We start from the raw sequence: 115,343 nt of genomic DNA, 5'->3' as shown, positions 1-115,343 counted from the left end.
TGGTCGAGACGGTGGCCCGGCTACTGTCGGCGGATCCGGGTGTCCGAACACGAACTATGGTGGCGCACTTGCTGACTGCCGCCGAGCGCGGTGTGGTCACCCGAGAGCTGTTGGCGGACACCTTCGGTCGCGATGTCGATCTCGAAGCCGCGATGCGTCAGTTGTCTGCAACTGGATTGTCTGCGCCGCAACCACATCGAGTTCATGCCGGGAGCCGGTGGTCCGATCCGGCATCCGAGAGCATGTCGGGATTTCACCTTTTGGAAGGCGAACGTCCATGCGGTGATCGAATTGCGTTATAGCTCGTTCGAGGTCATGCCGAGTGTCGGCGAAGTGAACTCTTTATGTTTGCGCTGTGTAAGGGTTTCGGCATGCCGGGTCTCTCGATCACATCCTGTGCCAGGATGAGGGCAGTGTGTCGGCTCGAACCGGTACCGCAATCCTGCCATGGGTCGGCGGTGTCGGATGGATGAGGAGATAGCTGCGACGTGACCAGACCAGACGACGAGGCTCACGGCAACCAGGTCCCCGACGAACCGGCTCCGGATCGCCAGCAGCCGAATCTCGCCGACGAGCAGAGTGCCGACCACGAATTCCTGCGCGAGTTCCGAGAGGCTTTCGAGGAAGCCAATGAAGAACCCGATATCGGCTTTACGCTCAGCGAATCCACCGCCGCCCGGACCGCTGCTGGTCGGGAACCCGATCAAACTTCTGGTGCAGCACCCGCCGACCCGGTCGAGCAGGCCAAGCAACTCGGCCACCGCATCGCCCGCGAGCTCGCTACCGCCGGTCCGCAGGGCTGGCGGCAGCTCGATGCCGTCTTCGCCTTGACCTCGGTCGCGGAGTTGGCGCAGATCGTCTTCAGCGACGGTGACCGTTCGGTGCGCATCCAGCCGCCGGCGCCGGTGCTGGATCTGGTCCGCGAACACCGCGGGGTGTCGGCCGGTTCGGCCGCTGGCCCGTGGTGGCGACTGCTGTTGCAGTTGTCCAGCGAGGGCCACCTGGAAATCGACTACGACTACGGTGACGAACCATTCCCCGACGATCAACTGTTCCCTGCCGAGGTCTACCTGGCCGATCTCGAGGCATACCCCCGCGACCGGCTGCCGGTGTGGCTGGCCGCCTACGTCGGTCACGGCAACCGCCAGTCCCGCACTCCGGCGCTGGCGGCAGCGCAGGCGCGCGCGGACCGGGAGTCCGGTGTGCGGCCGGTCGTCTCGGAGCGTGATTTCCCGGCACTGCCGACGATGTGGGCTCGTTGGGCGGTGATGGCGGCGGCGTTCGTTGCCGTCGGATCGGAATGGGGTCCGCGGATCCTGCCCGCGCTCGGCTGGTTCGAGGGCGCGAAACGCGGTGGCTCCACCCTCTACATGTTGCCCGGCGGCCGGGCGGTGCTGTCCGGCGGCGTGTGGAACGCACCCGCCTTGGACGCCGCCTACAACGATGACGCGCCGATGCCCGATTTGTACGCGGGCGCCCCGGCCTGGGTAGCCAACCCGGTACTCAATCCTCGTGCTGCCAGCGGTCTGCTGTCGTTCTGCTATTGGTGGGAGGGTGGACGCTGGCATCGCGGCGAGTCGCCCTCGGCCGATCAACTCAGTGCGGCGATCGCCGGGATCTGGACGGCGGAGACGGTGACCGATGTGATCGCGGCCATGCTAGCCGAGCGGCCCACCGACGGGCAGCGGGCAGCGGTGACGACGCTGGTGTCGGCGGCCGAGGCCGGCGTGGTCACCCGGGACACGCTCGTCAGCGTATTCGGCGACGACGGCGATTTCGATATCGACAGTGCTCTCTACCAGCTCGTCATGGCCGGGGCCGCAACCACACTGCCGGATCCGATGCCGGAACCCGAAGCCGTCGATCGGGTCCGCGACTACGTTCTCGAGCGCGGACTGGATACCACCGGATACCCCCTCGACCAGTTGCGCGCCGACCGCATCAGCTGCGGTTGGATGGTGTATGTGCCGACCGCACCAGGGGAGATCTCGATCGGACGGGCGATTTTCTACATCGCCGATGACGGTGTCCTGGAACAGTCTTCGTCCTCCATCGCTCCGTCGCGCTATATCGAAGAGTTCGAGAAGCGTTTCCAGGAGCGCAACGGCATGGTCGACGCGTAGCGGAAAGCTCTTCCTAACAGATTCTTTAGCTTCTCATCGCCCGACACCGTTCCGGTACCACCTCCGTAGTGCCAGAATGATCGAAAAGCCCTGGCACACTACAGAGTTCGACTGCATTTCACTTTCTCGTCGGTGTAGCTCGCATGCGAGTGCATCGGCGGGTGTGTCGAGAGAGGTGTGAGATGACAACCGAGAAATACTCCGAGAAGCTCAAGGCCTCGGGTATCGACAGCGAGAAGGTGCGCGATCGGCTGAACAACACTGCCGACCGGATCCAGGCGCAACTGGACTCGTTGCTGGCCATCGTCGGCAGTGATCACTTCGGCAGCCAGTTCGTCGACGGCTCGAATGGGTTGAAAGAGCGGCTCGAGGGTTCGGTCAAGGGCACCCGCAGTCAGGCCGAATCCTGGAACAACCTGGCGGACGGCCAATTCAAGTCGGCTGACGTAGCCAAGAAGAACGAAGACATGGCAGCTGAGGCTATTCGGCAGGCCCAAGTCGGGCGGCGACGGTGATCGGCGGACCGCCTTTCGGGGTGCGGTCATAGCGGCGGAGCGGGTGAGATGGTCGGACGTGCTGAGGGCGAGATCAGCGGGCTGCTCGATGATTTCCGCAAGCGCATACAGGATATCGCCGCAGCGCAGCGGCAGCGGGTCAAGCTGACCGCCACCGCGACGACCCGCGACAAACTGGTTTCGGTGACGGTGAACGCCAATGGAGTGGTCATCGAAACCCGATTCGCCGATCGCATCGACGAACTCAGCTATGCCGATATCGCCAAGGCGGTCACCAAGATGGCGCAGCAGGCGGCCGACGAAGTGTTCCGCAAGAGTAAGGAACTCGCCGCGCCGCTGCTCGAGGAGCGCGCGCGGTTGCCGAAACTTTCCGATGTCATCGAAGGGATGCCCGATGTCGAGCACGAAATTCCGTTGGAGCCGCCGGTTTCGGTCGCGCCGCCGGGATCGCCCGAACGTGACGAGGACGAGGCGATGACATTCGACAACGTGGAGAGCCTCGACCACGCCAGCGCCGATCCGGGAAAGGGCGTCACCGGTCAAGCCTGGTGACGCGACCGTTCGATGGGGTACTGGACTATTCCGCCTGAGCTTGCCTGGCTCGAATGGGTAGCGGGTTCCGAGATCACACACGTCGACCCCGACGATCTCGTGGTGATCTCCGCCGCGTTGCGCGAAATCGGCGACGAGATACTCCGCGAAGCAATCGGCGAAGCGGATTCCGCTGCCAGCTCGGTGGTCAACGCCTACCCGCAGGGCGACGGCGGGGCGAAAATGACCGCGGCCCTGCGGTCGATGATTCACAACGACACCCCGGCGGGTAAAGAACCCGACCACGGTTCGATCGAGCTGATGGGCAACTCGTACAAGGAATTGGGCGACGCGGTCGATTCCTTTGCGGGGGAAGTACATTCGAACCACCTCAACGCCATCTTCTCGCTCGGCTGGCTGGCGGCCGAACTGGCCTGGGCACTACTCGGTAGCGGGCCCGCCGCGCCCTTTCTCGAGGCCGGGGCGATCGCCGCGACGCGGCTCGCCTTCCGGACCTTGGGTGAGCGGCTGGCGTCTCGGATCGCCGGCATGCTCGCTCGGCGGGGTCTTTCCGATGCCGCACGCCGGGCCATTGCCAAGGTCGTCTACGAAATCGTTCAGGAAGCGGCGGTAGAGGTCTTCCAGGGCACGGTCCAGGAAGTTGCCGTGCAGGGCATTGTCATCTCCGAGGGCCTCCAGGACGGGTGGCGGATCGGCCAGATCGGGGAGAACGCCTGGGTTTCGGCGTTGGCCGGTGGTGTGGGCGGCGCCGCCGGGCAGGGGTTCAACAATCTGTTGCCGCGCGGCCTGCAGGGTGGCGGGTGGCGCGGGGCCGTCGGTGGTGGCCTGGTCGGTATCGGCGCCGGCCTGGCGGGCGCGACGGCCGCGGCCCTGGCCACCTGGCAGTGGGATCCACGGGCCTTCACCGGTGGCGGGCTTTCCGGTGCGGGGCCGAGCGCCGCGCACGGATATCGGAACCGGGCGCAATACGGCGGCGGGCCGATGAATTTCAACAACCAGACGCCGTCACGCGTCGGTACGCAGCCTGCGGCCGGACCCAATGTGCCGGGACCAACCACCGACGGGACCGCGCCGACCACCGCGCCGGCGGACAGCAACAGCACTGGGACCAACGGCGCGGGTACGAATGGTGCCGGGACCAATGGTGCTGGCAACAACGGTGGCGCAACCAATGGTGCTGGCAACAATGGTGGCGCAACCAATGGTGCTGGCAACAATGGTGGCGCAACCAATGGTGCTGGTACGAACGGCAGTTCCGCGACCGGAGCCAATGGAAACGGAAGTTCCGGCACTCCGACAAGTGCCGCTGGCGCATCGGGTGCGACCACAACCACTGGAGCAGATACCGATACGGCGCCCGCCGCTTCCAGCAACGGCGCCGCCAACTCCGGCGCCAACGCCGCTCCCGCCCCCGGCACGCCCGGCGGACCGGTGGCGAACAACTCCGATTCCCACGCAGCCGATTCGGGTGCGAGCAACAACGGTTCGAGTAGTAATGGTGCGCCGACAAGTGCTGGGCCGGGTCAGAGCAGTCCGGCTCATGGCGCAGATGCGTCGGCAGCGAGCACGGACGGATCGCCGACCGCGACTCCGGTCGGCGACAACGGGTCCGGTGCGAACCTCAGTGGTACCGACAGCAATACGACGACTTCGGCATCGAATACGTCGAACGGCGGCGACCCGGCGCAATCCACGTCGTCGTCGACGACCTCGACATCCAGTCCGGTGAGCCAAGTGGGTACCGGTTCGGCTTCCCTCACAGCACCGGCAGGTATGTCTGCTCCGCAGGCCGGGGCCGCGCCGTCCGCCGCATCGTCGGCGGCAAACGCAGCGCCCACGTCTCCCGGATCATCGAGTTCGGCGACGCCGAGCGCATCGAGTTCTACCGCGACGCCGAGTTCCATGGCGAACCCCAATGCTGCCGCGACTACGAACTCCGCGGCGAATTCCAGCACCCCGACGAATCCGAACGCGGCGCGGGCGGCGACACCGACTTCCGACGGGACCGCCAGGCATACCGCAGGACCCGATGCGTCGCGTTCCGCATCGGACACCGCGACACCCGAATCGAGCACCGCGACACCACAGGTCGGCCGCGCCGGTGCGCTGGACCCGGTCGCTGCGGGGCAGCCGAACGCCGCACCGCAGGGCGCTGTGCAAGCTGGTACCGCGGATACCGCAGTGCCGCAAGCGAGTTCAGTCGACTCGGATGCTGACGCGGACAGCGCACGCGTACCGGCCGAACCCGATGCGCAGCTAAGACCCGAAGACGGCCTACTGCCCCCGCCCCCGCCCCCGCCCCCGCCTCCGCCCGCCGATTCGGGCCGCCCGCCCGCGAACAGTCGAACGAATAGCGACTCGGACTCCGATAGCACGACCGGTCCGGATACCGATACCGACGAGAATGCCGCGCCCAAATCCGCTCGGGTGTTGCCTGAGGACAACAGCACGGCGACTCTGGAGGAGCGAGCCCGTGCCGAAACTCTGCTGCCCGGTATCGATCCCGACGCACCGGACCTGAGCGCGGCGAATTTGTTGCACGGCATCGCCGACAGCGACACCGCGGTCCACGATGCGAAGCAGTTGGCGAGCAAGAACGCCGAGTGGTGGGCGAGGTTGGGTGACGCTGACGCCGACAGGGCGCTGCTGATCCGCGTTTATCCCAAGGTGATCGGTAATGCTCCCGGTATCGACGCCGCCTCGGCTGATGCCGCGAACCGGCGGCAGATGGTCCTCGAGCTCACCGATCTGGTCTCCCGTGGCGACCTGGACGCCGCTCGGATACAACAACTGAGAAACTTGGTGAAGGCATCCGTCGCGCTGGAGGAGGCGCGGGCGGTGGGCGACAAAGTGCCCAGGTCGACCAGGCAGAAGGTGGCGGAAGACCTCGCCGACGTGCTGTCGCACGGTGATTTGAACGCCGCTGAGAAACAGCGGCTACAGAATCTGATGCGCACAGTTCTGGCATTGCAGAAGGCGCAGGCCGCGGCGGCGGCGATCGACCCCGATATGCCGGTGCGGGTGATCGCCTACGATTCCACCGCCTTCGATGGCAGCGGCAGTGCGGCAATCGCGTTCGGCAACCCGGATACCGCGACCCAGGTGGCCTGGCATGTGCCGGGTAAGAACGGCACGCTGGCCAATGTCAACGACGCACTCACGGTGACGCTGAACCAGCACCGTGCCACGTTGCCACGGCTGCGCGCCGGCGAATCGGCCGCATCGATCGCCTGGCTCGGCTATGACGCCCCGACCACCCGCCGTGGCGCATTCTTCACCGGCCATGCCCGCGCCGGAGCTGAACTGCTGCTGCGCGACCTCGCGGCCTTCAACGCGGCGCGGGAAGCGACGGGCGAGCGGCCGTCGAACAAGATCATCGCCCACGGTTACGGCGTCGACGTAGCCGAAAACGCAGGTGACATGGGCCGTCTGTCCGGCCTCGCCGACGATATCGTGCTGACCGGGGAGGGTGAGCCCTTTGTGAAGAAGGGCCATTACGGCGACGACGTGCGCGTACACGTCCGCGACGACGACACCGGCCTGTACCGCCAATGGAACGCCCCCGAACAATCCGGACCAAAGCCGCCCGAGGGCGTCCCGATCGACACCATGTACCGGATCGCGGACATCGCAGCCGACCGCGCCGGCGCCACCCCCCACCGCGCCCCGGATAGCACTCCTGCGGATCCGGATGCAGCCCTTGCGGATCCGGATGCTGCGCCTGCGGACCCGGATACCGCCCTCGCGGATCGGGATGCAGCCCCTGCGGACCCGAATACCACTCCTGCGGACCCGAATGCAGCCCCCGCGGACCCCGATGCTTCCCCTTTCGACCCGGATTCGCAACGTCCTCCGCTGCGCGAGAACGGCTGTTCCGAGCAGGCGTTGTGGGTGGCCAAGCAGCGGACCGGCAATCCGGAGATGACGTTGCCCGAAGAGGGCACTGTCGGCACGGACGGTATGGACTGGCGTGCGCTGGAACGGCATGCGGGTGCTCAGTTGACGCCGATCGTCGGCAATCGCACGCGGTCGGCGCATCAGATGATCGCGGATGCGCTGGAGTTCATGGGCGGCAGGTCGACGGTGATCGTCGTCGATCAGCAGCACGGGGTGTTCGAGGAGAACGAGGTCGGGGCGCATGCCTACGTCATGTACTTCGACGCCGCGACCAATAAGGTCATGGTCGACGATCCGCGGCGCAATCCCAACGGCCCGTTCGAATTCGACCCGGACAACACGCCGGACGTCAAGCGCACCTGGGGCATTGTCTACGACGCGAATGGCACCGCGACGCGTCCACTCGCGGCCGGCAGCGGCGTGCAGAGCGACGATCTCGATTCCCATATGCCGTCCCGCGTCGGTGAGAGCGATCCGGTCGATCCGATGCGCGAATTGCAGCGCTACCTCGATGATCCGCGAAATTCCACGCAGTCCGGGCAGGATCCGTTGTCGCCGGGGGAGCGCGACTACGTCAACGCCCTGTCCGACCCACTCGGACTGGGTGATTCGTTGCCCGGTACCGCAGATCCGCTGCATACTCTGGCCGATCTCGCGCACACCGCCTGGGTGCGCGGCTTCCTGGACACTTCGCCGGACGGCCGTGCGGCGCAGTACCCGCGCTTCCCGAACGACCTCGGGCCGCTGAACCTAGACGAACGTTTCCCCGGCGAACGCTACTGGCGCTATCCCTCGGATCCCGCCGACGCCGATTTCGTGCGCCAGCGCGACGACGTCGAGAATGATCCGTCGGTCGATACGAACACCCCACCGCCGCCGCTGCCGCGTTCCGCGCCGGAGGCGATCGCCGGTCCGCCGCGGACCGTTACCTCCAGCGCTCCGGATAGTCGTGCGCCGCAAGCGTTGTCGCCGCAGGCGGAGCAGGCGCGGTTGCTGCGGCAGCTCGGCCTGTCCGCCGATCAGGTGAGCAGCCGGACCGCGCTGGCCGAAACCGTTGCCGAGCAGCGGTACCGGACGCTGTTGCGCGCGGGCGCGATCGAAGCGCTCGCGCAGACGATCCAGCGTCAGGCGAGCGCGACCGATCCGGAGCAACGCGCCGAGATCGCCGCGGTCGGTGACCACTGGGCCGGTCTGCTCCGGCTCCCGGCGGGTGATCTGGCCGAATCCCAGGTCGAGACGACGATCGCCCGATTGCGGGCCGAAACCCTGGCCCGCGCGACGGCGATCACCGATCTGGCCGACGCGGCACAGGCGGTCATGGCCGTTACGACCGGACCGACCGGTCAATCGGCGGAAGGTGAGTCCCGCCGCTACACGATCACTGTTGGCGGCCAACGGATTCCGGTGCTGCTCGTCGCCGATGGCAACGGCGGCTGGCGGGTCGAACCGGCCCGTCCGCTGGCCCCGCCGAGCCTGCCGGACCGGCAGACGTCGGACCCGGCGCAACCGGATTCCCGGATGCGCAAGCTGCTGCGGCAGTTGCGGTACATGTTCGGCCATCATGGCGACGGACGGCCGATCCGGTACGCGCTGGGTTCCGGAAACAACACCGACTTCTACAACTCCGATGTCGCCTCGATCCAGATGGCCACCGGCCATTCGGGTGACCATGTCACCGGTTTGGACTGGGACCCGGCATTCTTCCTGCTCCAAGCGAAGAAATTGTGGTCCGGCCGCGAGGCTTTCATCGCGATGATCCGCGGCGACTACGCGGCGAGCCCACGCATCGGCTCGCCGGAGTCGCCCGAACTGCCGCCGCCCGCCGAGCGTGACGGCATCCCGAACGCACTCGTGCCGTCGGTCGACGATACGACCGTGCATCCGCCCGAGGATGCCGACCTCGCCGCGCAGGCATGGGTGCTCGGCGACGCGATAGATCAGCGCAACGCCGCCGGTGTGGCGTTGTACCAGATGGCCGACCAGCTGAATCTGCCGTTGCCGGATCTGAGTCCGGACGCGGTCGCGCGGGCGGTGGACGAGGCGGCGTACCGCCCGCTGCGGCAGGCGGCCGCGGCCACGGCATTCGCGGACGCCGTCCAGAACTTCACCGTCGAGAACGGCAACCTTCGCTTCATCTCCACCGATATGCGCAACGCCAACCCGCTGGAGCGTTTCGCCAATGAGATGAACATCGCGCAGGGCGGACGGCCGATCTCCTCGGAACCGAGTGGCGTCCAGAACAATCCGACCCGGATGCGGTTCAACTACGACCTGGAGAGCCGGAGTCCGAGCGCTGAGGCACTGCGGATCGCCTACAACGCGCTGCGACGTCAGCAGATCCTGATGCAGCTCGGATCCTGGACGACCGCGATCGACGTCGATCCGATCCAGCCGCAACCGCGGGAAGTCGCACAGCGACTGGCCGAATTGCAGGACGCCGCGCGGGAAATGGCCAGCAAGGCAGCCGAATTCGCGGAACTGGCGGCGAAGTACCAAGAGGCGGACAATCGTTTCGCCGACCTCGCCGATGAGATGGCGGCGGCGGCCGGACACAAGTGGATCACCGATGCGGGCGGTGCGCTCCTGGCGCCCGGCATCGGATTGCTGGACGGCGACCGGCTGGTCGTGATCGACGACGGCGGCGGCCACGATCGCCTGTTGGCCGACGCACTCGCCGATCCGCGCAATGCCGATATCGCGGAGCTGCTCACCCGCGGCGAACTGGAACTCGAGTACCGATTCGCCTGGGCTGACCCCCGCAACGGAAACCTGCACGTCGCGGCCATCGATGCACCCGAGGTTCGGCACTTCTCCGATGACGTCGACGGCCGCAGGCTGTCCGTCACGGTGGTCAGGGACGGTGACGGCCCCTGGCGAGTGATCCCCACCGAGACCACCGCCGCACCGCAGCCGGACAACCGGATCGACGTACCGGATGCGGACGCGTTGTCGACCGCCGATCTGGTGGCGCTGGTCGAGGATGCCGCCGTCCGGCTGGATGTGCCGATCGCCGACCTGGCGCCGGATCAACTCCGGTCCACCCTCGACCGGTTGATCGCCGCCAACAACCTGCGCGCGGTGCGGATCGAGGCACTCGCCGATATCGCCCGCACCCATTTCGATATCGATCGCTTCACCAAGTTCGAACAGGCACTGGCCGATGCCACAGTGTCCAGGGACGAATTGCGCGGCAGGCCCCAAGAGGCCATCGACGAGTTGAAGCAGCAGCACCCCGGGCGGGCAGCGAAACTCGACAAGCTGGCGGGCCTGCTGCGACAGGACCCGGATCTGCTCGATTTCGATCCGCATGTCTACGACGAACAGGGGCGGATGCGCCCACGCGGCCTGCCGATGCACCATGCGGATGCCCGCGCCCGAGTAGACAGCGTCGTCGGCGACGCCGTCGCCTTCCTCGACGCAGCGCGGGCACATACCCCGTCGGGGTCCGAACCACCCGCGCCGAACCGTGACTGGGTGCGCCTGCTCGGCGTCGACCTGGAGAACGCGTCCCCGCGCGAGTCGGAAGCCATCTACAAGGCCCTCAAGGCGGGCACGCTCGCCGATCTGGCGCTGCGTACTCCCGAGCAGATCGCCGAGATTCAGGAGGATCTGCGCGGCGAGGTGCGGCAGGCGGTGGCCGATATCGCGGCTCTGGAAGCGCTCGCCGATCGCTACTTCCACATACCCAGTGGCGGTCAGCTGCTCAACCACTGTCTGCCGGAGTCCTTCGCCGACCTGAACGGACACCAGGGACCGGTCGTCACACGCATCCCCGTGGATCCCGACCGCATCGCGGGCGTTCCGTGGGCCGAGGCGCGACCGCACTTCGGTGCCGCGAAACCCGGACTGTTCCGGACGGATTCGGACGGAACCGGTCACGCGCACCTCGTGACCGGTCTGCGCACGCAGGGACCGAACAGCACGGCCTGGGTGCTCGATCAACGCACGACCACCGACCAATTCGGGGTCGGTGCGCACTCCTACACGGTGCACTACCTCGGCGGCGACATCTTCGTCGTCAGCGGTCAGCGCGTCACCTTCGACGGCATCGACGAACAGGGCCGGGAATGGCTCGTGACCGATGCGGGCGATCGCGTGGCGCTGGCCGAATTGACCGGCGGCACCAGGCAAGAGACCGCGAATTCGTGGGCCGTCGTGTACCAGGACGGCGTGCATATCCAGGATTTCGGCGATGTATCCGCCCCGCCCGCGGACGATCTGCGCATCGGTCAGGATCCGCCCGGTGTGCAGCGGTCGAACGACCCACTGCACCAAGTGCATCGGTTCTTCGCCGAGACGCCCGAATTGCGGGCTGAGTCCAAACCGGATCCGCTGACACCGGCCGAGCGCACGCAGGTCGCGGCATTGTCGGAGGCGCTTGGCCTCGGGGAAACCCTTGCCGGACTGCCTGATCCGCATTCGGCACTGCTGGATATGGCGCAGATGGCGTTGGCCCGGCGGTTCCTCGACGCGTCACCGGACGGGTTGGCGGATCAGCACATGCTGTTCCCGCCGCATTTCGAACCGTTGACGATCAACGAGCGATTCCTGGGGGAGCGGTACTGGCGTTATCCGTCGGATCCGAGCGATGCTGACTTCATCGCGCAACGTGACGCGCTGGAGAACGAGTTGCGCTGGCGCGGTGGCTCGCCGGACGCGCAAGTGCCGACACCGATCCCGGCGGCGCATCCGCAGGCGATCGCCGCACGCATACCGGTACCGGATACCAGTGCGGCTACCCCGCGCCCCACCTCGATCACCGAGGTCCAGCGGACGCTGCTGCGGCAGTTGGGGCTGACCGCTGATCAAGTCAGCACTCCGGCCGCGCTCGCGGAAACGGTTGCGTTGCAGCGGTATCGGATCTTGTTGCGGGCGGGCGCGGTCGAGGCGCTCGATACGGCCATCGGGCGGCTCGCGGCGGCGGTCGATCCGGAGCAGCGCACCGAGATCGCGGCGGTCGGCGATACCTGGGCGACGCTGCTGGAGGTGCCCCCGGCTGATCTGCAGACCGGGCGGACGGCCGAAACGATCGCGCGATTGCGGGCCGAGACCGTGACGGCCGCCAGGGCGGTTGCCGATCTGGCCGATGTCACCCAGCTGATGCAGCGGCCCGCACCCGGCCCCGGCGCGGCGCGGCGGGCCGATCTGGTGCTCGACGGTGAGCGGGTGCCGGTGCGATTGGTGCCGGATCAGCGCGGCGGCTGGCGGGTCGAGCCCGCCGAGCGGCTGGTGGCGCCGGAGGTGGCGTCGAACGCGGTCGCGACCACGCCGGATAAGCAGCCCTCGCTGTACCAGCGGATCAAGAACCGGATGTTCCAGCGGGATGTGCCGAACCCGGTGCATCCGCCGTCGCAGTGGGTGACGGAGGGCCAAGAGACCACGCTGCACGGTATCGGCCATCTCGTCGGCAGCGATTTCCTGTTGCATTTCGAAGGCAATCCCGCGGTGACAGCACGGGAAGTAGTGAATCTGTGGCGCAACCGGCAGAAGTTCTGGAACTACCTGCGCGGCAAATTCACCGCCACGCCGGTCGAGGCGCCGACGGATCGCCAGGGCAGGCCGTACCAGCCCTGGAAGCAGGACGCGGACCCGGCGGCGTTGCGCGAGTTCGAGGCCGAATTGGACCGCCTCGGCCTGAAGGACCGGTTCATGCCACAGTTGGGGACGACGCCATCGCCGCAGGCGCCACCGGTCACGCCTGCTACGCCCGGGATCGACAACGAACTCGCCCCGCCGGTACCGCCGGCGCAATCGCATGAACCCGATCCGCAGGTCCGCGAAGAGCTGGACAACTGGGGCCGGGAGGTCGAGCACGCCGCGCAGGAGCGCGAGACGCAGGCCCAGGCGCTGCTCGCACTGGTCGGCCCACTGGGGATCGAATTGCCGGATCTGAGCCCGGATTCGGTGCGCGCGGCCATCGACCAGGCCAGGTACCTGCTGCTGCGCCAAGCGATGTCGGTCGAACGGTTGGCGGATGCGCTGCGCCGCTTCGATGTCGAGAACGATCGCATTCCGTTCATCACCGAAACCGATCTGTCGCATCTGCTTCCGGCCGCCGTCGTCAACCGGCCGAGTCCGATGGAGCGGTTCGAGCGCGAGGTCGCCGCCGCGCTCCGCCAGGGCAGGCCCGGCGGCACCCTGCACTGGGGCGGGGTCAACAACAATATGCAGGGCGGCCGGATGTGGTGGGATCTGTCCCGCCGCAACACCCCAGAGGGTCGCCAGTTCTTCGAGGACGCGCTGCGGCGGCACCAATTGCTGACCGAAGTCGATCACCTGACCCATCTGCTCGGTGTCGATCGCGAGGCGTTGATCGCGGATCGATCCGGCTTGGCGGATCTGCGCGGCCGAGTCGACGACCTGAACCGGGCTGTCACCGAGATCGAGCAGCAGGCAAACCGGTACCTCGATGCGGACACCGAATTCGGTGACCACATCGAGGTAATGGCCGATATCGCGGGCGGCGAGTGGATCCGGGCGCAGGACGGCGTGTTGCTCGACCCGGACAACGCCCCTGGTATCGGCCTCGTCGGTGACCCGATGCGGCTGGTTGTCGTCGACAACAACCTCGAACACGACACCGTGCTGGCGAACGCGCTCGCCGATCCACGCAACGCGGATCTGGTCCGACTGCTCAACGCGGGCGGGCTGCAGGTCGAATACCGGGTCGCGTGGCCGCAAGCGGTGGCGGTTCTCGACGCTGCGGGCCAAGAAATCGGCCGTACCTGGGAAGTCGCCACCGCGACGGTGGAATCCCCCCAGGTGCGGCACTTCTCGGGCGACTACGACGGGCGCGGCCTGATGGTCACCGCGGTGCGCTACGGCGATGGAGCCTGGCAAATCGTCCCCGGGCCGTCGACCACTACGCCTGCCGTTACATCGCGACCGGAAATAGACCTCGGCACCATGACGCGCGACGAGGTCGAAGCCGCGATCACCGAACTCGTAGGTCGACTGCCGGTCGGTCGTGCGGATCTCACACCGGGACAACTGGATTCGACAATCGAACGACTGCACTTCGAGAATCGGGCGCGGGCGGCGCATATCGAAGCGCTGGCCGACTACGCGCGGATCATGCTCGACCTGGACGAGTACCACAAGTTGCAGACCACGCTGGACAAACTCGGTGTGGACCGCAACGCTCTGCGCGCCGATCCGGCGCAGACGCTGGACCAGCTGAAGGCCGATAAACCCAAGCAGGCCAAGGCGATCGACGCACTCGCGCGCCGACTTCGTGACAACCCGCAACTGCTTGATTGGGATCCACGGGTCGCCGACGAGATCGCGGGAATCCCACACACTGACGCCCCGGCGCAGGTGGCGGCACTCGTCAATGACACCGGTCAGCTCCTCGCCGAACTGCGCGACCACGGGCTCAACCCGCCCGCCGTCCCGAATATGCCTGCGCCGAACCATGATTGGGTCCAGGTGCACGGCGTCGACCTCGACAGTTTGACGGCCAAGCAGTATCTGGCGGCGTTCGGCAAGTTCAAGACGGACAAGCTCGAAGCCTTGATGGTGCGCACGCCCGAGCAGCTGCTCGCGATCCATGAGCAACTCCGGGCCGAAGTACGGCGGACCGCTGCCGAGATCGAGGCATTGGCCGCGTTGGCCGAGCATTACACCACCGCGATCGATCCGGGCGGTCTGTCGGCGATCAACACCTGTGTCGCCGATTCGCTGAGCCGCGTTCTGGCCGATCAGGGCGACGTGGCCGATGTCCCGGTGCCTCGGCCCGGACAGCTGTCCGGTGTGGCGTGGAACGAGGTCCAAGCGCTACTGCACGGAGCCAGGCCGGAAGGTTTCGACAACAGTCGGGCACGTGGCCACGCCGATCTGATCGAAGCCCTGATGAACAAGGGGCGCGCGGGTGCGATCGCGTGGGTGCTGGATCAGCGCGCGACCGTCGACCAGCACGGCGTCGGCGCGCACTCGTACACGGTGAAGTATCTGGGCGGCAATCGGTTCGAGGTCGATGGGCGGCCGGTGACGTTCGACGGGAGGGACGCCTCGGGACTGGAGTGGTTCAGCACGCCCGATGGCGCCCGGATGGCACTGGCGGAACTGACCGGTGGTTCCCGAACCGAGACGGTGAACACGCATGCGGTGGTCTGGCGCAATGGTCAGGTCATCGAAAACGTCGGCGACCGCACCGCCGTGCTGCCCGATGACAATGTCCGGATCGGTCGAACTCCGGATGAGAACGCCCCGGTCCCCGCGCACCGGCAGCCCCCGGCCAACGCCCCGCCCGCGGTGGCCCGGTTGCGGGCGCAGATGGCGGACGCGCTGGCCGTGGAAGCGGCCGCGCGCGCTGAGATCACGCAGCTGGACGCCCAAGCACAAGAGGCCCGCCGGGACGGATTGCACGAGCAGGCATTGCGTCTCGAGGAGCAGGCCGAACAGCGCGCCGTCGAGGCGGGTGCCGCGCGGGATGCGGCGGAGGCGGCGCGTTCCGACGCTGTCGCGGCCCGTGCGACGGCGATCACCGACGCTGAACAGTACGCCCGGTCCCGGATCGCCGACCTGCGCGCGCAGCTGGCCGAACAGCTCGGCGATAACGAGATCGCGCAGTTCCGTAGCGACCTCGAACTCATCGACAACCTCGATGGCGCCTTCGCGCTGCGTGATCGGGTCGAGGTCGCCCAGCAAGCCTTCCAAACCCTGGAAGCGCAGATCGAGCGCGGCCGGGCGGCCATCCAGGCGCTGCGCGAGGGTATACGGGACCTGGAGGCGGAACCCGTTGACACGGTGGAGTCTTCGCGGGCCAAGCAGGCCGACCTCCGAACGGCCCGCGCGAAGCTGCGCGAGGCCCTGCGCACCATCAGTGAGCTGGAGGCGACACACGCCGCGCTGAGCCGGAAGCTGCCGCCCGGTGATCTGATCGAGCTGCGTGCCGCGTTGACCACGGAGATCGTTGCGGCGAGTCGTGCGCGCGATGCGGTGGCCGATGTTTTCCGAGTCGGTGATGTCGATCAGTTGAGCCCGCGCTATTCGGGGCCGGTGGAGCCGGGTGTGCAGCGGGTGCGCAACCTGCGTGATATCGATGGTCAGCTGAAAATGGCTGAGGCTGAACTGGATCGACTCGCTGAGCGGCGTGCCGCGCTGGCTGCTCTTGACGATCTCGGGTTGTTGCCGGTCTCCGATCGTGTTGGTGTTCGTCCGGCGGCGCAGCCATCGGTGAGTTTTCCTGATGCGCGGTTGGTGGTTGTTGGTACCGATACCGATGTCAATGGGTATCGGCAGGCTCTGCATGCGGTGCTGCCGCCGAATACGGATCTGAATTTGGTGTTGGGGCTTGCGAAGTCGGACAAGGTTCCGTTGCGGGTCGAGTTCCATCGGGTGGAGGTGGATGGGCAGGGTCGTTTCCACCGGTTGCATCTGTTGCCGTCCACGGATGCGGAGCTCACGCGGCGTAGTGGTTCTTGGGAGCCGGGCAAGCATGCGCGTAAGTGGGAGAAGACCCGTTGGACCGACCCGCAGCCACCGTTCCTGCTGAAGTTCTCCGCGGTGCCGAGCTTCGACAAGATGCTGGCGGGGTTGCACGATTTCGAGAACGGTGAAGTTCCGGCGTTCCTCTTTCCGCAGAACATGCCGTTCGCGCCGACGATCTACAGCGTTCCCGAGGGGGTCAATGCTTGGACTTCCGCGGTGGGGCTCGATGTGTTTCAGGCGCGCATCATGGTGATCGGGATTTTGGAGCGGTTGCCGAATCATCCGTGGATGAAGAGCCTGCTGCACAATCGTCCGTGGATCGGTCGCGCGATCCTCAATGCCACGCGATGGTTGCCTGCCAACACTTCACACGGCAAGTCGGTGCAGTTACCGTTGTCCGCTGATTTCGCCTCTCGGCATCCGAGGTTGGCATGGGCTCTCGGTGATCTCGCCGCGTGGGTTCCCGCTGTCCGGGACGGCAGGTGGATCCATTTGGTGCCGATGGTGCGTGGCACCCGCACGCATGCGTGGTTCGCCGATTCCCAACCTGATCCGCAGCCGCTGCATCGCGCTGATCTGAACAGGCCGCCGATGCACGCGGAGATGCTGCGTTTGGACGGCACCGTGCTCCGGCCCTACACCGGGGAGAGCGTCGAGATCCCGGAAGCGCTCGTTGAGCGCTGGCGGGCCAATGACGAAGCCCGCGAGGCTGTTCGGCAGCAGACCGCAGCCGATTACGCCCGGTTCGAGCACAACCGGCTGCACGAGGGCGACAGCTTCATCGACCGGATCGTGGACCGGGCCGAAGCCGATCCGGACCGCTACTCCGGCGGAGATCCGAAGCATTGGGTGCGCAACAAGCAGGGCGTATGGGTGCACGACCCCAGCGGTGCGACCCTGGCGAAGCACTCCGACGGGTCGACCTGGTTGCGCGATCACGACGGCGCCGTACGTTCGAGCGAGGAGATCGCTCGGACGCTACGCCGGGTACGCGACTACCTGCTGCGCAATACCGAACTCAACCAGGTCGCCGACGTGGCCGCGCTGTGGAACCGTTTGATCGACGGTAAACCCGTGCGCGAGGACATCATCGGTGTCGAAGCCGCCCTCGCCGAGATCCGTTATCTGGCAATGAATCCCGGACATACCGGGCAGCAGGCCCATGAGGCGGCGAAGAAGGCGGGCTACGACTGGGACGCCAACCGCCCGCATCTGCCCGGCAAGCGCACCCTGTGGCAGCGGTTGACCGGCCGCCGCGCCGACCCGCTCGGATTCACCGCTGAACTGGACCCGCAAATCAACAATCCGGCGCACACCCGCCGCTTCGGTACGACGCTCTACTACGGCAGGCAGGGCTTCGATCAGGTGCGCGCCCAGATCCGCGCGATCATGGGCGGCTGGCCGGAATCCAAGATCGCCGAGGCGCAAGCGCAGGTCACCGACCTTGCCACCCGCGCAACCCAGTCCTACCGGGGCGATCACGACTTGGCCCGTGGCGGCGTGCACGTAGCGGCGCGAGTCACCGGTAACCCCCGTTTCCAGACCCTGCAAGTGTCCGTTGAAGCAGGCGGCGACGGTTCCTTCACGCCCACCCATTACACCCTCGATGAGCACGACAACAACTGCGTCGTAGTGGCCGCCCAATTCATCAACGCCCGCCAAGGCGACGTCACCTGGGCCGATATGCTCGAACCCGGCCTGGCGGGCGTGCGCTTCGGTGACCTCGTCCCCGAACTGCGCGGCGCCCCGATCCAAGGCTTCGGCACCGACGAGACCGCCAGCGCCCATGCCCGCCTCGTCCGCGGCCTGATCCAAGCCGGACCGGGCACCACCGCCTTCGTCATCGAACAACGCGGCGCCCCCGACCGCCACGGCGCCATCGGCCACGCCGTAGAACTGACCTACCTCGCCCGAAACCCCGACGGCACCCACACCTTCTCCCTCAACAACGAGACCGTCACGCTCGCCGAGTTCGACGGAAATGGCCGCGAGTGGTTCGTAGCCCCCGCCGCCCGCCCCGCCACCCCCGCAGTGGCCGCAATCGAAGGCCGCCCCACCACCACCCTGGTGTCCCTTGCCGACCTCACCGGCGGCACCCGAGCCGACACCGTTGCCCTGTGGGCGGCGGTATGGCACGACGGCCGAGCCATCGTCATCGAAGGCGGCGACGTCGACGCATCGATGCCGGACGCGGACGCCCACATCGGCCAGAACACCCGGAATGACCCTGAGCAGCCATCTTTCCCATCGCCTGCGGCAGTAGGGCAACCGGCTCCGTTGACGCAGCTCGCGGTGAGTGAGATCCGCAACCGGATCGCGCCGTCGCAGACCACGTTCACCGCGGGCGCGACCGATGCGCTGGTGCTGTCGGTCGGACGCTCCGACAGCCAACTGCGGCCCGGTGAGGTGCTTGACGCTGACGATCGGGTGGGACGTGACCGGGTGAGTAGCGTGCCCGATGCCCGTGATCGGGTCGAGCGGTGGCTGGCCGAACTCGGCTGGGGTGATGTCGATCAACGTGATTCGGTGAAGTTGGCCGCATCGGAGCTGGTTGCCAACGCGCTCGAGCACAGCACCGAAGAGGTCGCGGTGCTGGTTCGGGTCATCAGCGAGCCGGGCTCGCGGGTGGTGTTGCTGGCGGTGCTGGATAACAATCCGGCGCAGCCGACCCTTCCGGTCGCGCGGGCGGAAGCCGCGGCCGAACCGGCTGGGGAAAGGTTGCAGGGCGCCGACCTCGACGCGTTCCTGGGTACCTTCGACGAGGAAGCCGACGTCCCAGTTCCCGATCCGGCAGCGGTCGAACCTGATTCGGAAGTGCTGACCGGCGATGCTCTCGATTCATTCCTCGATGGCTTCGACGAGGACGCCGACGTCTCAGTCCCCGATCCGGCAGCGGTCGAACCTGATTCGGAAGTGCTGACCGGCGATGCTCTCGATTCATTCCTCGATGGCTTCGACGAGGAAGCCGACGTCTCAGTCCCCGATCCGGCAGCGGTCGAGCCTGATTCGGAAGTGCTGACCGGCGATGCTCTCGATTCATCCCTCGATGGCCTCGACAAGGATGCCGCAATCGTGCTTCCCGATCCGGACGCGAACGCGGCGAAACCGGCGACGAAGGGCACTCGGGGGCGCGGGCTCAAAATAGTCGCCGAGCTGAGCGATGGCTTGGGCATCGTGGGGATGGATGGCGCCGCGGGCAAGGCGGTGTGGGCGGTCTTCGTCGACAACGGCAGCGCCACCGAGGACGTCGCGCCCGCCGCGGTCTCGGAATCCGGTGCGGCCGAAGCCGATCCGCATCCGGTCAACACCCGCGTCGAGGATTCGCTCGGTGGCGACGTCACCGCGCTGACGCCCGACCAGGACGCCTACATCGGCCAGGCCACACCGGAGATGCCCGCATCCGGACTCCCCAGAGGGATGCGGCGGCTACTTGCCGACATCGACGACGCTGCCAGAACTCCGGAGTTGGCCGAACGTGCCAAGAGCTTCGTCCTCGACCGTTACCACGATTACCGGCAGCAGAGGTCGCAGACCCAGTATCGAGACTTCCTGAATACCAAGGCAGCCGACCTGATGGCGCAAGGTATTCCGGCATCCGATGCCGAATCGACGGCACGGCAGTTGACCGATGAGTTCATCGCGGGTGAGCGCGCACAACGGGGAAGCAACCATGCCGCGGCGGAGCGTACGGCCAACTGGGTGGACAAGGTCCGGGTGCGCGCACAACGAGCGGGCGGTAATTTCGTCGACCGGTTGGTCCGGATCAGCCTTGCGGAGCAGGGAATCCCCTCCGATATCGACCCGGCACTGCCTGCCGAACGACGGGTCGTCATCGACCGGGTGGATGCCCTGCTCGAGCGGTTGGGCGAAACCCAGAACCGGTTGGATGAACTGCTGTCGGTCAAGCCGGAGTTGCGCGATAGCGGGGCAGGCCATTGGCAGACGGTCCTCGATTCGATGCGTTCCGAACTGGCCGAGTTGGCCGGAGACCACTTCGAGGGCAGGACCGCGATCGGAAAACCGATTACCGCTGCGGTCAAAGTCGGCTTCCTGAAGGGCTATGACGTTGGCGTGCGCGGCCTCCTCGGGGAAATCGCAATGGCCGCGCGATTGGACAATGTGCAGGCCGTCGGACTGCTCGTCGACGCTGATCTACCAGGGCAGAGCAGGTTCGACGGCGAGGTCGATATCGTCACCGACGGCGGCGCGACCTGGCATGAGGTGAAAACCCGTGAGCGCGCAGTGCAGCATGATCGGGGCATCCGGCCGGATACCGAAGCTCAGGTTCGCAAGCAGCTGCACATTGCGTATCTGAACCGCGCGTATTGGGTGGATGGGCGGCCGCCGAAGATCGTCTGGCATTTTCCGGACGGCGTAGCGCCGACGGAGAAGGCCCAGATGGAAGCCATTCGGATCGAGGACGAGTTCGGCCTGGTCATCCACGACCACCGTGTCGAGGTCGTCGACCACGCCGATACCGCGATATCTAGTTCCTCGAAATCCGCCGCACGCCAGCAGATTCCGCCGCTGCCGGAATTCGGATTGCCGGAAGGCATGCACCACATCCTGGCTCGGATCGATACCGCCGCCGGTGATCGTGAATTCGCGGGCCGAGTCGAGGCCGCCGTGCTCGAGCGGTACCGAGAATTCCGGCAGGAGCATGCGGAGCGGGCCCATCGGGAATTCGTGAAGTACAAGACAGCTGATCTGCTGGCCAAAGGTACACCGGAAGATCGGATAGCAGCGGCAGCCCGGCAGTTCGCCGACGAGAACCTCGTCAGCAATCGCACGGCGGTACGAATCGGTCATGACGCCGCGGCACGGACCAAGCAGTGGGTCGAGAAGGAGCTCACCCAGTTCTTCGCCGAGCCCGCGGCTTCGCACTCGGATCCGGCGGGCACGATCGATATCGGTGAGCTGCCGAAGGGGCTGCGCAAAGTATTGGCGCAGATCGCGAACGCCAGTGATCCCGCCGTCGCGGAGCAAGCCGAAGCTATTGTCCTGCAGCGTTATCGGGAATACTTGGAAACGCCGACGGCGAGTGTGCGCCGGGACGCTCTTGCCGCGAAAGTGGAAGAATTCTCCCGGCTCGGCATGCCGACCGTCGACGCCGAGCGCTTGGCGCGGTCAGAGGTCGACGCCTTCCTGCGTACCAAGGCCGCGCGTAAAGCGATAGATGGTGTCGCCGCGAACAACACCGTCCAATGGGTGGCCAAGGCGCAGCGCAGCGCCGACCGTGCGGGTGTGGATCTGGTCGACCATCTCGCCCGGTTGTACCGAGACGCGAGCATGGCGGATTCGCCAACCCCGCCGCAGGACGCACCGGGATACCGGCCGAAGTCGGCCGAATCCGCGAACCCGGGTACCTCCCGAACCGGGATCGCAGGCGTTACCGACGGCTCGCACCAACGGTCGGAGTCCGAGGCTCCGACGAACCGCGGACGCCCCACCGGTTCGGCAACCGCGAACCCGAATCCGTCGGGCCGCTTCGATCCGGGCATGCTCACCGCGCACAGCCGCGATGCCGCGGGTGCGGGGGACGCGTTTCGGCGACCAGGTACGCAGGGTAAACCGTTGCAACCCAACGCCGATCACGAGATCGATCCGCAGGGCCACGGCACGGATGCGGCCGCACGTGCGGAACTGGCAGCGGTGCTGAATGTGGATCCGGACCTGCTGCGGAACCCGGGACTGCTGCGGCAAGCGGTCAGCGTGGTGCAGGAGCAGTTGCGCAGGCTGGACGACGCCGGATGGCAGCGGGCGGTGACGGGTGGACGGTTGCCGGGCATCGGCGAGTGGATCGGACGCCGGATGTCCTGGGACACCGCGACACAGCATTTGCAGAGCGATTTCCTGGAAGCCGACGACCAGGATGTCGACGTAACCGCGGAGTTGCGCCGTCGCCAGGCAGAGTTGGCGGATCAGCACCGGAAGCTCGAACGCGATCTGGCTCGGCTGCTCTCGGTACCGGAGCTGGGTCCGCCGCCGGACTGGGCGCCCGCCGACCCGATGTCCGAACTGCGCCGCGCCGCCGCCGAGACGGGTTCGCCCGAGCTGGCGCGCCTGGCCGACTTGTCCCGCAGTGCACTTGCCGCGACCGAGCCGAAACAGGCTGTGCCACCGCCGGATCAGCTGGCGGCGGCCCGTCGGATGCGCGACGAGCTCGCCGAGCTGGTGCCGGACCTGACGTCGGTGGATCTGGAGCCGGACGCAGCGCGACTGCTCGAACTACGGACCGAACGCGACCAGGCCGCAGCCGAATTGTCCGCTCGCTTGGACGACCTCGCTGTTCAGCTCGAGCTGCCACGCGCGGAACTCGAAACGGCGCTGCAGGAAGGCGACCTGTACGGCGTTCCCGGCGTCGACGCGGACACGCTCGAGTTGTCCGACAAGTGGGTGACGCTGGATGGAGTCGTCGGTGCCGCCGACAGGTATAACGCTCTGGTCGCCGCGGCTCCCACCGACACCGGTGTGCACAGCACCACGATCGATTCGACCATCGCCGAGCCACCGGGCCGACCCGATCCGGGCCATGGTCGGCTGAACGACGATGTGCAGCTGACTGATCCGGTGTCGACGGAACCATCCGAGGGTGGGCAGCGGCTGAGTCCCGACCAGATTCGGTTACCTGGGCTTTCTGAAACTGTCCTTGCGTGGAAGAGCCCGAACTACGAGTTCGAGGGCGCCCTGGATGCCATCGCCCGCACCGCGATCGAGGCGGCTGGCGGACGCGCGCTGACCGATCGGGTCGGCCTGGTGGAAGACGTTGCGCCGCGCGTACTCGTCGCGGACTGGGAGGGTGCTGATCATGATGCGGCATTGACCGCCGCGCTGGATCAGTTCCCGGAGCTGGCAGCCGCACTCACCCGGCCCGGCGCCCGGATCCAGTACCTGTCCGGCCGCGTCGATCCCTACGACAACATCCTGCTGTCGGACATCGACTCGCCGGAACTGACCTCCGCCGCCATCGAATCCGGTCCTTGGCAAGGGATCGAGCTGACCTATTGGCAAGACACCGAGGGCTACTGGTGCCCGGTACCGCAAAACGTCCCGCTCGATCGAATTCCGCCCGCACGCACCGGAAGCGACCTGAGTTCGAGTCATCCACTGCGCGCGGACTATCGAGGCGAAAACGATGAGAGCCTCCCGATCTTCCGCCGGGTCAACTACATGTCCGAGGCGGAACGCGAGGCGGCTCGGGTATTCGTGGGGCCGGACGGCCGCCTCTACCGCGCCGTCGACGGCACCCCGTTCCATGCCGCCCGTACGAACGGGAACCGCGCGCAAGCGGGCTGGGCGATGTTCGTCATGGACAGCAGCGCCAACCTCTACGCAGATACCAGCGAAATCCCTGGTATCTTGCACCACTCTTCGTTCCTTGCCGGTGCGCCGGTCAGTGCGGCCGGATCGCTGAAGGTCCAGCACGGCCGAATGGTCGCCATGGATGACCGGAACGGACACCACTGGGCGAACGCCGAATCCAACGACCACGGTTTGCGACAGCTTCGTGCCCAGGGCTTGGTACCGGCGGACGGATTCCAGCAATACGACCACAACATCCGGGTCCGCGAATCGACACTGCCCGAACCCGAAGCTGGTCAGGAGACCGACGCGGCCGACGCGCGGATCAGCGATGACCTCGACTCGCCAGAGCCGACTGCCGAACAACAGCCGGATCGAACCACCGAAGACTGCGTGCTGCAGAACATGCGGACCGCCGCCGCGGCCGGTCTCGATGTCACCGTGCCCCGAGCGGCGAATTTGGCGGGCCGGTCGCCGATCGAGGTGGAGGAGCAGTACGCGGGCGGACGCATGCGGCAGGCCGGTTCCCGTGCCGAGATCGCCGCCCGGTTCGCGAATCCCGATGATCCGGCGACGGCGATGCTCGTTTTCGAGGAGTACTCCGTCGGCGCACTGGATGTCGCGCACATGACGCTGATGATGGTCCGTGACGACGTCGTCATGGTGAGCGATCCGAATGTGGACAACGGCGCGTGGCGTCCGTACCGCTCGGGCAGTGAGACCCCCGGGGTCCGCAAGATTTCCGGTATCGCCTTCGGCGCGAACGGAAAACCGTTGCTGCCGAGTGCGTCTCATCCCTCGGATCTGAGTGCGCACCCCGAGACCGCGATCACCCACATCGACGACAACGAGCCACCGGGGCCGTTCGAGGAGGAACGCACTCAACGCGTGCGACTGCGGCCCATCGAGCCCGACCCACTGCTTGGGGAGCCGGTCTTCGGCCGGTTGGACGACGAAACCCATCCGGTGTGGGAGTTGCTCGCTCGCACTGCAGTGGGACAAGAGGCCATCGAGGTACTGCGCAGGACGGGCGCCTTGGTGCGCATCGGCGATATGGCCGACTTCTTCGATGCCCGCACGCTGCGGATCGCGGTGAGTACCGAGGGGCGTGGCCTGCTGGCGGTGGCCGATGCGGTGGTGGCGCACGCGGCGCGGGTCGAGGCCGTTTCGGAGGGTCTCGTGGAGGCGCTGCCGGTCCGGGTCCGCGACACCGACCGCGGCGCGTATGTCGATTCGTGGATGCGCGTGGAAGCCACCGCACTGGGTCGGCGCGCCGAATTCGACCGTCAGGTGCAGCAGGCCGGGTTCGCTCGCACCGATCTAACCGGTGCTGATGAAATCGATGCCGTCCACCGGCAGGCGCTGATCAGCCGGTATCTCGACGCCTACGACGCCGCGGTCGCGGTGAACAAGGGGCCGGTTGGCGAACAGTCGCACCGCATCGCCCGCGCGGCGGCTGTCGAGGCACTGGCCACCAGTGAATTGTTCGATCCGCCTGTTGATCCGAACACCGCTGGCGAAACCGGACTGCGGGCGGCGTACAGCCAGGAGTGGGTCAACCGGCAGAGTTTGGCTCCCTCGGTAGTCCTTTCGGCGGAGCAGGCACAGGAGCGGATGCGGCTGATGCACGACACCGCAGTCGCCCAGCAACGGGTCCGCGCCCTCGAATCCACCTGGGACCAGGTCTATCAGCAGCTCCGGAAGCTGAACTACCGGCTGCCCGACCCAGCCATGATCGGTCGGAAGGCGGCGCTGAGGGCAGTCTTCAATGCCACTGCCTCCGTGCTCGGCTCGGGTGTGCGCACGCAGCACCAGGTCGGGGCGCTGGTCGAGGTGACCGAACGGCTGCGGCAGGCCGAGTTGGACCAGGGGCGTGCCAACGACGCGGTCGCCGTACATGCCGGTCATCCGCCGACGCAGGCCCGGCCCACCGCCATCGAGCCGGTGGCGACCCACGGTTTCGACCTGCCGTCGGTGGCAGACGTTGCGGCCGAGGACTTCCGACGGTCCTCCTACGAGCTGGCGAACACCGAGGCAGGTCGGTGGGCAGCGCAGACGTTGGAGCGGCTCGGCGTGCGAGTGCGGTTCGGCTTCGACGAACGGCAGGTCGGCTACCATCCGGGCACCAATATCGTGGTGCTCCTCTTCAACGCACCCCGTAGCTACGGAATCGATCCCTACGCGGGGCAATTGGTCAGTGCGGCCTATCTGGCCGAACAGGCCGCGACCCGATCCTGCGACCCCCTGGTGCTGCCGCACGCCGACTATGTGGACGCGGTGCTGTCCCAACAGGCCGAGTCCGTCGCTCGCCGCTTGCATCACATTCAGGAGCTGGACCGCTCGTTCGGGCTGACCAGCGACCCGCTGCAGCGCGCCTACCACCAGGCTTACGAGCAGGCGCAGCACGCACTGAAGAATCTGTACCGGATCGAATCCGAATACGAGATCTTCCGCAACGAAGCCTCGGTGCCGAAGTCGGTCATCCATGCCGTGTCCTACCGGGCGGCGCTGCGGGCGGTGCGGGCGGAGCTCGAACAGCAGAGTAGGGCCGCGGTGGCGTCGGATTGGGATCGCGCCCACGGCATCCCTGAAGTGACGGTCGCCCCCGTGGTCGTTGACCCCGTTGCTGAGAGTGCCCCGGCCCGCCCCCAGGCCACCGAGTCAGTACTGGAATCCCGTGCCGATGACTACGCGCTCGAGATCGAGCAGTTGCGCATGCTCCGACAAGCCGGTCGGTTCGTGCCGGTGAGCCCGGCCGAACGCGTCTATCTCGAGGCCGGTGGCGAGACCTCCCGTGCCGCAGGTCGCGACGCGCTCCTCGACTACCTGCGCGAGGTCGGGCTGGAGCAGGCTGAGACCGCGCTCGATGTCGCCCTGCACGCCGGGGACAATCTGAACTCGAAGCTGCCATGGAGCACCGACATCGGAGCCGAGCAGGACACACCGGATCCGGCAACACAATCCGTCGACAGTGCGGTGGCCCGGCCCGCCCTCGACACGATGCTCAACCGGACCGAGGGCGATCGGCGCTCGAGCGCGGCAACGACCGGCGATCCCCGGCTCGCGTCCGCCCCGGTAACGGCGGACGCCGAAATCCCGTCTCAGCGGCTCGACGGCTCAACGGATTCCACCGGAACAGTAGAAGACACAGTGCCCCCGCCGGATTCGTCCAGCGAAGACTGCGTTCTGCGGACCATGCGTATCGCCGACGAAAATGGCCTGGACGTCGACATCCCAGCCGCACCAAAGCTTTCGGGGCGCACCCCCACCGAGGTGGAGGAGGAATACGCCGGCGGCCGCATGCGCCGGGCCGAATCGCGCGACGAGATCGCCCAGCGCCTGATGGATCCCGCCGACCCGGCGACGGCGATGCTGGTGGTCGAGGAATACTCGATCGGCGCGATGGACGTGGCACACCTGTCGATGATGCGGCTGCGCGACGGCGTCGTGATGGTCAGCGATCCCAACATCGAGGACGGCGCGTGGCATCCGCACCTGCCGGGCAGCGAAACGGCGGGGATCCGGAAGATCTCCTCGATCGCCTACGACACCAACGGTCAACCGCTCCTCCCGAGCCGCGAACATGCCGCTGACCCTGCCGCGCATCCGGGCCAGCTCATCACCCACGTAGAGGGCAACCCCGACTCCGGCGAAGGCCCCGAACACGTCGACGCGTCCGAACCCGCGCCGCCGAACCAGCCGGATCCGCCTGCCGAAACAGTGCAGGGCGTCGGCGAATTCCATGGCTCCGCTCGCGATGCCGCCGAGCAGACGCTGACTCGCGAGCTGGCGTTGAACCTGACCGAGGGTGTGCTGCGATTGGTCATGCCCGCGCAGACCAGCTGGCATCGCGACGGCCACTTCCTGCTGCCCGACGGACGCTCGGTACACCTCGGCGTCGCCGAGCTGCCAGGCAATGCGTTCGGCGGCTTCGCGTTGCGCGCGGACGGCAACTTCGATCTCACCCTGGCACCGGGGCTGCGCAACCGGGACATCCCACGGGCGATCGCGCATCTGTTGACCCGGCTCCGTCAGGTAACCGATCCGAATTTCCGGCATCCGGGTGGTCGGTTCGCGGAACTGAAAGCTCTTGCCGGGCAGCTGGATCAGGCGGTCTTCGATCCGGGCCGCGCCAAGCTGGTTCCCGATGTCCGGCAAGACCTGTTCGCATTGCTCGACGATCTGGGCATGATCAGCGATCCGATCGGCGACGCCGCCGAGCAACTGGCCGCGTTCGATCCGGAACTGTCGCGCCGGATCGGCCTGGATGACGCGTTCGCCAATAGGCCCACATTCGACAAGGCGCTGACCGATTCGGCCTTCGACGCCGCCGCATTGGCCCACCTCGACGCCCTGGCCCAGGCGCTGACCGGACCTTATGCCGGCGACGTGTTGATGGCCGAGGCGCTCTCCCTCAATGCCCGGATGCGAGAAGAGCACTGCCGCCGCATGTTCGAGCCCATGTTCGCCGACAAGAACGCGGGAGCGGTGCGCAAGCAGTTGGTGGGCGACCAGGAACAACACCTGCTCACCAATGACGACCTGATGGCTGAACTGAGCCCACTGCGGGCGGCCTTCAACGACCCGTTGCCGCACGGACCTTCCCGGTTCGCGGCCTTGGACGCGGCCATCACGCAGGTCGCGAACTCGCCCGGCATTCCGCGACAACTGCGCGAAGCCATCGACTTCGAGCAGATGCGGATGGCGGCTCGAGTCTTCTGCGAGATGCCCGATCGCTCGGGCGGGGTGCTGGACCGGACCACCGGACAGGTCACCTTCGACTTCCTGCCCGCCCACGACCGTGGCACGACGATGTCGCTGCTGGAGTTCTTCCACGCCGTCGACCGCGCCAACCGCGGTGCCGCCGAGTACGGGTTGAATGTCGAATACGTCGTCGTCATCTACGACGAGTCCGGTGGGCGTTCGACAGTGGACATCCTGTCCCGGCCACGGCCGCATTACCGGATGCCTGCGGCGAACAACCACCCCGTGCTGTTCGTGCCGCGCCCCTCGGTGCCCGCGGCGGCGGCAGGCGGTCACACCGTCGATGTCGGGGTCGGCCGCGGCGGATTCGCCGTGGAAATGACTCCGGAACAGGATCGTTCGGGCGGCGGCCTGGTGCTGCAAACCGAACTGTCGAGTGACTACACCGATGCCGGGCAGCGCCGTCGCCCGCTCGGCATCCTGGACCCCGGCCCGCTCACCCAGCCGGGTTCGCTCATGGTGTGGGCGGATCTGTTGACCGCCGGTGACGTACTCGACGTCGGCGGTAACGGCGGCGTTGCCCGCTTCTACATCAACAATGTCAGCGCCCACTTCGGCGACGCCGAATACGACGCGATGGCCAGGACCCTGCCGCGCACCCTGGCGCCCGGCGGCCGCCTGGAAATCCAGTGGGATATGAAGTCCGAACTCGTCGAGGGCGGCGAACCCGGCGATCGAGGCCACATTCAGGGCGACAAGCTGGTCTTGGCGATCAATCGTGTGTTGCCGCCCTCGTTGGCCGCGGCCTTCAGCGTGCTCGAGCACACCGTGTTCCCGCATCCCGGCAGTGCCGAATACGTCTTCACCATCGATGCGGGTGCGAGCAACGTACTCAATCCGCAGGCGATGGCTAGGTATTCGCCGCCCGCCCCCACCGACCGTATGGTGATCGTGTACGAACCACCCGGCATGCGGCCGAGCGGTGCGCGGACCGACCCCGAGGACGGTGCACGGTAATGGCGGAGATCGAAGAGGTCCGGCAATGGCTGGACCGCGCGGCCGAATTCCTGCGCGGCCAACTGCACTGGTTCGGCGGTCAGATCGCCCCTGGCGCGGTACCGCACGTCGCCATCCCCGCGCACCCTTCCCGCGTCGACAACACCGATCCCGGCCGCTACCGCTTCGAGGCCGTGGCGAACCTGACCTGGCGCGACGATCCGACCGCGGTCCACCGCGCGGCCCACGTCCTGAGAACCACAGGGTGGACCGTCGACATGCACCGTGATCCGGACTTCCCCACGGTAGTGACCGTCGTCGGCATCAAGGACGGCTACCGCATGCAGGCCCGCACCGAAGAGGGCTACGGCGGCATCGTCCTACTCGGCGAAACCCCCGATGTCGTTCTCTACGAAGACGATCCACTGCCCACCCCACCCCCCGCCGTCACCCCCGAAACCCTGAGTCCCGGCGCACTCCTGTGCTACGAATGCGACGGCCTCGGCCACTGCCCGGTCTGCAAAGGCCGCGGCTGGACCAAGGGCGGCAGCACCGGCCGCATCCGCTGCCGCGAATGCCTCGGTTCCAAGGTCTGCCCGGTCTGCGGCGGTGCGGGGGAGGTAGCCGTCACCGACCTCACTGAGGAGGCCCGCGCCCACTACCCGGACCTGGGTTGAACCCTGATACCCCTCGTCCTCACCCGAATCGAGTCGACAGTCGGTAATGGTCCTCGGCGACAAGAACTTCGAGGGCGGCGCGCCGGGAAGGGCAGGAGCGCGGACATGCTCGGTGCACCTGCATCAGCCGGTGCGCGTGCTCCACGTCGTATCGATGGATCGTCGCCGTACAAATCGGATTGTCGGCCATGGTCATCCACCTCCGCAACCAAGCGCTACTACCACCATGATTCCCGGTTCACCTGGCGTCGGCGGGGTGCGGACCGTTTCCTTACCGTTCCTTAGGGCGATCTATGCCCGTCACCATGGTTCGGTATCACATGGCAATACACAATGGCAGTAATCGGATCCATGTCAGTATGGGTCGGTAGGACCGAGTGCTTCCGCACATGACACCGAGACAGCAGGAGTCATCGATGCCCCCGAATGATGTTCCGCGACAGTCCTGGTCGGGTCTGAAGAACCAGGCGGCAAACGGGACTCTCAAGCTGGACGACACCGCCATCGCCGACCTGAGGAATGCTTGCGACGCGGTGATCGGGCGCTTGCTCGCGATCAAACGAGAGATCAGCGAACTAGCGAATATCAAGGCGTTCGCGCCGACCACCCTGCCATCCAGCAATACCTTGGCGCAGAAATACGTAACCAGCGCCAATAACTTCGGCGACATCGTGCAGCGGCATTTGGACATCCAGAACGACATGATGGACACCTTCATCGCGGCAGGCAAGGCGTACATCAACGCGGAAGTCGACAGTTCCCAACGGCTCGACCGGCTCGCCGCTCTCTCGAAAGTGCCCCCGGTGACCAAGAAGGCGGGCGACTTGGGCGTCGATCTCGGGAAGGTCGACACGAAAGTCGACCGGATGGGCTTCCACGGTTTCGACCAACTCGACAAGAGCAAGATCAAGAACCCGAACGGAAATCCGAACGGTTCGTTCGTGCCCGAGCACAACACGCAGGGCGACATGTTCAAGGGTGCGGCCGCCGAGGGCGAGAACCCGGATAAGTTCGACTACCAGTTCCTCTACCGCATCGGGCAAGAGATCGATCACCAGACTCCGGGAAAGCGAGCTGGGCAGTGGGACAAGCTCGCCGGTGTGTTGGACGACGTTTTCACCACCTTCAACAACAAGATCGGCGCCGTCGCGAACGGGGAGAAGTGGGGTGGTGACGGCGCCGGTGCCGCGAAGCTGGCAACCGACCAATACGTCACGGATACGCAGAATCTCCGCGCGCAGATGAGATCGCTCAGCGGAAACCTTGCCTACACCTCGGGATGGTTAGCGCTGACGATGTCAGCCATGCCGCAGACGCCCACCGATAGGTCGAACCAGGAATTCGAAGCGTCGAGCGGGCCGGTAGTCTCGAACCCCGGTGGGGGAACGGGCCTCAACGGGGGGACCTACCCCGATCAGACCCCGATCTACCGCGAGAATTTCAAGAACACCTACCTCATCGGTCTTCCCGAATCGGACACGTCGATACCGTCGCTGCCCCAGCCGACCAGCCCGATCAAGGAAATTCCCGACCCGACCAATACCCACACGCGGCAGACCAGTGGCGGTCCAGGACCCGGACCGGGTCCCGGGCCTCGCACGTCTGCTCAGCAACAACAGCAGGTGCGAGAGGCCGCGCGACGGCAACGGCAAGCTCAGCAGGAAGCCGATCGTAGACAACGGGCGGCGGACAAATACACGGAACAACAGCGCAAGGAAAACGAGAAGTACACCAACGCGCAGCGGGCAAGGGCGCGTCAGCAAGAAGACGCGGCCGCCGCTTACCAGCGCGAGATGCAGGAGAAAGGCCGCAAGCAAGCAGACGCGGCCGCTGCATACCAGCGCGAAATGCAGGAGAAGGGCCGCAAGCAACAGGCGGAGCAAGAAGCGAGGCAGACCGCCCAACAAGCCGAGCAAGCTGCTCAGCAGGCCGCTTCCCAAGCCCAGCAAGCGTTGGAAAAGGCCATGGCGGGCGGCGAACAGGGATTGCAGCAGGCCATGTCGGCAGCCCAGCAGGCCGCGCAGCAAGCATTGGCGGGGCAACAGGCAGCCGCGGCGCGGGCCGGGATTCCCGGCATGCCGAAGCCAGGCGATCTGGCCAAGCTCGGTGGTGGCGGCGCCAAGCCTGGCGGCACGAGCGCGCTCTCAGCCGGTAAGCAGCTCAGCGAGTCGGCCAAACTCTTCCCGCGCGCGAGCGCCGCGACAACCGGTCTCGGTGCGCTCGGCCGGGCCGGTGCAGCATCTCCGATGGCGGCCACCCCCGGTTCTCCCGGCCCGGCGGGCGCGGCTGGACGTGGTGCCGATGGTGGTCAGGGCAAGAATCACAAGCGGCCCGCGTACCTTGAATCCGTCGAGCATATGGATGGGTTGCTCGGTGACGCGCCGCGCGTTGTACGACCAGTTGTAGAGCAATGAACCGAACCTGGAAGCTGACCGATCTCGAGTTCGTCGTCGCATGGGAGGACATCCTTCGCGAGGGTTACATTCCGCAACCGTTCGTGTTCACCAGCCGCACGGAGCTGTGGAACGACTATGTTCGCGAGCGGCTAAAGGTGCGTGAGCAGCTCGTCGCGACAATGGATAACGACCTGCTCGAACTGCTGAAGGCGATGGCGCGCCCCGACATTCGAGTTATCGCGGCGGCATGGGATGGTGCGGACCCGCAGAATACGGAAAAGTGCGTGCGCGTGGTCGCCGCGCGACGGGGTGACCTCGGAGTTGTCGCGACCCAGATCCGGGGGGAGACGGTATTGCACAGTGGCGGTTACACATTCACCGAATGTGATCCGCTTGCGATAGCGGATGAGCTGGTAGCGATACTCCCCGACGCAGCCGCGGGACAGCGTGGCGAGATCGAGCTGGCCACGCACACCGATGCGGCACATTTGGACTACGAACGCCAGGTATCGGCAGTCTTCGACGATTTCGACGACACGGTCTCGTACCGATCGGAGGCTTTTTCGAAGGCGCCGGTTGAGACGGCGGGCCAAGTGATCGTCGTCCAGGGACGGTCCAAGTTCGGTCCACGCGGCATCGTCGAGAATCGCATTCCCTGGCGCGATCTGGTCGATGACGGTCGTTACGCCATCGTCTCCGCGAACCCGCCGGTGGCACGCCCCGTCGATAAGCGGCAGTTCGTCGCCATGATCAACACGCTGATCGCAACTGTTGTGCGCGCCATCAAGGATGAGCGGGTGTAATCAGCCGAGCGTTCATGATCCATGTGCCATAAAGCAATTCGTCATAGACTGACCAGAAGTGATCACGAGATGAGGTGCCATGTCGACAGCGATGTCCAGGAGCGGTTCTATCTCGGTTCGGACTACCGAACAGGGTTTGCCGCTGGCGGTTTCGGTGGAGCCGGAGGAATTGCGGCGGGATCCTGCTGAGCTGGCGCAGCGGATTGTTCGGTTGTGCAAGCAGGCGGCGAATCGGGCCGGGCTGGCGCGGCGGGAGCAATTGGTCGCGGCGGGGTTGAGTAGTGAGATGCTGGCGCTGACCGGGTTGCCGAAGCCGGAAGATGTTGCGCGGCAAGAGCTTGCCGAAGAGGAAGAGTACGACGAAGAGCCGCAGAGCTGGTTGAGGTCGGTATGAACCACGTGATGGACGAGATCGAGGCGCGGGCGCATCGGCAGTTGCATCGGATGCGGGAGTTGGGTGAGCGGATGGCCGCCATCCGAGTTCGGGAAACCTCCACCGATGGTGCGATCACCGCCGAAGTGGACGGCAACGGTGCGCTGTGTGACCTTGTCTTCACAACCACGGTGTCGCGGATGTCGCCGCGCGATTTCGAACAACTGCTGGTCGCCACCGCAGCGCAGGCGGCAGCACGGGCCTTCGCGGAACGGGCCGAGTTGGTCAACGCATTCAACGCGGAGGGCGCGGACCTGCCGCGATAGAACGGCTGAGGTGACCGATGGCCACGTGTGGACGTGGCCGTCGTAGCTGTGTCCGCGATAGTGCGGATGACCGCCAATTCTTTACTGGCTCTTAAGACACTCGGCCCGAGTATTCAGCGAGCCGGACCCCTTGAATCGGTACATTCGGTACAACTTACCAATTGTATTCTCGCAGAGGGTGTTTCCCGATGAGTGATATTGCCGCAGTTCCCGATGCGATTCGCACCTACGGCGACGCCGCGGCCACGATGGCCGCCAGCGTCGCGACCGCGGGCGCGGTGAACCAGGCGGCCACGATGGCCGCCGCCATCCCGGTTTTCGGTCTGATCGGTCAGGACTTCCTCGGAGCCTTCGCGGTTGCGCAGGGCAATCATCTGCAATCGGTCGGTGAACTGGCGTATGTGCACGCCATGACCGCGGTGAGCCTGCACGAGGGCGCCGCCACCTACCAGACAACGGATGAGGGTTCGGCGGTAGAGATCGATACGGTCGGTAGAGTCTGATGTCGGACGCGGTCGATCAATCGGTACTGGATCTGCTGCGCCAGAGCGCGGTGGGTCCCATGCTGGCCCGGCCGGTGAACGATGTCCTGAAGGATATGGGTTTGCCGCAGTTGCCGGATCTGGCTGGGCTGCCGCCGCTTCCGGATCTGCCGCCGTTACCGGTCATCGACCTGTCGCTGCTGGCGAAACCGCTGACCGATCTAGCGGCCACCTTCGGCACCGGCCAGTTTCCCGTCCCTGCAGCCATTCCCGCGGAGAATGCCGGCGCGGACCCGGAGAATCCGATACCGGCCGCTGCTCCCGTCGTCGACCCCACTCAGGTGCTGTCGCAGATCTCCTCCGTAGTCCAGACGGTTGTGCAACTGGGCAGTACGGCGCTGCAGATGGCGATGCAATTGTGGCAGAGCCAGGCTGCGGACAAGGCCGCCGACAAGGGCACGCAGGCGCAGAAGGACGGCACGAATGTCGCGGCGCAGGGCGCGGAAACCTCGCTCGGCGTAGCCAATGCCGCGGGCACGGTGTTCCGGGGATCGGCCATGATGTCGGCGATCATCGCGAAGTTCATGGCCTCGCTGACGGCGTCGGCCCCGTTTCTGGCGACCCCGGGCGGCCAAGCGTTCGTGCTGGCCATGTCGGCGGAAACCCTGGCCGAGGCGACCGCGGTGGTGGCCGAGACCCGTGGTGAACTCACCGTGCACAGCGCCGAAATGGCCAAGACCGGAACCAAGGTTCCGATCACCGACGCCCCCAAGGGCGTCGACCCGATGCAGATGGTTTCGCAGCTGATGCAGATGGTCGGTCCGCTGGCGTCCGCGGCGACGACCGGTGCGCAGTCGATCGCCCAAGCGCATGCGGCGTTGAATCCCGTGAAACCGGCCAGTGAGCTGGATAGGGACAAGCTCGACCCGCAGAAGTTCAGTGCGGCCGGTGGCGGCGGCGCCCCGATCGGCATGGGCGGTGGCGGCGGTATGGGAGCGGTCGCGACCCCAGCCAGGCCACTGAGCCCCTGGGTCGACACGCGCGGTGCGGGCGCACTCGGCGCGGCCGGTGCGACCGGAACGAGTTCGGCGGGTTCGGGTTCGGGTGGATCGAGTGCCGCGGCGCGCGGCAGCGCCACCACCAGCTCACCCGGCATGATGCCGATGGGCGCGGCCGGCGCGGGCGCGGGGATGGCCCGTTCCGGCGAGGAGAGCGCCGACGGACTGCGCGGCCAGTTGGTGACCGCACAACATGGCAACGAGGTCGTCGGCGATATCGAGGGAGTTTCGCTGCCGGTAGTCGGTGCCGCCGAACGAGTTTCCGATCATCTGGACGACGAACCGCCGGACCAGGCACTCACCCTCTGACAGGAGGTCGTCATGGAATTCGATCCTGCCCGGGCGCATAAGACCGCGACCGATTTGGACGCACTAGCGGATCGGCTGGAGGCCGATCTGCGGGCGAACAGGCCGGCGCTGGCCGTGGAATCCGCTGGACTGGACGAGGTTTCGTTGCGCGCCGCGGAAACCATGCGTGCGGTTGGCTCGTCCTACGACGAGACAGCGGTCGCGGGCATTCACGAGTTGCGCAAGTTGGCCGCCGCACTGCGTTCGCAGTCGCAGCAGCTGCTGGTGATGGACAACGAGAACGCCGACGGCTTCAAGGCATCGGCATAACGTGGGGTATAGGAATGGTCGAACCGCCGATCCCCGGTTTCACCGGTGTGGTCTGGGAAGCCAGACCCACCGAACAACTGGCGAAGGATCTCATGACCGGCCGCGGCGCGGCGCCGATGGCCGAGGCGTCCGCCGCCTTGGCCCGCCTCGCCGCGAGTTTCGGTGGCGCCGTAGTCGAATACGACCAGATCATCGGTGCGATTCGGGAGGCGTGGCGCTCCGATACGAGTGAGGCTGTGCTCGAGCGCATCAGCACACTGCGCGAGTGGTTGATCGAAGCAGCGGGTTCTGCCGGGCAGAACGCCACGCGCGCGGGCCGTCAAGCCATGGCCTATGAGATCGCGAAGCTGACCATGCCGCATGTCGCGGAGATCGCCGCGCTGGAAGCGGCGAAGCAATCGATCGAACAGATGGGCACCGGTCTCGGCGGCCCACTCGTCGGGGCCGCGGCCGCAGTGGATGCCGAGCAGGATCTGGCGAAGGCCAATGCGGCACGGGTGATGCGCACCTATGAATCGGCGGCGACGCCGCTGGCCACACCATGGCAGCATGAGGCGCCGCCGGTCATCGCGTCCAGCGCCGCACTCGACGCCGAACGCGCTGCGGCCGAACCCAAACCGGTCGCGTCCGCACCTGGCGGTTTCGCACCGGTCTCGTTCGCCGGCGGATTCGGCGGGATGACCGCGATGCCGCGGGTGAAGGGCGCGTACCACACGCGGACATTCGCGCAATCGGTCACCGAGCCGGAAGTCAGCGCACGCCAACAGTCGACCGCGGCGCAGGCCGAATCGAGTGCCAGCCGCATGATGCCCGCGACCGGCATGTCGCCGGCGACCGCGATGCAGGATGCCGAGCGCACCGCGCGTGCCGCCACGGCGTCTACGCTGCCCGGCGAGTCGGTGGAACTCGACGCCGGAATCGCCGCCGCACCCGCGGTACTCGGCGGTCCGGTCGAGGCGGCGCAGGCGACGGCTACTGGGCAGGCGCCATGACGACGGTGACCAACGACGGCTTGCTGGCCGTCTCCGATCTGCTCGGCGTGCAGACGTTGCCGCTGGTGCTCGGTGTCGGCCCGCAACAGGATTCGGTCGAAGCCTGGAACGCGGCGCGCGAGGATGCCCTCGCTGATCTGCGCGGTGCGGGACTGGTCGACAAGTACGACGATGTAGCTCCCGAACTGGCCGACGCACTACGCATCCTGGCCAAGCCCGAGCGCGAGCTCGCGGCCAGGGTCTACACCGAATCCGGTGTGCGACAAGTCTGTCTGGCTCGCCGGGGTAGCGAACATGCCCTGGCCTCGCGGACCGGTGACGCGTTCGAGGTGCGAACGACCTGGGCCGACGACGACGCCACGGCATTGGCGCGACCGGTGCTCGACGCGCTGGGTCTGTGCCCGCCCGCGGCAATCCCCAGCGTCAGCGCGCCGGTGGACGAACTGCGTGAGCGTCTCGACGCGGCCACCGGATCCAGTGACTACACCCAGATCCTCTACGGGCTCGGGGTGGACACACGTGACGCGATCGAATTCGGCCTCGCCATGTCGAGCTGTCACGCGCATGCCGAGATCGTCGCCTATGCCTACGACGATGGCACGACCACCAGAACGTCCGGAGCGGTAGCGGTCTACGACACCTCGCGGGGTCGTATCGTCGCCAGCCCCGGCGCTGCGCCGGACCTGCGGGTCTGGTCGACCTTCACCCCGGGCACCGATCATCGGATCGCACAGGCGATTTCCGCGCTGATCGAATCACTGCCGGGAGGAAGGTGGATGCCCTAGTCAACGCATCGGAGATGACGCAGCGAACGACTACCACCGCTGCGACAGCACAGCGGATCCAGCAATACCTAATGAAATGGAAAGGGTGAACAATGGCTGGCCAAACTAGTTATACCGCCAAAGAAGCGTCCGAGGTCGTCAACGAATTCCTCGACGCCATCAATGGCATTCGCACGACGATCAGCAAGGTCCAGGAGACCTTCGATGCCGCGCGTTCCGGTTGGGAAGGTGACGCGGCGATTGCCGGACAGAAGGCATCCACCGCGTGGCAGGAAGAGGCCGCGGATCTCAATAAGAAAATCGACGACGTGAACCAGACGGTTTCCGAGGGAAATACCACCCTCGCGAATGTCGATCCGACGAACGTCGAAGCTCTGACCAATCTCATTTAATTCGGACGAACTCGCTGCCCGATAGGAGAATTCTATGCTTTATACCGATGCGGTCCATCAGAATTTGATCACCGAGATGGATCAGTATTACAAGGATCTGGACGGCTACAAGGAAGCGCTCGTCGCGGCTCGCGATAAGCTGATCAAAGTCGGCTGGGAAGAAAACGAGTCGGCTGTCGCCTTCCAGCAGAAGGTCGACGTGCTGCTCGGCGAAGAAGGGCTCGGCGATACGCACCTCAAGCTCGAGAAGCTGCGCGACGCGATCGATTACGCATTCAATAATGCGAAGGCCGCGGACCAGAAGGTCTACAACGCTTTCTGATCGCCTGCAGCGATAAGCCCCGGTCATCCATTCGGCTGACCGGGGCTTATCGTGCGTCGGCGGCCCTCAAACCGCTGCCATTCCCACATGCAGGTAGCGCAGTTCGTCCGGGGTCGCGACCATGTGGACGGTCGTCGACTCACCCGCGGTATCGACGGTGACCAGGTTCGCCGTCTCGGGATCCTCGGTGAGCGTCACATCGGGTTCGAAGGAGTCGTCGGCGACGGGCGCGTTACGCAGGAGTACGACGGTGGTGTCGGAGTGGTGTATGGAGGGCGCGATGCCGTCGTAGACCACGACATTGGCGAACCGATGGGCGCTGGCCTGCTGTGATCCCGCGGACCACGCTGCCAGCATCAACGACTGCGGTGCGTCGACGTCAGCGACCATCGGCCGCCAGGCCTCGTGCCGGTTGGTGTGCACGACGACGGCGGCGCCGAGCGCGATGGCACGCAGGATCATCTGCTGTGCCACCAGCAGGGAGCCGATCACCTCTACCCGCCGCACATGGTGGCCGACCAGCGGCAGCGCCACGCCCTGCCCCGAGGAGTCCGCACCGATCAGCTGTCCGCAGCCCGCGATCGGGACCGGTAGATCGGCCAGCGAATCCGGCTTGCCGAGATAGCTTTCGGGGCTGAACTGCTGGCCGCGGGCGGCGACCGGGAGGGTGTACAGCAGCGCCCGGAATTGCTTGCCCGGCAGCGGCACCAGCCCGGCCGCGCGCACGTCGGCGGGCTTGTCGCGGGTATCGAATCGCGCGACCGCGGTGACCTCGATACCGGCGTCACCCCGCTTCGGCGTGGAGTTGTTCGTGCGCTGCAGCCGCATGGTGACCGTCGTGGCAATGGTCGGCGTCGACCAGACCGCTGCGAACCCGCGCGGGCCGAGCGCTTGCGGCGCCATCCGGTATGTCGTGTAGTGGATGCCATCGTGCTCGACGCTGTGGGCGGTCTCTGTGAACTCGTCCAGCGGCGCGTGCCGAATCAGTTGGTTGACCGCCCCGGTCATTTCGGCCGCGGAGAGCACCGACGCGGTCAGGCCGCGAGCGGCGAGGCGGTTCGCCACCCGCCTGGTGGCGACGATAGCGGACCGCAGCGTGCCGGTGGCCCCGCCGCCGCGCCGATCGACCGCGGCCGCGTTGGCGAGCGGATCGAGCCGCAGCACCACCCAGACGGTCCGGTGCGCCACCGCGGGCAGCGGGCCGAGGATGCGCTCGTACAACTGCGCCACCGCGCCCGTTCCCGCGGTGCGCGCACCGGTGCTGATCACATCGATCGAGGCCAGGCCGATATCGAATTGATCGAGACAGTACGCGATCTCGGGCAGCGGCATCATGTCATCGGCGATCAGCGCCTGCGGACTCAACAGCGTCACCGTGCGCGGGTGCGCCTCAATGCGCAGCATGGTGATCAGCCGGGAGCCGTCCCAGCGCATGCCGTACGCGCCGCCCTCGGGCAGCGGGACATCGAACGGCGCTTGATCGACGGTGGCGGAGCGATTGCGGAAAGCCCGCCACCGGAAGGCGATCTCCTCGTCCAGAAACCGTGCGAGCGAGCTACCGCGGAACGGAACGAGACCGATCAGCAGCACCGCGGCGCATATCGCCGCCGCAATCGGAGTCGAGGCATCGAAGATCACGGCGACTAGGGATGACACCACCGCGATCAGCGCAACCGGAATCACCAGCCGGAGGGGGAGGTTTCGGAACAACCAGAGGTCAGGTGAGTGCAACGGTGGTGCCGGAACGCGGGTTTCGGTATCGGCTGTCGAGGAGCCCATCCGCTCATAATGGACCGAAGTTCCCCGGCTTCGCTACTGTTGTCGCACGAGCTCACCGGCTCGCCGGCTTCATTCGCGTCATTCGGAGGCGTCGTGCCCGCACAGTTGACCACCCGTGCGCAAGTCAACGGCTACCGGTTTCTGCTGAAACGGTATGAGCATGCGTTGATCCGGCGCGACGTGCGCATGTTGCACGATCCGATGCGGTCCCAGTTCCGTTCGCTGATCGTCGGCGCGGTCCTCGGCATCCTGGTGGTCGCGGGTGCGGCGATCATGTCCTTCCTGCGGCCGCAGGGTTCGATCGGTGACGCGAAGATCGTGATGGGCAAGGAGAGCGGCGCGCTGTACGCCGTGGTCGACGGAACACTGCATCCGGCGCTGAACCTGGCCTCGGCCCGGCTCATCGCCGAGAGCGCCGAGGCGCCGACTTCAGTGAAGGAAGCCAAGCTGACCCTGCCGCGTGGGCCGCTGCTGGGGATCCCCGGCGCACCCGCCGTACTGCCCGGCTCTGCCTCCGGCAACCGTTCGATCTGGACGCTGTGTGACACCGTCGCGCTGTCGGCAGCCGGTAGCGCCGCCCGCTCGCCCGGCGCCGAGACCACGGTCATCGCTGGTCCGCTCGACTCCGACGGACCGGGCAATGCGCGTGCGCTGCACGGCGAGGAAGCGTTGCTGGTGCAGCGCAACGGCAAGACCTACCTGCTGTTCAACGGCAAGCGCGCGGAGGTCGATCCCGCCGATTCGGTGCTGGTGCGCTCGCTCGGCCTGCGCCAGCACAATGCGCGGCCGGTCAGCGCGGGACTGCTGAACTCGGCGACCCAGGTACCGGCGCTCACGCCGCCGAAGATCGACCGGGTGGGCGAACCCGGCCCAGGCCGGCTGCAGAGCGTGCCGATCGGTGGCGTGATCCGGGTGCGCGGTGTCGACGCCGAGGAGCTGTACGTGGTGCTCGCCGATGGTGTGCAGCGGCTGTCGCCGTTCGCCGCCGAGGTCATCCGCAATGCGAACTCACAACAGATGAACGAGATCATCGCGGTGCCGCCGGACCGGCTGGTCGGCGTGCCGGTGGTCAGCAGGCTGCCGGTGGACCAGTTCCCCCAGCAGGTCCCGCGCATTCTCACACCCGAGGACAACAAGGTCGGCTGCATGATGTGGTCGAAGTCGGCCGACGATCCGGCCGCGACGGTCACGATTCTCGCCGGTCGGGAACTGCCGCTGGGCGAGAACGCCAAAACCGTCGAACTCGCGACCGCCGACGGCGTCGGCGACCGCATCGACTCCACGTACCTGCGGCCGAATTCGGGGGAGTACGTCCAGGCCACCGGCATCGAACCGGACACCATCCGCAAGGGGACGCTGTTCTACATCGGGGACAACGGTATTCGCTACGGCGTGCCGGACGCCGAGACCGCCGCGATGCTGGGGCTGGAGGCGAAGCCGCGCCTCGCGCCGTGGCCGATCATCAGCCAGATGGTGCCGGGCCCGACCCTGTCGCGGGATGAGGCGCTGCTCAGCCACGACACCCTGCCCACCGCGCGATAGCGCCCGCGCTCCCGCCGAATTCCGGCCCCGGACACATTCCGGTCCCGGTGCATACCGGGGCCGGAATCGTATCAGCGGATGGTGGCCAGCACGTTGTCGAGGGCGTTGCGCATATCGTCGGCCTCGATGCGCATCAGCACCGCTTCGTCGACCGCTGACAGATCGAGGCTTTCGTCGTTGGCCAGCCGGAACTCGCGCTCTTCCTCGGCCGCCTCGATCACATTGCGGATGAACCGGCCGTTGCCCGCCAGGTCGATACCGCGGCGCAGTTCACCGTTCTGATCGTTGGACTCGCGCCCGTACAGCTCGATGCACGAGGCGACCAGCTGGGCCTGGGCCACATCGGAGAGCTCCGAATCCCGTTTGCGCGCAATGAATCGCCCGATCTCGCCGAGCTCCTCGGGCGTATACGAATCGAACTTCACGCGCTTGGCGAACCGGGACGCGAGACCGTCATTGGAGGCCAGGAAGCGGTCGATTTCGCCGCTGTACCCGGCAATGATCACCACCAGGCGATCCCGGTCGTCCTCCATCCTGGCCAGCAGCGTGTCGACGGCCTCGCGGCCGAAGGCGTCACCACCGGACAGACCGGTCTGGATCAGCGTGTATGCCTCGTCGATGAACAGCACGCCGTCCATGGCGCTGTCGATCAACTTGTTCGTCTTGATGGCGGTGCTGCCCAGATGCTGGCCGACGAAATCGGCGCGCTTGGCTTCGATCAGCTTGTCGGTCTTCAATATGCCGAGGCCGCAATAGATCTTGGCGACCACTCTGGCGACGGTGGTCTTGCCGGTTCCGGGCGGGCCGGTGAAGGCCAGGTGCTGACCGCGTGAGGCGCTGGCCATCCCTTTCTCGGCCCGGATCTTCGCCAGTTGGGCAGTCGCCTGCAACTTCGCGACCTGGGTCTTCACCGCGGCCAGACCGATCTGCTCATCGAGTTCGGCGCGTGCGATCTCCAAGATCCGCTTGGCTTTGTCGTCGCGTTCCTCGCGGCCCATCTGCTCGGCCGTCGGTGCGGAGGCCGGGTCCCAGCGATTGGTCCGAGCCGCGATCTGCTCCTTGCCGGTCACGGTGATGCGGTACTTGCGGTCGCGCATGGCGGTGGTGTTGGCCTCGAAGTCCGGCGCCTCGGAGTAGACCTTCTCGAACAGCGACTGGGCCTGGTCCTCCTGGCCGATTTCGCGCAGGCACAGGCCGCGGCAGAACCGGGCAGTGGTCGCGGCTGCCGGAATGGGGCCCGCTTCGGCGGCTTCCATCCGGCGAAGCGCCTCGCCGAACAAGCCCAACTGGGCGCAGGAAGTGCCGACCATGACGTGCGCGCCCGCCGCGAGGTAGGGATCGTCCCACGCCGCCGAACCGGCAAGTACCGTCATCACATCGGGCCAGCGCTGGGTCGTGTAGTGCAGCACGCCGCGCACGTACGCGCAGATTCGATCGTCGATTTCCCGGTCGGGCTGCGAAATCTGGGCGGAGCGGTGTTTGGCCAACTCGTCCAATACTCGCTCGGCCTCGTCGTATTCACCATCGGTGATCAGTTGCGCGGCCTGCGCGAGCCAGATCTCGGTGTAACTGGCCAACGGGTAATCGATATACAGGCCGACAACGAAGCGGCCGGCGAGTATTCGCGGTTGCAGGCCCAAACGGCGTTGTTCGCGGAATAGTGTTGCGGTGCTGGTCTTGTAGAGATTGAAGATCACTTCTCGAGTGAGTTCTCCAGCCGCGGCACGCCCGAGCCATGCATCGCACATCCCGGGATCCCATTCGGTGGCCCGTTGGAAGGCGAGCTTCGCATACTCTAGATCACGGACAGATTCCTGCCCGTCGATCGCAATGCCCAATGACAGAACGCCGGCATCGAAGGCGCGTTGTGCTTGGCGGTTACCGGTCATACGGGTTTGCCCCTAAACACCTACGAATGTGCTGTTTCTTGCTCAGCATACCGGCTGCGAGGACTTGGCTTGTCCGTTAAGTTGAGTGCATCGTCAGGTGGCTAGTGCATCAATGTAGGGGGTCATCCAACCCGTGACCGATTCGTCGAGCAGTGGCTTGGGTGCCGTTGATCCGGAACTGAGCCGAGTGTCAGTTATCGGTGGTAACACCCAGCTGGATTTGGGATTGCCGGCAACGGTTCCGATTGCCGCCTACATCACCGATGTGGTCGAGCTGATCGAGTCGCGTAATCCGGATCTGACCGAAAACGACGACAGTGCGCCGCTGCGAACCCAGCACTGGACGTTGGCCCGGATCGGCCGCGACCCGATCCCGCCCAGCCAATCACTCACCGATGCCGAGGTTTTCGACGGCGAGCTGCTGGTGTTGCGCTCGGTCACCGCCAAGGAATCGCCCGCGTTGTTCGATGACGTCATCGACGCGGTGTCCAAGTTGACTGCCGAAACGTTCCACACGTGGTCACCGGTATCTGCGCGGTGGATGGGTCTGATGGCCGGTCTGGTCGCGGTACTCGCCGCCGTGGTGCTGCTCGCGGTGGCCAAGGCCGACGGCGCGGGCGCTGCCGTCGGGTTCATCGCGCTCGGCCCCGGCCTGCTCGCGGCCGGTGCGGCCGTAATCGTGTCCCGGCGCTATCAGGCGACGCTTGCGGTGATCGTGCTGTCGCTCTACGCGCTGGTGCTGATCTTCACTGGGGCAGCGCTTTTCGTGCCGGGCCAGTTCGGCAGCCCGCATCTGCTGCTGGCTTCGGTGGCGACGCTGGTGACGGCTGCCGTCTGTTACAGCGCGACCCGCGTCGGCGCCACCATGTTCACCGCCGTCATCACCACGGTTGTCTGCACCGGCTTCAGTGCGCTGGTTCGGATGGTGTGGGATCCGGCGCTGTCCAAGATCGCGGCGGGCGTACTGGTCGCCGCACTGATCGTGATCACCATGGTGCCGAGGATCGCGGTCGCCGCCGCCCGGCTTCCGGTGCCGCCGGTGCCGACCGCGGGCGGCGCGATCGATCCGATCGACCACGAACCACGCCCGACGATCGAGGACATCGGCGCGATCGGCGCCACCGCGCTGCCCTCGGCGGCCGGGCTCGAACAGCGAGCGCGCGCGGCGAACGAGTACCAGTCCGGCATGGTCATCGGCTGTGCCGGCGCTGCCGCGGTCGGCGCGGTGCTCGCCGCGGATCCGCTCGGCGCGGCGCGGTGGCAGGGCATCGCACTGGCTGTGGTCGTCGCGCTGATCCTGTGTCTGCGCGGGCGGGCATTCGCGGATCTGGTCCAGGCGTCGACGCTGATCGGCTGCGGCGCACTGACATTGGTGGCGGTCGGTATCGGCGTCGGTCTCGGATATACCTCCTGGCTGATGCCGATCGCCGGACTGCTGCTGGTGGTCACGACAGCCGCCGTCGGCTTCGGTGTGATCGGACCGCACACCGAGATGTCGCCGGTCACCCGTCGAGCCGGTGAAATCTTCGAGTATCTACTGATCGTCACCATCATTCCGCTGGTGCTGTGGATTATGGATCTGTACTCGGCCGCCCGGAATCTTTGACTCGGGGTGGGTTTCGCGATGAGTGGACGCAATGCCCGACTATCCGGCGTCCGCCGGGGCGCGCGGGCGGTGCTGGTCGCCTTGTTACTGAGCCTGAGCGCCGGAATGCCGGTACCGGCGCAGGCGCTCGGGCCGCCCGGCGTCGATGACGGCGCGCTGGGCCCGGCGATCGCCGTCAATGCGGGCAACCGGCCGCCCGATGACACCGAGCAGCGCCTGATCTGTGCCGAGCCGCTGCTCAGAGGCGGGGTGCCGCGCGATCCGCCACTGTCCCAACGCATTCTGGGCTTATCGGCCGCATGGCAGTTCAGTCGTGGCGCCGGACAGAAGGTCGCCGTCATCGATACCGGCGTCAACCGGCATCCGCGTTTGCCCGACCTGCAGGCCGGTGGCGACTTCGTCTCCAACTCGGATGGGACCGTCGACTGTGACGCGCATGGAACCATCGTGGCGGGCATCATAGCCGCCCGGCCGAGCCCGGACGACGGCTTCTCCGGTGTCGCGCCGGAGGCCAAGATACTGGCGATCCGGCAGTTGAGCAACGCCTACGAGTCCAAGGACCGGGCCAGACGCGATGAGCCGGGCACCATCTCGCGCGAAGGCTACGGAACGGTGCTGACCCTCGCCGCGGCCGTGGTGCGGGCGGTCGATCTCGGTGCGACCGTGATCAACATTTCGGAGGTGGCCTGTGTGCCAGTGGGTTCGGATCCGGCCGACGGTGCGCTCGGTGCGGCGGTGAAGTACGCCTACGACCGCAACGTCGTGGTGGTCGCGGCTGCCGGGAACACCGGGCAGGGCACCGCATGCGAGACGCAGAACGAGCGATCCGGTTGGAGTGGGGTGAGCACGATCGTCACTCCGGCCTGGTACCACTCCTATGTGTTATCGGTGGCCTCCAGCGAACCCGACGGCACGGCATCGGCATTCTCCGTCAACGGGCCGTGGGTCGGTGTCGCCGCACCGGGGCGCAACATCATTTCGCTGGACAGCAAATCCGGCGGCACGGGACTGGTCGACGCGACCCAGACCTCCGACGGCAGCGGACCCATCGACGGCACCAGCTTCGCCAGCGCCTATGTATCCGGACTCGCCGCGCTAGTGCGATCCCGCTTTCCGGAACTGTCGGCGCAACAGGTGATCGACCGGATCATCATGACCGCACAGGCGCCCGGTACCGGGCGCAACGACCGGCTCGGCCACGGCCTCATCGATCCGTTGGCCGCGTTGACAGCTCAGCTGCCCGACAAACCGGTGAGTTCCGGGGCCGACGCCGCCCGGCCCATCGCCGGTCCCACGCCGCCGCCGTACATCGATCCTGCGCCGCGCCGGGTTGCGACCATCGGTTCCATCGCGTTGCTCGCGCTCCTCGGGATCGGTTATGCGGCATTGATTCCGTTCCGGCGCGGCGGCAAGACCAGTGTCGATCCGGCCGAAGACCAGTGACAGGACGGTAGGACATGTCAACCGAAGGATTTGTGCGTCGGCCGCGCATTGCGCCACCTCGCGCGCCCGGTGGCGAGGTCGCACTGTCCGCACCGCCGGAGATCGATCGTCCGGTTCCGGGCAACTTGCTGATGAAGTTGATGCCGCTGGTCATGGTGGTCGCCGTCGTCGGCATGATCGCGATGATGGTCATGATGGGCCGCAACCTGCTGGCCAACCCATTCATGATGATGTTCCCGATGATGATGCTGATGTCGATGGTCGGCATGATGGCGGGCATGCGCGGGGGCGGCGGCCCGAAGAAGGCCGCCGAGTTGAACGAGGAGCGCAAGGACTACTTCCGCTACCTGGATCAGGTGCGCAAAGATGTGCGCAAAACCGGTAACGCACAGCTCGACACCCTGCTGTGGAGCCATCCGGTGCCATCCGATCTGCAATCGGTGGTCGGCACCAGGCGGATGTGGGAGCGCAGGCCCAACGACCCCGATTTCGGGCATGTGCGGGTCGGTGTCGGCAGCCACCGGCTGGCCACCAAATTGGCCCGCCCCGAAACCGGTCCGCTGGAAGACTTGGAACCGGTGTCGACCGTCGCCCTGCGCCGGTTCGTTCGCACCCATTCGGTGGTGCACGGGCTGCCGACCGCGATCTCGCTGCGCGCCTTCCCCGCCATCAATATCGAAGGCGAGCGTGCCGCCTCGCTCACCTTGGTACACGCGATGTTGATGGAGTTCATCGCATTTCACGGACCGGACCATACGGCCGTCGCCATCATCTGCGCCGACCCCGACAGTCCGGCCTGGTCCTGGGCGAAATGGATACCGCACCTGCAACATCCGGTCGATCGTGACGGGATGGGCTCGGCCAGAATGATGTACCGCTCGCTGGCCGAACTCGAAACATCCATGGCCGCGGAGTTGCTGGAGCGCGGGCGGTTCATGCGCAACGCGCAGCCGACCGCGGGCCGCATCCACCTGCTCGTGATCATCGACGACGGTTACGTCAGCGGCGGTGAGCGGATCGTCAGCGACGCCGGACTCGACTCGGTGACGGTGCTCGATCTCACCGCCCCGCAGACGGGTCTCGCGGTGCGCCGCGGTCTGCAACTCGTGGTTGCCGACGGTATGGTCGCCGCGAAATCCGCTGTGGGCGTCGAGAAATTCGCGACCGCCGATACCGTGACGATCGCCGAAGCGGAAGCTCTGGCACGCGACCTGGCGCGATATCGGGTTGCGACCGCCGCCCAGATGGTCAGCCTCGGCGACGAGACCCGCACCGATCCGGGCCTGATGGCGCTGCTGAAGATTCCGGATGCCGCGCAGATCGATCCGTCGGTCGTCTGGCGCCCGCGCAGTGATCGGGAACGACTACGGGTGCCGATCGGCGTCACTCCCGACGGCACACCGGTCGAGATCGACATCAAGGAGTCCGCCGAGAACGGTATGGGCCCGCACGGATTGTGCATCGGCGCAACCGGTTCCGGTAAGTCGGAGTTCCTGCGAACGCTGGTGCTCTCGATGGTGACCACCCATTCGCCGGACCTGCTGAACCTCGTGCTCGTCGACTTCAAGGGTGGTGCGACCTTCCTCGGTCTCGATTCGCTGCCGCACGTCGCCGCGGTGATCACCAACCTCGAAGAAGAACTTTCGATGGTCGACCGCATGAAGGACGCGCTGGCCGGTGAGATGAACCGCCGTCAGGAATTGCTGCGGTCGGCGGGCAACTTCGCCAATGTCACCGAGTACGAGAAGGCGCGCGCGGCAGGCGCCCAATTGGATCCGCTGCCCGCACTGTTCGTCATCGTCGACGAGTTCTCCGAATTGCTCTCCCAGAAGCCGGATTTCGCCGACCTGTTCGTGATGATCGGTCGGCTCGGGCGCTCGTTGCGAGTGCATCTGTTGTTGGCTTCCCAGCGGCTCGAGGAGAACAAGCTGCGCGGCCTCGACAGCCACCTGTCCTACCGGATCGGCCTACGCACATTCTCCGCCAACGAATCTCGCGCGGTCCTCGGCATCACCGACGCCTACCACCTGCCGAGCGTGCCGGGCTCCGCGTACCTCAAGAGCGACGCCGACGACCCCCTCCGATTCAATGCGAGCTACGTTTCGGGGGAGTATGTTTCGCCGCGCGGCACCCGTGAGGTCGACGGCCGGGTCATCGGCGGGCAATCACCTGCGGTATTCACCGCGAGCCCGGTCGATCTGCCGGAGCAGGAGCAGCCCGCCGTAATTTCCGCCACCCCTCGCGGACTTCCTGAACTACCGCCGCCGCCCGGTGCGATCGAGACGCCCGCCACCCCGACGGAGGCGGTTCCCGCGACCTTGTTGACGGTCGTCGTGGACCGTCTGCGTGGACACGGCAGGCCCGCCCACGAGGTCTGGCTGCCGCCGCTGGACGAATCTCCCTCGGTGGACATGCTGCTGCCCGATCCGGACTGGCGTTCGCCGGTCAACCGGCACGGCCAGCTATGGCTGCCGCTCGGCGTCATCGATAAGCCCTACGAACAGCGGCGCGACGTGCTGGTGGTCGACCTGTCCGCGGGACAGGGCAATCTGGCGGTGGTCGGCGGTCCGCAGTCGGGTAAATCGACGACGCTACGCACGGTCATCATGGCCGCCGCCGCGACCCACACCCCGGAGCAGGTCCAGTTCTACTGTCTGGACTTCGGTGGCGGAACCCTGGCCGGCCTCGCGGATCTGCCGCATGTCGGATCGGTGGCGGGCCGGTTGGAAGTGGACCGAGTGCGCCGCACCGTCGCCGAAGTGACAACGTTGCTGCGCCAGCGCGAAGAGCGCTTCCGCGAACTCGGCATCGAGTCGATCAGCGAATTCCGCAAGCGCAAGGCACGGTTGAACCAGCTGCCGCCGCGGGAGCGCGTCGCCGACCCACTGGCCGAGGATCTGTTCGGCGACGTATTCCTGGTCATCGACGGCTGGCCGACCATCCGCGCCGAATACGATCAGCTCGAACCCGCGCTCAACGCGGTCGCGGCACAGGGACTGTCCTACGGCATCCACCTGATGCTCTCGGCGACCCGCTGGCCCGAAATCCGGCCCGCGATCAAGGATCTCATCGGCACCCGGCTCGAATTGCGCCTCGGCGATCCGGCGGATTCCGAAATGGACCGGCGCACCGCGGTACTCGTGCCTATCGGCCGCCCGGGCCGAGGTCTGACACCGGACAAGTTGCACAGCCTGATCGCGCTGCCGCGACTGGACTCCGACTCCGACCCGCAAACCCTGCCCGAAGGGATCAGCGCCGCCAAACAACAGTTCAACGAGCTCTACGGCGACCGCCACGCACCCCAGGTCCGGATGCTGCCGCTGGAGATGCCCCGCGACGATGTGCAGGCCGAAACCCGCCGCCGCGGAATCGAACTCGGCAAGACGCGGGTCGCCATCGGCCTCGGCGAATCCGAGCTCGAACCGGTGATCCTGGACTTCGACGCACAACCACACTTCATGGCCTTCGCCGATGTCGAATGCGGCAAGACCACGCTGCTGCGCAATATCGTCATGGGCCTCGCGGAGAACTCGACCTCAGAGGAAGCCAGAGTCATCCTCATCGACTATCGCCGCACCATGCTCGGCGTACTCGAAGGCGCCCAACTGGCCGGTTACTCGACCTCAGCGCAAACGTCGTTCCCGATGATCCAGGAAGTCGCGGGCTACCTGCAGAAACGTATCCCGGCCAACGACATCACCCCCCAGCAACTGCGCGACCGCAGCTGGTGGACCGGCCCGGAAATCTACATCGTTGTCGACGATTACGACATGGTCGTCACCGGCGGCCGCAACCCACTAGAGCCACTGCTGGAATACCTCCCCCAAGCCCGAGACATCGGTCTGCACCTGATCATCACCCGACGCTCCGGCGGCGCGGGCCGAGCACTGTTCGATAAGGTGCTCGGCACGATGAAGGACATGTCCGTGGACGCACTGCTGATGAGTGCCCCCAAGGACGAAGGCAAGATCCTCGGAGACATCCGCTCCGCCAAACTGCCGCCGGGACGTGGAACGCTCATTTCACGTAGCCGGGAAAACGAGATGGTCCAGGTGGCGTACTTGCCGCCGCTCTGATACCGACGTCGCGATGAGCCGCGGCGCGTCGGGCGCGGTTCATGCATGCCCTGCCAGGGCATGATCCTGGAGGGGGAGCGGCATCCTGGTGTCGCGCAACCGCGGTCAGGAGATGGTGCAAATCGCTTATCTGCCGCCGCTGTGCGCCTCGGGCGCCGGCTGCGGCACAGGGGTCGGCACCGGTGTCATCGGCTCGAATGCCCAACTGTCGGAGCGGCGTTGGAACAGCGCGCGGGACGGTCCCGAGGTGGCCGGGCCCGCGATCCGGGCGAGGTGGAAGCCTGCGCCGCGGTAGTAGTCGTGCAGATCGGTATTGGTGGTCCAGGCATCGAGCCGGACCCAATGGCGTTGTCGTTGGCGCGCAAGCGATGCGGCGTGGGCCAGTAGCCGGTGACCGATGCGCTGGCCGGCGAAGCGGAGGTCGACGATCATGTAGTGAACGATCACCGCATCGGCCAGTTCCCATGGCGACCACAGCCCCGGGTTCGAGTGGTTGTTGACGGTGATCGTCCCGGCCGGTTCTCCCGCCACCTCGGCAATCCAGGTCTCGCCCGCGTCCAGCGCTTCGCCGACCGCCTGCGCGAAGATCTCGATGGGCAGGCCGCGGGCCGTGACGGTCCACTGATCGGAACCGCGCGCGGTGAGCCAGGCCGTGCGCTGGATCCGGAGCCGGCAGATGGTGCTGAGATCGCTCTGGGCCGCCCGGCGGATGGTATTCATGACTGCACCGTATTCATGGCGGAACGTTTTTCATGGCAGCGAGATCCCCGGCCGGTAGGAGATGCCGAGCGTGCGTCGGATCACGTTGCTGCCCGCGTCATCGCCGAGTTCATAGGCCAGCCGGTTGCGGGTGGCGATCGACCGGTGCCGGGTGGCCCTGGTGATGCGCTCGTGGTTGGCCCCGATGCGTAGATGGTCCAGCAGGATGGTGCCGGTCGCGACACCGAGCACGATTGCCTCCTCGGCGCTGGCCGGGCGGGCGACGAGCGTGTCGCGGTGTGCGGTCTCGGCACGGCCGCGGTCGGCCAGTCGGCGTGTCGTGCCCTCGGGAATATCGTGTGGCGAGTCGATGCCGGTCGCCTCCGCCAGATCCCGTGGATAGAAACTGACCTCCCACGACCACGGCTCGTTATCCAGGAACTGGACGACCGTCCTGGCCAAGACCCAGGCATCCTCCGGCACGCCTAGCCAGTGCGCCACTTCCGGGCTCGCCGGTTCCATTTTCGCGCTGAATTCCTTGGTCGGCTCGCGATGTGCGGCGCGCGCGATCTCTTCGAAAATATCGTGGGCCGACTGTGGTCGATCCGGACGAATATGGTCGGTGAGAACCGATTCCAGGACTTCCCGGTTACGGACTATCGTGCCGCGGGAAGTAGCTGTGTAGACCAGATTTTCGGCGACCAACACCTGAATGGCGTTGCGCGCGGTAGTGATCGAAACCAGCATTTGATCGGCTAGCTCGGTATGGCTGGGCAACCGATCACCCGGATTCCACTTGCCTGCGCGGATCTCCTCGCGGAGGAGGTCTGCGATCCGGTGATACGTCGGACCGTCCGCCATCTTGCTCCTCGGTCAGTCGTGCAGGTAACGAAGTGTACTCTTCGTGACTCCCTACGGCCCGGTAAGCCTTGACAGGTGCCTTCAGAGGTTTATTGTAATGAAGTCCTGATCCAGGTGTTGTGCGGCGATGACGGCGAGGCAACGTGGCAGGTTCGGATTCATCTACGGTTGTGATGGCTCTTCCAGGCACACTGCGGTGTGTCGATTCGACGGTGCAGTCCCTGAATTCCGGACTGGTTCCAACCTCGGATCTACTTGTTCGGGCGTGTCGTGGTCACCGAGTTGTCGGTGGTCCGCTGCTCTGGTTCGCCCGTGACCTTGCGATTCTGCATGAGAGACGGCTCGTCGGTCGCGGCGGATCGATATCGACCGATCCGGCGACGATCCTCGAAATCGAGCGTCGCAGAAGCGAATTGGTGATGGCGATCGACGACTGGGTGGCACGCAGCGTGCCGCAGCACCGGCTCGGCGCGACACTACACACCGAAACCGTCGGCTCGGTCATCGACCGGATCGCGGAATCCTCGGTCCGCGCGCACCACGCGTTGATGACCCTGGATGCCCACGACGAGCAGTTGCACGGCGCGTGGCATCATCTGGCCGAATTGGCCGATGCCTACGACGATTTGGTGCGCGATGTGCTTGCGGGGCGGCGGCGACTCCCGGAGTGGTGACGACCCGGGTTGACGAGGGGCCGTTGCGCCTTACCAGGTAGCCACGGCCCCTTGCTGATTCCGAAAGCGGTGCGCGTGGTCAGCTCACCGGCGTCGGGTGTTGGGCGAGAGGCACCAGCGCCCTTCTTCGGCCTCGCGGACCAAGTCGCCGTAGGCGATCCGTAACTCGGCCAGTCGCGTCGACGCCACGTGCATGTGTTCGCCGGTCAGATCAACGGTCATCAGCAGGTGAAAGGCGCGGTCGGCCGCGGCCGCGATGCGATCGATGATGTCGCCGAGTTCGGCGTCGCGACGGTTGACGGTACGCAGCGTCAGGTGCTCGGTTGCCAGGCGTTGATATTGGCAACCAATTCCGTTCGGAAACAGTCGATTACGGCCGCTTGCTCGGGATACTCGCGTGTGATGCGGTACAACCGGACCAGATCGTGCGACCATCGGCAGACATGTCCGCGGACCTGTTTTCCGCTCGGCGCGCACAATAGTTCGCTGGTGCTAGGCAGTGCCGAGCCGGTATACGTATGCGCCAGAGTGGGATGCCGACGGAACGTCGCGTTACTACAGTGCGCAGGCGCGTTCACAACGGTGCGGTGAGCTCGAGGTGGATGCCGTCGGGATCGCTGAAGGACAGGATCGCGATGCCGAGTGCCGCCAGCGGGGTGACCTTGCCGTGTTCGACTCCGGCCTCGGCCAACCGGGCGGCGGTACGGGTCAGATCGTCGATCGAGGGCACGGCGAAGCTGAGATGGTCCAGCCCGACGCGGTCGGAATCGAATTTGTCGCTCGGATCGGCCACCGGGCGTAATCCGAACAGTATTCCGTTCGTGTGGAATACGACGCCGCCGTAGAACTGGGCCGGATCGGTGCGCACGTGCGGATCCTCGGGCCGACCCGGCGATTCCACCGCGATCTCGAAACCGAGCACGTCGCGATAGAACGCCTTGGAGCGGTCGATATCGGTCACGGTCAGGCGGATGTGGTGGATACCGGTGGTTTCGACGATCGTCATGTGAACTCCGTAGGGCAGGCCGGGTAAGCAGTATGAACAGTAAGCCGCTTTATCCACGGTTCCGAGTGTCGGAAACGACATATTCAGTACTGTTTACGACATGGATGTTGCGGTCTTTGTGCAGGACGGCGTCGCCGATCTCGGACTCTCCGCCGTACTGGAGACCTTCGCCACCGCGAACGCACGGCGCGCGGAGCTCGAGTCGGCGCCCGATCCATGGCGGTTGCACATCGTCGCCGACGGCGAACAAGTGCGCACGGCGCACGGTTTCCACGTGCAGACGACACCGATGACCGAACTGGCCGATGACATCGGCCTGGTCGTCGTTCCGGCCTCGGGCGTCCTGGATGCGGACGGTCTGATCGGCTTGGTGTCCGCACCCGCGAATCGGCCGGTGCTGCAATTGATGACGCGCGCCTATGCATCCGGCGCCCATCTCGCCGCGGCCTGCACCGGCACTTTCTATCTGGCCGAGGCTGGTGTGCTGGACGGTGCGGTGGCGACGACGAGTTGGTGGCTCGGCCCGGCCTTTCGGCGCCGATATCCGCGCATCGACCTGGACGAGAGCCGAATCCTGTGCCGGGCCGATCGGCTCACCACCGCGGCAGCCACGCTCTCGCATATCGACCTCGCGCTCTCGCTGATCGCCACGCAGAGTCCGACCCTGGCCGAGTTGACCTCCCGATATCTGGTGGTCGGCGATCGCCGAACACAGAGCGACTCTGCGATTCCCGAGGTGCTCGCCCGAAATGACTCCCTGGTCGCCGCATTCGAGCGCTGGGTGCGCGACCATATCGCCGAGCAGTTCCGCATCGCCGCCGCGGCGCATCGGCTCGGCGTGACCGAACGCACCCTGCAGCGCGCCACTCAAGCCGAAATCGGAATGTCGCCAAGGGATTTCGTGCACGAGGTCCGGCTGGAACGCGCCACCCAGCTACTGCGCACCACGACCCTGACCGTCGACGCGATAGCGGTCAAGGTCGGCTACCTGAACGCGGGCACCCTGCGCGCACTGTTCCGCCGCCGTCGCGGACGATCCATCGCGGAGGTGCGCGCGTCCCGATTATCTTGGTGAAACGCATGATTACGGCGTCTGTGACCACAACCAAGCGCGTGTTTCGACCGGCGTTCGCGGCCAGTCCCATGTCCGTGTGGAGGCGCGGACCCGGATCTACTGGGCAAGCGCTCGGCAGCGATCAGGCACGTGGCAGGCCGGACCCACGCCGACGGGATGCGCCCGGCGGGCGACCAGATGCCGTGGCGGCCATCGGACTCAGCCGAGTCGCTATGGCGTGGGCACGAGACGCATCAGGAAAGCCGCGAACACGCTAGCGCCGCGCCCACTGCTGGTCAGGCTCGGTCGCGGCGGTGATCGATGCCGAATTCGTCGGCAACAGTCGCGGCGAGTTCGACGTACGCGCGCTTGGTGGTTTTGTGCAGGCGGTGCAGATCGATCTCGGCGCCCTCGGACAGGTGCGAGTCGTACGGGATGATGTGCACGGCGCGGCAGCGCGACAGGAAGTATTCGCGCAACTGCTGGATGCCGACATTCGGGGAACCCTCACGCGGCAGGTTGATCACCACGACCGCATTGCGGACCAGATGGTCGTGGCCGTGCAGGGACAACCAGTCCAGCGTCGCCGCCGCACTGCGCGCACCATCGATCGCGGCCGAGGAGATCAGCACCAGCGAATGCGCGAGGTCGAGCACGCCGCCCATGGCCGAATGCATCAGTCCGGTACCGCAGTCGGTCAGGATGATGTTGTAGAACCGCTGCAGGATGCGGGCGACCGCGCGGTATTCCTCGTCGTTGAATGCCTCCGATGCCGCCGGATCCCGTTCGCTGGCAAGCACTTCCAAGCGGCTGGTGCCCTGCGAGGTATGCCTGCGCACATCCGAATAGCGCTGGATCGCGGGATCGAGCAGGAGATCACGCACGGTGGAGCGAGTCTGCAACGGCACCCGCTGCGACAGTGTGCCGAAGTCCGGATTGGCATCGACCGCGATCACCCGGTCACCGCGGATGGAGGCGAAGATCGATCCGAGACCCATCGTCGTGGTGGTCTTTCCGACACCACCCTTGAGCGAGAGCACCGCAATCCGATAGTCGCCGCGCACCGGCTGGCGGATCCGCGCGACCAATTCCTGCAGCCGCAACTCCTCCGCGGACATTCCGGGATTGATCGCGCCGCCGGACACATGGTGCACGGCCTTGCGCCACCCACTGCTCGGCGACTTCTTCGCACGCCGCAACGGCACGTCATCGAGTGAGGGCTGCGGTCCGTGCGGATGCTGTCCAGTTCCAGACTGATGCTGGGCACCCTGTTGATACCCGGACGGCCCATATCCTGGCCCCTGCGGCCCAGCGGGTGGTTGGCCGAAGCCAGCCGGATCACCAACGGGCCCTTGCTGTCCCATCGGTGCGTGCCCCTGCTGCCATTGGTCCGGCTGCGCACCCGTCGGCGACTGCTGTCCCGCGGCCCACGCCGCCGGATTCTGCCACTGCTCACCCTCCGGCGCCCGCCCGATGTGTGGCTGGCCATATCCGGGCGCGCCTTGCCGTGCTGCGTGATCGCCAACGGGCGCTTGGCCGGTATGTCCCGGGCCGCCTTGCCATGGTGCCTGGTCGCCAACTGCTTGCCCCATGGGTCCGGCCGCACCTTGCGCTCGGTCGCCGCCGGGGGCGTGGCCCGTTGGTCCGGGTTCGCCTTGCCGCGGTGCCTGCCCCGCAGCCGCAGGGCCGCCCTGCCACGGGCCGTGATCCCCGGCAACTGGTTGCCCGGCGGGCCCGGGTCCGCTCTGCCATGGCGTGTGGTCGCCGCCGGCGACTTGCCCGGTGGGGCTGGGTCCGCTCTGGCTTGGCGTCTGGTCGCTTCCGGGTGGTTGGCCCGTGGGCGCGGGTCCGCTTTGCCATGATGCGTGGTCGCCGCCTGGAGCTTGTCCCATTGGGCCGGTTGGGCTTTGCCGTGGCGCTTGGTCACCGCCGAGTGCGCGCCCTATGGGCCCGCTCTGCGACGGTGCCTGGTCAGCGCTGGCAGGTCCGCCTTGCCATGATGCTGGATCGCCGGGTGCTTGCCCCGTAGGCGCGGAGCCACTGTGCCACGGTGCGTGATCGCCACCAGGCACTTGCCCCGCAGCCTCGGGTCCGCTCCGCGGCGCTGAGCCTGGCTGATCGCCGACCGGTGCTTGCGCGGTGGACGGTTGCCCGTACCCGGGGCCGGTCGACCACGGCGCGGCCGGATAACTGCTGGGTGCTTGCCCGGTGGACGGCTGTGCATACCCAGTTCCGTCGTGCCACTGACCATTCGGTTGGTCGGTGCCCGAGGCTTGCGGTCCCGCTTCGGGCGGCGCGTACCCGGGCGCATTGCGGTCGCCGCTCTGCCCGTCGGCTACTGCGGATTGCGCTGCTCCGGTCGCGCTTCCTCGATCGCCGGGCCCATGCGGTGCCGATTGCTCACCGGTCGGAACTTGCTGATCGCCGGCAGTATCGGTCGCCCGCGCGGCAGCATCGCCGGAGCCACTCGACCCTTCGGCCGTGTCGATCTCCGTTGGCAACCGATGCCGTCCACCGACGGGCATCGATACGCCCGTCGTTCCGGGCACCGGGTGCGCGGTCCAACCGGGCGTGGCCAACCCACGTACCCGTTGCGCCGCATCGGAACCCGACTGCACCGTAGTCTCGGTTGGCTGTGGGGATTCGGTCGCGGTTCCCTGCGGTCCCGCACCCAGAGGTCCCGGCTCATCGCCCGATGCCTGGGGTCCCTCCGAACCCGGAACCGCCGGATTCGGGCCGGTGCCCCATCCGCGCGTCGCCGAACCGCTATCGTGTTGCGGCCGCCCGGGCTCCGGCTCCCCGGCGCCGGTATGCCCTTGGAGGTCCGCTTCCTGCTGCGCGAAGGACGGTCGCTGGAAGTCGCCGCCGGTGTGTGGTGCCGACGGAGGACGCTGGAAGTCGTTACCGGGTGCCTGTGGTACGGACGCGGGGCGACTGAACTGGCCACCCTGGCTCTGGGGTGCGGTCCCCGGGCTGGGCATCTGCCCGGAGGCCGGGTCGTCGGCGGTTTGTGTCCCCCGGCCGTACTGACCGTAGTCGTGCGCCACCCCAGTGCTCGCGGATGATGTTGCGCCCGAAGGCGATTCGCCCGCAGAAGGGCCGACGGCAGAATCCTGGGCGCGATCCCGTGGTACGGGTCCGTACTCCAAGGAGGCGGTGTCGGGCACCCGTGCGGAGCCGCCCGATGATCGGGTCGGATCAACCGTCGCGGAATCGAATATCGGTGTCGCACCGCGGGATTCCGCACGATCGCCCGGTCCCGCGCCTACGGCGGAACCCACGGTGTCTTTCACGTCCTGCTCGGCACCGAGAGTTCGCGCCGAGTCATCCTGATCCGTGCGACCTACCGGACCCGGTTCATCGGTCGCCGTCTCGGCTGCCGAGCCGGAGTCCCCCGCTACGCCAGCAGCCGAGGGGGCATCGGAGCCCACCGACGAGGTATCGAATTCCCCTGGTGGCGGCGGCAACTCAGGCCGCTGCCCGGTCCGGGCAGTCCCTTGCGCCGCAATCTGATCCGATGCCGGCCGCGGCGGCGCAAGCCAAGGCGGCGGGCCATCGTCACCTTGCGAGCCCAGCGGACGCGCCTCGTCCAACGGCTCCGCCCGGCCATCGCCGCCGTCCGAGCCGGCCCGGCTCGACTCATCGAGTCCCGGGCCCCCCGAGCTGTCCTTACGCCCCGCGTCTAGTGGTGAAGATGGACTGTCGATCCCGTGCGGGTCGTGCTGGCGCGGTTCATCGCTTCGTGTGGGCGGTCCGTCGATGTCAGGAGAGACCTGTGGGCGGGGTTCGTCGAGTCGCGAAGGCGGGCCGTCGATTCCCCGTAGGCCGGGTGGATGTGGTTCGTCGAGGTGAGTCGGCGGGCCATCGATACCGCGTGCGTGCGGTTCGTCGAGCCGTGCCGACGGTGCGTCGATGCCGGGCGAGGTCGGCGCGTGTGGTTCGTCGAGCCGTGCCGACGGTGCGTCGATGCCGGGCGAGGTCGGCGCGTGTGGTTCGTCGAGCCGTGCCGGTGGCGTGAGTTGGCCGTTGTCCGAGCGGTTTTCGGTCGAAGTCGGTCCGGGCTGGTCGGGTGCCGAGGCCGCGAGGGTGTGCGGGTCCATGCCAGCCGCGTAGGGGGACGGTTGGCCTTGTTCGGTGCGTGGCGTATCGAGCCATGGCGGCGGGGCGTCGAAGTAGCCGGACGGTGGCATGCCGGGCCGCTCGCTCGTCGGCGGCTGCGGCGGTACGGCAGGCGAATACGGTTGTGCGGCAGCCTGGTTCGGTGGCGGCGGCAGGTCGGGGCGCGACGACTGGTAGCGCGCCGTCTCCCCGACGGACGCGGGCGGCTCTGCGGCGGTGGTCGGTTGGCCCGTACCTGGCTGCTGGACAGCAGGTGATTGCGTAGCGCCGAGCGGCTGGGCCGGAGACGTTTGGGTAGCGCCCGGTTGCTGGTAGTTGGCAGCGGGCTGCTGAGAGCCGGAAAGGTGGGGCGACACCAGCGGTTGCGACGGTGACGTCGGCGGCTTGCTACTGCCGAGCGGATCGAAGCCCGCGGAGGGCTGGCGCGGATTGCGGGTCGGCAGCGGGGTGCCGCCTTGCCAGCCGTTTTCCGGGCGCGGCGCACCCTGCGAGTCCCCATCCGGACGCGCATGGGGACTCGAGTCGTGCTGCGGTGGACCCTGTCGGTGTGGATCCCCTGGCTCAGGGCCGCGCTGAGGTTCTGGGTCGCGCTGGGGTTCTGGGCTGTGCTGGGGTTCGGGTCCGCGAAAGGCGTTTGGGCCCTGGAAACCACCTGGTCCGCTGTGTAGTTCGAAACCGGGCCCGGACAATTCACGTCCCGTCGAACCGGGGCGCTGCTCCTCGGACTCGTCCTTACTTTTGCGGCGACCGAACCGGCGCTTGTCCCGGCGCGCGGGCTCGGGACGCTCCGTCTCCGGCGCGCGCTTGGAACGTCCACGCCGCGAAGGCGCTTCATCGATGAGGTCGTCGGGTGGCAGGTTCTGTACGGGCGCTTCGTAGCCGCCGGTGACATCGCTCTCGGATAGCCACGGGGGCAGCATGGGGAGGCCGTCGTTATTACGGCTCACACGTCCCCCTTGATCTGCTCGACCTTTATTCCTGGGCTCGAGGTCAGTTTACGCGACGACTCTGCCCCATCACGGGTGGGGAGTACGCCGGAATGACCGGCTTTCAAACCCCTTTCGCGGAACCTATCGGGCCCGACACGCCTCTCGATACGCACGCCGAGAGGTGCCGTGATGTATGACCGCGATCACTCTGCGCGGCCGATTGCCGCGCGTCTGCTTCGCCACTGAGGTTCCGTCTCGATCCTGATCTGTGGCGGCCGACTACCCCGTAGGTGCCGACCGGCGGCGCGAAGGCGCGTCCAAGTCGCGTCGCCCGCCCAGCGTGGTCGGCAGATCAATGTTGAGGGACACCAACCCGCCACTGCCGCAACATTATTGCGCCGCACCGCGGTTGCCCTACCGCGACCTCGACCCCACGATTCCGGCGGGCATCGTCAAGTGTCGGGTGAGCGCGGCCAGATCGGATGTCCCCCGGCGAAGGGGGGCCGCTATATCCGGCGAGCAGAACCCTTCGGCGACGTTCCCCGACGCATTCCTGTCAGAGTGACGAACGCGCTCCACCACATCCCATGCGATCTGTTGACGAGCCATCGCCATGCGAGCCAGCGCGGGAGGTCGCCGCGACGGGTGTGCCGTCGGCTGTCTGCGCCGAGCGGTCGAGCATCTGCGCGCGGCAAGCGGGGAATGCCGGACTGGCCGTCGCCAACGTGCTCGTGCTCGGTCGTGGTGGATGACGACAAAATCTCGACGTCGATCAGCGGCCGACTTCCGATCTCATCACCGACGGTGCCTTTCCGCTGGCGCGACGACCACGACTCCAACGCGGGGCATCACCGCAGCCCCGGGCACCATGGCTAGGCTGCAACTGCGGGTCCGGGCACCCGCCGCATGCGCACCGAGTGCGCAACAATAGACGTTCGCTCCATCTGTTACCAGGGTGAATTGGCCTGCCCGCGATCGAACCGGTAAGCTTGGTCGGCGGTGCACCTACGCGCCGACTGCTTGCATGCCGCCGATCGGTCGCCCGATGGGTTACATGGAATCAGATACAAGGCAATCAAACCAGGTTTGAGCGTAAACCGGGATCGCGGAGGACATGGCGAAGAAAGACGGGGCCATCGAGGTCGAGGGTCGAGTTGTCGAGCCGCTGCCCAATGCGATGTTCCGGATCGAGCTCGAGAACGGGCACAAGGTTCTCGCGCACATCAGCGGAAAGATGCGGCAGCACTACATTCGCATCCTTCCTGAGGACCGTGTGGTCGTCGAGCTTTCGCCCTACGACCTGTCGCGTGGCCGCATCGTTTACCGCTACAAGTGAATCGGGTGGGTGAGTTCTGCTCGCCGAATTGATTCACCTGGCTCGCCGCCCAGCGCGGCGGCAAAGATCTCCCCAGTCTTCCGGCTGGGGAAAAACTGTGTTCACACCCGTGTGAACCGAACAAGATTGGACGGACGTGAAGGTTCAGCCGAGCGTCAAGAAGATCTGCGAGAAGTGCAAGGTGATCCGTCGTCACGGTCGGGTCATGGTGATCTGCGAGAACCTGCGCCACAAGCAGCGTCAGGGCTGAGTTCGCGGCACCAGCCGGGCACCGATCACTGATCGGCTTGGCCAACTGAAGAAGACCTCCCAGCGCCAGCGGGCACACACTGCGCCCGCGCACCCCCGGACCGGAGGCCGGGGCCCCACCAAGACGAGGGGACGGACAGGGAGCAGACCTCCGCAACGATTAAGGAACCTGCCACATGGCACGTCTCATGGGCGTCGATCTTCCGCGTGAAAAGCGCATGGAGATCGCGCTGACCTACATCTACGGCATCGGCCGTACCCGCGCCAACGAGATCCTCGCGGCGACGGGCGTCAGCCCGGACCTGCGGTCGAAGGACCTCAGCGACGAGCAGGTCACGCAGCTGCGTGACTACATCGAGGGCTCGGCCCTCAAGGTCGAAGGTGACCTGCGCCGCGAGGTGCAGGCCGACATTCGGCGCAAGATCGAGATCGGCTGCTACCAGGGTCTGCGTCACCGCCGTGGCCTGCCCGTGCGTGGCCAGCGCACCAAGACCAACGCGCGCACCCGCAAGGGTCCGAAGCGCACCGTCGCAGGCAAGAAGAAGTAGGGGATAAAGGATGCCTCCGAAGAGTCGGGCCTCCGGCCCCAAGAAGACCCAGAAAGCGCGTCGCCGGGAAAAGAAGAACGTCCCGCACGGCCACGCGCACATCAAGAGCACGTTCAACAACACGATCGTGTCGATCACCGACCCGTCCGGAAACGTCATCTCGTGGGCGTCCTCGGGCCACGTCGGCTTCAAGGGTTCGCGCAAGTCGACCCCGTTCGCCGCGCAGCTCGCCGCCGAGAACGCTGCCCGCAAGGCGCAGGAGAACGGCGTCAAGAAGGTCGACGTCTTCGTCAAGGGACCGGGTTCGGGCCGCGAGACCGCGATCCGTTCGCTGCAGGCCGCTGGCCTGGAAGTCGGCACGATCTCCGATGTCACCCCGCAGCCGCACAACGGCTGCCGTCCGCCCAAGCGGCGTCGCGTCTAGCGGGAAAGGAATAACGAAAAATGGCTCGTTACACAGGCCCCATCACCCGTAAGTCGCGTCGTCTGCGCGTTGACCTCGTCGGCGGCGACCAGGCGTTCGAGCGTCGTCCGTATCCGCCCGGCCAGCACGGCCGCGCGCGGATCAAGGAGAGCGAGTACCTGCTCCAGCTGCAGGAGAAGCAGAAGGCGCGCTTCTCCTACGGCGTCATGGAGAAGCAGTTCCGCCGGTACTACGAAGAGGCCAACCGCCTCAAGGGCAAGACCGGTGACAACCTGCTCCGTCTGCTCGAGACCCGCCTCGACAACGTCGTGTACCGCGCCGGTCTTGCGCGCACCCGTCGGCAGGCTCGCCAGCTGGTCAGCCACGGCCACTTCCTGGTGAACAACCGGGCCGTGAACGTCCCCAGCTTCCAGGTGACCCAGTACGACATCATCGATGTCAAGCAGAAGTCGCTCGGCACGCTGCCTTTCCAGGTCGCGCGCGAGACCATCGGCGACCGCCCGGTTCCGGGCTGGCTGCAGGTGATCCCGGGCCGGCTGCGGGTCCTGGTGCACCAGCTCCCCGAGCGCGCCCAGATCGATGTGCCGCTGCAGGAACAGCTGATCGTCGAGTACTACTCGAAGTAGTCCTTCGGCGAGCCGTCCTCGGGATACCCTGGGCGGCATGCACGCGCAGCTTCGCTGCTGGTGCGTGATCGTCTCCACCGGCCGTAGCGACCGCTGACAGGTCGCTCGAAAAGGTCAGTCGATCACGCACAACCCCTAAGACGTGGGCGTCAAATAGTGGGCGCCCGTACAGGAGGATGATCCTAATGCTGATTTCACAGCGTCCGACGCTGACCGAAGAGGTCGTCGCCGAGAACCGCTCGAAGTTCACCATCGAACCGCTCGAGCCGGGCTTCGGTTACACCCTCGGCAACTCGCTGCGGCGTACCCTGCTGTCCTCGATTCCGGGGGCCGCGGTTACGAGCATCCGCATCGACGGTGTCCTGCACGAGTTCACCACCGTTCCCGGTGTGAAGGAGGATGTCACCGACATCATCCTGAACCTCAAGGGTCTGGTCGTGTCCTCGGAGGAGGACGAGCCGGTCACGATGTACGTGCGCAAGCAGGGCCCGGGCACCGTCACCGCGGGTGACATCGTGCCGCCTGCCGGTGTTGTCGTGCACAACCCGGATATGCACATCGCTACCCTGAACGACAAGGGCAAGCTGGAGATCGAGCTCGTCGTCGAGCGCGGTCGCGGTTATGTCCCGGCGGTGCAGAACAAGGCGTCCGGCGCGGAAATCGGCCGGATCCCGGTGGATTCGATCTACTCGCCGGTGCTCAAGGTGACCTACAAGGTGGAGGCCACCCGTGTCGAGCAGCGCACCGACTTCGACCGTCTGATCCTGGACGTGGAGACCAAGAACTCCATCACCGCCCGGGATGCGCTCGCCTCCGCGGGCAAAACCCTGGTCGAGCTCTTCGGTCTGGCCCGTGAGCTCAATGTCGAAGCCGAAGGCATCGAGATCGGCCCCTCGCCGGCCGAGGCGGATCACATCGCCTCGTTCGGTCTGCCGATCGAGGATCTGGATCTCACCGTCCGGTCCTACAACTGCCTCAAGCGCGAGGGCGTGCACACGGTCGGCGAGCTCGTCGCCCGCACCGAATCGGATCTGCTGGACATCCGCAACTTCGGCCAGAAGTCCATCGACGAGGTCAAGGTCAAGCTGCATGCGCTCGGCCTCTCGCTGAAGGACAGCCCGGCTACGTTCGATCCTTCGTCTGTGGTGGGTTACGACGCGAGCACCGGAACGTGGAGCGACAGCGGCACGTTCAGCGACACCGATGGTGGCGAGCAGGACTACGCCGAGACCGAACAGCTCTAGGCCGCCGGGGTAGGCACCCCGGCCCGGCCTCACACCCGCGGCGCGAGCGACGCGCCCGGAGGCGGTAGCGGAGCGTGACCATGCAGGGCGCCGGGAGCGCCGCAATTAGACACAGGAGAACAAACAATGCCCAAGCCCAAGAAGGGTGCCCGCTTCGGCGGGTCGGCGTCGCACCAGAAGGCGATCTTCGCCAATCTGGCCACGGCGCTCTTCGAGCACGGTCGGATCACGACCACCGAGGCCAAGGCCAAGGCGCTGCGCCCCTACGCCGAAAAGCTGGTCACCAAGGCAAAGGCCGGCACCCTGGCCGACCGACGCGAGGTGCTCAAGGTCATCCGCAACAAGGACGTCGTCCACGAGCTCTTCGCCTCGATCGGTCCGTCGTTCGAGGGCCGCGAGGGTGGTTACACCCGCATCATCAAGACGCTGCCCCGCAAGGGTGACAATGCGCCGATGGCGGTCATCGAGCTGGTCCGGGAGAAGACCGTGACCAATGAGGCCGATCGCGCCCGTCGCGTTGCCGCGTCCAAGAAGGTCGAGGCGCCCGTCGCCGAGACCGTGGTCGAGGAGAAGGCCGAAGAGGCCGTCGCCGAGACCGTCGAGGCCGAGGCTCCCGCTGCCGACGAGGCCGCTGAGGACAAGAAGGACGCCTGACGTTCGCGTTGGAGTTCGAACGAGCCCGCCGCCCCCTGTGGGTCGGCGGGCTCGTTCGTATCCGAGACCGCAACGCTGACATCGGGTTTCGTGTGGTATGTGGTTCCGGCCGCACCGCGCGTTCGTATCGACTAGGAGATCGCACGTGACCGAGCGCAGCGAGGGAACCAAAGGCACAGCACCGCCGGTCGCGGTGGAGCCGAGCGTTAGCGAGGCGCAGCTGTGACCGAGCGCAGCGAGGGAACCGAAAACACAGCACCGCCGGTCGCGGCGGGGCCGAGCGTTAGCGAGGCGCAGCTGTGACCGACGAGGATTCGGTGGATTCGGCCGTGCTGTCGATGGCGTCGAGCGAGTCCGCGCCGGCGGATTCGCCGGGCGTCCGGTGGGTCGCCGCAGCCGATGCGCGGGTGGAGTCCGATGCCGACTCGGTCCGGGTGCGGCTTGATATCAGTTATGACGGAACCGATTTCATCGGCTGGGCGCGACAGCCTGGTCTGCGCACGGTGCAGGGCGTGTTGGAAGAATCGCTGAGCAAGGTGTTCCGCGAGCCGATCCAACTGACCGTCGCGGGCCGCACCGATGCCGGTGTGCATGCCGAGGGACAGGTCGCGCATTTCGATATCGGCGCCGAACCGGATGCGACCAAGCTCATCCATCGCATGGCCCGGTTTCTCCCGAAAGATGTGCGGATCAAGGATATTCGCGTCGCGCCGCCCGAATTCGACGCACGCTTCTCGGCGATCCGCCGCCACTATGCGTACCGGCTGACCACTGCACCCTATGGGGCCGAACCGCTGCAGGCTCGCAGTGTTGTCGCCTGTCGCCACGACGTCGATCTCGAGGCTATGCGCGAAGCATCGCGAAAGTTATTGGGCCTGCATAACTTTGCCGCATTCTGTCGCCGCCGCGATGGTGCGACCACCGTGCGTGAACTCCAGCGCTTCGATTGGGTCGTGTCCTCTGGTCGCTTCGCAGGCTCTGCTCAGGGCGAAGGTGATCTGCTCACCGCCTACGTCAGCGCGGATGCGTTCTGCTGGTCCATGGTGCGCAGCCTCGTGGGTGCGGTGCTCGCGGTGGGGGAGGGGCGCCGCACACCCGACTGGGTCGCCGCGCTTTTGCATGAAACCGAGCGCTCGAGCTCGGTCACCGTGGCGCCCGCGCACGGTCTGAGTCTCATCGCCGTCGACTATCCGGACGATGCCGGCCTTGCCGAGCGCAATGCCCAAACCCGCGAAATGCGCACTGTCCCAACCGAAGGCTGCTGCGGCGACTGATCTTCCTTGGGCGCTCCCGCACCGTGAATCGGCGGGCGCGGGGCGGTGCGGGAGCATGACCCCACCGATCTAGCCGGACGAACCCGCCTCGATCGTCCGCGGCTGGCTGGAACCGGAGATTTCGATGCGGCGCGGCTTGGCCTTCTCGGCGATCGGAAGCGTGACCGAGAGCACGCCGTTGTTGTAGGTTGCGCTGATGTTTTCGGCATCGACATTGTCGCCGAGGCTGAGCTGGCGCATATAGGTGCCGGCGAAGCGCTCGGACGCAATCCATTGGACACCTTCATCACTCGGCAGGCTGCGCTGCGCGCGCAGGGTGAGGGTGCCGTTGTCGACGCTCACATCCACCGAGCCCGGGTCAACACCAGGCAGGTCGGCGTTGAGTACGTAATGATCGCCTGTCTTGAACAGATCCATCGGCATGAATCGTGGCGCGCGAGACGTCCCGACGGATTCGCCGAGCAGTTGGCGGGCAACGGTGTCGATGTCATGGAATGGATCGAACCGGAGCACAGCAATCACCTCCATTTCACTAGAGGACGCCTGCCGCGGCGACAGGCGCCGGAAGCTGTGCACTATCCAAGCTAGCACTCTGAGATTGAGAGTGCTAACCCGTTGTGTTCAGGTTTTCGACCCCGATTCCCAGGTCGGAATACGAACGGTGCCAGCGAGGTTGGCTAGAGACATGGTGATGGAAGACCTCGGACGGTTCGGTGTCTGGCGTGGTCACCAGGGGTTCACCTCGGAGGACGCGCAGGAGCTGGAACAACTCGGCTACGGCACGCTATGGCTCGGCGCGTCACCGCCCGCCGACCTGCCCGAAATCGAGCCGCTGCTCGAAGCGACGGACTCGATCACCGTGGCGACCAGCATCGTGAACATCTGGACGGCGCCGGCGAAGCAGGTCGCGGAGTCATTCCACCGGATCGACGCGCGCTTTCCTCGCCGATTCCTGCTCGGCGTAGGTGCGGGCCACCCCGAACACCAGGGCGAGTACCGCAAGCCATACGACGCGCTGGTCGAATACTTCGATGAACTGGATACCGCGGGTGTCCCCAAGGAGTGCCGCGCCCTCGCCGCCCTCGGTCCGCGCGTGCTGCGGCTGGCGGCGGAGCGGTCCGCCGGCGCGCTGCCCTATCTCGTCACTCCCGAACACACCGCCCGCGCCCGCGCCGTGCTCGGCGAGGGTGTGTTGCTGGCCACCGAACACAAGGTGGTCCTGGACGAAGACCCGGCCCGGGCCCGCGCCACCGCCCGCCCACGGGTCGAGTCCTACCTCGACCTGCAGAACTACGTCAGCAACCTCCGCCGCCTCGGCTTCACCGACGACGACCTGACCAAACCCGGCAGCGACCGTCTCATCGACGCCCTGGTAGCCCACGGCGACGCGGATTCGATCGTGGATCGGCTCTCGGAACACCGGACCGCAGGCGCCGATCACATCGTGCTCCAAGTCCTCGCCGACGAATCCGCCACTTTGCGCACGCTGGCGCCACTGCTTGCGAAATAGTGCTGCGCGGGCGGAATCGGCCCGAGTTATCGGCCGATCGCCTGGTAGGGACTGTTGAAGCGGGTCGAGCGGACGCCGGGCGTCGGTTCCGGACGGGATGAACATCGGTTTCCCCGATTCGTTCGCGAGGCTCCGGCCGCAACCGACGGCAATCGTCCTAAGACAGCGTTAGAAAGGGCGCCCTGCGCTTCCATCTGTGCTGTGACTGCGCACACACTGATCTCCGACCGGCGCAAGGCCGCGTCGAAGAAGGAGATCTTGTGACTACGACACAACCTGTCAGCGAGCGCCGGGTGGTCGCGAATGTATTGCGCGGATCCATCGGCAATCTCGTCGAGTGGTACGACTGGTATGTCTATGCCGCATTCAGCGTGTATTTCGCGAAATCGTTCTTTCCGAAGGGCGATTCGACCGCGCAATTGCTATCCACCGCCGCGGTTTTCGCGGTCGGCTTCCTCATGCGGCCACTCGGCGGTTGGGCGCTCGGCCGCTACGCCGACAGGTTCGGACGCCGCTCGGCGCTGACCCTGTCGGTGACCGTGATGGCGGCGGGTTCGCTGCTGATCGCGGTCACGCCCGGATACCAGACGATCGGAATCGCCGCGCCGGTACTGCTTTTGCTGGCCCGATTATTGCAGGGCCTTTCGGTCGGTGGCGAATACGCGACCAGCGCAACGTATTTGTCCGAGGTGGCCTCTACGGGTAAGCGCGGATTCTATTCGAGTTTCCAGTACGTCACGCTGGTCGCGGGCCAGTTGGTGGCGCTCGGCGTGCAGATCATCCTGCAGCAGTTCCTGAACAATGCGCAGATGAACAACTGGGGCTGGCGCATTCCGTTCGTCATCGGTGCGGCAGCCGCGCTGATCGTGATGTGGCTGCGGCGCAGCATGGACGAATCCGAGCACTTCGAAGCCGAGGTCGAGGCCGAGCGTGCTCCGGCCGCGAGGAGCGCCGATGCGAAACAGCCCGCCCGCGGTTCGCTGCGGATGCTGCTGCAGTACCCGCGGGAATGTCTGCTGGTGATCGGGCTGACGCTCGGCGGCACCGTCGCGTTCTACACCTACACGACGTACATGCAGAAATTCATGATCAATACCTCCGGCATCTCGAAGTCGACGGTCTCGTGGATCAACTTCATCGCGCTGCTGGTCTTCGTGGTGCTGCAGCCGCTGGCCGGCGCACTGTCCGACCGCGTCGGACGCCGTAAGCTGCTGATCTTCTTCGGCGTCGCGGGCACCTTGTTCACCGTGCCGATCATGACTGTGCTCGCGCATACCAAGAATCCGATCGCCGCCTGGGCGCTGATGATGGGCGCTCTGGTCATCATCACCGGCTACACCTCGATCAATGCCATTGTGAAGGCCGAGCTGTTCCCGACCAAGATCCGCGCGCTCGGCGTCGGCCTGCCGTATGCGCTGACCGTCGCGATCTTCGGCGGTACGGCCGAAACCATCGCGCTGTCGCTGAAGCAGGCGAACCATGAATCGCTGTATTTCTGGTACGTCGCCGGGTGCATCGGAATCTCGCTGCTGACCTACTGGTTCATGCGGGAGACCTCGACCGGATCCGCCATCGACGCCGACACCGCTGCCGCGGACGAAATCTCGCTCGCCAAGGCGAATACCTCGGCCACCGGGACGGGCCGTGTCCGCGCGGCCGCTCGACCCTGACGGCCCGACCGCACACGTCGCTCCACTGCTGTGCGAGGATCGGCGTGTGCGGCTTGCGGTGGTCGAGGACGATGACGGTGTAGGCGATGCGCTGGTAGAGGCGCTCAACGCCCGCGGTTATCAGGCCGACCGCAAGCGTCGCGGCGCCGATCTGCTCACTGCGCACCGCGGTTATGACGCGGTCATCCTGGATCTCGGATTGCCCGATGGTGACGGTCTGCAGGTGCTGCGCCAACTGCGCGAGGTGAGCTCCGTGCCGGTGCTGATCCTGACCGCGCGCAGCGACGAACGCTCGATCGTGCGCGGACTGCGCGGCGGCGCCGACGACTATTTGGTGAAGCCGCCGCGGATCGCGGAATTGATGGCCCGGCTGGAGAATGTGGTGCGGCGCGCGGCCGCCGGATCGCAACCGGAGCGGGCCGAGGTGGTCACCGGGGATGTGCGGGTCGATCTTGCGGCCCGGGTGGTCGAGGTGGCCGGGCGGCCGATCGCATTGACCCAGAAGGAATTCGAATTGGTCGAGGCACTGGTGGAGCGGCCCGGTGCCGCGGTCAGCCGCCAGCAGTTGATGGATCGGATCTGGGGTGATGCGTTCGTCGCGGTATCGCGCTCACTGGATGTGCACATGACCGGACTCCGCGCGAAATTGGACCGACCTGGGCTGATCACGACGATTCGCGGCTACGGTTATCGCTGGGGCCAGTGATCGTGCCGGTCCGACGGACACCAGAGGGCGTCTGAGAACATTGCCGGTGCCCTGTGGCAGACTGCCGTCTATCCGGGGCACCGACCAGTGTCGCGAGTCCGGGAGCCGAAGCGCGAGCTCTGGCAACCAATGTCCGTGGACGCCGACGGCGCTGGTGCGGGTGAAACCAGCCCGGATGAAGCGGAAACCGAGGTGCGCGGTCTCGTGATGCGCACGGAGGACATCCGAGAAGGATGGTGTCTGGAAGTGCCGAAATGGTTCCAGACACGCTGTAACAGGAGCGGAGCCCCGGCATGCGCAGACGACTACTCGTCGCGCTGACGGTATTCGCTGCGATTGCGGTATTCGCCTTCGCGGTACCGCTCTCGCTGACCTTCGCGACCAGCCGCACCAAGGAATTCGTGGCCGATCGCTCCGGCGATGCCGACCGGTTCGCCAGCCTCGCCAATGCCGCGGTGGCCGAGGGGGACAGCCGGGCATTGGCCGACGAGGCCGAGCGCTATCACGATCTCTACGGGGAAAATGTGCTTGTGGTCGATGCCCGCGGCGCACGGACGGTGAATGCGGGTGTGGACGCGACCGCCGACCCCGTCGCGGCCGCCGTTGCCGCGGCACGCCGCAATCAGCGGCCCCAGCCGGTCTATCGGCTGACCCCGTGGAGTGGCCCGACGGTGCTGATCGCCCGGCCCGTCGGTACCGGGGTGCAGGTCAACGGCGCGGTGGTGATCGAGGCATCCACCGCCCCCGCCCGGCGTGATATCGCCCGTGCCTGGGCGGTGATCGCGGTCGGAGCGGTCCTGGCCATGGTGGTATTCACCATGCTGGCGCTGAGTCTGGCGCGCTGGGTGCTGCGTCCGCTGGCGGCACTGTCACAGGCGGTCGCCGAATTGACCGCGACCCTGCCGAAGCCGCGCGCCGAGGCCGCCGCGCATGTCTCGATCGCGCGCCATCACGGCGGGCCGCCGGAGATGCGGGCGGTCGCGGAATCCTTCGATGCCATGGCATTGGCCGTCGCCGATTCCGCGGATGCGCAACGTCAGCTTGTCGCCGATACCGCGCATGCCATGCGAAATCCTCTCGCCGCCTTGATGATTCGTCTCGACTCGCTGGAGTCCGGCATTCCGGAGAGCGCGGTGGCCACCTTCCGTGGCGCGGGTGCGGAGGTCGAACGGCTGACCGCACTGCTCGATGGCCTGCTGAGTTTGGCGGTCGCGGAGACGCCTGCCGCCTTCGAGGCCGCGCGCACCTCATCCGACCCCGAAAACTATTGCGACGCGGTACAAGTGGCTGCCGATCGGGTCGACGCCTGGTACTCCGCCTACGAGAATGCTGGGCAGGACTTGCGGGTGCAATCGCAGGTGGCCGAGGCCGACACCGCGGTCTCCGCCGATGCACTCGCCCAGATTCTCGATGTGCCGCTGAGCAATTCGTGCAGCTATGCCGGACCCGACACGAAAACCGTGATCGTGGTGGATGCCGAACCGGGCTGGGTGACGGTGACCGTCTGTGACAATGGCTCCGGTGTCGAGCCCGCGGAGATCGATAAGCTGACCACCCGGTTCTTCCGCGGTTCCGGTGCTTCGTCCGGCGGTTCGGGGCTCGGCCTACCGATCGCGGCGGCATTGGCCCAGGCGCGTGGGGGCACTTTGTCCGTGCGCCCCGTGCAGCCACACGGTCTCGCGATCCAGATTCGGCTGCCGCAGGCGGTGCGGTCATGATGCGGCGGCGGAAGTTCCTGGCGCTCACCGTCTTCGGTGTCGCGGCCGGTGCCGTTGGCTGTGGTGGCAGCCCGGAGCGGGTGCGAGTGGCCTCGGGCGAGGTCGGCGGCTTCTATCAAGCATTCGCGGAACTGCTCGCGACGGTGGCCGCGGAGGTGGGGACGGTCCGGATCGATCCGGTGACGACGAGCGGGTCCCAGGAGAATCTGGCGATGTTGGCGAACGGCCAGGTGGATGCCGCGCTGACGCTGGCGGATTCGGTGCAGAGTGAGCGGGCTCCGATGGTGGCGCTCGGTCGGGTCTACGAGAACTATCTGCAGTTGGTCGTGCGGTCGGACGCGCCGATTCAGCAGGTCACCGATTTGCGCGGGACCCGAGTCAATCTGGGGGCCGCGGGATCCGGCGCGGCGGTGACCGGTGAGCGGCTGCTCTGGGCAGCGGGGGTGAATCCCGTTTCGGATGTGGATGTTTCGCATCGACCACTGCGCGATGCGGTGGCGGGTGTGGAATCCGGTGAGCTGGACGCGCTGCTATGGGCCGGCGGTGTGCCGACCGACGCACTCGATGTGCCGCAGCGGTTGCGGCTGGTGGAACTCGGCGAGTTGGCCGCGCCGATGCGGGAACGCTTCGGACATCTCTACGATTTGGTCGAGATTCCCGCTGACGCCTATGCCAGCGGGCGTTCGGTCCGCACGGTCGGCGTCGCGAATCTGCTGCTTGCCGCCCCGACCATGTCCGATGCCGCGGCCGGGGCGATCGTCGATCTGCTGGTTTCCTATGCGGACAGGCTGGTGCCCGCCGAGGCGGCGGGCACCCAGTTCCTCGATACCCGCTCGCTCATCGGAACCGATTCCATCCCGTTGCATCCGGGTGCGGCGGCGGTGTACCGACGGCGACACGGTTGAGCGTCAGGAACGCACCAGGCGAGCAATGGCGTCGGTGGCTTCTTTGATCTTGGCATCGGCCTCGGGACCACCGGCGACCGCCGCGTCCACCACGCAGTGGCTGATGTGGTCCTCCAGCAGCCCCATCGCAACGGCCTGCAGTGCCTTGGTCATCGCGGAGACCTGGGTGAGGATATCGATGCAGTACTTCTCTTCCTCGACCATGCGCTGTAGGCCGCGGGCCTGGCCCTCGATCCGGCGCAGGCGCTTGAGGTAGTCGTCCTTGGCGGTGATGTAGCCGTGGCCGGCATGGTCGTGCGCGGCATGGTCGTGGGTGGTGCCCGCCGAGTCACTACCCGGCACGGGCGCGATGTCATTGTGCGACGGGGTGGATGTCACCGACTGTCTCCTCGCTGCTCGCCAGCCGGGTTCGCACCGGCCCAATTAATACCCCCCTAGGGTACAGTTTCGCGCGGCGGTTGTCAGGTTACGCCGCGCTGCGCCGCGTCGGCCACCGGTGTTCGGCGCTGCTGTGGCCAGCGCGATGCCGCTGACCACCAGCGCACCGCTGATCCTCTGCATCGGCACGACCGATTCATCGAGCAAAAGTCACGACAAGTTCCAGCAGCGGCCAGACCTGCAGGTGTGCTCGGCGAGCGCAGTGTCGACAGCACTGAACAGCATTGGTAGCAGGTCGGTCAGGCTAACCGCCCAGGCGGTCGTGGCGGCACGGAAAGGCTCGGAGCCGAGCAGTACGACAGTGCTCAGCGAATCCGAGGGCCGCTCCGACAGCGATCACCAACTCGGGTCGTGCTGAACGAAGGGCGATTGGCGGATGTGGACCCGTCTGGTCGGGAATCGGGGACGAGCGAGAGAATCGGTGCATGAGTTCAGATGTTCGGCCCGCGCTCGCCGTGATCGGCGGTAGTGGCTTCTACGATTTCTTCGACAGCGAGGCGACCACCGTCGAGGTCGAGACGCCCTACGGCAAGCCGAGCGCGCCGATCGCGGTTGGCGAGGTCGAGGGCCGTGCGGTGGCCTTCTTGCCCCGACATGGCAAACAGCACGAATTCGCGCCGCATACGCTGCCATACCAGGCCAATATGTGGGCGCTGCGTTCGATCGGGGTGCGGCGGATCTTCGCGCCGTGCGCGGTCGGCAGCCTGCGCGCGGACTGGGGCCCGGGGACCGTGGCGGTGCCGGATCAGCTGGTCGACCGAACTTCGGGCCGTCCGCAGACCTACTTCGACGGCGGTGGTGTGCACGTCTCCTTCGCAGACCCGTACTGCGACGAACTGCGTGCCGCGGCAACGAAATCCGCGACAGATGCGCTGCCGATGAAAGCCACGGGCACCATGGTCGTGGTACAGGGCCCGCGCTTCTCCACCCGCGCCGAGAGCCGCTGGTTCGCGGCGCAGGGCTGGGAACTGGTCAATATGACCGGACATCCCGAGGCGGTGCTCGCTCGTGAACTCGAAATGTGCTATGCCGCAGTCGCTTTGGTGACCGATCTGGATGCCGGTCTGGAGGAGGGCGACGGTGTGCACGCGGTCGACGTCTTCGCCGAATTCAAGAAGAACCTGGGGCCGTTCAAGGACCTCATTCGGCGCTCGGTTTCGGCGGTCACCGCAACCGACACCTGCGACCGGTGCCGTGTCCATGCGGGAGTGTCGCTGCCGTTCGAACTACCGTGAGTTCGTGCGGTTAGTGGCCGATATGTGAGCCGGATTGGAAGCGGAGCTGAAACGCGGGGTGCGGATGCGATGAGAGTACTGGTCACCGGGGCAGCCGGGTTCATCGGGACGCGGTTGGGGCTGGCGTTGGCCGCGGCCGGGCACGAGGTGGTCGGGGTCGATCTACTCGGGCCGGATGTGGAAGTGCCGGATGCGGTTTCGCGGGTGGACGTGCGCGATGCCGATGCGCTCGAACCGTTGCTGCGTGGCATCGACACGGTTTGTCATCTCGCCACCGTCACCTCCGCACCCGAATCGGCGGTGTTCGCCGCGCACAATGATCTCGGGACCGCCGTGCTGCTCGATGTGATGGGACGGGCGAAGGTGCGTCATCTGGTGCTCGCCTCGTCCATCGTGGTGTACGGCGAGGGGCGCTATCGCGGGATGAACAGTGGGCCATTCTATCCCGGATTGCGGCGGCGGGCCGATCTGGATCGCGGCATGTTCGACCATTTGGCGCCGCGCACCGGGGAGTTGCTCACCTGGGAGTCGGTCACCGAGGACGCGCCGCTGCGTCCGCGCGGCTTTTACGGCGCCAGCAAGCTGGCACAGGAAAACTACGCGCTCGCTTGGGGGTTGGCCACCGGCGCGGCCGTCACGGCATTGCGCTTCCACAACGGCTACGGCGCGGGCGCGCGCGGCGGCTTCATCGGAAACTTCCTCACCGCATTGGATCAGGGCCGTCCGCCATTGGTCGGCGAGGACGGCGGGCAGGTCAGGGATTTGGTGCATGTCGACGACATCGTGGCCGCCACCGTGGCCGCTGTCGACCGCCGCCCACCCGGTTTCGTCCCCCTGAACATCGCCTCCGGCCACCCCATCACCATGTGGGAAGTCGCCTCGATCATGGCCAAAGCCCGCGGCGGCCCGGCCCCCGTGGTAACCGGCAGCTATCACCTCGCCGACGCTCGCCACTTAGCCGCCGATCCCGAACGAGCCAGGCGCACACTGGGTTTCATCGCACGCATCCCACCAGCCCGGGGTCTCGCCGAACTCGCCGCCCCAGCGGTCGAAATCACCACACCCCAACGAGAATCCGCACCATTACACGTCCGCGTTGCCACGCCTGCGACCACACCGGACCCGCATCCAGAGCCTCGACCCGCGGCACCGTCCGAACCCCATCCCAACGCCGCGAACGTGAATCCGGCTACGCCCCCACCGCAGCCCGCGATCGAGTCGAAAGCGAAGACGCCTCCGTCCCCACCCGAGTTCGCGACACCGGAGGCTGGTGCGGGCTCGCCGTTGTGAGGGCGCATCTCGTCCCGAGTCGGCGACGCCATCGGTTGAGCCGCCTCGCCGGACGTGGTGGAGTCCATCATGCGCAATCACCGAGCCGAGCGTCGAGGCGATTTGCGAATGAATCGAGCGATCAGCGCCCCAGCCTCGGCTGTACCGTCGGCACCCGGAGTTAGGCTCGCGCGGTGGATACTCCGCTACGGCTAGAGGTCATCGTGGCCAGCACACGCCCGCAGCGATTCGCTCCGGTGGTCGCCGACTGGTTCCTGCGCACGGTCCGCGCCGCTCCCGAATTCGACACCGGCGTCATTGATCTCCTCACCACCCCACTGCCCACCGATCTCACTTTCACCACCGAGGTTGCGGCCTACCGCGAGCGTCTGGCTGCCGCCGACGCCTTCGTCGCCATCACCTCCGAGTACAACCACGGCTACCCTGCGTCCCTGAAAACCGCCTTCGACAACGCGAAACACGAATGGCGTGCCAAACCCATCGGCTTCGTCTCCTACGGCGGCCTTTCCGGCGGTCTGCGCGCCGTCGAACAACTCCGTCAGGTGGTCGCCGAAATCCACATGGTCTCGATCCGCGAAACCGTCAGCTTCCACCAGGCCAAAAAGCAGTTCGACGAATCGGGCAATACCCAGGACGGCGCCGCCATCGACGCCGCAGGTCGCCTGATCCGGCAATTAGCCTGGTGGGCAAGAACTCTCCGCACCGCCCGCAGCGCAGACCCCTACCCAGGCTGACCAGCCAGCCGACCCGGTTGTTCCAACCGCGCGGAGCCGGAGCGCACATGCCACAAAGGTGCCTCGCGCTGGCGCATCTTCGGCGCTGGTGCTTTCGGCCTTGGTGCCCCGGTCGGACCCCGCAGCCCGGCACACGGTGGGGCGTCGCGGCTCTCGCGCACCCAAGGTGCCTGCGGCCAGCCGCTCAGCCACCATCCCGCGCAACGAAACCGACCGCTACTGCGGACTTTCCGCCATAGCCCTGCGCCCCCGCGGATGCCCGATATACGTCGCCTCGCGCGGAATCGACACCAGCGTCAGATCGACCTGAGCGGTTCCGGTCCGCAGCACCACATGGTTGCCGATGGCCCCCGGCTGGTGGATCGACAGGTCTGGACGGGTCGCGGGCCAGCCCATCGGATCTCCGGTGACATAGATGGTCGTGACACCGGCATGCGGCGCGGGTGCCAGCACACCATCGACCACGGTCGCGGTGAACCCGGCATCGGATTGATGCGTCTCCACCGCGATCTGCAGCCGCTCAGGATTCCCGATGGTGGTCACCAAGTTCTCCCAGGCATGCGCCCGATCGGTACGGATCAGGATGCGTTCGCCGACCGCCAACGCGCGGAACACCAACTGCTGAGCCAGATACAGCTCGCCGGCCAGATACACCGTCGAGATACCGGTACCGACAATGCGAACCGCGACACCCTGCCCCTCGTCATCCGACCCGATCAGCTGACCGCATCCGGACGACGGCAGATGCAGTGCGCTGATCACATCGATCGGGTACTCGGTCACCGGGACGGCATGGTCCAGATCCGGAATGGCCAGCGGCAGATGCGCGAGCAGACCATCGCGCTGCCGTCCGTTCATCGAGATCAAGCCCTTGAGTTTGGTGCGCTCCGGCAGTTCTCGTGCGGTCAGCCGCCAAGCCGCGCCGATGCTCACCGATTCGGCCGAACTACCGGGACGCAGCCGCACCGCGACGGTCGTACCGCGCGACGGCGCAACCCACAGCTGCGAGAGCAGATCCGAACCAAGCCGCTTCGGGTCGACTGCGCTACCGATATTCACACTGTTGCCGATTTCGGCGTAGCGCCAGCGATGGGTCAGCGTGCGCGGATCGAAGCCCTGCGTGACCTGTAGGACCGCCTTGCGGATCTCGGGCGCGGTGAGGATGCGGGCGCTGCAGTCGGCATCCTCGAGGGTGCGCATAATGCGTTGTGTCGCAATGGTTACCGTGCGTGAGGCGCCCTCATTGCCGCCACCGCGCCTGGCCGCGGCCTCCGGGCATGCGATCGCGTCGAAGCTGATGGCGAGCCACACATTCCGGTGCGCGGTCGCGGGCAGCGGACCTAGCAGCGATTCGTAGATCTTGCCGGCGGGCGTACCGGAGCGGCTGCGGTGACCGTGACTGATGATGTCGATACCGCTGAGCAGAATGTCGTGCTGGTTCAGGCATTTCGCCAATTCCGGCAGCGGCAGCAGATGCGAGGCGTGGACTGTGGTGCGGGCGATCCGGGTCAGCCCGCCCTTGGGCGCCTGCACCTCGACGACCGTGACGACCCGGCTGCCTTCCCAGTACAGGCCGAGCGAGCGTCCGTCCGGGCCACGGAAGTCGACGGTATCCCCGAGCTGGTAATCGCCGTGGGTGACATAGCGCCACCAGGTGGCGATCCAATCCAGGATGGTGCGCTTGGCGACCGGGATCAGTGGCAGCAGTCCGACAGTCACCGCGACGCCCAATGCGGGCCAGGCACCGAGCCCGAGGAACAGGGCGAGCAGTCCGGCAATGAGCCCGATCACCTGCGCGATAAGCAGATTCGGCAGTGAGATGCGCCCGAGCAGCGGGCGTGGTCCCGCGCCGGCTTGTTCGGCCATCGTCGTCCCCCAAGTACCCGGTATCGGCCGTATCGCAGCGGCCGAGCTGAACAATAGTCCTCGGGAACTGTACTGTGTTCGGCGAACGCGAGCATTGTTCGGGGAGGGAAACATGCCTTCAAAACCCACCACACGCTGGCAGGTGAGCGGTTACCGCTTCCTGGTCCGCCGGATGGAACACGCACTGGTCCGCCGCGATGTGCGCATGCTGCACGATCCGATGCGCTCCCAGTCCCGTGCCTACGCGGCCGGTTTGATCATGGCCATCGTGGTGCTGGCCGGTTGTGGTGTGCTCGCGCTGCTGCGCCCGCAGGACAAGATCGGCAGCAACAAGATCCTGATCGGCAAGGAATCCGGCGCCGTCTACGTGGTGATCAACGATGTGGTGCATCCGACGCTGAACCTCGCCTCGGCCCGGTTGGCCGCGGGATCGCCGGAAAAGGCCGTCATCGTCAAGGAATCCGAGGTCGGCAAGAAGGCGCGCGGCCAGCTGATCGGCATTCCGGGTGCACCCTCCTCGCTGCATTTCGACACCGACGGCAAGGGCCGGATCTGGACCGTCTGCGACCAGATGAAGGTGGACGGCAGCAAGGACCTCACGACCTCGGTGCTCGCCGGCAGTCTCTCGCTCGGCGAGAAGGCCTCGGTCATGGGTAAGGATCGGGCGCTGCTTGTCCAGGGCAAGGACGCGGCCTATCTGGTCTACGACGGCAAGCGCGCCCGCGTCAACCTCAAGGATCGTGCCGTCACCGATGCATTGAAGATCACCGGTGCCACCGCCCGGCCGATCGGCGAGGGCCTGCTCAATACGATTCCCGAAGTGCTGCCGATCATTCCGCCCGCGATCGATAACCCGGGCGGCTTGGTGACCTACTCGGTCGGCAACCACCGGATCGGCGACGTGGTGCATGTGCCCGCGCAGCCCACTACGGAATACGTTGTGCTGCAGGACGGTCTGCAGCAGATCTCGTCGGTGACCGCCGAGATCATCCGCAACCGGTATCGCTCGATGTCCGGCAACGACATCGTCGATCAGACCGACAAGACCTACGCGCCGGTATCGAACGCACTGCAAGTCGTCACGTACCCGCAGGCCGTGCCGACCATCGTCGATTACAAGGACCAGCCGGTCAGCTGTTTGTCCTGGAAGCCATTGGCCGCCGCCGCGGACAATAAGGACGGCGGCAATCGCGCCGAACTGTCGGTACTCACCGGTGTGGCACTGCCGATTCCGGATAACGCCAAACTCGTGCCGCTGGCCCAGGCCGACGGTTCCGGAGCCAATGCCGACTCGGTCTACATCCCGCCGGGCACCGGCGCCTTCGTCCAGACCACCGGCATCGAACCCGACAGCCGCCGCAAGGACAGCAAGTTCTACATCGCCGATACCGGTGTTCGCTACGGCATCAAGGACTCCGATGCCGAAAAGGCGCTCGGCATGGATTCGGATTCGGGCACCAAGGCCGAACCGGCACCGTGGCCGATCGTCGGCCTCCTCGCGGCCGGTCCGAGCTTGGCCCGCGCGGATGCCATGGTCGCCCACGACGGCGTCGCCGCGGATCCGTCACCCTCGAAATCGCCTGTCGCCTCGGCGAATTGAGCAAGGTTGTGGGTCGAAGTCAGTTGAGCGGTGTCACCGCTGGGTGGTGGCACCCCTCAACTGACTTCTGAAAGTTGTTGTCTGCGTTGGGGGCCACTAATTCAAGGCCCGCCATCCCGCCCAGGGCCGCGATCCCCGGCATGGTCCACGTCGAGACCGACCGCGGTGCCGGCTGAACGCACGATCGCCAACCAATCGGTTCCCGTCGCGTCCGTCATGCGTGAACCAGTGTGCTGTCGATCCGGGAGCTATGCAGGTCCATGCGATGCTTCTCGGCGCAGCTGGCACCCAGTAAGTTCACGGCATAGCGCAGTTGGGCCGAGACCGCTTCCCGAACCAGGCCACCGCCGTAGGTGCGATCCCAGGAGCTGAACTCGCGCGCTGCAGTTCGTACCTGTTCGATTTCCGCCAAGCCGACCATCGACGGGGCAGGCGTTGGTTCAAGTTGTGCCACCAGATCCAGTAGCGGATGTTTGGTCGCGACCGCCGCAGTGACGCCAAGCGCGGCGCGAACAAATTCCTGGCGTTTCACATCGCCGAGCCTAACTCCGGACTTAATGGGGAGCTTGAACCAAAGCAGCTCGGGCGGTACCTCCAGCACCTCTGCCCATCGGATCAGCTTGGACAGTTGCTCCGGGGCTGGACCCTTTTCGATGCGGCTGAGTTGGGCTTGGGTGAGGCCAAGCCAGGTGGCGACCAGCTCTTGGGGCAGCGGTCGACTGTGAAACGGGTGCATGCGGTAGGCGAAGATCACCCGGCCCATGTGCCAGGTAGCGAGCGCATCGCGCATCTGATCGGTTTGCCAGAAGGATGGCGGTACCGGCGACGGCTGCTGTCGTTCATCCCGAAGCGCGATTTCGCATGGCGCACACCGTGATTCAAGGTTGTACCGACTCAACCTACTCCCACATCGAGCACAGTACCGCTCTACCTGGGGTCCCCGCCTCATGATGGCTGCTCCCGCGTTTTCCTGGGGTTTTTCGCCGTTTCGTTTGGTCGCGTGACCCCATCGGGGCTTGACAGGCGACGCTATACGTTTCATGCATACTCCGCATGCCTCCTTGTCGTGGCCCTTTTCGTCCCTGAAACCGACCCTTGGGCGGTCGCGAAAACCTTGCCAGGAAAGGGGTAGGCCGTGGCGTTGTCCCTAGTAGTTCCCATCTTTGGTCCGCCAGCAGCGGGCAAAACTACGCTCACGATGCAGCTCGGATCGGGACCCGGGCGCCGGGTGTTCCGACTGCGCGAGCATGTCTCCCAGGAGGTGCTGGCCGCAACGGCGGTCACGCCGGAGCAGTTGGGTTGGATCGACGACTACACCGTTGCCGAAGCACTCCACTCCTACTTCGAGACCGTCGATTCGGACTCGGAGGTCCAGGCGGTGCTGCTCGACAACTTTCCCGGTTCCGCGGTTCAGGTTGATCAGCTGCTGGCGATCCTGTGGTCGCTGACGCCCTGCCGCATCGAGGCCATCGAAGTCGTGACCGACGTCAAGACGCTCCGGCAGCGTGCTCGGAACCGGAAGGTCTGCCATCGCTGCGAGCGTGACCCGATCAACGATCCCCGCTTGCCGGCAATTCCGAGCGATATAGACCCATGGCAGTGCGGCCGGTGCGGGGGCTTGCTTCATCCCAGACGCGGCGACTCACCGCGGCTGTTCAAAGCACGTATGCAGCGCTACCGCCAGGCGGCTGCGGATATCCGTGATGGCTTCGCCCATGCCGATGTCACCGTCACCCAGCTCGACACCACCAACACCATCGACGGGGTGGCCAATCTGCTTGCCCCGCTTCTTATCTCTCGGAGTGCACCGCGATGACTACCGTTGATCTGCCTACGCCTGGCCTCCGAACCAACGGTGACGGCTATGGCCATGCCCGCATGCCCCGTGGTGCCGACGTTCCGGAACCGGATCGAATCGACCGTGTCGCTTATGGCCGATTCCGGAACGTCTATCTCTACATCACCGAAGCTTGCCAATTGCGCTGCGAACACTGCTATATGGGTGAGCGGTTGGATCGCGCGCTCAAGATGTCGGTGCCGCAGATTGTGGACACTCTCACCACCTGGCGTCGGATGGGCGGTGACAAACTGACCATCCTCGGTGGCGAACCCACGCTGCATCCGCATTACTGCGACGTGATTCGGCTGAGCAAGAAGCTGGGATACGAGCACGTCATCACCACGACGAATGCCCAGAAGCCAGCCCTTCGCCGCTTCCGCCAGCTCGAACCCGACGATTTCGCCTACATCCAAGTCAGTTTGGACGGTGGTAGCGGCGATAGCCACGACACGATTCGTGGCGCGGGCACCTTCACCCAGGCACTGGAAACCACTGCCGAGCTGACCCACCGCGGTTTCGACACCCGCATCATCTGCACCGTCAACAAGCAGAACGAGGGCGATGCGCTGCAACTGCTCGACATTGCCGATCACCTCGGCATCAGCCTGGTGAAGTTCCATGTTTTCTCCACCATTGGCGCCGGACACGGCAATACCAAAATGGCTATGACGCCACTGGAGTGGGTGGACTTCTGTGACAACCTGAATGCGGTTGCAGCACAGTACAACACGCGAGTGTGGTATCAGCCGACCTACGCCCGGCGTAACCAAATGAAGCGCTACGCTGCCGAGGGCTACCAGGGATGCATCGGCCGGACCTTGGATCGCATCTCGATCTTCCCGGACGGCCGCTGTTACGTCTGCTCGTATCTGTTCGACACCGATCTGTATTTCGCCCAGATGGTCGACGGTCAGGTGCAGCTGAACCACGGGGTTAATGAGTTCGACCTGTTCACTAGCGCGTTGGCCGAAAGCTCCTGCGGCGGTTGCAAAGCCAGCGCCTGCCAGGGCGGCTGCCCGTATGACACCTCCTGGATGATTAGATGGGCGGCCTCGCCACCCGAGAGGTGGATGGAAGAGGAAGCAGGCGGGGACGATTCGGATGATCGCGGCCGGTGGACGGACGCAGCGACAGACCCGATATAAATGCCACCTGCATACAGGAATACTGGGCGATGGTGGCGGGAGAATACAGACACCGAGGTTTTGCCACGGTTGCAGGACATCCGGCCTCCCACGCGCGCGACGCCGATTCGACGGCCGCCGTGGGTAGGGCGTAGTGGCAGGTTCCCGACAACCGCCAGCCGTCTCGACACGACGAGGTAGCTGAACTACGCGGGTTCATGGTTTAGTCCTCGGATAGTGCGGCCGCGCGCAACTCGGCGACTTCGCTTCGTAGCGCGCGGATTTCGTCGATCAGCACCGTAAGCTCCCCTTCGGTGCGGTCGGCGCCCACCTCGACGGCCTTCAGCTGTTCTATTACCCAGCTGGTGGTGGTGCCGATGGCGAAGCTGATCAGGCCGATGCCGAGTGTCATCAGGATCAGCGCGATCAGGCGGCCGTGCACGGTCACCGGATACACATCGCCGTAGCCGACCGTGGTCACCGACACCATGGACCACCACAGCGCGTCGCCGAAGTTGTGGATCTTGCTGTCGGGTGCGCCGTATTCGGCGTCGAAGAACGCCAGACTGCACAGCACCAGCGTGAGTGCCGAACTGGTGCCGACGAATATCGCGAGCCGGGCGCGCGTTACCCGGTTGCGGTTGAGTTGGTCGAGCACTAACAGCGCCGCCCGCAATAGCCGCACCGGACGGAACGGCGGCAACAGTACGATCAACAACTCCACCGGATGTGTGCGCACGAACCGCCAGCGATCGGTGGACAGCCAAGTCCGGATGCCGAAGTCCGCGGCGAATACCACCCAGATCATGATGTCGACCCGTTCGAGCCAGGCATCGAGTCGCGGTGACGCTCCGGTATCCAATACATGCCAGGCGTAGACGCAGATGAAGAGCACGGCGAGCACCAGCATCGGGATAGCGGTCGCGTGTTCCCAGGTTCGTCTGCGGCTCGGGCTGCTGCTGTCGGATGGTGCTGCGCTCATCTGGACCATAGGAACTACCTGTATCGATCGGGTGCGACACCCTGGGGACCGCCGTTTGCCACGACGACGCTACATATCGTCCGAGCTGACCCCGAACCGGCGGCGGATCGGAAATGAGGCGAGGTAGCCGAGAACCAAGAGGGTCCCGATGATTCCGGTGCCGATCAGCGCCACATTGCGGGCCCGATTGTCCGGCGGCGGAGCCGGTTTCGGCACCGCGAGCTGGGCGCTCTTGGCCAGGCTCGGCCGCTTGGGCGGCAGCGGCGTGCTGTTCACCTCATCGGTCAGTGCCGCGACCGGATCGACCGCGCCGTAGCCGATATACGGACTCCAGCCCTCGGCGGGTGCGTGCGCGGTGGCCTGTATCCGCTTGACCACATCCAACGCGCTCAGTTCTGGAAAGCGGGCGCGTACCAGCGCGACCACGCCGGATACCAACGGCGTCGCGAAGCTCGTCCCGCTCATCGCCTGTTGCTGCCCTTGCTGATTCACGGTGCCGGTGGCGGTTCCGGTCCCGCGCGGGTCGAGCGAAACCATATTCTCGCCCGGCGCGGACACGCTCACCCACGGTCCGGGCACTGTGAACTTCGACGGTGCGCCGTTGGAATCGATCGAGCCCACCGAGAGCACATAGTCGTCCCAGCGCGCCGGGCTCACATTGACCTTGACATTGCTCCACGGATCGGCGGACGGATTCAGCGGATCGATGATCTGTTGTTCGGTCTTGCAGGCGCCGTCCTGGTTTCCGGCCGCCACCACCACGACCACGTTCTTCTCCAGCGTGGCGTATCGCACTGCCGCGCCGATGGATCCGTCGACGTCGTTGGACGAGCCACACCACACCTCGGAGATATTGATGACGCTGACGTTCGCATCGGCCGCACGCCGGATCGCCGAGGCCATGGTGGCCAGATTGCCGTAGCCCTCGGGCAGGTCGTCGGGATTGCGCTCCCTGGACCGGCCTTCCTTCTGATACATCTTGCTGGTCTGGCGGATGGTCATGATGCGTGCCTCCGGCGCGACACCGGAGAACCCTTGACCGTCGATCTTCGAAGCGGCGATCAAACCCGCGACAAAGGTGCCGTGCCCGTCGCAGTCCTCGGTGCCGTCGCCCGAGTTCGCCACGAAGTCGCCACCGGCGATCAGTCCGGGCAGCCGGGGATGATGCGCGACACCGGTATCGATGACCGCGATGGTCTGGCCCTCACCCATGGAGAACCGCCACGCGCTGTCCAGATCGAGTGAGCGCTGCGCCGTGGGAATCGTCGCGCCCTCACCACCCGACACCGTATTCGAGCAATCGGAATTCGCTGGCCGCTCAGTCTTTTCCGGTGGCGCGGCCGGATCGCCCGCGGGCAGCAGACCCGGATTCACCGCGGGTGGGTGATCCGCGGCAGCGGGGCCCCCGAGCCCCAATGACGCGCTCAGGCCCAACGCCACGGCCGTCGCCGCGACGCGCATACGCCTGGTCATGCCTGCGCCTCGCTGGCGCTCGGCTCCGGCATGACCAGGCTGCTCGCTGTGTTCATTGTTCACTCGCCGCGCTCGCTCAGAGCCCGCGAACGAGGGAGTAGAGCGAGGCCACCCAGAACACCAGCGGCAGCACGGCGGCCACGAACGCGTACTCGAGCAATTCGACGCCACGGCGCATCGGCGGTGTGGCGGACTGATTCGGAACGATGATGCCGAGAATCAGCGCGGTGACCAGCACCAGCATCGCCGCCCCGAAGACGGCCAGCGGCTGTTCCATGCCGATGGCGACGCCGACCATCATGATCAGCACGATCGCCGCGCCGCCCGCGATCAGCACCACGGCCTGTTCCGCACCCGCGTAGGTCCGGCTGCGGAACATCAGCACCACGGCGGTCACCAGTGCCAGCGCGATACCCGGCCAATACGGATCCGCGGCACCGGGATCGGTGGCCGACAACGCACCAGCCACCGAGACCAGCGTGGTCGCGAAGACGAGTCCGGCCAGGTACATGCGCGCCCGCTCCGACTTCATCCGCAGCACTTCCATGGTCGGCAGCGCGCGGTGATCGTCCGGATCGTCCTCGGTCGGGTCGATCGGGGTGCCGGGGGAGGGCACCGGCGGCAGCGGCAGCTTGGCGAGCAGCATCGAAATCCGTGGTGCGAGCGAAAGACCCGTGAGTCCAAGCGCGGCGAGGACGGCGCCGATGGCCTTCTCCGGCTGGTCGGTCAGCATGCCGACCAGCGCGGCCGGTACCGCGTACACCGCGAGCGTGGCCGCGCCGATGAACAGCGCGAGTCCGACGCCGGTGACGCGCCAGGCGAGAACCGCTGTCGCGCCGACCAATACCGAACCGAGCAGCAGATGCGCCCAGCCGTAATCGTCGGGTACATAAAGCATTCCGGCGGTGAACGCGGCGGGCAGCGCACAGCCGCCGAGCACCAGCGCGGTCGAGGTATCGCCGTACATCCGGCTGAGCACCATGCCCGCGACCACGAGCAGAATCGCCACGGTCAACGCGAGCGAACCGCTCACCCAGCCCGGCAGCGCGTCCTTGGACAGCAGCAGACCGAGGCAGCCGACGATCATGGTGAGCGCGGCGAGCACCGAACCGGTGATCCGGGCGACCTTCGGCGTCCAGCTGCGGTAGTGATCGGCATCGGCGATCGCGACGTTGTACATGATGTCGTCGAACAGCGGCGTCGGCGCGGTATGCGATGCGCTCTCCAGCATGAGCAGCTCGCCGTCGCGCACGCCGTGCTCACCGAGGCTCAGCGAATTGGAGAAGGGGGGATGGCCGATTCGGGCCAGCACCCATTCGGCGGGTTCGAAGCGTTCACCCTCATTGTCGAAATCGTTGGTCCGGCTGTGTTGAGCGACCATATCGACGACACTCGGAATCACCAGCGCGACCGGCACATCGACCGGAATCGCCATGTCCACCTGGGTGTGCTTCGCGAGAATCGTGACCCGGGCGAGGTCGGGCGCACGGACGATGCCGCGAGAGGATTCTTCGTCGATGTGGTCAAGTCGCGCGTGCGTCAAGCTTCCCCCAACTCGGTCTCTACCTCGTATTTCCGCGTCCCGTGAGCGAGGGGGCCGAGCTTGCGAACCCACCGTTCGGGCAGCAGAATGCTGGTCGAACTGTACGACATGTCAGCTGTGCCCTCTACACTGAGGCCGAAAGGCGCAGCTTGCGAAGAGGGGGATCTCGTCCGATGAGTACCGTCCGGTTCCAGCGGCGTGCGCGTCGCGAGATGCCACGCACGCCCGGCGGCGAGGTCACGCTGCAGCCGCCGCCCGAAATCCCAAGGGTGACACCGGGCAGCCTGGTATCGAAGCTGATGCCGGTCGTGATGGTCGTCGGCATGGTCGGCATGATGGCGCTGCTGTTCACCCAGGGCGGCGGCATCGCGTCGAACCCGATGAGCATGATGTTCCCGATGATGATGGTCGTCTCCATGGTCGGCATGTTCGCCGGTCAGGGCAGCGGCAAGGGACAGAAGGCGGCCGAGGCGAACGAGGACCGCAAGGACTATCTGCGCTACCTCGACCAGGTCCGCAAGGACGTCGACCAGACCGCCGCCCAGCAGCGCGCCTCGGTCGAGTGGAGCCATCCGGAACCGACGCTGATCTGGATGTTGGCCGGTACCAGCCGCATGTGGGAACGTCGCGCCGGGGACAAGGATTTCTGCCACGCCCGCATCGGCATCGGCGGGCAGCGCCTGGCCACCCGCCTGGTCGCGCCGGAGACCGGTCCGGTCGAGGAATTGGAGCCGATCGCCGCGGTCTCGCTGCGCCGCTTCGTGCGCGCGCATTCCACGGTTCCGGATCTGCCGACCGCGATCGCGGTCAAGGGCTTCGCGACCATCGCGCTCGATGGCGACCGCGCCGAGGCGCGCGATATGACTCGCGCAATGTTGTTGCAGCTGTGCATGTTCCAGGCGCCGGACCAGGCGCTCATCGCCATCGTCTGCGGCCCGGACACCGCTCGCGAATGGGAGTGGACCAAGTGGCTGCCGCACACCCAGCATCCGGACACGCAGGACGGTATCGGCACCCAGCGCATGTTCTACGGCTCGATCCGCGAGGCCACCGCGGGCCTGCATCCGTTGCTGGCCAACCGCGTTCGCTACTCCCGCAACCAGCCCGCCAACGCCAACCTGGTGCATATCGTCATTGTCGTCGACGGCGGCCTGCTGGAGGCCGAAGAAGACCACCTTCGCGAATCCGGTTACGAAGGCGTGACCATTATCGACTTGTGCGGCTACGCACCGCGTTTGGCGGTTTCGCGTGGCATCAAGATGCTCGTGGAGAACGGTGAGTGCGTCGGTCGCGGCGCCACCGGCAACCAGGAGCGTTTCGCGCTGATCGACCGGATCAGCCCGGAGCAGGCCCAACAGGTCGCGCGTCGACTCGCGCCGTATCGCGCCGCGACCCAGCGCAGCAGCGATGTGGAAAACGATGACGCCGAGGTGATCTCGACCTGGACCCAGCTGATGAAACTCGGCGATATCGGTACGTTCAACCCCGAACATGCCTGGCGTCCGCGTTACGGCCGCGAGCGGCTGCGCGTGCCCTTCGGTGTCGGCGCGGATGGTGCGCCCATCGAACTCGATATCAAGGAAGCCGCCGAAAGCGGTATGGGCCCGCACGGATTGTGCATCGGCGCAACCGGTTCCGGTAAGTCGGAGTTCCTGCGCACCCTGGTGCTCAGTCTGCTGGCGACGCATTCGCCGGACCAGCTGAACCTGGTGCTGGTCGACTTCAAGGGCGGCGCGACCTTCCTCGGGCTGGACGGTGTTCCGCACGTCGCGGCCGTCATTACCAACCTGGAAGAGGAAGCCGACCTCGTCGACCGTATGCGCGACGCCCTGGCCGGTGAAATGAACCGCCGCCAGGAAGTGCTGCGTCAGGCGGGCAACTTCGCCAATGTCTCCGAATACGAGAAGGCGCGTGCCGCGGGCGCCGATCTGGACCCGCTGCCCGCACTGTTCGTGGTGCTCGACGAGTTCTCCGAATTGCTCACTCAGCATCCGGATTTCGCCGAACTGTTCGTGATGATCGGCCGCCTCGGCCGCTCGCTGCACGTGCACCTGCTGCTGGCCTCGCAGCGCCTCGAGGAAGGCAAGCTGAAGGGTCTGGAGAGTCACCTCTCCTACCGCATCGGTCTGAAGACGTTCTCCGCCAACGAATCCCGCCAGGTCCTCGGTGTTCCCGACGCCTACAACCTGCCCGGCATCCCCGGCGGTGGCTACCTCAAATCCGACTCCGGTGAGATCCAGCGTTTCCAGGCTGCCTACGTCTCCGGCCCCTACATCGGCGGCGGCTCCCAGCGCGAGGTCACCCAAGCCGGTGTCGCGGGCGGCGAAATCGACATCACGGCACGCCCTTTCACCGCAACCCACGTCGACTTCCGCGCGATCGACCGCGTCCCGCTGCCATCGGAGGCGTCGCACGATCCGGAGCCACAGTCCGAAGACGGCGAACAGATCTCCAACCTGAACATGCTGGCCTCCCGCATCCAGGGCCACGGCCGCCCGGCCCACGAGATCTGGCTCCCGCCCCTGGACGAGGCTCCCACCCTCGATCAGCTCATCCCGCGCAGCGTGCTTACCGGCGAATACTCCGCCGTCGCCACCCTGCGCGCGCCCATGGGCATCGTCGACCGCCCCTATGACCAGCGCCGTGACCCCTTCGTCGTGGACCTGTCGGGCTCACGCGGCAATGTCGCGGTTGTCGGCGGCCCGCAGTCGGGTAAGTCGACGGCCCTGCGCACCATGATCATGGCCCTGTCCCTCACCCACACCGCCGAACAGGTGCAGTTCTACTGCCTCGACTTCGGTGGTGGCACCCTGGCCAGTCTCGAAGGCCTGCCGCACGTGGGTTCGGTGGCCAGCCGCCTGGATGAGGACAAGGTCCGCCGCACCATTGCCGAAATGACCACGGTCGTCCGTCAACGCGAGGCACGATTCCGGCAACTCGGCATCGAATCGATGACCGAATTCCGCCGCCTGCGCGCCATGGACCCGGCCAGCAGTCCGGCCGCAGCCGGTGCCCACGAGGATTCATTCGGCGACGTCTTCCTGGTGATCGACGGCTTCAGTTCGGTCCGCCAAGACTTCGACCCGCTCGAACAGCCGATCATGAACCTTGCGGTACAGGGTCTGTCGTATGGCGTACACGTCGTCATCGCCCTCAACCGCTGGGCCGAGGCCCGCCCCGCCCTGAAAGACCAGATCGGCACCCGAATCGAACTCCGCCTCGGTGACCCCATGGACTCCGACCTCGGCCGCAAGTTCGCTTCGCTTGTGCCGCAAGGTCGTCCGGGGCGCGGTATGACGCCCGAGTGCCTGCACATGCTGACCGGTCTGCCGCGCATCGATGGCAGCGCGGATCAGGACAATCTCGGCCAAGCCGTCGCTGATGCGGTGGCGACCATCGCCCGCCTGACCCCGGGCCGCCACGCACCCGCGGCCAGGATGCTGCCGGAAATGCTGCCGCGCGAGCAGCTGCTGCAACTCGCGGGCAATTGGCCCTCGCAGGTCGATCCGGAAGCCAAGTGCATGCGAATTCCGCTCGGCATCAACGAATCCGAGCTGGCTCCGGTCTACCTCGACTTCAACGAGAGCCCGCACTTCATCGTCATCGGTGATACCGAAAGCGGTAAGACGACCTTGCTCCGGTCGATCATCGAGAGCATCGCGGCCTCGAACACACCGGATCAGGCCCGCTTCATCCTCGGCGACTACCGCCGGTCAATGCTGGGACTCGTGCCCGACGGGTACCTTGCCGGATACGGTTCCACCGCACCGCAGTTCACCCAGAACATGACCGATCTCGCCGCCTATGTGGCGCAGCGGACCCCGGGACCCGATGTCACGCCGCAGCAGTTGCGCGACCGCTCGTGGTGGCGTGGCCCGGAGCTCTACGTCATCGTCGACGACTACGACCTGGTCGCCTCCTCCAGCGGCAACCCGGTATCGGCACTGGTCGACCACCTGCCGCATGCGCGTGACCTCGGATTCCACGTGATCATCGCGCGCCGTTCCGGTGGTGCCAGCCGGGCCATGTACGAAGCGACGGTCGCGCGCATGAAGGATCTCGGTTCGGCCGCACTGGTCATGAGCTGCAATAAGGACGAAGGCGTGCTCTTCGGCACCACCCGACCCGGTATAAAACCGCCTGGGCGAGGCACCTACGTCACGCGCAATACCGAGGGCCTGATTCAGCTGGCCTGGATGCCACCGGCCGAGTGATGCCGAACGTCGATCTGGTGGTGACCGACGCCCGCATATGGGCGCGCGGTCCGGCCACCCATTGGGATGCGCCGCCCTCGGTGGTGCTCGGCAGCAATGGGGATCTCGTTGTCGGCGAGCCACTTACGCCGCCGACGCAGGTCAGCTCCGCGGTCCAGTACGTCGCGGCAGATCGGATCGCCTTGCTGCCGCGTGTGCCGAGCCTCGCCGACGTGATGGCCTCGGTGGTCGGGACGGTCATGCGCAACCTCGGTGTCCCGGTGCCATGTGCGCAGATCACCGTCGTCTGCCCGACCGAATGGGGTGCTCGTCGACGAGCGGCATTTGCCGAGGCAGCGCGCCACTTCACCGCGGATGTGGTGTTCGAGGACATGGCAATTCGCGCGGTGGTCGCCGACGTCGGCACCGCTCGTAGTTGCCGCACGCTCGTCTTGGAGTTCGGCCCGCTCTCGACCACCGTGACCGCCGTGGTGCGCAGCCACCAGGGCATCCACATCGAATCATGTGAGCACGAACCGAATCTCGCGGTTGCCGATATCGAACCGGAGTCGACTGCCTCCTACGATCTGTGCGAGCTCATCGATCGCGTGCTCGCGGGTGAGCCCGCCGATATTGCTCAGGCCGTTGGGGTCTCCGATCCGGCGAAGCTGGACCTGATCCGGTCGGCGGTGCAACAGGTCTGCACCCAGGTGATCGAAGTACGTCCGATCGCGGGCGCGGATCTGGTGCGTGGGCCACAGCAGGAACCGGAATATCAACCCGAAGTCGCCCCGTTGCCGACCACTGAGTGGATGCAGCCGTTGCGTCAGCGGGCCGCGGCCATGCAGCCCCCCGGTCGAAATACCAAGGCCTATGCGATCACTGGTATCACCGGAGTGCTGGTGGTCGCCGCGGTTGCGGTCGGTGCGATCTTCGCATCAGGCGGCTCGGACGACAAACCCGCAGTTGCGGCACCGAGCCCATCAGCGGCCGCAGCCACGACTTCGCAGTCGCCGATCACGCAACCACCGACGACCCCGAAGACAACGTCGGAAACCGTTGGCCGCATGAGCTTTCAGATCCCAGCCGGATGGCGCCTGACGCAGGCCATCGACCCCGCCACATCGCGAGTCGACCTCGTCCCGGCGGACGGAACCCGCGCCCGCATCACCCTCATCCAGAACCCCGTCGCCGTGGGTACCGGATACGAGCAAGTCGCCACCAATCTCGAAACCCAGATGAAGCATCAGCCCAACGGCAAGCTGAGCGATCTGAAGCGCGACGTGGTCTTCGGCGGCAAGTCCGGGCTCGCCTACACCGAACAACCAGGCGACGGCTCAACGGTGAGCTGGCACGTGCTGGTCGAACACGGACTTCAGGTCAGCACCGGATGCCAGTACATCAGCGGCTTCGACTCGATCAAACAACCTTGTGAGCAGTTCGCGGCCTCGATACGGGTCAATCCCTGAATGGTGTTGTCCCAAGTACGGTTTCGCTGCTCAGCACATATATCATTCGAGCCCCCGGCAATCGCCGGGGGCTCGAGTTTGTCCGAGTTCGAACTCAGAAGATGTTCGACAGCGCGACGTCGGTGCCTTGAAGCTCCGAGTTGCCCTTGTCGATGAGCTGACCGGCACCCTGCAGGGTGGTGTTCAGCTGGATGCTCATCTGGTTCCAGTTGACCTGGAACTGATGGAACGCATCGTTCGCCGCACCGCTGCCGTATGTTTCGATGTACTCCTCGACCTTCTTGTGGAAGGACTCGAGCTCGGTCTGAATGTCGCCGGCACGCCTGACGATCTGCCGAGCGCCTTCTGCGACGCCGTCGAAATTGGCGGAGATGGTCTGGCTCATGGAAGTCTCCTTGGGAGTAAGTCGGGAATGATTAGACGGCAGGCAGATCCAGGCTGGAAACCTGGGCGTGCACCTTGCTGGAGAACTCGTCGTCCTGATCCTGGAACGAGGTGCCCATCTTGATGAGCTTCTCAGCGGTCTCCGCCAGCTTGTCGTTCATCTTGTCAGCCTGGTAGTAGTAGCGCTCCATGAACGCGTTGAACGCGTCACGGGCCGCGCCCTGCCAGTTGGCACCGTTCGTCACGTTGTCTTCGTCGGTCTTCAGCTGCCTGATGGCGGCCATCAGGCTGTCGTGCTGCTCCTGGAACTCCTTGGCCTTCTGGCGGATAAGTTCGGGACTCGCTTCGAGCTTGCCGGTATTCCCTGTAGCCACTGTGGCTCCTCCTGGTTCTACTGATGGTCACACGTTGCAGGTGCCAGCTGACCTGTTCATATGGTTGGACGCTTCATAGGTGCGATCGGTTCCATCCAGTTTTCGGAAAACCTGATGGGCTCCTGTGCGTCCGGTCGCCTGCGCGTTATCCGACTGGTGCACCGTGAATGGAGGCTGCATGGACTCCCCCTGGACATCTCGTACCGCGGTGCCGCAACAACGGTCGCTGCCGGCGTTCCCCTCCTTCCCCCTTCGCTCGCTTTTCCACCTGAACTGGCTAGTGGGCTGGCTGCGAACACCCTACCGAACGGCCCGGCTTCACGTCTACCGCGCGACCGACGTACACCGAGGCAGCGCGCTACTTTGTAACGACTTTGGCGATGGTCGGGACCATCTTGTCGGCCAACAGATTCGTCGATTGGTCGGTCCAGATCTGGAAAGCCTGGATGGTCGCCGGATCATCCACCACCACCACTGTGGCCGAACTGGCCAGTATCGAGCCCGGCAGGCCACGCAGCCCACCATTGCCCGCCTCGCTATCGGATCGCAGCACTATGACGATATCGGTGTCGATGTCGGTCGAGTAGCTGCTCGCAGACAGCTGCCGCGGTGATTTCTCGTCTCCGACAGCCTTGTACTTGGTGCTGTACCGGAAACCGATGTCCTGCAGGAATTTCGACTGCGTGCTCGGATTCAGCGCTACCGAAAGCGTGGCATTGCCATAATTGAAGGCAGTCACGGTCTTTCCGTCGAATTGCGGATAGTCACTGCGGACTTGGGCCAATTTGTCGCGGCCGCCAGCGTCGTTGATCCCGCCCTGTCTGGTGAAGAAGAAGGTGCCTGCGGCGACGGCCGCTGCGACTACCAGGGTGATGATGGCGGGCACAAGGAAACGGCGGGCACCCGAGCGGTTCTTTCCGTTGCCATTGCGCAGGGTCGCTATGAGACGCTGATCGGTGGTTTCGCGTTGAGTTGGCTGCCCATATCCGGTATTCGTGGCATACGTCGGGATCAGGGTGCCGGATTCGGTGCCGTATCCGGGGATCGGCGTATTGGGATTTGTGCCGTATCCGGGGATCGGCGTGCGCGCGTCCGTCGAGTATGCGGCCTCGGGTGCCCGGAACTGGTTGCCGTACAGCGCGGCCTCGGCCGCTCGAGTGAATTCGCGGCACGTCGCATAGCGCTGCTCCGGGTCCTTGGCCATCACCTTCTCGATCACCGCGTCCAGTGCGGGCGGCAGACCGGGCCGGACAGCGCTCAGCTTCGGCGGCGGCTCGTGCAGATGCCCCATCACGACCACCGCAGGCATGGTCGACGGGTAGGGATTCTGGCCCGTCAGCAGTTTGAAAAAGGCGCAGCCGAGGCTGTAGATGTCGGCGCGGGGGTCGAGGCTGGTTCCCACCAACTGTTCAGGCGGCGCGTAGGCCACTGTGGCCATGAAATTGCCTGTGGCCGTGAGGTCTTGGCCGTCCTCGGCGGACTTCGCGACACCGAAATCGGTGAGCAGCACCCGCTCCTCATCGCCCTCCTCGGCGGCGGAGAGCAGGAAGTTGGCCGGTTTCACATCGCGATGCAGCAATCCGCGTCGATGCGCGTAGTCGAGTCCCTTACCCACCTCGGAAACGATGCGCAGCGCCCGCTGCGGCGTCATCACCGCCGGGCCCTTCCTGGCCTCGTCCGCGGCGTCGACGCCATCGACGTACTGCATGGCGATCCAGAGCTGTCCGGCTTCTTCACCGCGGTTGTAGACCGCGACAATATTCGGATGATCGAGTCCGGCAGCGAGATTCGCCTCGCGCTCGAACCGGGCCCGGAACTCGTCATCGGTGGACAGATCGGCGCTGAGGACCTTCAATGCGTCGCGACGGGGCAGAATGGGATTCTGCGCCAGGTAGACAGTGCCCATGCCGCCGCTGCCGAGAACCTGTAGTACCCGGTAGCCGCCTACGATTGCGCCGGGCCGCAACGCCATTCGCTCCTCCTCAACGATGTCGAACGCCCGGACATGCGAGCCTTCGGGAAAATCTAGCAAGTCGATGGTGGGTATTCGACTCCCATCTCGTCAGGTACCCACTGGTGGGCACGGTATATTCGGCCGCTCAACGCGCGCTTGACAATATCTTGTATCGGGCTGCCACCCGTTTGATATATGTCCCGGATGTTGGTGCCGTGGACCTGAGCGACATACCGATCGATGGGCACCGGGCACATCGGTTGGTAGGCCCAGGAGTAGGTGTCCGCCTTGCGCTCCGGTCTTCGGATTGCGTAGCCCGACCGGTGTCAGACCCGGTTACGGATTCCCGGTGATCGAGGTCGAGCAGCCGTCGCCATGGTGAGCGCCAAGGCCAATGCGGCGCCTGCTCACAGTCTCTTGCGCATGAGACTGCCCTCACACGCTGGTCAGCAAGGCGAATTGCGCCGATACCTTCTGATGGAGATCCTGCAACTGCTTTCCGAAGGCCTGTACGATGTACCGGTCGATTTGGAAGACACAGATATTCATGGAGACGGTTTGCTGATCGCCGGATCCGACCAGATCCGCATAGCACTCGGTGTGTTCGCCGAGTCCGGAAGGCGCTTCGACCATCTTCTTCGCCGCCAGGTTCTGGGAAGGCTGCCATTCCTGCCAGAGCGCCTCCGCGCCCTTGGCGGTCTTGCTGCGAAATACCGCCGCATCGCCGAACGCGACCAGGTCGACCTCGCCCTTCTCCAGGGTCCCCATCGTGGTGGGTTTGGAGTTCAAGAGACTCAGCATGCCGCGGCCCTCGTACAACCCGTCCGGTTCGCCGCGCAACGGTTGCTCCGGATTGCTCGGGATCGTCCGTCCCAGGAGTCCGGGAGGATCGAGCGGTATATGCGCGAGCTCGTTGGCCGGTGTGGGGTGGAACTTGTCGAGCAGCGGAACCTGCACGTCCAGCATCCGCTCAACCTGGGAAGTCAATGCGAAGAGGTCGGGTACGGAGGTGTCGTCCACAACCTTGATGAAGATGACGTACCGGTCGTGCACAGTCCAGGAGCCGATGGAAGAGATGTCCGGTCGCCAGTGCGCGGTTGTGTTGGCGTGCTTGGTAATCGGAACCGGTTGATTGTCGCGGTTGTAGGTGAAGTCGTCGTGCTCGAGCGTCGGGCCGACCGTCATCGCGGTCTGCGCATCCGGGAACATCAATACCGCGACGTTCAGCGTTCGCCGCTTGTCCTCCGGCGCGCCGCCGGTGGACCAGGCATTGACCCAACCCGCGGTCAGATCCTTGGCCACCTCGTCGAAAGTATCGTTGATAACGAGATTGCCCAGGGTTTTTCGGTTGAGCACGATATGCGACCGAAGGCTCCATACGTCTTCGACATATGAGGGATCTGCTTCATAAGGCAAGGCGACGTAGTCGGCAAGTCGCTGCGCCTCGCGCGCGCGAGCTTGTTTGTCGCTCTTGGCATTACCGATTGTGCGCGGCTTGGTGTGGTAGTTGCCGACATCGAGCTCGGACGCATCGGATTGGACCCGCGTAGCGGTGCCGGGGACCTCGGTACCGCAACCGACAAGGCCCAGCGCCAAGACGCCGACCGCGAGCAGAGTCCAGATCGCCCGAACCGGCATCGATTTCACTGCGATCTTCAACGCCTTCCCCTTCATGCGCATGGTTCCCGCGGAATCCTACTAGCTGTGATCAATGTACGAGCAGCTTGTATTGTGCTGCGGTCCGCTGATATAGCTCCTGGAGATTGTGGCCGGTTACGCGCGCGACGTAGCGGTCGTAAGCGAAATAGCAAACCGGCGGATAACGGGCGGAAGTCGATTTCGTGTCTTTGTTGTCGAAGCAACGTGCGCCAGGCATATTCGGCGGACTGTCGATCTTCCGGTAGCCATCCGAGTCCTGGTCCGCAAAAGCGGCCAGCAGGCGAGTAGCGCTGTCGGCATCACGGGCGCGAAAGAGCCTTGCGCTGGAAAAAGAGACAAAATCTACGCCGGCATCGTCGAAAGCGGCTTTAGTAAGGCCGGGTAGGTTCTCGAAATGTAGCGCTGCGCGGACGGGGAGGACCATCGAGTTGTCGTAATCCTTGCGGATCCGATCCTTCTCCTCCAGCGGCAAGGTTCGGCTCAGGATCCCGTCCACATCCAGGGGGAGTGATCCGAGTTGGTCAACCGGGGTGGGAGTGTAGCTGGCCAGCATCTCGATCTGCTTCTGGAAGTATTTCTGTGCGAAGTCGATGAGCGGTGCTAGCTCCGCCGGTTCACTGAGCGGGTCCTCGACATGCACGTATAGCGCCATCGCATCGTGTGTCAGCCATGCATCGAGATATTTCTTGCTGACCGACCATTTCGCGCGTGCCTGCGGGAATTTGGGTAGTTGTACCGAATCGCCGGGCAAATTCTCGGATTGTCGGTCAGCCAGACGGTGAAGTGCGGTTTCGGCCTGTGCGGTGTCCGGGAACCGTAGCAGGGAAAGGTTGACCTGTCGACCGAGCGATGGTTGTTTGCGGCGCTCGCCGCTGCCGTCCCATCCGGCGATCATCCCTCGAGTTGATTCGGCTAATTCTTCGTCGCTCAATGAGAATACTGTCGGTGTGGCATACGGAGTAACTCTGCGATCAGTGTTGGTAAGTCGCTGGAAAGAGTATCTTCCGTCCACATCGAAAGGCAGTAGAGTCGAATTACCGATTCGGATCGCCTCCAGCGCCGGCCCGGTTCGCGATATTCGGATTGCCTCGATATCGCGTGGAACTATCGGGTAATTACCGGACTCCAGTTTCGAGGTGTCGATGGTCGGAGTAGTCGTGTGGGCGGTACCGCCACATCCGGCGGTAGCCGCAATCGTGAGGGCGAGTAGGAGGCGCAGAATGTTAGGGAGTCGCATGACAGCCTCGCTACTCACTCTTTGCCAGGATCGAATACTGTGCAGCCGCACGCTGATACAGGGCATGGTCGACCCGAGCGGATGAGAGCATCTTCGACATGACCACGCCGACATATCTTCCGTACACGACAGCGCACAGGCCGTCGAAAAGACGATATGGATCGGTCTTGTCGAGCTTCACACACCGAGCGTCGTGCAGACCCGGTGGGGGATCGAGCACGTCGTCATTCTTTCCGGCTTTGGTCAGCGTGGACTGTAGGCGGAAGGCACCCGACAAATCCCTCGTTCGATAGATGATCCCGCCGCGTCGTGCGACGAGATCTACACCGCTTTCGTCGAATGCCTTTGCGGCTTCGGCCGGGTTGCGTTCGAAGTGCAGTTCGCCGGTCGGCTGAAAAGGACCGAAATCCCAGTCGTAGATGTAGGGGTCGCTGTAATCGGATGCTCGAGGCAGCGCGCGTCGCATGATGCTGTCCGGATCGACGGGAAGGTCGAGGATATCGTCGAGCGGGGTGGGCTGAGTCTGGTCCAAACGAGCTATCTGCTTGTCCAGCGTCTTCCGGATGACCTCGGTCAGTCCGGCCTGATTCGGTTCCGGGATGCCGACATTCGTCATGACGACGTATGGTCCGTGTGCCAGAAAGGAAATACCGGTGACGTCATCCGTTGACGACGTCTTGGCATCCGGATGGCCAGTGATCGGAACCTGGTGTCGGCCAGGATCAGAATTCGTGGTCGAGTCGAAATCGTTGGCTGCCTTCATCGCGGCGGTGTCGGTCGGGAACCGCAGTACCGAGATGATCAGTTTCTTCCGGCTTCGGAGGTTTTCATTGATCCGCGAGACGTAGACCCCCAGCAGTAGGTTGTTGTCGACTCCGGCGGATCGGTACTTCTCCGGGAAGGTATTCGACTCGGCAAGCTGATTGCCGTCGAAGAACACCTTGATGTCACCGAGGACGTTGATGTCGCTGTCGATCTCGTAGGAGGGAGTTAGATAGTTGAGTAGCCGCTGCGCTTCGATGCTACGCACGTCGGCCGAGCTGGTGATGTCGGGTTCGTAGGCGGTCGGTTCGGCCTTGTAGGGGCCAGTATTCAGGGTCTTTGGATCCACCGGCGTCAGCCCTGGTCCGGCATGCCCGGTCACACTCCCAGCGCAGCTCGCGCTCGCCATGGCGCCCACCATGAGTAGTGTGACGAATCCGCCTCGCATACTCACATTTCCGCCCGTCCCGTCGGCCTACCTCCTGCCGGATCCTACTCGACGCAGTATCGTCGGCATCGGGACGGAAACGAGCAGTCGATCCGGATCCCATGGCAGGTCGATCATTTGAGCGGGTGGACAGTGCGGGCAGTTTGTCGAGCGGGCCGGTCGCAGGTCCAAGGCCCGGTCAGTGAGCGCAGTGTCAGAGGCTATTGGCCAAAAGTGCGTATTGCGCGGTCACCTTCTGCCGCACATCCGGCTCCTCATCGCTGGTGACCACGCCGACATACCGCTTGTACGGGACATAGCAGCGGTACTTGTACTGCCGCTCCGGATCGCCTTTGCTATTGAGCTGCAAGCACTTTGCGCCCGGAATATCCTTGGGCGCATCGATCGGATCGAAGGTATTGCGCACCTCGTCGATCAATCCATCGATGAACTTCTGTGCGGCCGGATAGTCCCGGACGCGGGTGACCGAGCCGTTGTCGACAATGGCGAATCGTTCGACCCCGACCTCGTCGACCAACTTCTGGGTCTTGGACTCGTCCTCGGCCGACTGGACGAAATAACTGGGCCCATAGACCGCGAAGTTATCGGCATTCGGGGTGTGCCCACGGCGATCCGCGACCACCACGCGCCCGAGCATGCCCTCCGGGTCGACCTTCAGGCTGCTGAACTTGTCCTGCGGGGTCGCCTGAAACTTGTCCAATGCGCCGGCCTGGGCATCCAGCGTTTTCTCGACCCAGCTGAGCAGGTCGTGACCGTCCGCGCGGGGCCGCCCGACGAACAGTGAGATGACGAACTCCTTGTGCGCCATGAAGGTTCCGATATTGGGAATGCCGGGACGCCAATGGATATAGGCGTCCGGATATTTGCTCGACGGCAGTTTGCGGTTGTCGGGGGAGATATTGATATCGGCGTCCTCGAGTTCGCGGGCGGCGATTTTCGCGGTGGCCTCGTCCGGGAATCGGAATACGACATCGGTGATCGCGGTGGTGTCGGCCGAGGGCCGGGTCTGACCGCGCGGATCGGGTTTATCCGAACCGCTGGTGGCGTATCCGGTGAGGTATTTGCGGTTCACCAGCACCGGCTTGGATGCCGATGCGACATGTTCGACGGCATCGTCGATGCTGCTGAGCACCTTGCCTTCTCGTCCATAGGTGAGCGACGGGTCGATCTTCGAACTGGCGACCACCGCCTCCGACATCCGCATGCCCTCGACCAGCGCCCCGTTCTTGCCCGCGTCCTGGTCGTAGGTGTGTCGATCGACCGGATAGGTGCCGACCTCGAGTTTGCGCACATCTTGTTCGGCCGCCAGCGGTGTCCCCTGCACGCCGCTGCACCCGACCAACACCCCGCTCACCGCGATACAAGCCACGGCGAACGCGATCCGCGAAGTCCCAACCATGACCGGCCCCTCGTTCGTCCCGATGTGCATCTGAAGTTACCGGACGGACACAGGGACGGGGCCCCTTAGGACTTCGATTGCAATACCCTTGTTGTTGTGGCGACGACCCCGCAATGCACACCGCTGGAAGACCGATTCCGTTGAAGGATTGGCAGGTTGAGGTCATTGTCGGAGGTCACGCCGTCGCCCGGGTCGCGGGTGCGGTGGTGGTCGTCGCGCATCGTGGGCATGCGCGCCTGACTCCGGACACACCCGCCGTCGTCGCGTTGGGATCACTGGCCGAGCTCGTGCGGGAGGCCGCCGAACAGCATCCGCAGGGGCCGGGCGCACTGGTCGCGCGCGCGGCAACCAGGTGGCTCATGACGCATGCCGAGCAGATCAGTCCCGGTGTGCCAATCGATTTCGGCATCCTGTCCGCGGCCGAGACCGGCGGGATGGCGATCTTCCTGCACGGTGCGGTCACCGCGGTGCTCGCCGGCGACGGCACGCTCGAGCGCTATCGGGGCAGCGATGCGGCCTTCACGGTGGATCGGGTCGCGACGGTGCCCGCGAGGGCGGTCGCGCTCTTCGTCGACGAACCCGAGGGCCGCATTCCGGATCTGCCCGCCGAGCGGGGGATCGGCTGGTTGGTGGAGGGCATCGCGCAGGCGGGCGGTGCGATCGTCTGGTCCGACGCGGTGCGTGGCCGGTCCGAACCGGTGCGACCGGCGGGCGCGCATCGACCGCCGCCACCGCCGACCGCGCGCATCGACTCGGGCCCGACCCAGCGCTCCAGGCCCGAACCGGAGTCGAGCCCCGAACCACAGCTGACCGAGACCCGCGCCTCGACCGCGATGCTCGATTCGGTCCAGGAACAAGAACCGGTCGATTCGCATCACGCGCCGACCCAAACGGGCGGCACCAATCCGGCCCCGCGCCCGGATCCGGATCTGCAGCGCAGGCTGGAGGCCACCGCGAAGGCCACCGCCCTCACCGTCAAGGTGATGGGATTCAAGTGCGCGCGTGCGCATCCCAGCGATCCGCGCTCGGCGTTCTGCACGGTCTGCGGGATGCCGGTGGATCAGACGCAGCAGCTGATCGAGGTGGTCCGCCCGCCGCTCGGCATGCTGGTCCTCGACGACGGTATGACCTACATGCTGGCCGCGGACGCGGTTCTCGGCCGCGATCCGGAACACACCGAACAGGCCCGCCGTGGCATGGTGCCGTTGAAGGTCGAGGATTCCTCGGGCGGGATGTCCCGCGCGCATGCTGAGGTGCTGCTGGTGAATTGGGATGTGTCGGTGGTGGATCGGGGTTCCACCAATGGCACCCGCACCCGCCTGCCCGGTTACCGCGATTGGGTGCGGTTGGCGCCGAATCGGCCGATGCTCCTGGCGCCAGGCACCGAGGTGATGATCGGCAACCGGGTCCTGCGTTTCGAGCCCGCCGCCCCGCCGCCGTTCGGCTGAGAGTCGGTACTCGAGGAATACCGCACAGGGCTCAGGAGATACGCGAGGCTCAGATGTCCTGGAATCGATGGAACTGATCGCACCGCTCGTGACCGCCGAGCCCGCACCGTCTACTGACGGGGTGTTCTGCTTCCAGAAGCCGGAGGCTGGGCAGGGACCACAGGAAGCGACCGGGACTCCGATGTACTTCCCGTTGCGGAAGACCTGTCCGTCGGGTTGGGTGTCCGCTGCGGGCTGGCAGAACTGAGTTCGGTCCGGTACGACGCGGGAATTGTGTTGCTGCGTAGTACCGGCTGTCCGGTTGGTCACGAATATCGCGACATGCATGTCTTTTCGCCGTTTATGACTCCCGCCCGAAACGCGTCGACACGGGAGAACCCACTCCGCACGGTCTGGCCCTGTATATCGCTTGCTGCCAGCCCGTCGACCAGCAGTCCGGAGACGGCCTCGTCGAGATCGCCTGCGGCCAAGACGATATCGCCCTGCGCCTGGGTCCGGCCCGGCTGCGCGAGCTTGCCGGTGACCACCCCCGACAGGCAGGCCGCGCGCAATCCGGTCTTGGCACCGACCAACTGCTGACCGTTGCTCTGCTGGACGGCGAGGGTATAGCGCGAAATGAAGACGATGTAGCCGTTGTAATCGCCGGTCACCTTGATCGGCAACGGATCGTTGTCATCGACATCGGAGGTGCCGCGCTGCGCGAGCGCGGGCACATCGGTCGCGATGGTGTTCGTGGCCGGACAATACGAAACCGGCGGTGTGGTAACGCCGTTCTTGCAGTCGATCTTCGCGCCGGAATAGTTGTAGGTCGGCGCCTGCTTCAGCGGCAGGATCACCGCGAGTGCCTTGCTGAGCTCGATCAGACTGTCCTTATCGATCGGATTCTCGCCGTGGCCGGGATCGTCCTTGAAGCTCTGCGGCAAATTGCCGCGGCGGCGCTCGATCTCGTGCATATCAATGGCCTTGCATGCCTTCGGGCCATCGGTGAAGCCGATCTGCACGGCCGTGACCCGCTCGAATGCCGAACCGTGCACGCTCTCCGGATCATCCGGATTGGAGTCCCGAATGGCGACGGTCGCGGCAAGCACCGAGTTCAGGCCATCGGAGGTATTGATGGTGAAGTGCTTGGATTTGCCTTCGGCCACATGGCGAATGAACGCACCCGAGAAGCAGTCGGCCTGCTGCTCCTTGACGATCACCGGATCCTTCGGCTGCACGATTTTCGCCAGCGTCTGGATGGCGTGTCCGTATTCATGGGCGAGCACCATGATCACGGCCATCTTGCCGAAGGTGTCCTCGATCGTCGGCAACAGCACCGAGCGGTCCCAGCCGATCGAGTTGTCGAGTCGGCAGTAGGCGGCGTTCACCAGGTGATAGGTGGATTCCTTACAGAATTCGAGCGACTGGCTGCGCGGTGCCTTCGCGCTCCAGGAGATCAGCTTGTCGACCGGTTTGAACTCGCCGTCGAAGTCCTTGCTGTATTCGGCGCGCCAATATGTCTGAATATCCTCGATCGCGTTGAGCGCCAAGGCATCCACTTCGCCGCTGTCCCCATTGACCGCGGTGAGCGAGGTATCGGGGACGCCGGGGCGCGGTCCGCTCGGACCACCTGTGGTGGGCAGTCCGGCGACCCTGAACGGATCGTCGTAGACCGAAACCGCTCGACCGTGCACCGCGCGAGTACAGCCCGCCAACATGGTGATTACGCATACTGCTACGGCAATGACCGCGGTCGCTCGGAGTTTCGGCAAGGCTCCCCCTGGTCGGCCGGTCGCACGTTCATAACGGTCTCCGGGTCGGGGTAATGGGCGCATCGGGGGCACCGCCGACGTCCGGGTGATGGAATAGTATCCGCTGCATGTCTTTACCGGGGGCGCAGACCATCACCGTGCGCCATGATGGAACCGAACGGGTCTTCGATTCGAATCAACAGGTCACGATGGGCCGCGCACCGGAAGTTACTCTGTTCGTGGACAGCCCGCTGGTCTCGCGAGTGCACGCGACGCTCGCCTGGCAGGGGAACAGCTGGGTACTCATCGACAATGGCAGCACCAACGGCGTTTTCGTGGATGCGCGACGATTGAGTCAGCCGGTGCCGATCAATCGGCCGACACAGGTGCGGCTCGGCGACGCGATCAGCGGTCCGCTACTGCATCTGCTACCCGCAACGCCGGCGGCCCGGCCGCAGCGGCCGGTCGCACAGCCGGCGGCCCAGCCGCTACCGTCGCAGCCGCAGTCGTCGGTGCCGCCGGGTTATCAGCATCCGCGGCGGACATCGCAGGCACCGCCGCCATCCCAACAGCGTCCGGAACAGCATCTCCAGCAGCCATCGCAGCAGCGTCCAGACCAGCCACCTCCGCAGCCGCAGCCCGCCCAGCCGCAGCAGCCGAACATCAATATGACCTTCAAGGCCGACAGTTCGATGCTGCCGCCGGTCCGCTCCCGCCCGTCCAGCTCACCGATCGCCAGGGCCGACCGCCTGCCGCCCGGCGGGCTGAATATCGGTCGTACCTCCGACAATCAGATCGTTGTCAACGATCCGCTGGCCTCGCGCAAGCACGCTCGTCTGGTCGCGTCCGCTGAGGGCCTGATCATCGAGGACCTCGGCTCGGCCAACGGCACCTTCGTCAACGGCCATCGCGAGCAGCGCGCGGTACTGCGTGAGCGCGACATCATCACCGTCGGCAATATCGACTTCGTCGTCCAGCAGGGCACGCTGGCGCATCGGCAGAAGCCGGTCGCCGAACAGGGCCTGCACGTGCACGGCGTCGGCTTCACCGTCGAGGGCAATAAGCAGTTGCTCGTCGATGTGAACATGCAGGCGGGGCGCGGCACGCTCACCGCGCTCATCGGACCCTCCGGCGCGGGCAAATCGACGCTGTCGAAATTGATCGCGGGCACCACGCACCCCTCCGGCGGTGTGGTTACCTTCGAGGGGCGCAATCTGCACGCCGAATACGAGGCGCTGCGTTCCCGCATCGGCATGGTGCCGCAGGACGATGTGTTGCACCGGCAGCTCACCGTGCGTCAGGCGCTCGGCTACGCCGCCGAACTGCGACTTCCGCCGGACAACTCGAAGGCCGACCGCCAGCAGGTGATCGACGGTGTGCTGAAAGAACTTTCGCTCATCGAACATGCCGACACCAGGGTGGACCGGCTCTCCGGCGGTCAGCGCAAACGCGCGTCGGTGGCGCTGGAACTGCTCACCGGTCCGTCGCTGCTGATCCTGGACGAACCGACCTCGGGGCTGGATCCGGCGCTCGACCGTCAGGTGATGGTGATGCTGCGCGAACTGGCCGATGCCGGGCGCACCGTCATCGTGGTCACCCACTCGGTGGCCTGCCTGGACATGTGCGATCAGGTGCTGTTGCTCGCGCCCGGTGGCAAGACCGCCTTCTGCGGTCATCCGGCCAGTGTCGGCGCGGCCATGGGCACCAGCGACTGGGCGGAGATCTTCGGGCGGGTCGCCGCGAATCCGGATCAGGCCTTCGCCGCGTACCGGTCCAGGCTGGCCTTCGCGCCACCGCCGCCACCGCCCGCACCGCCACGGCAGGGATCAGCTGGTAGTCCGCCGCAATCCGGGCGCGCCAAGCAGTTCTCCACCCTGGCGCGACGGCAGGTGCGGTTGATCTTCGCCGACCGCGGTTACCTGGCGTTCCTGGTGATCCTGCCCTTCATCCTCGGTGCGCTATCGCTGGTGGTGCCGGGCAGTAACGGTTTCCAGAGCGGTCCGCTGGAGCAGGTGCAGAGCGGCAACGAGACGCTGTTCGTCCCGTCCGGCGGCAGCGAGACCCAGCAGTTGCTAGTCGTATTGATTCTGGGCGCCTGCTTCATGGGGTCGACGCTGACCGTGCGCGATCTGGTCGGTGAGCGCACCATCTTCTATCGCGAGCGCGCGGTCGGGCTGCTGCCCTCGGCGTATCTGTTAGCCAAGATCGCGGTGTTCAGCATTACCGCGTTCCTGCAGGCGGCGGTGCTCGTCGGCATCACACTGGTTGGTAAGAAGCCGCCACTGGCGGGCTCGGTCATGCCGAACGGGCCCGCCGAGCTGTACTTGGATATCGCATTGACCGCGGTGTGCTGTGTGGTCTTCGGCCTGCTGCTGTCCAGTCTGGCGAGGTCCAGTGAGCAGGTCATGCCGATGCTCGTGGTGATGATCATGGTCCAGCTGGTCATGGCGGGTGGTCTGATTCCGGTGACCCACCGGGTGGTGCTGGAGCAGATCTCGTGGCTGTTCCCGTCGCGGTGGGGTTATGCGGCCGGGTCGTCGACGGTGGATATTCGGACACTGTTCGCCAACGCGCAACCCGACGCATTGTGGAAGCACGAGCCGAATACCTGGTATCTCGATATCGGCCTGCTGGTCGCGATAACGGTGGTGTTGGCGTTCATCACGTGGCGTCGGTTGCGGCTGCGGAAGTCGAACGTGGCGGCGTGAGCGAGCGAACCATCGACACAGCCGAGCATCGCTCGGTTGGCGCAGCCATGAGCGAGCGAACCATGTCACCACGGCGCGGCGGGCCGTGCGACGGAACCGAGCGCCAGCGACGTGAAGTCGCACGGACCTGCTCAGGCCGGCTCTCACCGGACGCAGTGCGCATGTCGCTAGCGCAGCAGGCACACTTATGCCTGTGACGGTGCGAGTTGGGGCAGTACATCTCGGGTGGGATGTGGTGTCCGTTGCCGCGGGCGGCGGCGGGACACCGATCCGCCCCGTGCAGGTAGAAGGTACATACACGCCGCCGGCATATCTGCTGGCGGATTCGTCGGGTCGACTGCATACCGCCGGAGTGGAGCGGCAGCGGCCGGATCTGGGGATGGCGATCGCTGATGTACGCGACATCCTCGGCCATCCGCAGATCATGGTGGCCGGGGCGACCTGGCCCGCCGAGCTGGTCTTCCGTGCCCGCATGTACAACCCGCTCGCGGCCGTCGGCAAATATCTGCGCGGTAAACCGGATCTGATCGCGCTGCCCTTCCCGGACGGCTGGCCCGACGCGAAGGTCGATGTGTACGTCGACTTGGTCGAACGGCTGGACGTCACGGTCGAACCGCTGCCGGAAAGTGTCGCGCTGTCCGGATATGTGCGTGCGCTGGGCCTGGTGCGGTCGCCGGACGATCGCAATCCGCACGGCATCGGTGCGACCGGGGTGTACTCCGACGGGCGGACCATGTTGGTTGTCGCGGTGCACGGCGACGATGAGCAGCCGACCGAATCGGTCGACGTACCGGTCACCGCGGAGGCCATGCGCGATGCGCGTTCGGCCGACAATGTGGTGATAGAGGTGATGGCCGCGGCCCGCTCGATCGGCGCGGACACCTCGACGGTGCTGCTGTCCGGCAATGTCTGCTTCAACGACGCGCTGCGGTTGGCGTTCCAGAACCACCTCGGGCACCGGTTGCACGTGGCCGATCACCCGATGCACGCGCTGGTGCTCGGGGCCGCGCACCTGCTGGTGACCGATAACGAGAACGGTGAGCCGGAGTCGGCGGGCCGACATGCCGAGCCCGCACCGCCGCCGCGGGCGCGGCCGGTGGAGTCGGCACAGTATCAGGCCGAATCGGCACCGCAGCAGGAACATTCGGCGCAGCGACAGGCCGAGCCGCAGGCGTTGTCGGCGCAGCGTCAGGCGGAAGCGTTGCATGCGCGGTCGGATGTGCCGTCTCGTTCGGAGCAGGTGGGGCGGTCGGAACAGGAGACGGCCCGTCCTGAGCAGGGGCAGGGCCGTCGTGAGGGCGCGCAGTCGCATCCGCCGGTGGTTCAGTACGGGCCTGGATATCCGACCGTGCAGTCGTCGACCGAGCCGACGGGGGAGGAACCGACCACCAGGGTCAGCCGGGAGTCCCTGCCGCCGAACCTCGCCGAGTTGGGAAGCCGGTTCACCCGCCCGCCCGGGCAGTATCCGGAAGAGCAGCGGCCCACCGTCATCGGTCGGCCGCCGACACCGCAGGGACCGACGCCGCAAGGACAGGTGCCGCCGTCGGGTCCGCGCGGTCCCTACCAGCCGCAGCAGGAGCAACCGCCGCCGAGCGGTTCGCAGTGGCAGTCACGCGAATCGGACGAGGACGCGGACAAACCACGCAAGAGCAACCGGTGGGGCAAGTTGTTCGGTGCGCACGCGGTGGTCGGTGCCGCCGCATTGGCCGCGCTGGCCATGCCCTCCGGCGGTGACCGGGTCGAACTGGCCACCGATGTCACCGGAGCGCCGATCTCCTGCCCATTAACCCCGTACGTCACCAATGAGCAGCGTGCAGGCATTGCCGCGGCGCGCGGATACGACCCGGGCCTGGTGTCGGAACAGGGCGACTCCGGATTCGACGCCGCGGGCGCGGAGTGCGCGCAACCGAGCATCGACGTTCCACGCTACGTGGTCCCTGGCCCGCCCGGCGCCATCGACCACGGACCGCCGATCAAGATCTGACCGGTTTCATACCGCTGGGACATGGCTGGTATCGTTGCCCGTCGGCGTGTGGAAGTACGTCGAGCCCGGGTCTCCACCGGCCGCCGGGAACCGCTCGATCGCATGCCGTGGCTGGCAACACCGACTACAGACAGGGAACCACTGTGCCTACGTACAGCCCCAAGGCGGGTGACGTGACCCGTAAGTGGTACGTCATCGACGCCAGTGACGTAGTTCTCGGCCGTCTCGCCGTCCAGGCAGCGAATCTGCTGCGCGGCAAGAACAAGCCGACCTACGCGCCGAACTTCGATGGTGGCGACTTCGTCATCATCATCAACGCCGACAAGGTTGCCATCTCCGGCAACAAGAAGGCGGACAAGCTGATCCACCACCACAGCGGACACCCGGGCGGCCTCAAGTCGCGCACTGTCGGTCAGGTGTTGGAGTCGCGCCCCGATCGTCTGGTGGAGAAGGCCGTCAAGGGCATGATCCCGAAGAACAAGCTCGGCAACGCCATCGCGGGCAAGCTGAAGGTCTACGCGGGCCCGACGCATCCGCACGCCGCTCAGCAGCCCATTCCGTTCGAGATCAAGCAGGTGGCCCAGTGACCGCTCCTGAGGAATTCAACGAGTCCGACGAATACGCAGCCGAGGACGCCAACGTCGAGGTCGTCGAGGAGGACTACGGCTACGACGCCGAGCCCGCCGCTTACGCCCCGGTCGTGATCGACCGCCCGGTGCAGACCGTCGGTCGTCGCAAGGAGGCCGTCGTTCGCGTGCGCCTGCTGCCGGGCACCGGCAACTTCGTACTGAACGGCCGCAGCATCGAGGACTACTTCCCGAACAAGGTGCACCAGCAGCTGGTGAAGTCGCCGCTGGTGACCGTCGAGCGGACCGAGTCCTTCGACATCCACGCGCGTCTCGTCGGCGGTGGCCCCTCGGGCCAGGCCGGTGCGCTGCGTCTGGCCATCGCCCGTGCGCTCATCGAGGTCACCCCGGATGACCGCCCCGCCCTCAAGCGGGCCGGCTTCCTGACCCGTGACCCGCGCGCCACCGAGCGTAAGAAGTACGGCCTCAAGAAGGCCCGCAAGGCGCCTCAGTACTCGAAGCGCTGATTTGGCTGCGTCGGCCGCCGGCATCCGTCACCCTGGAGGTGTCGGAGACGGTCCGGTCGGCGGGGCACCTGCACGAGAGCAGGCTCCCAGCACCGCTGGGCGCCTGCTCTTGTGCTGTATGAACTCGAGGCATTCGCGGGGCACTTCCCGGTCGCACCGGCCGCCGCCTTCGGGCACGCCGCGGATCCACCGATGATGGGCGAAGGTATGGGACGTTTGTTCGGCACCGACGGAGTCCGCGGGCTTGCTAATGGCTCACTGAGTCCGGAACTGGCGCTACAGGTTTCCGGGGCGGCAGCACAGATTCTGAGCCGCGGCAAGGAACGCGCGCTCGCCGTGGTCGGTCGCGATCCACGCGCCAGCGGCGAGATGCTCGAGGCCGCAGTGACCGCCGGCCTGACCGCCGCGGGCGTGGATGTGCTTTCGGTGGGGGTGCTTCCGACACCCGCCGTGGCATATCTGACCGGGTTGTACGACGCCTGCCTCGGCGTAATGATCTCGGCCTCGCACAATCCCATGCCGGACAATGGGATCAAGATCTTCGCGGCGGGCGGGCACAAGCTCGAGGACGCGGTCGAGGACCGGATCGAGGCGTTGATCGCCGAGGGCACGCCACTGCGCCCGGTCGGCCCGGGGATCGGTCGGGTATTGAACGCATCCGGCGCCAGGGACCACGGGCTGGTCATCCCCGATCAGTACAGCTTGGCCGGAACACACGAGCGCTACGTCGAGCATCTGGTCGAGGCGACCGGGCAGGATCTGTCCGGGCTGACCGTCGTGGTCGACTGCGCGCACGGTGCGGCCGCCGAGGTCGGTCCGGCCGCGTACCGCGCGGCCGGAGCAACGGTGATCGCGATCAATGCCGAGCCCGACGGCCTGAATATCAACGACGGTTGCGGCTCGACGCATCTCGACCAGATCCAGCGCGCGGTGGGTGAGTACGGCGCGGACCTCGGCATCGCACACGACGGCGACGCCGACCGCACCCTGGCCGTGGACGCCAATGGCGCGATCGTCGACGGTGACGCGATCCTGGCCATCCTCGCGCTGGCCATGCACGAGACCGGCTCGCTCGTCCAGAACACCTTGGTCGCCACCGTCATGAGCAACCTCGGCCTGCACATCGCCATGCGCGAAGCCGGAATCACCTTGCGCACCACCGCCGTCGGCGACCGGTACGTCCTCGAAGAACTGCGCCGCGGCGGTTACAGCCTCGGCGGCGAACAGTCCGGTCACGTGGTGTTTCCCGGCTTCGGCACCACCGGCGACGGCATCCTCACCGGATTGAAACTGATGGCCCGCATGGCACAAACCCGCCGCTCGCTGGCCGATCTGGCTTCGGTGCTGCAGACCGTACCCCAGGTGTTGGTGAACGTCCCGGTTACCGACAAAGCCACGGTCGCCGCCGCCCCCGAAATTCGCGAGGCGGTACAGGAAGCTGAACGAGCCCTCGGCGATTCCGGTCGAATCCTGTTGCGCCCCAGCGGAACCGAACAACTGGTCCGGGTAATGGTGGAGGCGACCGATCCCGTACAGGCCCAGCAACTGGCCGACGATCTGGCCAAACGCGTCGCCGCGGTGTAGTCGCTGTTCGGGCGCGCTCAACTGCTTCGATGGTCCGATCTGGCGTGCCACTCCGACCGACGGGTGGCGCGTGTATCGCGGGAGTTCCGGCGAGTTGTCCACAGAAAGATGGTTATCCACAGACTTTCTGTTCGCCCTGGTCGGGCACCGAGGCCGTAGTGCCGTTGCACCGACAGTTGCCATATGCGACCAGGACTGGAAGAAGTACGCGACAAGCAATTCGGGGTATTCGCCGCATGGCAGGTGCTGTGCGAGTACACCCGCGCGGAGATGCGAGCACTACTCGACCGAGGCGAATGGGTGCGGGTCTTCCGCGGCGTCTTCCGTGAGGCCACCACCGCACCGTCGGCCCAATTACGCGTAGAGGCTGCCCGCCTATCCATGGGCGTGCCGTCTCTCGCCGCCGCCTACAACACCGCCGCCGAACTCCACGGCTTCGCGGTACAACACGATCACCCGACCCACGTCCTCGGCCTACAGGATTCGCACACCGGCCGTCTCATCGTCCACCGCGACCAGGCGGACAAAGTCGAACTCGAACTGATCCAGGGCACCGTCACCACCAACGCCGCCCGAACCGCAATCGACGTAGCACGAACGGTCAGCCGACCGGATGCCCTGGCAACCTTGAACGCCGCTCTGCGCCGGGGTGTCCCGCGTTCGGCCCTGGCCCTCGAACTTCAACGACAGCACAGGCGCCGCGGCTACACCCAAGCCGCCGAACTCCTGGAACTTGCCCGAGCACGCCCCCAGACCCCCTCCGCACCGAGCCGCACTGCCCGAACACGGCGCCTAGCTTTCGGTGAGTCGGCCGTTGTTCATGTGCCAGCGGCGGGTTGCCGTGACCGAATCGAGCATGCGGCGGTCGTGTGTGACCAGAAGCATTGTGCCCTGGAACGATTCGATGGCCTGCTCGAGCTGTTCGATGGCGGGTAGGTCGAGATGGTTGGTTGGTTCGTCGAGGACGAGCAGGTTGACGCCGCGGGCTTGCAGGAGCGCGAGGGCGGCGCGAGTACGTTCGCCGGGGGAGAGGGTTTCGCAGGCGCGCAGGACATGTGGGCCGCGCAGGCCGAATTTGGCCAGCAGGGTGCGCACCTCGGCGTCGGGCCAGTCGGGCATTTCGGCGCTGAAAGTGTCTGCGAGGGAGGTACTTCCGCGGAACAGCCCGCGCGCTTGGTCGACCTCGCCGATTTCTACACCGGAGCTCAGTGCGGCGGTTCCGTTGTCCGGCTGGATTTTTCCGAGCAGCAGTGCGAGCAGCGTGGACTTACCCGAACCATTGGCCCCGGTCAGTACAATGCGGTCGGCCCAATCGACCTGGGTGGTTACCGGGCCGAGCTCGAAATCCCCCCGGGTGACGGTCGCATTCGACAAAGCGGCGACCACCGAGCCACTGCGCGGGGCCGCCGCAATGGACATGCGCAGCTCCCACTCCTTGCGTGGCTCCTCGACCACATCCAGACGCTCGATGCGCCGTTGGGTCTGGCGAGCCTTGGCGGCCTGCTTCTCGGTGGATTCGGCGCGCATTTTGCGGCCCGCCTTGTCGGAGTCGAGCTTCCTGGGGTCGCGGGCCTTGCGCCGAGCATTGCGAACGCCGTGTTCGAGCCAGTTGCGCTGCATTTGAGCGCGAGCCTCGAGCCCGGCCTTGGTGTCGGCGTACTCCTCGTAGGCCTCACGGGCGTGCTGGCGGGCGATCTCGCGCTCCATCAAATACGCCTCGTAGCCACCGTCATAGATCCCGACCTGCTGCTGTGCGAGATCGAGTTCCACAATGCGATTCACGGTGCGCGCCAAGAACTCTCGGTCATGACTGATCATTATCAACGGCACCCGCACGCCGGTCACGAACTGTTCCAGCCGGGCGAGGCCGTCGAGATCCAGATCGTTGGTCGGCTCGTCGAGCAGCAGAATGTCGAAGCGGGACAACAGCACCGAGGCGAGTCCGGCGCGGGCCGCTTGACCGCCGGAGAGTCCGGTCATCGCGGTGTCGAGGCCGTTCGGCAGGCTTTCCGCGAGACCGAGATCCGCCGCGACCTCCTCGGCCCGCTGGTCCAGATCGGCACCGCCGAGCGCGAGCCAGCGCTCCAGGGCGGGCGAATATTCGTCCTCGCCGCCGTCGGCCAAACGCGCTGCCGCGGCATCCATGATCCGCTGTGCTTCGGCGACACCTGTTCGGCGGCCGAGGAATTCGAGCACCGTCTCCCCGGCGATCAGCTCAGCCTCCTGCGCCAAGTACCCGACGGTGGCATCGGGCGGTGACAGCGTGATGCTGCCGGTGGCCGTGGAGCGATTCGCGAGCATGCGCAGCAGCGTCGACTTGCCGGCACCGTTCATGCCGACCAAACCGATCACATCACCCGGTGCGAGGGTGAAATCGAGGTCGTCGAACAGGGTGCGTTCGCCATGGCCCGCGGAGAGTCCACGGGCGTGCAGAGTGGTGCTCACCACCATGAGTCTGCCGTGTCCATGCCACGCGTCGACACCCGGTCCGATCCGAAGGGTCTGGTCCTCGGGGTTTCACCCCGAGTCCATGGCCTGCGGAAATCAGGGTCGGGATAGGTCATGCGACCGATGTAATGCGCGGTTTTCCTGGGCAGAGTTGATGTCGTACCGAATATCACCAGAGAGGGAACACAATGACCGCCCCCGCGCCCACCCGCCGACTCACCCGCTCCGCCAACGACAAGTGGATCGCCGGCGTCTGCGGCGGCATCGCCGAATACTTCGGCTGGAACGCCAATGTCGTCCGCTTGCTCTTCGTCCTGTCCTGCTTGCTCCCGGGCCCGCAGTTCGTCGTGTATCTGGTGCTGTGGCTGATCATTCCGAAAAAGTGACTATCCCCAAGAATTAGGGGCAGCGGCTACACCCGGGACTCGCGGATGACACTATGGGTCGGTACCCACCGATCGACCGCCGTGTCAGCCACGCGAGTCCCGACCAGGAGGAGTCATGATCACCTCAGGTGAATTCCCGGGCATGGATCTACCCGGCATCGACGCATCCTCCTCCCTGGACAGCCTCGGTGAAGTCGAACTGCACCACCCGACCCAGGACATCGACGGTGACGGCGCTCTCGACACCGTCACCACCACCGGCCCCGAGGCCATGCAGGTGTGGACCGACTGGGACCACGACGGCATTGCCGACCAGGTGACCGTGGTCGAGAAGGACGGTGATTACTCCGCATGGGAGTTCCATCGGCATCCGGACGGGACGTCCGAGTGGGTGCGAACCGACCAGGGGAAGATCGGGCACTAGCACGACAGTTGTATTTCGTTGTTTCATAATCGCTTTGGTCGATAGCGGAGTTGTCGGGCGTGGTGTTGGTGGTGGCGGCGCCAGTGGCAGGCAGCTAATGCATGGGTGAGGGTGCGGGCTGGGTGCAGCACTATCGCCAGGAGACGGCGGATGTCGGCGACTGTGATTCGGCCCAGCCCGCGTGGGCTTTTGGGTCGGTGGCCGCGGTGACTGCGAGGAAGGCGTGGGCGAGCATCGCCAGGGTGATG

Annotated in this window: 74 protein-coding genes and 1 pseudogene (1 of these 75 running past the window's edge); 52 read left to right on the top strand and 23 right to left on the bottom strand. The window is 65.9% G+C overall.

Going from position 1 to position 115,343, the window contains the following annotated elements; genetic code table 11:
- The 17 genes from AB0L63_RS07130 to AB0L63_RS07050 all read left to right on the top strand — a co-directional run.
- Positions 1-302 carry the 3' portion of a hypothetical protein gene (locus AB0L63_RS07130; protein ID WP_364495926.1) on the top strand. Its footprint begins 1,009 nt before the window's first position, so 302 of the gene's 1,311 nt are visible here — the last part of the coding sequence; the start codon falls outside the window, past its left edge; it ends in the stop codon at positions 300-302.
- 186 nt (positions 303-488) lie between these two features.
- On the top strand, positions 489-2,123 hold the full coding sequence (locus AB0L63_RS07125; RefSeq protein ID WP_364495923.1) for a hypothetical protein: 1,635 nt from the start codon (positions 489-491) through the stop codon (positions 2,121-2,123).
- A 182-nt stretch (positions 2,124-2,305) separates the two neighbouring features.
- Positions 2,306-2,638 (top strand): hypothetical protein, encoded by a 333-nt coding sequence (locus AB0L63_RS07120; RefSeq protein ID WP_364495920.1) that lies wholly within the window; start codon positions 2,306-2,308, stop codon positions 2,636-2,638.
- A gap of 48 nt (positions 2,639-2,686) precedes the next feature.
- Positions 2,687-3,190: a YbaB/EbfC family nucleoid-associated protein gene (locus AB0L63_RS07115; RefSeq protein ID WP_364495917.1), complete on the top strand. Its 504-nt coding sequence runs from the start codon at positions 2,687-2,689 to the stop codon at positions 3,188-3,190.
- Between the two features lie 12 nt (positions 3,191-3,202).
- The gene (locus AB0L63_RS07110) at positions 3,203-29,542 is read left to right on the top strand and encodes an alpha/beta hydrolase (protein WP_364495914.1); all 26,340 of its coding nucleotides are present in this window, start codon (positions 3,203-3,205) and stop codon (positions 29,540-29,542) included.
- Positions 29,542-30,198: a hypothetical protein gene (locus AB0L63_RS07105; protein WP_364495912.1), complete on the top strand. Its 657-nt coding sequence runs from the start codon at positions 29,542-29,544 to the stop codon at positions 30,196-30,198. Before AB0L63_RS07110 ends, AB0L63_RS07105 begins: the two co-directional genes overlap by 1 nt.
- Before the next feature lie 416 nt (positions 30,199-30,614).
- Positions 30,615-32,612, top strand: a complete 1,998-nt coding sequence (locus AB0L63_RS07100) for a hypothetical protein (RefSeq protein WP_364495909.1) — start codon at positions 30,615-30,617, stop codon at positions 32,610-32,612.
- Positions 32,609-33,397 carry an ESX secretion-associated protein EspG gene (locus tag AB0L63_RS07095; protein ID WP_364495906.1) on the top strand — a complete coding sequence of 263 codons (789 nt, stop codon included), beginning with the start codon at positions 32,609-32,611 and terminating at the stop codon, positions 33,395-33,397. Before AB0L63_RS07100 ends, AB0L63_RS07095 begins: the two co-directional genes overlap by 4 nt.
- A 79-nt stretch (positions 33,398-33,476) precedes the next feature.
- Positions 33,477-33,791 (top strand): hypothetical protein, encoded by a 315-nt coding sequence (locus AB0L63_RS07090; RefSeq protein ID WP_364495903.1) that lies wholly within the window; start codon positions 33,477-33,479, stop codon positions 33,789-33,791.
- Positions 33,788-34,096 (top strand): YbaB/EbfC family nucleoid-associated protein, encoded by a 309-nt coding sequence (locus tag AB0L63_RS07085; RefSeq protein WP_364495900.1) that lies wholly within the window; start codon positions 33,788-33,790, stop codon positions 34,094-34,096. The genes AB0L63_RS07090 and AB0L63_RS07085 overlap by 4 nt, the downstream gene beginning before the upstream one ends.
- Positions 34,097-34,284: 188 nt before the next feature.
- On the top strand, positions 34,285-34,599 hold the full coding sequence (locus AB0L63_RS07080) for a type VII secretion target (RefSeq protein WP_364495897.1): 315 nt from the start codon (positions 34,285-34,287) through the stop codon (positions 34,597-34,599).
- Positions 34,599-35,945, top strand: a complete 1,347-nt coding sequence (locus AB0L63_RS07075; protein WP_364495894.1) for a hypothetical protein — start codon at positions 34,599-34,601, stop codon at positions 35,943-35,945. Before AB0L63_RS07080 ends, AB0L63_RS07075 begins: the two co-directional genes overlap by 1 nt.
- 12 nt (positions 35,946-35,957) lie before the next feature.
- Positions 35,958-36,254: a PE domain-containing protein gene (locus tag AB0L63_RS07070; RefSeq protein ID WP_364495892.1), complete on the top strand. Its 297-nt coding sequence runs from the start codon at positions 35,958-35,960 to the stop codon at positions 36,252-36,254.
- 14 nt (positions 36,255-36,268) lie between these two features.
- Positions 36,269-37,246 (top strand): PPE domain-containing protein, encoded by a 978-nt coding sequence (locus AB0L63_RS07065; protein WP_364495890.1) that lies wholly within the window; start codon positions 36,269-36,271, stop codon positions 37,244-37,246.
- A complete protein-coding gene (locus AB0L63_RS07060) occupies positions 37,243-38,031 on the top strand; it encodes an ESX secretion-associated protein EspG (protein WP_364495887.1) in 789 nt (262 codons plus the stop codon). Before AB0L63_RS07065 ends, AB0L63_RS07060 begins: the two co-directional genes overlap by 4 nt.
- 92 nt (positions 38,032-38,123) lie before the next feature.
- Positions 38,124-38,423: a WXG100 family type VII secretion target gene (locus tag AB0L63_RS07055; protein ID WP_364495885.1), complete on the top strand. Its 300-nt coding sequence runs from the start codon at positions 38,124-38,126 to the stop codon at positions 38,421-38,423.
- Positions 38,424-38,457: 34 nt separating this feature from the next.
- A complete protein-coding gene (locus AB0L63_RS07050) occupies positions 38,458-38,745 on the top strand; it encodes a hypothetical protein (protein ID WP_364495881.1) in 288 nt (95 codons plus the stop codon).
- A 66-nt stretch (positions 38,746-38,811) separates the two neighbouring features.
- Here the strand turns inward: AB0L63_RS07050 and eccE (AB0L63_RS07045) are convergent, their stop codons facing one another.
- On the bottom strand, positions 38,812-40,524 hold the full coding sequence (gene eccE, locus AB0L63_RS07045) for a type VII secretion protein EccE (RefSeq protein ID WP_364495878.1): 1,713 nt from the start codon (positions 40,522-40,524) through the stop codon (positions 38,812-38,814).
- Positions 40,525-40,617: 93 nt separating this feature from the next.
- Between eccE (AB0L63_RS07045) and eccB (AB0L63_RS07040) the strand changes: the two genes are divergently transcribed.
- Positions 40,618-42,066: a type VII secretion protein EccB gene (eccB, locus tag AB0L63_RS07040; RefSeq protein WP_364495875.1), complete on the top strand. Its 1,449-nt coding sequence runs from the start codon at positions 40,618-40,620 to the stop codon at positions 42,064-42,066.
- A gap of 71 nt (positions 42,067-42,137) precedes the next feature.
- Here the strand turns inward: eccB (AB0L63_RS07040) and eccA are convergent, their stop codons facing one another.
- Positions 42,138-43,955, bottom strand: a complete 1,818-nt coding sequence (gene eccA / locus AB0L63_RS07035; protein ID WP_364495872.1) for a type VII secretion AAA-ATPase EccA — start codon at positions 43,953-43,955, stop codon at positions 42,138-42,140.
- A gap of 133 nt (positions 43,956-44,088) precedes the next feature.
- Between eccA and eccD (AB0L63_RS07030) the strand changes: the two genes are divergently transcribed.
- The 3 genes from eccD (AB0L63_RS07030) to eccCa (AB0L63_RS07020) are packed head-to-tail and all read left to right on the top strand — an operon-like array spanning position 44,089 to position 51,080.
- Entirely contained in the window at positions 44,089-45,561 is a 1,473-nt protein-coding gene (gene eccD / locus AB0L63_RS07030) for a type VII secretion integral membrane protein EccD (protein WP_364495869.1), read from the top strand.
- An 18-nt stretch (positions 45,562-45,579) separates the two neighbouring features.
- On the top strand, positions 45,580-47,004 hold the full coding sequence (mycP, locus tag AB0L63_RS07025; RefSeq protein ID WP_364495866.1) for a type VII secretion-associated serine protease mycosin: 1,425 nt from the start codon (positions 45,580-45,582) through the stop codon (positions 47,002-47,004).
- 14 nt (positions 47,005-47,018) lie between these two features.
- Positions 47,019-51,080: a type VII secretion protein EccCa gene (eccCa, locus tag AB0L63_RS07020; protein ID WP_364495863.1), complete on the top strand. Its 4,062-nt coding sequence runs from the start codon at positions 47,019-47,021 to the stop codon at positions 51,078-51,080.
- A gap of 126 nt (positions 51,081-51,206) precedes the next feature.
- On the opposite strand, the gene AB0L63_RS07015 is transcribed toward eccCa (AB0L63_RS07020), so the two are convergent.
- Together AB0L63_RS07015 and AB0L63_RS07010 are read right to left on the bottom strand one after the other, a co-directional pair.
- Positions 51,207-51,800, bottom strand: coding sequence for a GNAT family N-acetyltransferase (locus AB0L63_RS07015; protein WP_364495860.1), 594 nt, complete (start codon positions 51,798-51,800; stop codon positions 51,207-51,209).
- A 30-nt stretch (positions 51,801-51,830) separates the two neighbouring features.
- Positions 51,831-52,640 carry a GntR family transcriptional regulator gene (locus AB0L63_RS07010; RefSeq protein ID WP_364495857.1) on the bottom strand — a complete coding sequence of 270 codons (810 nt, stop codon included), beginning with the start codon at positions 52,638-52,640 and terminating at the stop codon, positions 51,831-51,833.
- A 173-nt stretch (positions 52,641-52,813) separates the two neighbouring features.
- Here AB0L63_RS07010 and AB0L63_RS07005 point away from each other — a divergent pair, with 173 nt between their 5' ends.
- Positions 52,814-53,314: a DUF4254 domain-containing protein gene (locus AB0L63_RS07005; protein WP_364495854.1), complete on the top strand. Its 501-nt coding sequence runs from the start codon at positions 52,814-52,816 to the stop codon at positions 53,312-53,314.
- A gap of 84 nt (positions 53,315-53,398) precedes the next feature.
- On the opposite strand, the gene AB0L63_RS07000 is transcribed toward AB0L63_RS07005, so the two are convergent.
- Both AB0L63_RS07000 and AB0L63_RS06995 read right to left on the bottom strand, forming a co-directional pair.
- Complete coding sequence (locus tag AB0L63_RS07000) at positions 53,399-53,749, bottom strand: hypothetical protein (protein ID WP_364495851.1); 351 nt, start codon at positions 53,747-53,749, stop codon at positions 53,399-53,401.
- Between the two features lie 139 nt (positions 53,750-53,888).
- A complete protein-coding gene (locus AB0L63_RS06995) occupies positions 53,889-54,320 on the bottom strand; it encodes a VOC family protein (RefSeq protein ID WP_364495848.1) in 432 nt (143 codons plus the stop codon).
- Positions 54,321-54,420: 100 nt separating this feature from the next.
- On the opposite strand from AB0L63_RS06995, the gene AB0L63_RS06990 reads away from it, so the two are divergent.
- Complete coding sequence (locus tag AB0L63_RS06990; protein WP_364495845.1) at positions 54,421-55,395, top strand: helix-turn-helix domain-containing protein; 975 nt, start codon at positions 54,421-54,423, stop codon at positions 55,393-55,395.
- A 275-nt stretch (positions 55,396-55,670) separates the two neighbouring features.
- Here AB0L63_RS06990 and AB0L63_RS06985 read toward each other — a convergent pair whose 3' ends face one another.
- On the bottom strand, positions 55,671-56,966 hold the full coding sequence (locus AB0L63_RS06985; protein WP_364495843.1) for an AAA family ATPase: 1,296 nt from the start codon (positions 56,964-56,966) through the stop codon (positions 55,671-55,673).
- A gap of 4,570 nt (positions 56,967-61,536) precedes the next feature.
- On the opposite strand from AB0L63_RS06985, the gene infA reads away from it, so the two are divergent.
- The 8 genes from infA to truA all read left to right on the top strand — a co-directional run bounded on the left by infA (position 61,537) and on the right by truA (position 66,777).
- On the top strand, positions 61,537-61,758 hold the full coding sequence (infA, locus tag AB0L63_RS06980; protein ID WP_003418601.1) for a translation initiation factor IF-1: 222 nt from the start codon (positions 61,537-61,539) through the stop codon (positions 61,756-61,758).
- Between the two features lie 136 nt (positions 61,759-61,894).
- The gene (gene rpmJ / locus AB0L63_RS06975; protein WP_040686659.1) at positions 61,895-62,008 is read left to right on the top strand and encodes a 50S ribosomal protein L36; all 114 of its coding nucleotides are present in this window, start codon (positions 61,895-61,897) and stop codon (positions 62,006-62,008) included.
- A gap of 175 nt (positions 62,009-62,183) precedes the next feature.
- The gene (gene rpsM / locus AB0L63_RS06970) at positions 62,184-62,555 is read left to right on the top strand and encodes a 30S ribosomal protein S13 (RefSeq protein WP_364495840.1); all 372 of its coding nucleotides are present in this window, start codon (positions 62,184-62,186) and stop codon (positions 62,553-62,555) included.
- A 10-nt stretch (positions 62,556-62,565) separates the two neighbouring features.
- The gene (gene rpsK / locus AB0L63_RS06965; RefSeq protein ID WP_364495837.1) at positions 62,566-62,979 is read left to right on the top strand and encodes a 30S ribosomal protein S11; all 414 of its coding nucleotides are present in this window, start codon (positions 62,566-62,568) and stop codon (positions 62,977-62,979) included.
- A gap of 20 nt (positions 62,980-62,999) precedes the next feature.
- Entirely contained in the window at positions 63,000-63,605 is a 606-nt protein-coding gene (gene rpsD / locus AB0L63_RS06960; protein WP_364495834.1) for a 30S ribosomal protein S4, read from the top strand.
- A gap of 185 nt (positions 63,606-63,790) precedes the next feature.
- Positions 63,791-64,849, top strand: a complete 1,059-nt coding sequence (locus AB0L63_RS06955) for a DNA-directed RNA polymerase subunit alpha (protein WP_364495831.1) — start codon at positions 63,791-63,793, stop codon at positions 64,847-64,849.
- A 126-nt stretch (positions 64,850-64,975) separates the two neighbouring features.
- Positions 64,976-65,503: a 50S ribosomal protein L17 gene (gene rplQ / locus AB0L63_RS06950; RefSeq protein WP_364495829.1), complete on the top strand. Its 528-nt coding sequence runs from the start codon at positions 64,976-64,978 to the stop codon at positions 65,501-65,503.
- A gap of 299 nt (positions 65,504-65,802) precedes the next feature.
- Positions 65,803-66,777, top strand: coding sequence for a tRNA pseudouridine(38-40) synthase TruA (truA, locus tag AB0L63_RS06945; RefSeq protein ID WP_364495826.1), 975 nt, complete (start codon positions 65,803-65,805; stop codon positions 66,775-66,777).
- 69 nt (positions 66,778-66,846) lie between these two features.
- Here truA and AB0L63_RS06940 read toward each other — a convergent pair whose 3' ends face one another.
- Positions 66,847-67,290 (bottom strand): Hsp20/alpha crystallin family protein, encoded by a 444-nt coding sequence (locus AB0L63_RS06940; RefSeq protein ID WP_364496860.1) that lies wholly within the window; start codon positions 67,288-67,290, stop codon positions 66,847-66,849.
- 178 nt (positions 67,291-67,468) lie between these two features.
- Between AB0L63_RS06940 and AB0L63_RS06935 the strand changes: the two genes are divergently transcribed.
- The 5 genes from AB0L63_RS06935 to AB0L63_RS06915 all read left to right on the top strand — a co-directional run bounded on the left by AB0L63_RS06935 (position 67,469) and on the right by AB0L63_RS06915 (position 73,286).
- Positions 67,469-68,287, top strand: coding sequence for an LLM class F420-dependent oxidoreductase (locus AB0L63_RS06935; protein ID WP_364496857.1), 819 nt, complete (start codon positions 67,469-67,471; stop codon positions 68,285-68,287).
- A gap of 260 nt (positions 68,288-68,547) precedes the next feature.
- On the top strand, positions 68,548-69,957 hold the full coding sequence (locus AB0L63_RS06930) for an MFS transporter (protein WP_364495823.1): 1,410 nt from the start codon (positions 68,548-68,550) through the stop codon (positions 69,955-69,957).
- A 46-nt stretch (positions 69,958-70,003) separates the two neighbouring features.
- The gene (locus tag AB0L63_RS06925) at positions 70,004-70,663 is read left to right on the top strand and encodes a response regulator transcription factor (protein WP_364495821.1); all 660 of its coding nucleotides are present in this window, start codon (positions 70,004-70,006) and stop codon (positions 70,661-70,663) included.
- 293 nt (positions 70,664-70,956) lie between these two features.
- Complete coding sequence (locus AB0L63_RS06920) at positions 70,957-72,381, top strand: HAMP domain-containing sensor histidine kinase (RefSeq protein ID WP_364495818.1); 1,425 nt, start codon at positions 70,957-70,959, stop codon at positions 72,379-72,381.
- Complete coding sequence (locus AB0L63_RS06915) at positions 72,378-73,286, top strand: TAXI family TRAP transporter solute-binding subunit (protein WP_364495815.1); 909 nt, start codon at positions 72,378-72,380, stop codon at positions 73,284-73,286. The genes AB0L63_RS06920 and AB0L63_RS06915 overlap by 4 nt, the downstream gene beginning before the upstream one ends.
- Before the next feature lie 3 nt (positions 73,287-73,289).
- Here the strand turns inward: AB0L63_RS06915 and AB0L63_RS06910 are convergent, their stop codons facing one another.
- Positions 73,290-73,628 carry a metal-sensitive transcriptional regulator gene (locus tag AB0L63_RS06910; RefSeq protein ID WP_364496854.1) on the bottom strand — a complete coding sequence of 113 codons (339 nt, stop codon included), beginning with the start codon at positions 73,626-73,628 and terminating at the stop codon, positions 73,290-73,292.
- 521 nt (positions 73,629-74,149) lie between these two features.
- Between AB0L63_RS06910 and AB0L63_RS06905 the strand changes: the two genes are divergently transcribed.
- The 3 genes and pseudogenes from AB0L63_RS06905 to AB0L63_RS06895 all read left to right on the top strand — a co-directional run bounded on the left by AB0L63_RS06905 (position 74,150) and on the right by AB0L63_RS06895 (position 76,983).
- Complete coding sequence (locus tag AB0L63_RS06905; protein ID WP_364495812.1) at positions 74,150-74,959, top strand: S-methyl-5'-thioadenosine phosphorylase; 810 nt, start codon at positions 74,150-74,152, stop codon at positions 74,957-74,959.
- A 69-nt stretch (positions 74,960-75,028) separates the two neighbouring features.
- Positions 75,029-75,997: pseudogene (locus AB0L63_RS06900) on the top strand (NAD-dependent epimerase/dehydratase family protein); the annotation flags it as partial.
- 425 nt (positions 75,998-76,422) lie between these two features.
- Positions 76,423-76,983, top strand: coding sequence for an NAD(P)H-dependent oxidoreductase (locus AB0L63_RS06895; RefSeq protein WP_364495809.1), 561 nt, complete (start codon positions 76,423-76,425; stop codon positions 76,981-76,983).
- A gap of 216 nt (positions 76,984-77,199) precedes the next feature.
- Here the strand turns inward: AB0L63_RS06895 and eccE (AB0L63_RS06890) are convergent, their stop codons facing one another.
- A complete protein-coding gene (eccE, locus tag AB0L63_RS06890) occupies positions 77,200-78,849 on the bottom strand; it encodes a type VII secretion protein EccE (RefSeq protein WP_364495806.1) in 1,650 nt (549 codons plus the stop codon).
- 112 nt (positions 78,850-78,961) lie between these two features.
- On the opposite strand from eccE (AB0L63_RS06890), the gene eccB (AB0L63_RS06885) reads away from it, so the two are divergent.
- Positions 78,962-80,449 (top strand): type VII secretion protein EccB, encoded by a 1,488-nt coding sequence (eccB, locus tag AB0L63_RS06885; protein ID WP_364495803.1) that lies wholly within the window; start codon positions 78,962-78,964, stop codon positions 80,447-80,449.
- Between the two features lie 214 nt (positions 80,450-80,663).
- Here eccB (AB0L63_RS06885) and AB0L63_RS06880 read toward each other — a convergent pair whose 3' ends face one another.
- The gene (locus tag AB0L63_RS06880) at positions 80,664-81,239 is read right to left on the bottom strand and encodes a helix-turn-helix transcriptional regulator (RefSeq protein ID WP_364495802.1); all 576 of its coding nucleotides are present in this window, start codon (positions 81,237-81,239) and stop codon (positions 80,664-80,666) included.
- Between the two features lie 408 nt (positions 81,240-81,647).
- Between AB0L63_RS06880 and AB0L63_RS06875 the strand changes: the two genes are divergently transcribed.
- Positions 81,648-82,265 (top strand): hypothetical protein, encoded by a 618-nt coding sequence (locus AB0L63_RS06875; RefSeq protein WP_364495800.1) that lies wholly within the window; start codon positions 81,648-81,650, stop codon positions 82,263-82,265.
- The gene (locus AB0L63_RS06870) at positions 82,262-83,434 is read left to right on the top strand and encodes a radical SAM protein (RefSeq protein ID WP_364495797.1); all 1,173 of its coding nucleotides are present in this window, start codon (positions 82,262-82,264) and stop codon (positions 83,432-83,434) included. Before AB0L63_RS06875 ends, AB0L63_RS06870 begins: the two co-directional genes overlap by 4 nt.
- A 202-nt stretch (positions 83,435-83,636) precedes the next feature.
- Here AB0L63_RS06870 and AB0L63_RS06865 read toward each other — a convergent pair whose 3' ends face one another.
- The 3 genes from AB0L63_RS06865 to eccD (AB0L63_RS06855) all read right to left on the bottom strand — a co-directional run bounded on the left by AB0L63_RS06865 (position 83,637) and on the right by eccD (AB0L63_RS06855) (position 87,411).
- On the bottom strand, positions 83,637-84,395 hold the full coding sequence (locus AB0L63_RS06865) for a potassium channel family protein (RefSeq protein WP_364495794.1): 759 nt from the start codon (positions 84,393-84,395) through the stop codon (positions 83,637-83,639).
- A gap of 69 nt (positions 84,396-84,464) precedes the next feature.
- The gene (mycP, locus tag AB0L63_RS06860; protein WP_364495792.1) at positions 84,465-85,868 is read right to left on the bottom strand and encodes a type VII secretion-associated serine protease mycosin; all 1,404 of its coding nucleotides are present in this window, start codon (positions 85,866-85,868) and stop codon (positions 84,465-84,467) included.
- A 76-nt stretch (positions 85,869-85,944) separates the two neighbouring features.
- Positions 85,945-87,411 carry a type VII secretion integral membrane protein EccD gene (eccD, locus tag AB0L63_RS06855; RefSeq protein WP_364495789.1) on the bottom strand — a complete coding sequence of 489 codons (1,467 nt, stop codon included), beginning with the start codon at positions 87,409-87,411 and terminating at the stop codon, positions 85,945-85,947.
- Positions 87,412-87,584: 173 nt separating this feature from the next.
- Here eccD (AB0L63_RS06855) and eccCa (AB0L63_RS06850) point away from each other — a divergent pair, with 173 nt between their 5' ends.
- Both eccCa (AB0L63_RS06850) and AB0L63_RS06845 read left to right on the top strand, forming a co-directional pair.
- Positions 87,585-91,625 (top strand): type VII secretion protein EccCa, encoded by a 4,041-nt coding sequence (gene eccCa, locus AB0L63_RS06850; protein ID WP_364495786.1) that lies wholly within the window; start codon positions 87,585-87,587, stop codon positions 91,623-91,625.
- Positions 91,625-93,073 (top strand): type VII secretion-associated protein, encoded by a 1,449-nt coding sequence (locus tag AB0L63_RS06845; RefSeq protein ID WP_364495783.1) that lies wholly within the window; start codon positions 91,625-91,627, stop codon positions 93,071-93,073. Before eccCa (AB0L63_RS06850) ends, AB0L63_RS06845 begins: the two co-directional genes overlap by 1 nt.
- 94 nt (positions 93,074-93,167) lie before the next feature.
- Here the strand turns inward: AB0L63_RS06845 and AB0L63_RS06840 are convergent, their stop codons facing one another.
- From AB0L63_RS06840 to AB0L63_RS06810, 7 genes are all read right to left on the bottom strand, one after another.
- Positions 93,168-93,458: a WXG100 family type VII secretion target gene (locus AB0L63_RS06840; RefSeq protein WP_364495781.1), complete on the bottom strand. Its 291-nt coding sequence runs from the start codon at positions 93,456-93,458 to the stop codon at positions 93,168-93,170.
- 31 nt (positions 93,459-93,489) lie between these two features.
- A complete protein-coding gene (locus AB0L63_RS06835) occupies positions 93,490-93,831 on the bottom strand; it encodes a WXG100 family type VII secretion target (protein WP_364495778.1) in 342 nt (113 codons plus the stop codon).
- Positions 93,832-94,189: 358 nt separating this feature from the next.
- Complete coding sequence (locus AB0L63_RS06830; protein ID WP_364495776.1) at positions 94,190-95,803, bottom strand: serine/threonine-protein kinase; 1,614 nt, start codon at positions 95,801-95,803, stop codon at positions 94,190-94,192.
- A 417-nt stretch (positions 95,804-96,220) separates the two neighbouring features.
- Positions 96,221-97,465, bottom strand: a complete 1,245-nt coding sequence (locus AB0L63_RS06825) for a hypothetical protein (RefSeq protein WP_364495773.1) — start codon at positions 97,463-97,465, stop codon at positions 96,221-96,223.
- Positions 97,466-97,493: 28 nt separating this feature from the next.
- The gene (locus tag AB0L63_RS06820) at positions 97,494-98,375 is read right to left on the bottom strand and encodes a hypothetical protein (RefSeq protein WP_364495770.1); all 882 of its coding nucleotides are present in this window, start codon (positions 98,373-98,375) and stop codon (positions 97,494-97,496) included.
- Positions 98,376-98,691: 316 nt separating this feature from the next.
- A complete protein-coding gene (locus AB0L63_RS06815) occupies positions 98,692-99,897 on the bottom strand; it encodes a hypothetical protein (RefSeq protein WP_364495768.1) in 1,206 nt (401 codons plus the stop codon).
- A 187-nt stretch (positions 99,898-100,084) separates the two neighbouring features.
- Positions 100,085-101,290 carry a hypothetical protein gene (locus tag AB0L63_RS06810; RefSeq protein ID WP_364495765.1) on the bottom strand — a complete coding sequence of 402 codons (1,206 nt, stop codon included), beginning with the start codon at positions 101,288-101,290 and terminating at the stop codon, positions 100,085-100,087.
- 113 nt (positions 101,291-101,403) lie between these two features.
- On the opposite strand from AB0L63_RS06810, the gene AB0L63_RS06805 reads away from it, so the two are divergent.
- Positions 101,404-102,738, top strand: coding sequence for an FHA domain-containing protein (locus tag AB0L63_RS06805; RefSeq protein WP_364495762.1), 1,335 nt, complete (start codon positions 101,404-101,406; stop codon positions 102,736-102,738).
- Between the two features lie 305 nt (positions 102,739-103,043).
- Here AB0L63_RS06805 and AB0L63_RS06800 read toward each other — a convergent pair whose 3' ends face one another.
- Entirely contained in the window at positions 103,044-104,489 is a 1,446-nt protein-coding gene (locus AB0L63_RS06800) for a metallopeptidase (protein ID WP_364495759.1), read from the bottom strand.
- A gap of 107 nt (positions 104,490-104,596) precedes the next feature.
- Between AB0L63_RS06800 and AB0L63_RS06795 the strand changes: the two genes are divergently transcribed.
- The 5 genes from AB0L63_RS06795 (at position 104,597) to glmM (ending at position 111,837) form a co-directional block, all read left to right on the top strand.
- The gene (locus AB0L63_RS06795) at positions 104,597-107,176 is read left to right on the top strand and encodes an FHA domain-containing protein (RefSeq protein WP_364495757.1); all 2,580 of its coding nucleotides are present in this window, start codon (positions 104,597-104,599) and stop codon (positions 107,174-107,176) included.
- A gap of 193 nt (positions 107,177-107,369) precedes the next feature.
- Complete coding sequence (locus AB0L63_RS06790; RefSeq protein WP_364495754.1) at positions 107,370-109,160, top strand: hypothetical protein; 1,791 nt, start codon at positions 107,370-107,372, stop codon at positions 109,158-109,160.
- Between the two features lie 143 nt (positions 109,161-109,303).
- The gene (rplM, locus tag AB0L63_RS06785; protein ID WP_364495751.1) at positions 109,304-109,747 is read left to right on the top strand and encodes a 50S ribosomal protein L13; all 444 of its coding nucleotides are present in this window, start codon (positions 109,304-109,306) and stop codon (positions 109,745-109,747) included.
- The gene (rpsI, locus tag AB0L63_RS06780) at positions 109,744-110,253 is read left to right on the top strand and encodes a 30S ribosomal protein S9 (RefSeq protein ID WP_364495748.1); all 510 of its coding nucleotides are present in this window, start codon (positions 109,744-109,746) and stop codon (positions 110,251-110,253) included. The genes rplM and rpsI overlap by 4 nt, the downstream gene beginning before the upstream one ends.
- Before the next feature lie 207 nt (positions 110,254-110,460).
- Positions 110,461-111,837: a phosphoglucosamine mutase gene (glmM, locus tag AB0L63_RS06775; RefSeq protein WP_364496851.1), complete on the top strand. Its 1,377-nt coding sequence runs from the start codon at positions 110,461-110,463 to the stop codon at positions 111,835-111,837.
- 792 nt (positions 111,838-112,629) lie between these two features.
- Here glmM and AB0L63_RS06770 read toward each other — a convergent pair.
- Positions 112,630-114,282: an ABC-F family ATP-binding cassette domain-containing protein gene (locus tag AB0L63_RS06770; RefSeq protein WP_364495745.1), complete on the bottom strand. Its 1,653-nt coding sequence runs from the start codon at positions 114,280-114,282 to the stop codon at positions 112,630-112,632.
- Positions 114,283-114,473: 191 nt separating this feature from the next.
- Here AB0L63_RS06770 and AB0L63_RS06765 point away from each other — a divergent pair, with 191 nt between their 5' ends.
- Both AB0L63_RS06765 and AB0L63_RS06760 read left to right on the top strand, forming a co-directional pair.
- A complete protein-coding gene (locus AB0L63_RS06765) occupies positions 114,474-114,671 on the top strand; it encodes a PspC domain-containing protein (protein ID WP_364495742.1) in 198 nt (65 codons plus the stop codon).
- Positions 114,672-114,786: 115 nt separating this feature from the next.
- Positions 114,787-115,095: a DUF6802 family protein gene (locus AB0L63_RS06760; RefSeq protein WP_364495740.1), complete on the top strand. Its 309-nt coding sequence runs from the start codon at positions 114,787-114,789 to the stop codon at positions 115,093-115,095.
- Positions 115,096-115,343 lie beyond the last annotated feature (248 nt).

The organism is Nocardia sp. NPDC051990, assembly GCF_040680755.1.
In the GTDB taxonomy this organism is placed as follows: Bacteria; Actinomycetota; Actinomycetes; order Mycobacteriales; family Mycobacteriaceae; genus Nocardia.
Note: the sequence above shows the minus strand (reverse complement) of the source record. Positions and strands in the feature narration are given on the sequence as shown.

Coding starts and splice junctions, on each gene's coding strand:
- AB0L63_RS07120 (WP_364495920.1), top strand. CDS start 2,306: ATGACAACCGAGAAATACTCCGAGAAGCTCAAGGCCTCGGGTATCGAC.
- AB0L63_RS07115 (WP_364495917.1), top strand. CDS start 2,687: ATGGTCGGACGTGCTGAGGGCGAGATCAGCGGGCTGCTCGATGATTTC.
- AB0L63_RS07110 (WP_364495914.1), top strand. CDS start 3,203: ATGGGGTACTGGACTATTCCGCCTGAGCTTGCCTGGCTCGAATGGGTA.
- AB0L63_RS07105 (WP_364495912.1), top strand. CDS start 29,542: ATGGCGGAGATCGAAGAGGTCCGGCAATGGCTGGACCGCGCGGCCGAA.
- AB0L63_RS07100 (WP_364495909.1), top strand. CDS start 30,615: ATGCCCCCGAATGATGTTCCGCGACAGTCCTGGTCGGGTCTGAAGAAC.
- AB0L63_RS07095 (WP_364495906.1), top strand. CDS start 32,609: ATGAACCGAACCTGGAAGCTGACCGATCTCGAGTTCGTCGTCGCATGG.
- AB0L63_RS07090 (WP_364495903.1), top strand. CDS start 33,477: ATGTCGACAGCGATGTCCAGGAGCGGTTCTATCTCGGTTCGGACTACC.
- AB0L63_RS07085 (WP_364495900.1), top strand. CDS start 33,788: ATGAACCACGTGATGGACGAGATCGAGGCGCGGGCGCATCGGCAGTTG.
- AB0L63_RS07080 (WP_364495897.1), top strand. CDS start 34,285: ATGAGTGATATTGCCGCAGTTCCCGATGCGATTCGCACCTACGGCGAC.
- AB0L63_RS07075 (WP_364495894.1), top strand. CDS start 34,599: ATGTCGGACGCGGTCGATCAATCGGTACTGGATCTGCTGCGCCAGAGC.
- AB0L63_RS07070 (WP_364495892.1), top strand. CDS start 35,958: ATGGAATTCGATCCTGCCCGGGCGCATAAGACCGCGACCGATTTGGAC.
- AB0L63_RS07065 (WP_364495890.1), top strand. CDS start 36,269: ATGGTCGAACCGCCGATCCCCGGTTTCACCGGTGTGGTCTGGGAAGCC.
- AB0L63_RS07060 (WP_364495887.1), top strand. CDS start 37,243: ATGACGACGGTGACCAACGACGGCTTGCTGGCCGTCTCCGATCTGCTC.
- AB0L63_RS07055 (WP_364495885.1), top strand. CDS start 38,124: ATGGCTGGCCAAACTAGTTATACCGCCAAAGAAGCGTCCGAGGTCGTC.
- AB0L63_RS07050 (WP_364495881.1), top strand. CDS start 38,458: ATGCTTTATACCGATGCGGTCCATCAGAATTTGATCACCGAGATGGAT.
- eccE (WP_364495878.1), bottom strand. CDS start 40,524: ATGGGCTCCTCGACAGCCGATACCGAAACCCGCGTTCCGGCACCACCG.
- eccA (WP_364495872.1), bottom strand. CDS start 43,955: ATGACCGGTAACCGCCAAGCACAACGCGCCTTCGATGCCGGCGTTCTG.
- mycP (WP_364495866.1), top strand. CDS start 45,580: ATGAGTGGACGCAATGCCCGACTATCCGGCGTCCGCCGGGGCGCGCGG.
- eccCa (WP_364495863.1), top strand. CDS start 47,019: ATGTCAACCGAAGGATTTGTGCGTCGGCCGCGCATTGCGCCACCTCGC.
- AB0L63_RS07015 (WP_364495860.1), bottom strand. CDS start 51,800: ATGAATACCATCCGCCGGGCGGCCCAGAGCGATCTCAGCACCATCTGC.
- AB0L63_RS07010 (WP_364495857.1), bottom strand. CDS start 52,640: ATGGCGGACGGTCCGACGTATCACCGGATCGCAGACCTCCTCCGCGAG.
- AB0L63_RS07005 (WP_364495854.1), top strand. CDS start 52,814: ATGGCTCTTCCAGGCACACTGCGGTGTGTCGATTCGACGGTGCAGTCC.
- AB0L63_RS07000 (WP_364495851.1), bottom strand. CDS start 53,749: ATGGTCGCACGATCTGGTCCGGTTGTACCGCATCACACGCGAGTATCC.
- AB0L63_RS06995 (WP_364495848.1), bottom strand. CDS start 54,320: ATGACGATCGTCGAAACCACCGGTATCCACCACATCCGCCTGACCGTG.
- AB0L63_RS06990 (WP_364495845.1), top strand. CDS start 54,421: ATGGATGTTGCGGTCTTTGTGCAGGACGGCGTCGCCGATCTCGGACTC.
- AB0L63_RS06985 (WP_364495843.1), bottom strand. CDS start 56,966: ATGGGGCAAGCAGTTGGCGACCAGGCACCATGGCAAGGCGGCCCGGGA.
- infA (WP_003418601.1), top strand. CDS start 61,537: ATGGCGAAGAAAGACGGGGCCATCGAGGTCGAGGGTCGAGTTGTCGAG.
- rpsM (WP_364495840.1), top strand. CDS start 62,184: ATGGCACGTCTCATGGGCGTCGATCTTCCGCGTGAAAAGCGCATGGAG.
- rpsK (WP_364495837.1), top strand. CDS start 62,566: ATGCCTCCGAAGAGTCGGGCCTCCGGCCCCAAGAAGACCCAGAAAGCG.
- rpsD (WP_364495834.1), top strand. CDS start 63,000: ATGGCTCGTTACACAGGCCCCATCACCCGTAAGTCGCGTCGTCTGCGC.
- AB0L63_RS06955 (WP_364495831.1), top strand. CDS start 63,791: ATGCTGATTTCACAGCGTCCGACGCTGACCGAAGAGGTCGTCGCCGAG.
- rplQ (WP_364495829.1), top strand. CDS start 64,976: ATGCCCAAGCCCAAGAAGGGTGCCCGCTTCGGCGGGTCGGCGTCGCAC.
- AB0L63_RS06935 (WP_364496857.1), top strand. CDS start 67,469: ATGGAAGACCTCGGACGGTTCGGTGTCTGGCGTGGTCACCAGGGGTTC.
- AB0L63_RS06920 (WP_364495818.1), top strand. CDS start 70,957: ATGCGCAGACGACTACTCGTCGCGCTGACGGTATTCGCTGCGATTGCG.
- AB0L63_RS06915 (WP_364495815.1), top strand. CDS start 72,378: ATGATGCGGCGGCGGAAGTTCCTGGCGCTCACCGTCTTCGGTGTCGCG.
- AB0L63_RS06905 (WP_364495812.1), top strand. CDS start 74,150: ATGAGTTCAGATGTTCGGCCCGCGCTCGCCGTGATCGGCGGTAGTGGC.
- eccE (WP_364495806.1), bottom strand. CDS start 78,849: ATGGCCGAACAAGCCGGCGCGGGACCACGCCCGCTGCTCGGGCGCATC.
- eccB (WP_364495803.1), top strand. CDS start 78,962: ATGCCTTCAAAACCCACCACACGCTGGCAGGTGAGCGGTTACCGCTTC.
- AB0L63_RS06880 (WP_364495802.1), bottom strand. CDS start 81,239: ATGCGCGATGCGCTCGCTACCTGGCACATGGGCCGGGTGATCTTCGCC.
- AB0L63_RS06875 (WP_364495800.1), top strand. CDS start 81,648: ATGCAGCTCGGATCGGGACCCGGGCGCCGGGTGTTCCGACTGCGCGAG.
- AB0L63_RS06870 (WP_364495797.1), top strand. CDS start 82,262: ATGACTACCGTTGATCTGCCTACGCCTGGCCTCCGAACCAACGGTGAC.
- AB0L63_RS06865 (WP_364495794.1), bottom strand. CDS start 84,395: ATGAGCGCAGCACCATCCGACAGCAGCAGCCCGAGCCGCAGACGAACC.
- mycP (WP_364495792.1), bottom strand. CDS start 85,868: ATGACCAGGCGTATGCGCGTCGCGGCGACGGCCGTGGCGTTGGGCCTG.
- eccCa (WP_364495786.1), top strand. CDS start 87,585: ATGAGTACCGTCCGGTTCCAGCGGCGTGCGCGTCGCGAGATGCCACGC.
- AB0L63_RS06845 (WP_364495783.1), top strand. CDS start 91,625: ATGCCGAACGTCGATCTGGTGGTGACCGACGCCCGCATATGGGCGCGC.
- AB0L63_RS06840 (WP_364495781.1), bottom strand. CDS start 93,458: ATGAGCCAGACCATCTCCGCCAATTTCGACGGCGTCGCAGAAGGCGCT.
- AB0L63_RS06830 (WP_364495776.1), bottom strand. CDS start 95,803: ATGGCGTTGCGGCCCGGCGCAATCGTAGGCGGCTACCGGGTACTACAG.
- AB0L63_RS06825 (WP_364495773.1), bottom strand. CDS start 97,465: ATGCGCATGAAGGGGAAGGCGTTGAAGATCGCAGTGAAATCGATGCCG.
- AB0L63_RS06810 (WP_364495765.1), bottom strand. CDS start 101,290: ATGGTTGGGACTTCGCGGATCGCGTTCGCCGTGGCTTGTATCGCGGTG.
- AB0L63_RS06805 (WP_364495762.1), top strand. CDS start 101,404: ATGCACACCGCTGGAAGACCGATTCCGTTGAAGGATTGGCAGGTTGAG.
- AB0L63_RS06795 (WP_364495757.1), top strand. CDS start 104,597: ATGTCTTTACCGGGGGCGCAGACCATCACCGTGCGCCATGATGGAACC.
- glmM (WP_364496851.1), top strand. CDS start 110,461: ATGGGACGTTTGTTCGGCACCGACGGAGTCCGCGGGCTTGCTAATGGC.
- AB0L63_RS06765 (WP_364495742.1), top strand. CDS start 114,474: ATGACCGCCCCCGCGCCCACCCGCCGACTCACCCGCTCCGCCAACGAC.
- AB0L63_RS06760 (WP_364495740.1), top strand. CDS start 114,787: ATGATCACCTCAGGTGAATTCCCGGGCATGGATCTACCCGGCATCGAC.